This is a genomic window from Streptomyces sp. NRRL S-350, from assembly GCF_000719705.1.
Lineage (GTDB): Bacteria > Actinomycetota > Actinomycetes > Streptomycetales > Streptomycetaceae > Kitasatospora.
This window is the reverse complement of the sequence record NZ_JOHO01000005.1, coordinates 112,867-224,419: the sequence shown is the minus strand read 5'-3', so window position 1 is coordinate 224,419 and position 111,553 is coordinate 112,867. Positions and strand designations below refer to the sequence as shown.

General features: G+C 72.7%; 93 protein-coding genes, 5 tRNA genes and 2 pseudogenes (1 of these 100 cut by a window edge). 77 read left to right on the top strand and 23 right to left on the bottom strand.

Annotated features, from left to right (window positions below; translation table 11 throughout):
- Positions 1 to 296: 296 nt before the first annotated feature.
- From IF30_RS0107890 to IF30_RS0107875, 4 genes are all read left to right on the top strand, one after another.
- The gene (locus tag IF30_RS0107890; protein WP_030233925.1) at positions 297 to 2,939 is read left to right on the top strand and encodes a sensor histidine kinase; all 2,643 of its coding nucleotides are present in this window, start codon (positions 297 to 299) and stop codon (positions 2,937 to 2,939) included.
- 143 nt (positions 2,940 to 3,082) lie between these two features.
- On the top strand, positions 3,083 to 3,763 hold the full coding sequence (locus tag IF30_RS0107885) for a response regulator (RefSeq protein WP_030233922.1): 681 nt from the start codon (positions 3,083 to 3,085) through the stop codon (positions 3,761 to 3,763).
- Between the two features lie 65 nt (positions 3,764 to 3,828).
- Complete coding sequence (locus IF30_RS0107880) at positions 3,829 to 4,236, top strand: OB-fold nucleic acid binding domain-containing protein (protein ID WP_030233918.1); 408 nt, start codon at positions 3,829 to 3,831, stop codon at positions 4,234 to 4,236.
- 2 nt (positions 4,237 to 4,238) lie between these two features.
- Positions 4,239 to 4,976 carry a DUF3159 domain-containing protein gene (locus tag IF30_RS0107875; protein ID WP_234322623.1) on the top strand — a complete coding sequence of 246 codons (738 nt, stop codon included), beginning with the start codon at positions 4,239 to 4,241 and terminating at the stop codon, positions 4,974 to 4,976.
- Positions 4,977 to 5,136: 160 nt separating this feature from the next.
- On the opposite strand, the gene IF30_RS0107870 is transcribed toward IF30_RS0107875, so the two are convergent.
- Positions 5,137 to 5,808, bottom strand: coding sequence for a potassium channel family protein (locus tag IF30_RS0107870; protein WP_030060763.1), 672 nt, complete (start codon positions 5,806 to 5,808; stop codon positions 5,137 to 5,139).
- Positions 5,808 to 6,476, bottom strand: coding sequence for a potassium channel family protein (locus IF30_RS0107865; RefSeq protein WP_030233912.1), 669 nt, complete (start codon positions 6,474 to 6,476; stop codon positions 5,808 to 5,810). The genes IF30_RS0107870 and IF30_RS0107865 overlap by 1 nt, the downstream gene beginning before the upstream one ends.
- A gap of 247 nt (positions 6,477 to 6,723) precedes the next feature.
- Between IF30_RS0107865 and IF30_RS0107860 the strand changes: the two genes are divergently transcribed.
- Together IF30_RS0107860 and IF30_RS0107855 are read left to right on the top strand one after the other, a co-directional pair.
- On the top strand, positions 6,724 to 8,799 hold the full coding sequence (locus tag IF30_RS0107860) for an APC family permease (RefSeq protein WP_030233909.1): 2,076 nt from the start codon (positions 6,724 to 6,726) through the stop codon (positions 8,797 to 8,799).
- A 446-nt stretch (positions 8,800 to 9,245) separates the two neighbouring features.
- Positions 9,246 to 10,541 carry a class I SAM-dependent RNA methyltransferase gene (locus tag IF30_RS0107855; RefSeq protein ID WP_030233906.1) on the top strand — a complete coding sequence of 432 codons (1,296 nt, stop codon included), beginning with the start codon at positions 9,246 to 9,248 and terminating at the stop codon, positions 10,539 to 10,541.
- 78 nt (positions 10,542 to 10,619) lie between these two features.
- Here IF30_RS0107855 and IF30_RS0107850 read toward each other — a convergent pair whose 3' ends face one another.
- On the bottom strand, positions 10,620 to 10,817 hold the full coding sequence (locus IF30_RS0107850; protein WP_030233904.1) for a hypothetical protein: 198 nt from the start codon (positions 10,815 to 10,817) through the stop codon (positions 10,620 to 10,622).
- 281 nt (positions 10,818 to 11,098) lie between these two features.
- Here IF30_RS0107850 and IF30_RS0107845 point away from each other — a divergent pair, with 281 nt between their 5' ends.
- Together IF30_RS0107845 and IF30_RS0107840 are read left to right on the top strand one after the other, a co-directional pair.
- Entirely contained in the window at positions 11,099 to 11,335 is a 237-nt protein-coding gene (locus IF30_RS0107845; RefSeq protein WP_030233901.1) for a toxin-antitoxin system HicB family antitoxin, read from the top strand.
- On the top strand, positions 11,332 to 11,760 hold the full coding sequence (locus IF30_RS0107840) for a hypothetical protein (RefSeq protein ID WP_030233898.1): 429 nt from the start codon (positions 11,332 to 11,334) through the stop codon (positions 11,758 to 11,760). Before IF30_RS0107845 ends, IF30_RS0107840 begins: the two co-directional genes overlap by 4 nt.
- Before the next feature lie 166 nt (positions 11,761 to 11,926).
- Here IF30_RS0107840 and IF30_RS0107835 read toward each other — a convergent pair whose 3' ends face one another.
- Positions 11,927 to 12,781 (bottom strand): GNAT family N-acetyltransferase, encoded by an 855-nt coding sequence (locus tag IF30_RS0107835; protein WP_234322622.1) that lies wholly within the window; start codon positions 12,779 to 12,781, stop codon positions 11,927 to 11,929.
- A 193-nt stretch (positions 12,782 to 12,974) separates the two neighbouring features.
- On the opposite strand from IF30_RS0107835, the gene IF30_RS0107830 reads away from it, so the two are divergent.
- The 6 genes from IF30_RS0107830 to IF30_RS43300 all read left to right on the top strand — a co-directional run bounded on the left by IF30_RS0107830 (position 12,975) and on the right by IF30_RS43300 (position 18,751).
- A complete protein-coding gene (locus tag IF30_RS0107830; protein ID WP_030233893.1) occupies positions 12,975 to 13,883 on the top strand; it encodes an ATP-grasp domain-containing protein in 909 nt (302 codons plus the stop codon).
- Complete coding sequence (locus tag IF30_RS0107825) at positions 13,880 to 14,695, top strand: ATP-grasp domain-containing protein (protein WP_030233891.1); 816 nt, start codon at positions 13,880 to 13,882, stop codon at positions 14,693 to 14,695. The genes IF30_RS0107830 and IF30_RS0107825 overlap by 4 nt, the downstream gene beginning before the upstream one ends.
- Before the next feature lie 214 nt (positions 14,696 to 14,909).
- On the top strand, positions 14,910 to 15,749 hold the full coding sequence (locus IF30_RS0107820; RefSeq protein WP_030233890.1) for a putative RNA methyltransferase: 840 nt from the start codon (positions 14,910 to 14,912) through the stop codon (positions 15,747 to 15,749).
- A gap of 172 nt (positions 15,750 to 15,921) precedes the next feature.
- A complete protein-coding gene (locus IF30_RS0107815; RefSeq protein WP_051709427.1) occupies positions 15,922 to 17,433 on the top strand; it encodes an AAA family ATPase in 1,512 nt (503 codons plus the stop codon).
- Entirely contained in the window at positions 17,430 to 17,819 is a 390-nt protein-coding gene (locus IF30_RS0107810) for a nucleotide pyrophosphohydrolase (RefSeq protein ID WP_199807835.1), read from the top strand. Before IF30_RS0107815 ends, IF30_RS0107810 begins: the two co-directional genes overlap by 4 nt.
- Before the next feature lie 149 nt (positions 17,820 to 17,968).
- Positions 17,969 to 18,751: a DUF6099 family protein gene (locus IF30_RS43300; protein WP_051709425.1), complete on the top strand. Its 783-nt coding sequence runs from the start codon at positions 17,969 to 17,971 to the stop codon at positions 18,749 to 18,751.
- On the opposite strand, the gene IF30_RS0107800 is transcribed toward IF30_RS43300, so the two are convergent.
- Positions 18,697 to 18,933, bottom strand: coding sequence for a hypothetical protein (locus tag IF30_RS0107800; RefSeq protein ID WP_030233877.1), 237 nt, complete (start codon positions 18,931 to 18,933; stop codon positions 18,697 to 18,699). The genes IF30_RS43300 and IF30_RS0107800 overlap by 55 nt on opposite strands.
- Before the next feature lie 373 nt (positions 18,934 to 19,306).
- On the opposite strand from IF30_RS0107800, the gene helR reads away from it, so the two are divergent.
- The gene (gene helR / locus IF30_RS0107795) at positions 19,307 to 21,466 is read left to right on the top strand and encodes an RNA polymerase recycling motor ATPase HelR (protein WP_030233875.1); all 2,160 of its coding nucleotides are present in this window, start codon (positions 19,307 to 19,309) and stop codon (positions 21,464 to 21,466) included.
- A gap of 122 nt (positions 21,467 to 21,588) precedes the next feature.
- On the opposite strand, the gene dapD is transcribed toward helR, so the two are convergent.
- Positions 21,589 to 22,593, bottom strand: a complete 1,005-nt coding sequence (gene dapD, locus IF30_RS0107790; protein ID WP_030233873.1) for a 2,3,4,5-tetrahydropyridine-2,6-dicarboxylate N-succinyltransferase — start codon at positions 22,591 to 22,593, stop codon at positions 21,589 to 21,591.
- Positions 22,594 to 22,733: 140 nt separating this feature from the next.
- Here dapD and IF30_RS0107785 point away from each other — a divergent pair, with 140 nt between their 5' ends.
- From IF30_RS0107785 to argF, 4 genes are all read left to right on the top strand, one after another.
- The gene (locus IF30_RS0107785) at positions 22,734 to 24,440 is read left to right on the top strand and encodes a methyltransferase (protein WP_051709423.1); all 1,707 of its coding nucleotides are present in this window, start codon (positions 22,734 to 22,736) and stop codon (positions 24,438 to 24,440) included.
- Complete coding sequence (locus IF30_RS47585) at positions 24,437 to 24,574, top strand: hypothetical protein (protein WP_158834825.1); 138 nt, start codon at positions 24,437 to 24,439, stop codon at positions 24,572 to 24,574. The genes IF30_RS0107785 and IF30_RS47585 overlap by 4 nt, the downstream gene beginning before the upstream one ends.
- Positions 24,562 to 27,093: a polynucleotide kinase-phosphatase gene (locus IF30_RS0107775; protein WP_030233868.1), complete on the top strand. Its 2,532-nt coding sequence runs from the start codon at positions 24,562 to 24,564 to the stop codon at positions 27,091 to 27,093. The genes IF30_RS47585 and IF30_RS0107775 overlap by 13 nt, the downstream gene beginning before the upstream one ends.
- Before the next feature lie 229 nt (positions 27,094 to 27,322).
- Positions 27,323 to 28,324 carry an ornithine carbamoyltransferase gene (argF, locus tag IF30_RS0107770; protein ID WP_030233866.1) on the top strand — a complete coding sequence of 334 codons (1,002 nt, stop codon included), beginning with the start codon at positions 27,323 to 27,325 and terminating at the stop codon, positions 28,322 to 28,324.
- A gap of 50 nt (positions 28,325 to 28,374) precedes the next feature.
- Here argF and IF30_RS0107765 read toward each other — a convergent pair whose 3' ends face one another.
- From IF30_RS0107765 to IF30_RS0107755, 3 genes are all read right to left on the bottom strand, one after another.
- On the bottom strand, positions 28,375 to 28,908 hold the full coding sequence (locus tag IF30_RS0107765) for a superoxide dismutase family protein (protein WP_037899251.1): 534 nt from the start codon (positions 28,906 to 28,908) through the stop codon (positions 28,375 to 28,377).
- 146 nt (positions 28,909 to 29,054) lie between these two features.
- The gene (locus IF30_RS0107760) at positions 29,055 to 29,462 is read right to left on the bottom strand and encodes a type II toxin-antitoxin system VapC family toxin (RefSeq protein ID WP_030233864.1); all 408 of its coding nucleotides are present in this window, start codon (positions 29,460 to 29,462) and stop codon (positions 29,055 to 29,057) included.
- Between the two features lie 156 nt (positions 29,463 to 29,618).
- Entirely contained in the window at positions 29,619 to 29,981 is a 363-nt protein-coding gene (locus tag IF30_RS0107755; RefSeq protein ID WP_030233861.1) for a hypothetical protein, read from the bottom strand.
- Between the two features lie 29 nt (positions 29,982 to 30,010).
- On the opposite strand from IF30_RS0107755, the gene IF30_RS0107750 reads away from it, so the two are divergent.
- The 3 genes from IF30_RS0107750 (at position 30,011) to acnA (ending at position 34,070) form a co-directional block, all read left to right on the top strand.
- Positions 30,011 to 31,081: a hypothetical protein gene (locus IF30_RS0107750; protein WP_063752531.1), complete on the top strand. Its 1,071-nt coding sequence runs from the start codon at positions 30,011 to 30,013 to the stop codon at positions 31,079 to 31,081.
- Positions 31,082 to 31,085: 4 nt separating this feature from the next.
- The gene (locus tag IF30_RS47580) at positions 31,086 to 31,241 is read left to right on the top strand and encodes a hypothetical protein (protein ID WP_158834822.1); all 156 of its coding nucleotides are present in this window, start codon (positions 31,086 to 31,088) and stop codon (positions 31,239 to 31,241) included.
- 183 nt (positions 31,242 to 31,424) lie between these two features.
- The gene (acnA, locus tag IF30_RS0107740; protein WP_030233854.1) at positions 31,425 to 34,070 is read left to right on the top strand and encodes an aconitate hydratase AcnA; all 2,646 of its coding nucleotides are present in this window, start codon (positions 31,425 to 31,427) and stop codon (positions 34,068 to 34,070) included.
- A 179-nt stretch (positions 34,071 to 34,249) separates the two neighbouring features.
- On the opposite strand, the gene pepN is transcribed toward acnA, so the two are convergent.
- Positions 34,250 to 36,841 carry an aminopeptidase N gene (pepN, locus tag IF30_RS0107735; protein ID WP_030233850.1) on the bottom strand — a complete coding sequence of 864 codons (2,592 nt, stop codon included), beginning with the start codon at positions 36,839 to 36,841 and terminating at the stop codon, positions 34,250 to 34,252.
- A gap of 221 nt (positions 36,842 to 37,062) precedes the next feature.
- On the opposite strand from pepN, the gene IF30_RS0107730 reads away from it, so the two are divergent.
- A complete protein-coding gene (locus tag IF30_RS0107730; RefSeq protein WP_030233848.1) occupies positions 37,063 to 37,695 on the top strand; it encodes a DsbA family protein in 633 nt (210 codons plus the stop codon).
- 75 nt (positions 37,696 to 37,770) lie between these two features.
- Here the strand turns inward: IF30_RS0107730 and IF30_RS0107725 are convergent, their stop codons facing one another.
- On the bottom strand, positions 37,771 to 39,198 hold the full coding sequence (locus IF30_RS0107725) for an amino acid permease (protein WP_030233846.1): 1,428 nt from the start codon (positions 39,196 to 39,198) through the stop codon (positions 37,771 to 37,773).
- Between the two features lie 267 nt (positions 39,199 to 39,465).
- Here IF30_RS0107725 and IF30_RS0107720 point away from each other — a divergent pair, with 267 nt between their 5' ends.
- The 4 genes from IF30_RS0107720 (at position 39,466) to IF30_RS0107705 (ending at position 42,937) form a co-directional block, all read left to right on the top strand.
- The gene (locus IF30_RS0107720) at positions 39,466 to 40,065 is read left to right on the top strand and encodes a biotin transporter BioY (protein WP_030233842.1); all 600 of its coding nucleotides are present in this window, start codon (positions 39,466 to 39,468) and stop codon (positions 40,063 to 40,065) included.
- Positions 40,066 to 40,112: 47 nt separating this feature from the next.
- On the top strand, positions 40,113 to 40,598 hold the full coding sequence (locus IF30_RS0107715; RefSeq protein ID WP_030233839.1) for a ribose-5-phosphate isomerase: 486 nt from the start codon (positions 40,113 to 40,115) through the stop codon (positions 40,596 to 40,598).
- Between the two features lie 331 nt (positions 40,599 to 40,929).
- A complete protein-coding gene (locus IF30_RS0107710; RefSeq protein WP_078891205.1) occupies positions 40,930 to 42,156 on the top strand; it encodes a PP2C family protein-serine/threonine phosphatase in 1,227 nt (408 codons plus the stop codon).
- Between the two features lie 583 nt (positions 42,157 to 42,739).
- On the top strand, positions 42,740 to 42,937 hold the full coding sequence (locus tag IF30_RS0107705; RefSeq protein ID WP_030233834.1) for a hypothetical protein: 198 nt from the start codon (positions 42,740 to 42,742) through the stop codon (positions 42,935 to 42,937).
- A 50-nt stretch (positions 42,938 to 42,987) separates the two neighbouring features.
- Here IF30_RS0107705 and IF30_RS0107700 read toward each other — a convergent pair whose 3' ends face one another.
- Positions 42,988 to 43,779 (bottom strand): DUF6348 family protein, encoded by a 792-nt coding sequence (locus IF30_RS0107700; protein ID WP_030233831.1) that lies wholly within the window; start codon positions 43,777 to 43,779, stop codon positions 42,988 to 42,990.
- Between the two features lie 202 nt (positions 43,780 to 43,981).
- On the opposite strand from IF30_RS0107700, the gene IF30_RS0107695 reads away from it, so the two are divergent.
- Positions 43,982 to 44,557 (top strand): DUF6197 family protein, encoded by a 576-nt coding sequence (locus IF30_RS0107695; protein ID WP_030233829.1) that lies wholly within the window; start codon positions 43,982 to 43,984, stop codon positions 44,555 to 44,557.
- Positions 44,558 to 44,658: 101 nt separating this feature from the next.
- On the opposite strand, the gene IF30_RS0107690 is transcribed toward IF30_RS0107695, so the two are convergent.
- A tRNA-Gly gene (locus IF30_RS0107690) sits at positions 44,659 to 44,729 on the bottom strand.
- 159 nt (positions 44,730 to 44,888) lie between these two features.
- Between IF30_RS0107690 and IF30_RS0107685 the strand changes: the two genes are divergently transcribed.
- The 5 genes from IF30_RS0107685 (at position 44,889) to clpX (ending at position 49,779) form a co-directional block, all read left to right on the top strand.
- Positions 44,889 to 44,962: transfer RNA gene (locus IF30_RS0107685), tRNA-Pro, on the top strand.
- A gap of 292 nt (positions 44,963 to 45,254) precedes the next feature.
- Positions 45,255 to 46,637, top strand: a complete 1,383-nt coding sequence (gene tig / locus IF30_RS0107680) for a trigger factor (RefSeq protein WP_030233826.1) — start codon at positions 45,255 to 45,257, stop codon at positions 46,635 to 46,637.
- Between the two features lie 267 nt (positions 46,638 to 46,904).
- On the top strand, positions 46,905 to 47,525 hold the full coding sequence (locus IF30_RS0107675; RefSeq protein WP_051709451.1) for an ATP-dependent Clp protease proteolytic subunit: 621 nt from the start codon (positions 46,905 to 46,907) through the stop codon (positions 47,523 to 47,525).
- Positions 47,526 to 47,581: 56 nt separating this feature from the next.
- Complete coding sequence (locus IF30_RS0107670) at positions 47,582 to 48,244, top strand: ATP-dependent Clp protease proteolytic subunit (RefSeq protein WP_030233822.1); 663 nt, start codon at positions 47,582 to 47,584, stop codon at positions 48,242 to 48,244.
- 245 nt (positions 48,245 to 48,489) lie between these two features.
- The gene (clpX, locus tag IF30_RS0107665; RefSeq protein WP_030233819.1) at positions 48,490 to 49,779 is read left to right on the top strand and encodes an ATP-dependent Clp protease ATP-binding subunit ClpX; all 1,290 of its coding nucleotides are present in this window, start codon (positions 48,490 to 48,492) and stop codon (positions 49,777 to 49,779) included.
- A gap of 77 nt (positions 49,780 to 49,856) precedes the next feature.
- On the opposite strand, the gene IF30_RS0107660 is transcribed toward clpX, so the two are convergent.
- On the bottom strand, positions 49,857 to 50,687 hold the full coding sequence (locus IF30_RS0107660; protein WP_051709421.1) for a hypothetical protein: 831 nt from the start codon (positions 50,685 to 50,687) through the stop codon (positions 49,857 to 49,859).
- Positions 50,688 to 50,878: 191 nt separating this feature from the next.
- Between IF30_RS0107660 and IF30_RS0107655 the strand changes: the two genes are divergently transcribed.
- The 10 genes from IF30_RS0107655 to rodA all read left to right on the top strand — a co-directional run bounded on the left by IF30_RS0107655 (position 50,879) and on the right by rodA (position 63,425).
- Entirely contained in the window at positions 50,879 to 53,515 is a 2,637-nt protein-coding gene (locus tag IF30_RS0107655; RefSeq protein WP_030233812.1) for a valine--tRNA ligase, read from the top strand.
- A 297-nt stretch (positions 53,516 to 53,812) separates the two neighbouring features.
- Positions 53,813 to 54,337, top strand: coding sequence for a hypothetical protein (locus IF30_RS0107650; protein ID WP_030233808.1), 525 nt, complete (start codon positions 53,813 to 53,815; stop codon positions 54,335 to 54,337).
- Between the two features lie 203 nt (positions 54,338 to 54,540).
- Positions 54,541 to 55,932, top strand: a complete 1,392-nt coding sequence (folC, locus tag IF30_RS0107645; RefSeq protein ID WP_030233805.1) for a bifunctional tetrahydrofolate synthase/dihydrofolate synthase — start codon at positions 54,541 to 54,543, stop codon at positions 55,930 to 55,932.
- Between the two features lies 1 nt (position 55,933).
- Positions 55,934 to 56,284: a DUF4233 domain-containing protein gene (locus IF30_RS0107640; RefSeq protein WP_030233802.1), complete on the top strand. Its 351-nt coding sequence runs from the start codon at positions 55,934 to 55,936 to the stop codon at positions 56,282 to 56,284.
- A gap of 117 nt (positions 56,285 to 56,401) precedes the next feature.
- Complete coding sequence (gene ndk / locus IF30_RS0107635; RefSeq protein WP_030233800.1) at positions 56,402 to 56,815, top strand: nucleoside-diphosphate kinase; 414 nt, start codon at positions 56,402 to 56,404, stop codon at positions 56,813 to 56,815.
- Between the two features lie 321 nt (positions 56,816 to 57,136).
- The gene (locus IF30_RS0107630; protein ID WP_030233797.1) at positions 57,137 to 58,162 is read left to right on the top strand and encodes a rod shape-determining protein; all 1,026 of its coding nucleotides are present in this window, start codon (positions 57,137 to 57,139) and stop codon (positions 58,160 to 58,162) included.
- Positions 58,163 to 58,253: 91 nt separating this feature from the next.
- A complete protein-coding gene (gene mreC / locus IF30_RS0107625; protein ID WP_030233795.1) occupies positions 58,254 to 59,186 on the top strand; it encodes a rod shape-determining protein MreC in 933 nt (310 codons plus the stop codon).
- A 3-nt stretch (positions 59,187 to 59,189) separates the two neighbouring features.
- Positions 59,190 to 59,828 (top strand): rod shape-determining protein MreD, encoded by a 639-nt coding sequence (gene mreD, locus IF30_RS0107620; RefSeq protein ID WP_030233791.1) that lies wholly within the window; start codon positions 59,190 to 59,192, stop codon positions 59,826 to 59,828.
- Positions 59,829 to 59,880: 52 nt separating this feature from the next.
- Positions 59,881 to 62,229 (top strand): penicillin-binding protein 2, encoded by a 2,349-nt coding sequence (gene mrdA / locus IF30_RS0107615; RefSeq protein ID WP_037899247.1) that lies wholly within the window; start codon positions 59,881 to 59,883, stop codon positions 62,227 to 62,229.
- Entirely contained in the window at positions 62,226 to 63,425 is a 1,200-nt protein-coding gene (rodA, locus tag IF30_RS0107610) for a rod shape-determining protein RodA (RefSeq protein ID WP_030233785.1), read from the top strand. The genes mrdA and rodA overlap by 4 nt, the downstream gene beginning before the upstream one ends.
- A 112-nt stretch (positions 63,426 to 63,537) precedes the next feature.
- On the opposite strand, the gene IF30_RS0107605 is transcribed toward rodA, so the two are convergent.
- On the bottom strand, positions 63,538 to 64,842 hold the full coding sequence (locus tag IF30_RS0107605) for a M14 family zinc carboxypeptidase (protein WP_051709419.1): 1,305 nt from the start codon (positions 64,840 to 64,842) through the stop codon (positions 63,538 to 63,540).
- A 480-nt stretch (positions 64,843 to 65,322) separates the two neighbouring features.
- Between IF30_RS0107605 and IF30_RS0107600 the strand changes: the two genes are divergently transcribed.
- Both IF30_RS0107600 and IF30_RS47575 read left to right on the top strand, forming a co-directional pair.
- Entirely contained in the window at positions 65,323 to 67,266 is a 1,944-nt protein-coding gene (locus IF30_RS0107600) for a TIGR03960 family B12-binding radical SAM protein (RefSeq protein WP_030233779.1), read from the top strand.
- A 769-nt stretch (positions 67,267 to 68,035) separates the two neighbouring features.
- Positions 68,036 to 68,995 (top strand): hypothetical protein, encoded by a 960-nt coding sequence (locus IF30_RS47575; protein ID WP_158834819.1) that lies wholly within the window; start codon positions 68,036 to 68,038, stop codon positions 68,993 to 68,995.
- A gap of 93 nt (positions 68,996 to 69,088) precedes the next feature.
- Here the strand turns inward: IF30_RS47575 and IF30_RS0107590 are convergent.
- A pseudogene (locus IF30_RS0107590) lies at positions 69,089 to 69,370 on the bottom strand (transcriptional regulator); the annotation flags it as partial.
- A gap of 388 nt (positions 69,371 to 69,758) precedes the next feature.
- On the opposite strand from IF30_RS0107590, the gene IF30_RS41090 reads away from it, so the two are divergent.
- The 4 genes and pseudogenes from IF30_RS41090 to IF30_RS50760 all read left to right on the top strand — a co-directional run bounded on the left by IF30_RS41090 (position 69,759) and on the right by IF30_RS50760 (position 72,753).
- Positions 69,759 to 70,562, top strand: coding sequence for an FtsK/SpoIIIE domain-containing protein (locus IF30_RS41090; RefSeq protein WP_051709417.1), 804 nt, complete (start codon positions 69,759 to 69,761; stop codon positions 70,560 to 70,562).
- On the top strand, positions 70,559 to 70,813 hold the full coding sequence (locus IF30_RS50545; RefSeq protein WP_324605624.1) for a hypothetical protein: 255 nt from the start codon (positions 70,559 to 70,561) through the stop codon (positions 70,811 to 70,813). Before IF30_RS41090 ends, IF30_RS50545 begins: the two co-directional genes overlap by 4 nt.
- Complete coding sequence (locus tag IF30_RS0107580; protein WP_030233770.1) at positions 70,813 to 71,004, top strand: hypothetical protein; 192 nt, start codon at positions 70,813 to 70,815, stop codon at positions 71,002 to 71,004. Before IF30_RS50545 ends, IF30_RS0107580 begins: the two co-directional genes overlap by 1 nt.
- Before the next feature lie 157 nt (positions 71,005 to 71,161).
- Positions 71,162 to 72,753, top strand: a pseudogene (locus tag IF30_RS50760) (replication initiator).
- A gap of 40 nt (positions 72,754 to 72,793) precedes the next feature.
- Here IF30_RS50760 and IF30_RS0107570 read toward each other — a convergent pair.
- On the bottom strand, positions 72,794 to 74,410 hold the full coding sequence (locus IF30_RS0107570) for a recombinase family protein (protein WP_107054347.1): 1,617 nt from the start codon (positions 74,408 to 74,410) through the stop codon (positions 72,794 to 72,796).
- 372 nt (positions 74,411 to 74,782) lie between these two features.
- Here IF30_RS0107570 and IF30_RS0107560 point away from each other — a divergent pair, with 372 nt between their 5' ends.
- From IF30_RS0107560 to obgE, 5 genes are all read left to right on the top strand, one after another.
- Positions 74,783 to 75,583 carry a TIGR03936 family radical SAM-associated protein gene (locus IF30_RS0107560; RefSeq protein ID WP_030233764.1) on the top strand — a complete coding sequence of 267 codons (801 nt, stop codon included), beginning with the start codon at positions 74,783 to 74,785 and terminating at the stop codon, positions 75,581 to 75,583.
- A 401-nt stretch (positions 75,584 to 75,984) separates the two neighbouring features.
- Positions 75,985 to 79,716 (top strand): Rne/Rng family ribonuclease, encoded by a 3,732-nt coding sequence (locus tag IF30_RS0107555; RefSeq protein WP_030233761.1) that lies wholly within the window; start codon positions 75,985 to 75,987, stop codon positions 79,714 to 79,716.
- Between the two features lie 228 nt (positions 79,717 to 79,944).
- On the top strand, positions 79,945 to 80,262 hold the full coding sequence (rplU, locus tag IF30_RS0107550; protein ID WP_030233759.1) for a 50S ribosomal protein L21: 318 nt from the start codon (positions 79,945 to 79,947) through the stop codon (positions 80,260 to 80,262).
- Positions 80,263 to 80,276: 14 nt separating this feature from the next.
- The gene (gene rpmA, locus IF30_RS0107545) at positions 80,277 to 80,534 is read left to right on the top strand and encodes a 50S ribosomal protein L27 (protein WP_030233756.1); all 258 of its coding nucleotides are present in this window, start codon (positions 80,277 to 80,279) and stop codon (positions 80,532 to 80,534) included.
- Positions 80,535 to 80,653: 119 nt separating this feature from the next.
- Positions 80,654 to 82,129 carry a GTPase ObgE gene (gene obgE / locus IF30_RS0107540; RefSeq protein WP_030233754.1) on the top strand — a complete coding sequence of 492 codons (1,476 nt, stop codon included), beginning with the start codon at positions 80,654 to 80,656 and terminating at the stop codon, positions 82,127 to 82,129.
- Between the two features lie 94 nt (positions 82,130 to 82,223).
- Here the strand turns inward: obgE and IF30_RS47570 are convergent, their stop codons facing one another.
- Positions 82,224 to 83,030: a hypothetical protein gene (locus tag IF30_RS47570; RefSeq protein WP_030233751.1), complete on the bottom strand. Its 807-nt coding sequence runs from the start codon at positions 83,028 to 83,030 to the stop codon at positions 82,224 to 82,226.
- A 315-nt stretch (positions 83,031 to 83,345) separates the two neighbouring features.
- On the opposite strand from IF30_RS47570, the gene proB reads away from it, so the two are divergent.
- The 5 genes from proB (at position 83,346) to IF30_RS0107510 (ending at position 88,567) form a co-directional block, all read left to right on the top strand.
- Positions 83,346 to 84,482, top strand: coding sequence for a glutamate 5-kinase (gene proB / locus IF30_RS0107530; protein WP_051709414.1), 1,137 nt, complete (start codon positions 83,346 to 83,348; stop codon positions 84,480 to 84,482).
- A 173-nt stretch (positions 84,483 to 84,655) separates the two neighbouring features.
- Positions 84,656 to 85,180, top strand: coding sequence for a hypothetical protein (locus IF30_RS0107525; protein WP_030233746.1), 525 nt, complete (start codon positions 84,656 to 84,658; stop codon positions 85,178 to 85,180).
- Positions 85,181 to 85,383: 203 nt separating this feature from the next.
- Positions 85,384 to 86,706: a glutamate-5-semialdehyde dehydrogenase gene (locus IF30_RS0107520; RefSeq protein WP_030233743.1), complete on the top strand. Its 1,323-nt coding sequence runs from the start codon at positions 85,384 to 85,386 to the stop codon at positions 86,704 to 86,706.
- Between the two features lie 89 nt (positions 86,707 to 86,795).
- Positions 86,796 to 87,374 (top strand): hypothetical protein, encoded by a 579-nt coding sequence (locus IF30_RS0107515; RefSeq protein ID WP_030233740.1) that lies wholly within the window; start codon positions 86,796 to 86,798, stop codon positions 87,372 to 87,374.
- Between the two features lie 131 nt (positions 87,375 to 87,505).
- Positions 87,506 to 88,567: a hypothetical protein gene (locus IF30_RS0107510; protein WP_030233739.1), complete on the top strand. Its 1,062-nt coding sequence runs from the start codon at positions 87,506 to 87,508 to the stop codon at positions 88,565 to 88,567.
- 104 nt (positions 88,568 to 88,671) lie between these two features.
- On the opposite strand, the gene IF30_RS0107505 is transcribed toward IF30_RS0107510, so the two are convergent.
- Positions 88,672 to 89,760 (bottom strand): M48 family metallopeptidase, encoded by a 1,089-nt coding sequence (locus IF30_RS0107505; protein ID WP_030233736.1) that lies wholly within the window; start codon positions 89,758 to 89,760, stop codon positions 88,672 to 88,674.
- Positions 89,761 to 90,008: 248 nt separating this feature from the next.
- Here IF30_RS0107505 and IF30_RS47565 point away from each other — a divergent pair, with 248 nt between their 5' ends.
- From IF30_RS47565 to IF30_RS0107465, 8 genes are all read left to right on the top strand, one after another.
- Positions 90,009 to 90,155, top strand: coding sequence for a hypothetical protein (locus tag IF30_RS47565; RefSeq protein ID WP_158834816.1), 147 nt, complete (start codon positions 90,009 to 90,011; stop codon positions 90,153 to 90,155).
- 153 nt (positions 90,156 to 90,308) lie between these two features.
- On the top strand, positions 90,309 to 90,464 hold the full coding sequence (locus IF30_RS48565) for a hypothetical protein (protein WP_167344219.1): 156 nt from the start codon (positions 90,309 to 90,311) through the stop codon (positions 90,462 to 90,464).
- A gap of 123 nt (positions 90,465 to 90,587) precedes the next feature.
- Positions 90,588 to 91,220: a nicotinate-nucleotide adenylyltransferase gene (nadD, locus tag IF30_RS0107490; RefSeq protein ID WP_030233732.1), complete on the top strand. Its 633-nt coding sequence runs from the start codon at positions 90,588 to 90,590 to the stop codon at positions 91,218 to 91,220.
- Between the two features lie 41 nt (positions 91,221 to 91,261).
- On the top strand, positions 91,262 to 93,136 hold the full coding sequence (locus tag IF30_RS0107485; RefSeq protein ID WP_037899242.1) for a LytR C-terminal domain-containing protein: 1,875 nt from the start codon (positions 91,262 to 91,264) through the stop codon (positions 93,134 to 93,136).
- 195 nt (positions 93,137 to 93,331) lie between these two features.
- The gene (gene rsfS, locus IF30_RS0107480) at positions 93,332 to 93,790 is read left to right on the top strand and encodes a ribosome silencing factor (RefSeq protein ID WP_030233727.1); all 459 of its coding nucleotides are present in this window, start codon (positions 93,332 to 93,334) and stop codon (positions 93,788 to 93,790) included.
- Positions 93,787 to 94,437 (top strand): histidine phosphatase family protein, encoded by a 651-nt coding sequence (locus tag IF30_RS0107475; protein WP_030233723.1) that lies wholly within the window; start codon positions 93,787 to 93,789, stop codon positions 94,435 to 94,437. Before rsfS ends, IF30_RS0107475 begins: the two co-directional genes overlap by 4 nt.
- 345 nt (positions 94,438 to 94,782) lie before the next feature.
- A tRNA-Ala gene (locus IF30_RS0107470) sits at positions 94,783 to 94,855 on the top strand.
- 43 nt (positions 94,856 to 94,898) lie between these two features.
- Positions 94,899 to 94,971, top strand: a tRNA-Ala gene (locus IF30_RS0107465).
- 65 nt (positions 94,972 to 95,036) lie between these two features.
- Here IF30_RS0107465 and IF30_RS0107460 read toward each other — a convergent pair.
- Positions 95,037 to 95,933, bottom strand: a complete 897-nt coding sequence (locus tag IF30_RS0107460) for a helix-turn-helix transcriptional regulator (RefSeq protein ID WP_107054342.1) — start codon at positions 95,931 to 95,933, stop codon at positions 95,037 to 95,039.
- Between the two features lie 103 nt (positions 95,934 to 96,036).
- Between IF30_RS0107460 and IF30_RS0107455 the strand changes: the two genes are divergently transcribed.
- From IF30_RS0107455 to IF30_RS0107420, 8 genes are all read left to right on the top strand, one after another.
- Positions 96,037 to 97,476, top strand: a complete 1,440-nt coding sequence (locus IF30_RS0107455; RefSeq protein WP_234322621.1) for an MFS transporter — start codon at positions 96,037 to 96,039, stop codon at positions 97,474 to 97,476.
- A 249-nt stretch (positions 97,477 to 97,725) separates the two neighbouring features.
- Positions 97,726 to 97,798: transfer RNA gene (locus tag IF30_RS0107450), tRNA-Ala, on the top strand.
- Between the two features lie 98 nt (positions 97,799 to 97,896).
- Complete coding sequence (locus tag IF30_RS0107445; protein WP_030233716.1) at positions 97,897 to 99,192, top strand: hypothetical protein; 1,296 nt, start codon at positions 97,897 to 97,899, stop codon at positions 99,190 to 99,192.
- A 405-nt stretch (positions 99,193 to 99,597) separates the two neighbouring features.
- Positions 99,598 to 102,486, top strand: coding sequence for a leucine--tRNA ligase (leuS, locus tag IF30_RS0107440; protein ID WP_030233713.1), 2,889 nt, complete (start codon positions 99,598 to 99,600; stop codon positions 102,484 to 102,486).
- Positions 102,487 to 102,900: 414 nt separating this feature from the next.
- The gene (locus tag IF30_RS0107435; protein ID WP_030233711.1) at positions 102,901 to 103,671 is read left to right on the top strand and encodes a hypothetical protein; all 771 of its coding nucleotides are present in this window, start codon (positions 102,901 to 102,903) and stop codon (positions 103,669 to 103,671) included.
- A gap of 194 nt (positions 103,672 to 103,865) precedes the next feature.
- The gene (locus IF30_RS0107430) at positions 103,866 to 104,711 is read left to right on the top strand and encodes a DegV family protein (RefSeq protein ID WP_030233708.1); all 846 of its coding nucleotides are present in this window, start codon (positions 103,866 to 103,868) and stop codon (positions 104,709 to 104,711) included.
- Positions 104,712 to 104,879: 168 nt separating this feature from the next.
- Positions 104,880 to 105,809 (top strand): ComEA family DNA-binding protein, encoded by a 930-nt coding sequence (locus IF30_RS0107425; RefSeq protein ID WP_234322620.1) that lies wholly within the window; start codon positions 104,880 to 104,882, stop codon positions 105,807 to 105,809.
- Positions 105,810 to 105,854: 45 nt separating this feature from the next.
- Entirely contained in the window at positions 105,855 to 108,497 is a 2,643-nt protein-coding gene (locus IF30_RS0107420; RefSeq protein ID WP_063752528.1) for a ComEC/Rec2 family competence protein, read from the top strand.
- A gap of 229 nt (positions 108,498 to 108,726) precedes the next feature.
- On the opposite strand, the gene IF30_RS0107415 is transcribed toward IF30_RS0107420, so the two are convergent.
- Entirely contained in the window at positions 108,727 to 109,020 is a 294-nt protein-coding gene (locus IF30_RS0107415; RefSeq protein WP_037899238.1) for a hypothetical protein, read from the bottom strand.
- A 164-nt stretch (positions 109,021 to 109,184) separates the two neighbouring features.
- Between IF30_RS0107415 and holA the strand changes: the two genes are divergently transcribed.
- Entirely contained in the window at positions 109,185 to 110,183 is a 999-nt protein-coding gene (gene holA / locus IF30_RS0107410) for a DNA polymerase III subunit delta (RefSeq protein WP_030233696.1), read from the top strand.
- Between the two features lie 64 nt (positions 110,184 to 110,247).
- Here the strand turns inward: holA and IF30_RS0107405 are convergent, their stop codons facing one another.
- Positions 110,248 to 110,922, bottom strand: a complete 675-nt coding sequence (locus tag IF30_RS0107405; RefSeq protein ID WP_030233693.1) for a hypothetical protein — start codon at positions 110,920 to 110,922, stop codon at positions 110,248 to 110,250.
- Between IF30_RS0107405 and IF30_RS0107400 the strand changes: the two genes are divergently transcribed.
- Positions 110,921 to 111,094 carry a hypothetical protein gene (locus tag IF30_RS0107400; RefSeq protein WP_158834813.1) on the top strand — a complete coding sequence of 58 codons (174 nt, stop codon included), beginning with the start codon at positions 110,921 to 110,923 and terminating at the stop codon, positions 111,092 to 111,094. The two genes, IF30_RS0107405 and IF30_RS0107400, sit on opposite strands and share 2 nt — an antisense overlap.
- Positions 111,095 to 111,454: 360 nt before the next feature.
- Here the strand turns inward: IF30_RS0107400 and rpsT are convergent, their stop codons facing one another.
- Positions 111,455 to 111,553 carry the end of a 30S ribosomal protein S20 gene (rpsT, locus tag IF30_RS0107395; protein WP_030233686.1) on the bottom strand. It continues 171 nt past the right edge of the window, so only the last 99 of its 270 coding nucleotides appear in the window; its start codon lies off the right edge, out of view — the gene reads right to left on this strand; the stop codon is at positions 111,455 to 111,457.

Sequence of the window (111,553 nt, the reverse complement as noted above, 5' to 3'; positions counted from 1 at the left end):
GCCGATGGTACTGCAGGGGGGACCCTGTGGGAGAGTAGGACGCCGCCGAACAATTCTTCAGAAGAACCCCCATCCGGGTCCCGGATGGGGGTTCTTCGCATTTCCGGGGGAATTCGCCCGACTCCGGCCCTGCCTGACCCCCGCCGACTGGCTGGTCCACCGTCAATATGCCGCTAAAACCGCCCGATCAGTGGACTGATCAGCGGAAAATCGCTGGTCACGCCGTAGTCTCGAAGGGAAGGGGAACAAGCGTCCGGAGGCGACTCCCGGGCACGGTCGGATCAAGAATGGTGCTCATGGGACGAGGCAGGCTGCGGATCTACCTCGGGGCGGCCCCCGGGGTCGGCAAGACGTACGCCATGCTCGCCGAAGCGCACCGGCGGCAGGAGCGTGGCACGGACGTCGTGGTGGCGTTCGTGGAGGACCACGGCCGTCGGCGCACCGCGGACATGGTGGCCGGGCTGGAAGTCGTGTTGCGGCAGCAGGTGCTGCACAAGGGGGCCAGGTTCTCCGAGATGGACCTGGATGCCGTCCTCGCCCGCCGCCCGCAGGTGGCGCTGGTGGACGAGCTGGCCCACACCAACGTGCCCGGCTGCCGCAACGCCAAGCGCTGGCAGGACGTCGAGGAGTTGCTGGAGGCCGGGATCGACGTGGTCTCCGCTGTCAACGTGCAGCACCTGGAATCGCTCGGTGACGCCGTCGCCGGCATCACCGGGGTGCGCCAGCGGGAGACCGTCCCGGACGAGGTGGTGCGGCGAGCCGACCAGATCGAGCTGGTGGACATGTCCCCGCAGGCGCTGCGGAGGCGGCTGGCGCACGGGAACGTGTACGCGCCGGAGAAGATCGACGCCGCTCTGGCCAACTACTTCCGTCCGGGCAATCTGACCGCGCTGCGGGAGCTGGCGTTGCTGTGGACCGCGGACCGGGTGGACGAGTACCTGCAGAAGTACCGGGCCGAGCAGGGCATCGAGGGCACCTGGCAGGCCCGGGAGCGGATCGTGGTGGGCCTCACCGGGGGGCCCGAGGGGGCGACGCTGATCCGGCGGGCGGCCCGGATCGCGGCCCGCGTCTCCGGGGGCGAGTTGCTGGCCGTGCACATCTCCCGGTCGGACGGGCTCACGGGCTCCGGTTCGCCGCAGACGCTGATCGAGCAGCGCGCACTGGTGGAGAGCCTGGGCGGGTCCTTCCACGCCGTGCTCGGCGACGACCCGGCTACCGGGCTGCTGGACTTCGCCCGGGGAGTGAACGCGACCCAGATCGTGCTCGGCACCAGCCGGCGGCCCGCTTGGCAGTACGTGTACGGGCCGGGCGTCGGCATCATGGTCACGCGGGAGGCCGGGGACATCGACGTCCACATGGTCACCCACGAGCACGCGGGGCACGGGCGCGGCCGGATCCCCGTCCGGCGGATCACCGACCTGGGCCGGACCCGGACGGTCGGGGGTTGGCTGATCGGTTTGGCCGGTCCGCCGCTGCTGGCGGTCGTGCTGTCCACGATCGGCGGTCTCGGGCTCTCCACCGACATGCTGCTGTTCCTGTCGTTGACGGTGTGCGCGGCGTTGGTCGGCGGGCTGCTGCCGGCGATCGGCTCGGCGCTGGTCGGCTCCTCGGTGCTGAACTACTACTTCACGCCTCCGCTGCACACCTTCACCATCAGTGAGCCGCAGAACATCATGGCGGTGGCGATATTCAGCATCGTCGGGATATCGGTGGCGTCCGTGGTGGACCTGGCGGCCCGGCGTACGCATCAGGCGGCCCGCAGCCAGACCGAGGCGCAGACGCTCAGCGCGCTGGCGGGCACGGTGCTGCGTGGCGCGCCCGACGGGGACGGGGTGCTGCCCGCGCTGATGGAGCAGGTCCGGGAGACCTTCGGGCAGGAGAGCGCCGCGCTGCTGGAGCGTCCGGAGCCGGTCGGCCCCTGGGTGCCGGTGGCCGCCGCCGGGCCCCGGCCGCCGGAGCGTCCGGAGGAGGCCGACGTGGACGTTCCGGTCGGGGAGAGCCTGGCGCTGGTGCTGCGCGGCCGGGTGCTTCCCGGGGCGGACCGGCGCCTGCTCGGGGCCTTCGCCGCTCAGGCCGCCGTGGTGCTGGAGCGCCGCAGGCTGGCCCGCGAGGCCGTCGCCGCCCGTCGGGAGGCCGAGGGCAACCGGATCCGGACGGCACTGCTGGCCGCCGTCTCGCACGACCTGCGCACTCCGCTGGCCGGCATCAAGGCTTCGGTGACCTCGCTGCGTTCGGCCGACGTCCAGTGGGAACCGGAGGACGAGGCAGAGCTGCTGGCCGGGATCGAGGCCGGGGCCGACCGCCTGGACCATCTGATCAACAACCTGCTCGACATGAGCCGGCTGCAGACCGGGACGGTCACCCCGCTGATCCAGGAGACCGACCTGGACGAGGTGGTGCCCTACGCGCTCGGCGGGGTGCCGGCGGACGCCGTCCGGCTGGACGTGCCGGAGACGCTGCCGATGATCCGGGCCGACGGCGGACTGCTGGAGCGCTCGCTGGCCAACCTTGTCGAGAACGCCGTCAAGTACAGCCCGGACGGCGTCAAGGTGCTGGTCAAGGCCGACGCGCTGGAGCAGCCGGGATTCCCGGGCCGGGTCGAGCTGCGGATCGTCGACCGGGGGCCGGGCGTGCCGGAGGAGGCCAAGGAGAGGATCTTCGCTCCGTTCCAGCGGTACGGCGACGCGCCGCGGGGCGCCGGGGTCGGTCTGGGCCTTGCGGTGGCACGGGGCTTCGTCGAGGCGATGGACGGTACCGTCACCGCCGAGGACACCCCTGGCGGCGGGCTCACGATGGTCGTCAGCCTGCCGGCCGTCGAACGGCCACCCGAAACGCCCGAACTGCCCGAACTGCCCGGACCGCCCTCACCGGATGAGCCCGATGAGCCGGATGAGCCGGGTGGCGACGGAAGCGGCCCGCTCGCGGAACTGATCACCTGAGCCCGGTGGGGCCCGGCGCTCCCCGGCGCTCCCCGGTGGCGCCGCGTCGTACCGAAAGCCGGTCCTCCGAGTCCCAGTCCCAAGCCTCCAGTCCCCAGTCCCCAGTCCGAAAGTCAGACAGCCCTGAAAGGCGGAGCCCGCACATGACCCGGGTCCTCGTCGTGGACGACGAACCGCAGATCGTCCGCGCGCTGGTGATCAACCTCAAGGCCCGCAAGTACGAGGTGGACGCGGCCCATGACGGCGCGAGCGCCCTGGAACTGGCCGCCGCCCGGCACCCGGACGTCGTCGTCCTCGACCTGGGCCTGCCCGACATGGACGGTGTCGAGGTGATCCGGGGCCTGCGCGGCTGGACCCGGGTGCCGATCATCGTGCTGTCGGCCCGGCACGCCTCGGACGAGAAGGTGGAGGCACTGGACGCCGGCGCCGACGACTACGTCACCAAGCCGTTCGGCATGGACGAACTGCTCGCCCGGATGCGGGCCGCCGTGCGGCGGGCCGAGCCGGTGGCCGGCGAGGCCGACTCGCTGGTGGTCACCGAGAGCTTCACGGTCGACCTCGCCGCCAAGAAGGTCAACCGGGACGGCACCGACGTCCGCCTCACTCCGACCGAGTGGCACCTGCTGGAGGTGCTGGTCCGCAACGCCGGTCGGCTGGTCAGCCAGACCCAACTGCTGCAGGAGGTGTGGGGCCCCGCCTACCGCACCGAGACCAACTACCTGCGGGTCTACCTCGCCCAGCTGCGCCGCAAGCTGGAGCACGACCCCTCGCACCCGCGCCACTTCATCACCGAGCCCGGAATGGGATACCGGTTCGAGAGCTGACCGCCGTTGCCCCTGGCGGCTGAACGGCCTGCCGCCGGGGGCCCGGAAACCGGTACCCTTCCCGCATGAGTGGTGACAACAGCAGCGGCCAGCCGCAGGGGCGGTTCCGCCGCATGCTCAGCCGGCTGACGTCCTCGGCCGAGGAACTGGACGCCGAGGAGCTGCGACAGGAGAGCGCTGCGGAGTCGGGATGCACGCCGATCGCCGGCTGTGGTGACCGCGAGCTGGTCACCGTGGCGGGCACCCTGCGCACGGTGACGCTCCGTCCGAGGGCCGGGGTGCCGGCCCTGGAGGCCGAACTCTTCGACGGCACCGAGGCGTTGGACGTGGTCTGGCTCGGACGTCGCTCGATCGCGGGAGTCGAGCCCGGTCGCCGGCTGGTCGCCAGCGGCCGGATCAGCCACGCACGCGGGCGCCGCGTGCTGTTCAACCCCCGCTACGAGCTGCGTCCGGTCGGACACGGGAGCGAATGAGCGTGAGCAACCAGCCCGGCGGAGACGCCGCCCAGCTCGACCTGGCCCAGGGCCCGGCAGCCGAGGACCCGGCAGCCGAGGAGGCCGCCCGGAAGGCCGCCTCCAAGGAGGCCGCCGACACCGTGATGAAGGCCTTCGGCGGCGTGCGCGGCATGATCGACATGACGCTGCCCGGCCTGGTCTTCATCGTCACGTACAACCTGACCCACCAGGTCAGCACCTCCGCGTGGGCGGCGCTCGCGCTGAGCGGACTCTTCGTGGTGGCCCGGCTGGCGAAGCGGGAGACCATCCAGCACGCCTTCAGCGGGGTGTTCGGCGTCGCCCTCGGCGCCTGGATCTCGATGAAGAGCGGCAAGGCCGAGGACTTCTACCTGCCCGGTCTGCTCTGGAACGTCGGCTACTGCATCGCCCTGGCGGCGTCCGCGCTGGCGCGCTGGCCGATGATCGGGGTGATGCTCGGCCCGATCACCGGCGAGATGTTCACCTGGCGCAAGGAGAACCCGGGCCGCCTGGCCGCCTACACCAAGGCGACCTGGGCCTGGGTGGTGATCATGGGCCTCAAGCCGGTGATCCTCTTCCCGCTCTACTTCACCCACAACGTCAACCTGCTCGGGTGGCTGAAGGTCGCCCTCGGCATCCCGCCGATGCTGCTGGCGATGTACGTCACCTGGCAGATCCTGCTGAAGGCGCCGCCGCCGATCAAGGCGCCGCTGGACGAGGAGGAGGAGCCGGCCAAGTAGCCGCCTCCCACGGGCCTTCTCCCACAGCGACCGCGCAGAGGCGACGGCGCAGGGCAAGAACGCACGGCGACCGCGCAGGGCAACGACGCACGGCAACGGCGCAGGGCCCGCACCCCTCGGGATGCGGGCCCTGCGCCGTCGTCCGGGTCCTGCGGCGGTGCTACTGGGCGCCGGAGGTGGCCGACAGCAGCTCCTCCAACTCCTCCTCGCGCTCCTGCGCGGCGACGAAGAGCAGCTCGTCGCCGCCCTCCAGGGTGTCGTCCTTGCCCGGAACCAGGACCCGGCCCTCGCGGATGATGGTCACCAGCGCGGTGTCCTGCGGCCAGGCCACGTCACCGACCCGGGTGCCGACCAGCTCGGTGTCGGAAGCCAGGGTCAGCTCGACCAGGTTGGCGTTGCCCTGGCTGAAGCGCATCAGGCGGACCAGGTCGCCGACGCTGACCGCCTCCTCGACCAGGGCGGACATCAGGCGCGGGGTGGACACGGCCACGTCCACGCCCCAGGACTCGTTGAAGAGCCACTCGTTCTTGGGGTTGTTCACCCGGGCGACCACCCGCGGCACCGCGTACTCGGTCTTGGCGAGCAGCGAGACGACCAGGTTGACCTTGTCGTCACCGGTGGCGGCGATCACCACGTGGCAGCGCTGCAGAGCGGCCTCGTCCAGGGAGGTGATCTCGCAGGCGTCGGCCAGCAGCCACTCCGCCATGGGCACCCGCTCCACCGAGATGGAGTTGGGATTCTTGTCTATCAGCAGGACCTCGTGGCCGTTCTCCAGCAGCTCGCCCGCGATCGAGCGGCCCACGGCACCGGCCCCGGCAATGGCGACCCGCATCAGTGACCCTCCTCCTTCGGCCCCTGCGCGAACGCGGCCTCGACGGCCGTCAGGTCGGCCCGGCGCAGCATCACGTGCACCAGGTCGCCTTCCTGCACCACCATCTGCGGCGTGGGCAGGACGCCCTCGCCGAGTCGGGTGACGAACGCCACCCGGGTGCCGGAGGCCTCCTCCAGCGCACCGATCCGGTGGCCCACCCAGCTGGGGTCGTACGCGACCTCGGCCAGCTGCACGCCGCCGCTCGGGTCCTGCCACAGCGGCTCGGCGCCGCTCGGCAGCAGCCGGCGCAGCATCTGGTCGGCCGTCCAGCGGACCGTCGCCACGGTGGGGATGCCCAGGCGCTGGTAGACCTCGGCGCGGCGGGGGTCGTAGATCCGGGCCGCGACGTTCTCGACGCCGAAGTTCTCCCGGGCCACCCGTGCGGCGATGATGTTGGAGTTGTCGCCGCTGGAGACCGCGGCGAAGGCGCCGGCCTCCTCGATGCCCGCCTCGCGCAGGGTGTCCTGGTCGAAGCCGACGCCGGTCACCCGGCGCCCGTTGAACCCCGCGCCCAGCCGGCGGAACGCGGTCGGGTCCTGGTCGACGACGGCGACCGAGTGGCCCTGTTTCTCCAGGGCTCTCGCGAGGGCGGAGCCCACGCGGCCGCAGCCCATGATGACGATGTGCACCGGCGCTACCTCACCCGTTCCGTTGGGGCACTGACCTGCGCAAACACCGTTCATCTCCCTTTCCGGCCCGGCTGTCCGGGACGAGCGTTCTCGTGGGGCGCCGGCCCCGGCAACACCCCGCAATCCGAGTGTTGCCCGCCGACTCGTATGCGACACGCTAGCCGGTCCATAGAACGCAGTCGCGACGAAGGGGGGGACAAACGGCGGAGCCTTGTCCGGGAAGCCCCTACGATTCCTTACCGTGCCTATGCCGAAAGACCTTCCGAAACGCATCCTGATCGGGCGCGCGCTGCGCAGCGACAAGCTGGGCGAAACGCTGCTCCCGAAGCGGATCGCGCTGCCCGTGTTCGCCTCGGACGCGCTCTCCTCGGTCGCGTATGCCCCCGAGGAAATCCTGCTCACGCTCTCGGTCGCGGGTACCTCGGCGATCCACTTCTCCTGGCAGATCGGCCTCGTCGTCGCGATCGTCATGCTCGCCGTCGTCGCCTCGTACCGGCAGAACGTGCACGCCTATCCGAGCGGTGGCGGTGACTACGAGGTCGCGACCGTCAACCACGGGCCCAACTCGGGCCTGGTGGTGGCGAGCGCCCTGATGGTCGACTACGTGCTCACCGTGGCCGTGTCGACCACCTCGGGCGTCGCCAACGTCGTCTCCGCCGTCCCCTCGCTACGCGGCCACGAACTGACCCTGTCGGTGATCGTGGTCGTCCTGCTGATGGGCATGAACCTGCGCGGTGTGCGCGAGTCCGGGACCGCCTTCTCCGTCCCCACCTACGCCTTCATGGTCGGCGTGATCGGGATGGTCGGCTACGGGGTCTTCCGGCACTTCGTGCTGGGCCAGGACATGCCCGCCGAGAGCTCCGGCTTCCACCTCATGCCCACGCCCGGCAACGGTTCGCTGGCGGGCTTCGCGATGGTCTTCCTGCTGCTGAAGTCCTTCTCCTCCGGCTGTGCCGCGCTCACCGGCGTGGAGGCGATCTCCAACGGCGTGCCGGCCTTCCGCAAGCCCAAGAGCAAGAACGCCGCCACCACGCTGCTGATGATGGCGAGCATCGCCGTCGTGATGTTCATGGGCATCATCTGGCTGGCCCGCCTCACCGGCGTCCAGATGGCCGAGAACCCGGCCGAGCAGCTGGGCGGTGCCTCCTCCGGCTACCACCAGAAGACCGCGCTGGCCCAGATCAGCGAAGCAGTCTTCAACAACTTCACGCCCGGCTTCTACTTCGTCGCCGCCGTCACCGGCCTGATCCTGGTGCTCGCCGCGAACACCGCCTTCAACGGCTTCCCGGTGCTCGGCTCGATCCTGGCGCAGGACCGCTACCTGCCTCGGCAGCTGCACACCCGCGGCGACCGGCTGGCCTTCTCCAACGGCATCATCCTGCTGGCGATCGCCGCGATCCTGTTCGTCATCGCCTTCGACGCCGACCCCAACCGGCTGATCCAGCTCTACATCGTCGGCGTCTTCGTGTCCTTCAACATGAGCCAGTCCGGCATGATCCGGCACTGGACCCGGCTGCTGCGCACCGAGACCGACCCGGCCAAGCGCCGCCACATGCAGCGCAGCCGGGCGATCAACACCTTCGGCCTGGTGATGACCATGGCCGTGCTGATCGTCGTCCTGGTCACCAAGATCAGCCACGCCTGGATCGCGATCGCGGCGATGGTCGTGCTGTTCGTGATGATGAAGGGCATCCGCCGCCACTACGACCGGATCTCCGAGGAGCTCACCGCCGCCGAGGAGCCGGACGACGTGGCGCTGCCCACCCGGGTGCACGCCATCGTGCTGGTCTCCAAGCTGCACAAGCCGGCGCTGCGCGCCCTCGCGTACGCCAGGCTGGCCCGCGCCCACACCCTGGAGGCGGTCACGGTCAACGTCGACCCGGCCGACACGGCGGGGCTGCGGCAGGAGTGGGACGAACGCGGCATCGAGGTGCCGCTCAAGGTGCTGGACTCGCCTTTCCGCGAGGTCACCGGGCCGGTCCTCGACTACGTGAAGAACCTGCGCCGCAACAGCCCGCGCGACGTGGTCTCGGTCTACATCCCCGAGTACGTGGTCGGCCACTGGTACGAGCACCTGCTGCACAACCAGAGCGCCCTGCGGCTCAAGGGCCGGCTGCTGTTCAAGCCCGGGGTGATGGTCACCTCGGTGCCGTGGCAGCTGGAGTCCTCGGAGCGGCGCAAGCCGCAGAAGGCCTGGTCGGCGCCGGGTGCCGTCCGGCGTGGCGATCCGCGGGCGCCGAAGGCCGTACAGTCGAAGGATTCCGACTCCACCGGCGCGAGCGCCGGTGCCGCCTCCGACCGCAGCAAGGACGCCTCTTCGTGACCCGCAACACTCCGCCCCGCTCCTCGGGCTCCTCCTCCGGCAAGGGCTCCCGCCGGGGAGGCTCCCAGCCCGGGCAGGTGTCCCGGCCGCGCTGGGGCCGACCGTCCCGTCCGGAGGCCACCGACCGCGACGGCCTCACCGCGCGCACCGCGCCGATCGTCCCGGGGGAGCAGGAGCCGTCGGAGCGCCCCCAGCCGAACCGGGGCGCGGCCGGGAAGGACGCCAAGGGCGCGGGGAAGGGTGCCGGCAAGGGCTCGGGCAAGGGCGCGGGCGCCGGTGCCGGTGCTGGTGCCGGTGTCGGTGGTGGGAAGAACTCCGGGAAGGATTCCCAGGGTGCTACCGGTGGCGCCCGGAAGGCGCCGCGCAAGCAGGCGGTGCGGCCGCCCAAGGCGCTGCGCACCGCCGCCGTCCGCACGCCGCGGCCCGAAACGCCGTCCGGCGAGCCGCTGGCCGGACAGCGGTACGAGGTCGAGGTCGGCCCGGTCGCGCACGGCGGCGGGCACTGCGTGGCCCGCCACGAGGGGCGGGTGCTGTTCGTGCGGCACGCGCTGCCCGGCGAGAAGGTCGTCGCGCTGGTGACCGAGGGCACCTCCACCTCGAGGTTCCTGCGGGCCGACGCGGTGGAGGTGCTGGAGCCCGCCAAGGAGCGGATCGAGGCGCCCTGCCCGTTCGCCGGCCCGGGCAAGTGCGGCGGCTGCGACTGGCAGCACGTCACCCCCGGCGGGCAGCGCAAGCTCAAGGCGGCGGTGCTGACCGAGCAGCTGGCCAAGCTGGCCGGGCTCACCCCGGAGGAGGCGGGCTGGGACGGCAGCGTCGAGCCGGTCGGCGGCAAGCTCCCGGCCGGGCAGGTGCCGGCCTGGCGCACCCGGGTCCAGTACGCGGTGGACCCGGAGACCGGGAAGGTCGGCCTGCGCAAGCACCGTTCGCACGACGTGCAGCCGGTGGACCGCTGCCTGATCGCCGCGGAGGGCGTCACCGAGCTGGGCATCGAGGCCCGGGACTGGCCGGGCATCGCCTCGGTCGAGGTGTACGCCGCGGCCGGCTCCTCGGACCGCCAGGTGGTGCTGACCCCGCGGCCCGGCGCCCAGCTGCCGCTGGTCGAGCTGGACAAGCCGGTGTCGATCGCCCGGGTGGACGAGCAGGGCGACGTGCACCGGGTGCACGGGCGCAGCTTCGTGCGCGAGCGGGCGGCCGGGCGGACCTGGCGGGTCAGCAACGGCGGCTTCTGGCAGATCCACCCGGAGGCGCCGGACACCCTCGTCGACGCCGTGCTGGACGGCCTGGACCCGCAGTGGGGCGAGAACGCGCTCGACCTGTACTGCGGCGTCGGCCTGTTCGCGGGCGCGCTGGCCGACCGGGTCGGCGAGGACGGCGCGGTGCTCGGCATCGAGTCCGCCAAGCAGGCCGTGGTCGATGCCCGGCACAACCTGGCGGCGCTGGACAACGTGCGGATCGAGTGCGACCGGGTCGAGACGCTGCTGCCGCGCACCGGCATCACCGCCACCGACCTGATCGTCCTGGACCCGCCGCGCTCGGGCGCCGGGCGGGAGACCGTCGCGCACCTGGTCGGCCTGGAGGCGCGCCGGATCGCGTACGTGGCCTGCGACCCGGCGGCGCTCGCCCGGGACCTGAAGTTCTTCCGCGAGGGCGGCTACCGGCCGGTGTCGCTGCGGGCGTTCGACCTGTTCCCGATGACGCACCACTTCGAGTGTGTGGCGATCCTGGAGCCGGCCGGGGAGTGATCCCTTCGGCCGGTCCGAAGCAGGAGGCGGTACCCGCTGCGGCGGGTACCGCCTCCTGGGCGTTGCGGGCCCGCCGGATCAGGGCTCGTTGTGCTCCTCCTCGTCGACGCTGTGGGGGAGGACGATGCCGTGCTGGGAGGCGAGCCGGAGGAGTGAGGCGATCCGGCCCTCGTACGCCTGGACGCCGTCGGCGTCCCCGTCGGCCCGCGCCGCCGCGAGGTCCTGCCGGGCCTGCGTGAGCTGCTCGCGCAGCTCCTGGTCGAACATGGCTGTCATAGCCGGCCTCCACGCCGCTCGGTGCCGCTCAGGGGAGTTCAGAGTCCAGGATGGTGAAGGACTCTTCAAGTCTCGCTCGTCCCGCTGGGGGTGGGGCGGCGGTGGACGGGTATGGGGGGTGGGCGGCCCCGGGGCGGTGACGGAGGGGCGGCCGAGGGCGTCGTGGGCGGGCTTCGGGTGGAGCCGGGTGACTGGGAGGTTGCGTGGGGGCGTGCGGCAGGTGTGCGGGCGGTGTGCGTGCGCCCTTGTTGTGCTAGCACTTCGGCGCTAGCTTGAAGGGTATGGCCAAGAAGCAGCTGAACGTCCGCGTGGACGCCACGACCGCGGAGATAGCCCGGGAACGGGCGGAGCAGCAGGGGATCAGCATGAACCAGTACATCGAGCGCCTGGTCCAACAGGACATGGGCGAGTCCGGTCGGGCCTTCGTCGACGCGGCCGCGCAGTTCATGAAGGAGTACGAGTCGGCGTTCCTCGCCGAGTTCGGGGAGCCGGGCGACCTCCAGGACGTGCGCCGTTGAAACTGGAGGTCGACCTCTCGTGGCTGCTCATGACCGCCGAGCAGTACACGCCCGGTGACCCGCAGGTCACCGACTACGGCTCACTGCTCGCGGCCGTCACCCGGCACCAGGCCGAGATATTCGACATCGCCGTCTACCCCGAACCCCAGGACCGCGCCGCCGCGCTGATGCACCAGCTGATCCGGGTGCCGGCCCTGGAGAAGACCAACGAACTCTTCGCGACCGCCGTCGCCTACGCCTACCTCGTCGCCAGCGGCTGCACCGTCGCCACCACCGCCCGCGAGGTGCGCAGCCTCTCCCGGGCCATCCGCGAAGGGCGGCTCGGGGTGTCCGGGGTCGCCGAACGGCTGGCGGCGTGGGTGGTGGACGAGGCCGAGGGGGAGGGCGTCAGCGGGGCGGACGACGAGGACGAGGACGACGAGTGACCGCCGCTCCCGCCGCCCCTGCTGCCCCTGCCGTCTCCGCCGCGCCCGCTGCCCCCGCTGTCCCTGCCGTCTCCGCCGCGCCCGCCGGGGCGTGGGAGCGCGGAGCCCGCGGGCGGGCGCGCGGGGGTGCCCTGTCCGGTCGGGACCGCGGAGAGGCGGCCCGCGGTCAGGAGCGCGGAGAGGCGGGCTCCGCGATCAGTGCCGTCGCGAACGGGCGGAAGCCGGCCCGGCGGTAGATCCGGGCGACGTCCTCGTCCGAGGCGGACAGGAAGACCGTTCGTATGCCTTCGGACCGGGCGTGCGCGACCAGCGCCGCCGTGACCGCGAGGCCCAGGCCGCGGCGGCGGGCCGAGGGCAGGGTGCCCACGCCGACCACCTCGCCGACCGCGCCCACCGGGTTGTACTGGCCCGCGCACAGCACCGCGCCGCCGTCCAGTGCGGCGGCCTGCACGGTGGTGCCCTCGGCGATCCGCTCCGCGACCCGCGCCACCGCGCCCTCGGCCGTCAACCGCGCCGCGGTCCGCGCGGACTCGACGGCGCCGTCCTCGCCGACGGCGGTCCCCGGCGCGCCGAAGGCCACGTGCGGGACGGCCACCGCCGCGGCCAGCTCGGGCGCGTCCGGGGCCAGCACCCGCACCTCCACCCGCTGCGGCAGCGCGGGCGTGGGGGCCGGCTCGTCCTGCGGGCCCAGCACCAGCAGCGGGTGCTCGTGAACCGTCAGGCCCGCCGCCTCGACCGCCGCACGCAGCTCGGGATTCTGCTCGGCGACCCACTCGAAGGCCTCCGGCGCGCCCAGCTCCCGCTGGCGCTCCAGCACCCGGCGGACGTCCTCGGCGGTGGCGGCCGGGCCGTCGTGGCCGAGCGTCGGGCGGGCGTAGTAGGGCCACCCGGTCCCCTCGCGGACGAACAGGGTCAGCGGGCCGAAGTCCTCGGCGCGGGCGGCACTGCGCGGTACGGCGTCGTAGTAGCGCTCGATCTCGTCGAGGAGGGGGCGGTTCGGGGCATGATCGGCAGAAGTCACGGCGTGCATCCAAGCAGGGGCGCGGGCGGGTCGCCACCGGTTTCTCGCACCGTCCGGGCGGCGATTGTTGCCGAACGCTTACCGCCCCGCGTCGATCTTGTGCGGATACGGCGTGCATGCTGATGCCTTTACAGCTCTGCCGAGGGGGACGGCGGACGTCTGCACTCGGCGAGGCAAGGGGGAAGACAGGCCCATGAGGCTCTGCTTTCTGGTGGAGGAACACTACCGGTACGACGGCATGCCGCTCGACGTGGCACGTCAACTCACCGCGTGGGGGCACCGGGTGGACGTGCTGCGCCCCGGGGACTCGCTGCTGGCGATCTCCGAGGCGGTGCGGGCCGGCAGCCACGACGCCTGGGTGCTCAAGACCGTCTCCGGCGGGCCGGGGCTCACCCTGCTGGAGGCGGCCGCCGCGGTCGGGCTCACCACGGTCAACGACGTGCGCTCGATCCGGGGCGTCCGCGACAAGGCGCTCGCGGCGGTGATCGGCCGCACTCGGGGCCTGCCCGTCCCGGTGACGTACGCCGCCGCGCGCTGGGAGCGGCTCGCGGAGATCCCGGCCGCCGAATACCCGCTGGTGGTCAAGCCCGCCGACGGCAGCTCCGGGCGGGCCGTCCGGCTGGTGCGCAGCCCGGATGACCTGCTGGAGGTCGGGCCGCAGCTGGCCGGGGAGGGGCTGCTGATCGCGCAGCCGTACGTGCCGAACTCCGGCACCGACCTCAAGGTGTACTGCGTCGACGGCGAGCTCTTCGCGACGGAACGTTCCTCCCCGCTGCACCCCGGGCAGGGCGTGCGGGAGCGGCAGGTGCCGCTGCCGGGGAGCGTCGCACGCATCGTGGCGCAGGTCGGCGAGGTGTTCGGCCTCGACCTGTTCGGGGTCGACGTGCTGCTCGGGCCGGACGGGCCGGTGGTGGTCGACATCAACGACTTCCCGAGCTTCCGGCAGGTGCCGGACGCCGTGGCGCGGGTCGCCCGGGCGGTGCTGCGGCTCGCGCGCAGCGGGACGGCCGTGTCGGCCCCCGCCGAACCCGCCGCCGCACTGGTGCCGGCGGGCCACGCGGCCTACGGCCAACTGGGCTTCGAAGAACGGGACTTGCTGTGAAGGTCGGACTGATCAGCAGCGATCCGGGACACCCGGTGTTGGCGGCGACCGCCGCGCTGCTGGAGCAACGGGGGCACGAGGTGGAAGCCGTCTCCCCCGAAGGGACGGAGTCCGCCCGCCCGGTGGCCGAGCTCGCGGACGTCTACCTGCTCAAGGCCCGCACACCCCGGGCGCTGGCGCTGGCCGGGGAACTGGAACGGCGGGGCGCGCCCGTGGTCAACTCGGCGGCGGCGACCGAACTCTGCCAGGACCGGATGCGGATGGCCGACCTCGCCCGCGCCGCCGGGCTGCCGTTCGCGGCCACGGCCGCCGCCGGTCGGCTGAGCGAACTCGCCGATGCCGCATACCCGTTCGTGGTCAAGAGCCGGCGCAGCAGGCGCCACGACCTGGTCGCCAGGGTCGACGGCCCGGCCCGGCTGCGCGAACTCGCCGAACGCTGGCCCGAAGAGCCCGTCGTCACCCAGCCGTTCGTCCCGGGGACGGGCTGGGACCAGAAGCTGTGGGTGATCGACGGGCAGGTGTTCGCCGCCCGGCGGCGGTCCGAACTCGCCTCCGCGTCGGGGGAGTCGGGGCGGGCGCAGGACTGGGAACCGCCCGCCGGGCGGGCCGCGCTCGCGCTGCGGGTCGGCGAGGTGTTCGGGCTGGACGTGTACGGGGTCGACCTGCTCGACGGGCCGGCCGAGTCCGTCATCGTGGACGTCAACGCCTTCCCCGGGGTCCGCGGCCGGCCCGGCGCGCCCGAGGCGCTCGCCGCGCTCGCCGAGCGGGTCGCGGCGGAGCGGGGGCGGGCGCCTGCCGGGCGGGGGCTTTAGGGGGCGCCGGTCGGGCCGGGTGCTGCTCGGGCGGGGTGCTGGTGGGACCGGGTGTCGGGTCGGGCGGGTGCTGGCGGGGTGCTGGCGGGGTGCTGGCGGGGTGGGGCGGTGGTCGGGCGGGGCGTCGAGTCGGTTCGCGCGGGCCGGCGGGCGGGGTCGTTAGGCTGGCTGGCGCCCCGACCGGCCGGGGCGTACGGCGAGAGAAGACGGAACGTTGCTGCAGGACATCGAGCGCTACCTGGCCTGCCCCCTCTGCGCGCAGGCTCTCACCCGGCACGACCGCAGCCTGCGCTGCCCCACCGGGCACAGCTTCGACCTCGCCAAGCAGGGCTACGTCAGCCTCCTCGCCGGTGACGCCCACACCGGCACCGGCGACACCGCCGACATGGTCGCCGCCCGGGCGGACTTCCTCGCCGCCGGGCACTACCGGCCCATCTCTGACGCCCTCGCCGAGGCCGCCGCCGCGGCGCCCGCAGGCGAACCCGACCGGCTGGTCGCCGACCTCGGTGCCGGTACCGGCCACTACCTGGCCCACGTCCTCGACACCCTGCCCGGCAGCGTCGGCGCGGCCCTCGACATCTCCAAGTACGCACTGCGCCGCGCCGCCAAGGCGCATCCGCGGATCGGCGCCGTCGTCTGCGACGCCTGGCGCCCGCTGCCGCTGCGCGACGCCTCCGCCGACCTGGTGCTGAACGTGTTCGCCCCGCGCAACGGGCCCGAGATCCGCCGGGTGCTGCGCCCCGGAGGCGCCCTGCTGCTGGTCTCGCCCACCGCCCGCCACCTGCGCGAACTCGTCGACGCACTGGGGCTGTTGTCGGTGGACGAGGAGAAGCAGCGGCGGATCGACGAGAAGCTCGGGCCGTACCTGACGCCGGCGGGGCGGCGGGAGGTCGAGTTCGCCCTGCGGCTCAGCCCGCAGGACGTGCGCACCGTCGTCGGCATGGGGCCCAGCGCCTGGCACACCGACGCGGAGCGGCTCGCCGCCGCGCTCGCGGCGCTGCCGGAGCCCGTCGAGGTGACCGCTTCGGTGACGGTGGCCGCCTACCGGCGTTGAGGGCTCCGGGGCCGCTTGGGCAGGCGGTCAGGTTGCCTGTCTGCGCGGTCCGGCGCGGTTGGTGCGGTCGGTCGGCGCGGTCGGTCAGCGCGTCGGGGTGGGGCGCCACGTTGGGATGAATCTGTCGTGCAGGCACGTTTCCGCCCGCCGGCCTGCGGCTAACGTCCGATGGGTGAACCGCGACGCCACCAGGCCCGCTGGGCCGGCCCACCTCCGACCGGACACGCCGGGGCCAGACCGGCCGCCCGTCCCGCGCCCCACCGTCGAGGAGCTCCGGCTCACCTCGTTCAAGTCCTACCGGCGCGCGGTCCTGCCGCTCGCGCCCCTCACCGTGCTGCACGGGCCCGCCGGGGTCGGCAAGTCCAACGCCCTGGACGCGCTCGCAGTGCTCTCCAGGCTCGCCCTCGGCGAGGAGATCGCCGATTCGCTGGACGGTCTGCCCGACCGCGCCGGCCCCCTCGCCGCGCCCGTCCGGGGCGGGCTGGACGGATGCGTGCCGCACGGACGGGACGCGATCATCCTCGGCTGTACCGTCCGCTCCCCGCACGGCCGCATCCGGCTCGACGTCGTGATCCGCACCGACGGCCCGGTCCGGATCGCCCGGGAGTCGCTGACCCTCGACGGCCGGACCCTCGTCGACACCGGCGAGCAGGACGTCCGCAACCGACGGGTCAACGTCTGCTGGCACAACGACACCCGCCAGGGCGACATCCGGGCGCCCTTCCCCAGCGGCACCATGATCACCGCACAGCTGCCGCTGCGGGTCGCGGGCTCGTCGGCCGGCGAGTGCCTCGTCCTCGCCGCCACCGAGGACCTGCTCACCGCGTTGCGGGAGGTCTTCCTGCTGCACCCCGTCCCCGCCCTGATGCGGGGCTGGGCCCCGGCCGACCCGGGAGCCCGCCTGCGCAGCAACGCCGCCAACCTCTCCGCCGTCATCGCCCGACTGAGCAACGAGTGCCAGCGCCGGTACGGACAACTGCTGCGCGTCGTCCAGTCCGCCGCGCCGCACCCGCTGCTCGGCCTCACCCTCGCCGAGCGCGAGAGCGGGGGCGTGCGGCGCGTCCTCGCGGTCTTCGACGAGGGCGTGCTCGGGCGCACCGGTGCCGACCAGGCCTCCGACGGCATGCTGCGCCACCTCGCCTTCGCCGCGGTGCTGCTGACCGGGGCCGGGGTCCTCGACCTCGACGTGGCCGCCGAGGTGCCGTGGGCGCACCGGCAGCTCACCGTGCTGGCCGAGGACCTGGGGGCCGGGCTCTCCGTCGAGCAGGCCGCCTCGCTGCTGCGGCTGGCACGGGACATGGCGGAGCGCAGCCAGCTGCGGGTGGTGGCGGCACTGCAGGAGCCGGCGGCCGCGTGGGAGGCGCTGGGCGCGGGCGACGTGCGGTCGGGCGCGGCGGTGGTCGTCGAGTGCCGGCGGGATCCCGATTCGGGGTTCACGGTGCTGCGGCCGGAGGCGGCGGCGGGAGAGGCGGCCCGGGAGGCGGCTCCTGTCGAGCCGAGCCGGGAGCCGGGCCGGGGGGCGGTCCGGGTACCGGCCCAGGGCGGGCCGGGGAGCGGGCCGGATGCCGCCGGGGACGGTGCCGGTGCGGACGGTGCCGCCGCGGACGGTGCGGGCGGGGACGGTGCGGGCGCGGTGGGCGACGGTCGGGCCGCGGGCGGCGATGCGGTAGACCTGGAGGGGTGAGCGAACGAGTGACGGGAGCCGGGGATCCGGCCCTGGAGACCCTGCGGCAGCGGTTGGCGGACTTCGCGGCGGCCCGGCGGTGGGAACCCTTCCACACGCCGAAGAACCTGGCGGCCGCGCTGAGCGTGGAGGCGGGGGAACTGCTGGAGATCTTCCAGTGGCTGACGCCCGAGCAAGCGGCCGAGGTGATGGCCGAGCCGGAGCGTGCGCACCGGGTGCGTGACGAGGTCGCGGACGTGCTGGCGTACCTGCTGCAGTTCTGCACCGCGGTCGGGGTGGACCCGCTGGAGGCCCTCGCGGCCAAGATCGAGCGGAACGAGCACCGCTTCCCGGTGCCGGACGAGTCCGCCGACGTCAACTCGGACGTGGGCGACCAACCCTTGTGAGGGACGAAAGTTATCCACAACCCCGGGGTTTTCCACAGCTTCTGACAAGGTGGATGCGGGTCCGCACCGTTCCTCGCACGCTTGCGCCGTGACCACAGGGCCGCTTCTTCGGCGGCCCGGGTCGACGGCGAGCGAGAGGAGCGGTGGCCATGGAGGCGCTGCGACTGATCAAGACGGCCCGGCACGCCCTGGCCGAGGCCAGACACGTACCGGATGTACTGGCGGAGGCGCGGCAGGCCGCGCTGCTCACCGAAGCGGTGGGCGCCCGGCTGGCGGAGTCGGAGGACGAGGAGCTCACCGGCCTGGGGCAGCAGCTCTCCGAGGCGGGAGCGCACGCGGCGGTCTGCCTGGACCGCTCCGTCGTCCGAGCCGCCCTGGTGAGCGGCGGCCGGGCCGCACGGCTGACCGAACTCGGCGAGGTGGCACCGGTGTTGGGGGCGTTGGACGGCCTGCTGCAGGAGGTCGGCGAGACGTTGGTGGTGCTGGCCTGCGGAGCCGACACCGAGAGCATCTACTGGACGTGCATCGACGGCGTCGACGCGATGTCGGAGTGCAAGGACCTGACGGGGCGGCTGCGGGAGGCGGCGGGCCGGCCCGGCGGAGAGGACCGTGCGGCGCTCGGCGGGGCGGAGCCGGCCCGGGCCGGGGGTGGTTCGCCGTTACTCGTCGTCCGGCTCGGCCCGCCGGACGGTGACGGGCCGGTCGACGGCGAGCGGATCGTCAGCGGACGGCTCGACGGCGGACGGGTCGACAGCGGACGGGTCGACGGCGATCCGGCGGACGGCGAAACGGCGGCGGCCGCAGTCGGTCCGCCGGACGACGACGACGGCGGCGCGCCCGGTGCGGGTGGGCCGACGGTTCGGGAACGGGTGCCGGACTACCGGATGCCCGGCGCGGCCGAGGCCTCGGAGGTGTCCGTGCCGGTCGGGTAGGAGGCGGCGTCGGCGTCCCGGGCGCCAGAGGACTGCAACTCGGCGAGATCCGCCGTCACCGAGGCGAGCAGTTCCTGCATCTGGTCCAGCAGGCTCCTGGGGACGGTGGAGCCGGGCGAGGTGCCGTCGGCCGAGCCCGTCGGCCTGCTCGGGGGTTGCGGCGTGTCAGATGGTTCGGACATGACGGGACCTCTCCGGATCGGTGGTGCGGTGTGCCGCAGCGACCAACGACCCGCTCCGGCGGCCGGTCACCCCGCACCACCCGATGCGGTCCGACTCCGGTACGCCGTAAGTCTCCCGGGTGAGCCCGGGTTGCCGCCGCGGTACGGCCTCGGCTAGGCGCGAGTCGACGCGGATCGGCATGACCGGGGACGACCGAAGACACCGGAGAAGGAACGCGGTGGAACGACGAGGGAGGAGGCCGGCGGCCGAAAAGGGAGAAGGAAAGGGGGAGTGCCCACCCCTTGCCACTCTCAACGTATAGCGCATGGGGGGTCTTGCCGCAAGGCCCCCGTGGAGGCGCACAATCACAGGCCTCAGATCGGAGCTGATGCCATGAACCACCTGACCACCAGCGCGTTCGACCTTCCCGACCGCCTCCGCGCCAAGGCCGACCCGGCACTCATCGGCCGTGACGAGCGGCACTTCGCTGCCATCGCGGAGAGCCTGGAGCAGACGATCACCGAACTGTCCGGCCGCCTCGACGACCTGCTCCGGTCGCCGGGCGGTCTCGGCCGGCAGGGGATGGACCGGGACATCGAGGTCCACAGGCTGACCGGTCGCCTGCGCGCCCTGCGCCGCTTCGGCCTGGACCTGTGCCTCGGGCACGTCGTCGGCGCGGACGACCCCGAGCCGGTGTACATCGGGCGGCTCGGCCTCACCGACAGCGAGGGGCGCCGGCTCCTGGTCGACTGGCGCTCACCCGCGGCCGAGCCGTTCTTCGCGGCCACCCACGCCGACCCGATGGGATTGGTGAGCCGCCGCAGGTACCGGTGGAGCGGCGGCCGGATCGGCGACTACTGGGACGAGGTGTTCGCCGCCGAGGCCCTGGAGGGGCACGCCGCGCTGGACGACCAGTCCGCGTTCATCGCCAGCCTGGGCGGCAACCGGTCCGCCCGGATGCGGGACGTCCTGGCCACCATCCAGGCCGACCAGGACGCCATCATCCGGGCCGGCTCCCGGGGCGCCCTCGTGGTCGACGGCGGACCGGGCACGGGGAAGACGGTCGTCGCCCTGCACCGCTCCGCGTACCTGCTCTACTCCGATCCCCGGCTCGGCCACCGGCGGGGCGGCGTGCTGTTCGTCGGCCCGCACCAGCCGTACCTGGCCTACGTCGCCGACGTCCTGCCCAGCCTCGGCGAGGAGGGAGTGCGGACCTGCACCGTGCGGGACCTCGTCGCCGAGGGGGCGAAGGCGGAGGCCGAAGCCGATTCGGAGGTGGCCCGGCTGAAGTCGTCGGTCGACATGGTCAAGGCGATCGAGAAGGCCGTCCGGTTCTACGAGGAGCCGCCCACCGAGGGCATGGCGGTCACGACCCACTGGGGCGACCTCTGGCTGAGCGCCGACGACTGGTCCGACGCGTTCGACGCGCCGGATCCGGGCACCCCGCACAACGAGGCGCGCGAGCAGATCTGGGCGGAACTCGCCACGATCCTGCTGGACAAGCTCGACGGGGACGGGGAGGAGGTGTCACCCGAGCTGTTCCGCCGGTCGCTGCGGCAGGACCGGGAGCTGGTGGAGACCCTCAACCGGGCGTGGCCGCTGCTCGAAGCCGCCGACCTCGTCGGAGACCTCTGGTCGGTGCCCGCCTACCTGCGGATGTGCGCGCCCTGGCTCGACGCCGAGGAGGTCCGCAAGCTGCAGCGCAAGCACGCGCCCCAGGCGTGGACGGTGCCCGATCTGCCGCTCCTGGACGCGGCCCGGCAGCGGCTCGGCGATCCGGAGGCAGCCCTGCGGCAACGCCGGCACGAGGCCGCGGCCGCCGCCGAACGAGCCCGCATGGCCGACGTCATCGGGGACCTGCTGCAGGCGGACGACGACGGCGAGGGCGCGGTGACGATGCTGCGCGGGCAGGACCTCCAGGACACCCTGGTCGACCAGAGCGTCCTGCCCGTCGCCGATCCGGAGCCGCTGGCCGGGCCGTTCGCCCACATCGTCGTGGACGAGGCCCAGGAGCTGACCGACGCGGAGTGGCAGATGCTGCTGCTGCGCTGCCCGTCCCGGAGCTTCACCATCGTCGGGGACCGCGCCCAGGCCAGGCACGGCTTCACCGAGTCCTGGGAGGAGCGGCTGGCGCGGATCGGACTCGACCGGACCACGGTGGCCTCGCTGAGCATCAACTACCGGACACCGGAGGAGGTCATGGCCGCGGCCGAGCCTGCCATCCGGGCCGCGCTGCCGGACGCCAACGTGCCGACCTCCGTCCGCAGCAGCGGCATCCCGGTGGGCCACGGGTCCGCCTCCGAGCTGGACGCGATCCTGGACGACTGGCTCGCCGAGCACGCCGAGGGAGTCGCCTGCGTGATCGGCGCGCCCGGCTTCCGAGCCCGGCCCCGGGTCCGGTCGCTGACCCCGGAGCTGTCGAAGGGGCTTGAGTTCGACCTGGTCGTCCTGGTGGATCCGGAGGCGTTCGGAGGCGGCGTCGAGGGAGCCGTCGACCGCTATGTCGCGATGACCCGGGCGACCCAGCGGCTGGTGATCCTCAGGAGTGCGTGAGGGAGGAGAGGAGACGTAGGGCGGGCCCGCGACGCGAGCGGGGCCCCACGCCGGACGGGGCCCGACGCCGAGCGGGGCCCGACGCCGATCGGCGCCGGACCCCAGGAGCCTGTGCCCGTACCTCAGTTGTGGGCGTGCAGGTCGGCGTTCAGGCCGCCCCAGGAGCCGGAGCGGGCGATGACCTCGACCGCACCGCTCTGCGAGTTGCGGCGGAACAGCAGGTTGTCCTGACCGGACAGCTCGACGGCCTTGGCCACCGTGCCGTCCGGGGTGGTGACCCGGGTGCCGGCGGTGACGTAGAGGCCGGCCTCGACCACGCAGTCGCTGCCGAGCGAGATGCCGATGCCCGCGTTGGCACCGAGCAGGCAGCGCTCGCCGACCGAGACGACCTGCTTGCCGCCGCCGGACAGGGTGCCCATGATCGACGCGCCGCCGCCGATGTCGCTGTGGTCGCCGACGACGACGCCCGCGCTGATCCGGCCCTCGACCATGGAGGTGCCCAGCGTGCCGGCGTTGAAGTTGACGAAGCCCTCGTGCATCACGGTGGTGCCGGCGGCCAGGTGCGCGCCGAGCCGGACGCGGTCGGCGTGGGCGATGCGCACACCGGTCGGGGCGACGTAGTCGGTCATCCGCGGGAACTTGTCGATCCCGTAGACGGCCAGCTGCCCGCCCTGGGCGCGGACGGCGAGACGGGCCTGCTCGACCTTGTCCACCGGGACGGGGCCGATGCTGGTCCACGCGACGTTGGCCAGCAGCCCGAAGATGCCGTCCAGGTTCTGGCCGTGCGGCTTGACCAGACGGTGGCTGAGCAGGTGCAGACGCAGGTACAGGTCGTGCGTGTCGAGCGGCTTCTCGTCCAGCGAGGCGATGGTGGTGCGCACGGCGACCACCTCGACGCCACGGCGCGCGTCGGCGCGCAGCGCCTCGGCAGCGCCGGAACCGAGTTCGGCCTCGGCCTGCTCGGTGGTCAGACGGACGGTGCCGGCCGGGCCGGGCTCGGCGGCCAGCGCCGGGGCCGGGTACCAGGTGTCGAGGACGGTGCCGTCGGCGGCGATGGTGGCCAGGCCGGCGGCCACGGCGCCGTTCGCCGGGGAGGTCGATTCGAGGGAGGTGGATTCAGCAGTCACATCGTGCACGTTAACCAATGGGGCGCTCCCGTGCCGAACACGCCCACCGTGCGGACGGGTCGGACGGACACCCCTGCCCGGGGGCGCGGGGCGGGAAAACCCTGTGCTCAGGGCTCTGCGGCTGGGCAATACTTCGACGGGTGTTCATGTCGATCTCCACCACCGGCAGCGCGGCGAGCCCGGCCACCGATCTCGGGTTCCTGGTGCACCAGCACCCCGGGAAGGTCCAGCGGTTCACGACGTCGCACGGCGCGGCCCACGTCTTCTACCCGGAGGCGGGGGACGAGGTCTGCACGGCGGCGCTGCTGCTGGACGTCGACCCCATCGCGCTGGTCCGCAAGGGCCGGGGCGCGGGCAGGGGGAGCGACGGCTCGCCCGCGGTCGCGCTCGCCCAGTACGTCAACGACCGCCCCTACGCCGCGTCCTCGCTGCTCGCGGTGGCGCTGCGGACGGTGTTCCGGTCCGCGATGAAGGGTGACTGCCCGGCCCGCCCCGAACTGCCGGGCCAGGCCCGCCCGCTGAGGATCGAACTGCCCGTCGTGTCCGTCGCGCCCGCCGTGCCCGCCGTGCCCGCGAGCGGCCGGGGAGGGGGCGACGGCGGCCCGGCGTTGGTGGCCCGGCTGTTCGAGCCGCTGGGCTGGCGGGTCGAGGCGACGGCGATCCCGCTGGACGAGGCGTTCCCGGAGTGGGGTGACTCCCCGTACGTGCGGATCGTGCTGGCCTCCGAGACCGTACGGCTCGCCGACGCGCTGCAGCAGCTGTACGTGCTGCTGCCGGTGCTGGACGGCGCCGAGTACTACTGGGCCGCTCCGGACGAGGTGGACAAGCTGCTCACCGCCGACGAGGGCTGGCCGGCCGCCCACCCGGAGCGGGCCCTGATCACCCGCCGCTACCTCGCCCGGCGCCGGTCGCTGACCCGGCCCGAGACGGAGCGCCCGGAGCTGGTTCGCCTGGCGGAGGCGGACGACCGTGAGGTCGGGGAGATCGACAACGCGGTCGACGACCGGCCCGAGGAAATCCAGGAGCTGGGAGACGTCCAGGAACCAGGGGAGACCCGGGAACCGGAGGGAACCCGGGAACCGGGCCAGGACCAGGACCCGGAGCCGGAGCCGGAGCCGGAGCTGTCCGGTCCGCCGTCCCTCGCCGAGCAGCGCCGAACCGCGATCCTCGCCGCCCTGCGCGAGACGGGCGCCGCCCGGGTGGCCGACCTCGGCTGCGGCCGGGGCGAGCTGATCGGCGAACTGCTCAAGGACAACAGGTTCGCCGAACTCCTCGGCGTGGACGTGTCCGTCCGGGCGCTGCAGGCGGCGAACCGCAACCTGCGCCTGGAGCGGCTGCCGGAGCCGCAGGCGGCCCGGGTGAGGCTGACCCAGGGCGCGCTGACCTACACCGACGCCCGGTTGAAGGGTTTCGACGCGGCGGTGCTGTGCGAGGTGATCGAGCACCTGGACCTGCCTCGGCTGCCGGCCCTGGAGTACGCCGTGTTCGGTGCCGCCCGCCCGCGGGCCGTTGTGGTCACCACTCCGAACGCCGAGTACAACGTCCGCTGGGCGCACCTGCCGACGGGCGGCACCCGGCACGCCGACCACCGATTCGAGTGGTCCCGCGCCGAGTTCCGCGCCTGGGCCGAGAAGGTCGCGGCTGCCTACGGCTACACCGTGGTGCTGCGCCAGGTCGGCCCGGAGGACGAGGAGGTCGGCGCTCCCACCCAGCTCGCCCTGTTCCGGACGGCCGCCGACCCGTCGGCCCCCGAGTCGGCGACCTCCGAGCCGACGACCCCCGAGCCGACGACCCCCGAGCCGATGACCTCCAAGCCGACGACCCCCGAAGGAGGCGAATCCCGATGACCGACGCCGCCGCAGCCGACGCCGCAGCCACCGCAGCCGCAGCAGCCGTCGACGACGCCGCAGCCGCCGCCGACGCGACCGGGAGCACCGCCCCCGCCGCCTCCCCGTCACCGAGGTCTCCCTGGTCGTCCTGATCGGTACCAGCGGCGCGGGCAAGTCCACGTTCGCCCGCCGCCACTTCCTGCCCACCCAGGTGGTCTCCTCCGACTTCTGCCGGGGCCTGGTCGCCGACGACGAGAACGACCAGTCCGCCTCCGCGGAGGCCTACGACCTCCTGCACCACATCGTGGGCAAGCGCCTGGCGGCCGGCCGGCTGACCGTCGTGGACGCCACCAACGTGCAGCCCGAGGCGCGCAGCCGGCTGGTCCGGATCGCCCGGGAGCACGACGTGCCGCCGATCGCGATCGTCCTGGACGTCCCGCCGGGGGTGTGCGCCGAGCGCAACCGCTCCCGCCCGGACCGCCGGCTGCCCGCGTACGTCATCCCGCGCCAGCACCGCGAACTGCGTCGTTCGCTGGACGGTTTGGAGCGCGAGGGTTTCCGCAGGGTGCACGTCCTGCGCGGCGAGGCCGAGGTGGCGTCGGCCGGGATCGAGCTGGAGAAGCGCCGCAACGACCTGCGCCACCTCACCGGCCCGTTCGACGTCGTGGGTGACATCCACGGCTGTCGCTCCGAGCTGGAGACCCTGCTGACCCGTCTCGGCTACTCCCTCGCCCGGGACGCCGAGGGCCGCCCGGTGGACGCCGTGCACCCCGCGGGCCGGACCGCCGTCTTCGTCGGCGACCTGGTCGACCGCGGCCCCGACACCCCGGGCGTGCTGCGCCTGGTGATGGGCATGGTGGCGGCCGGCCACGCGATCTGCGTGTCGGGCAACCACGAGAACAAGCTCGGCCGGGCGATGGACGGCCGGAAGGTCACCGTCGCGTACGGCCTGCGGGAGTCGCTGGAGCAGCTGGCGGGAGAGTCCGAGGAGTTCAGGGCCGAGGTGCGCGCGTTCATGCGCGGCCTGGTCAGCCACTACCTGTTGGACGGCGGCGCCCTGGTGGTGTGCCACGCCGGTCTGCCGGAGAGGTACCACGGTCGCGACTCCGGCCGGGTCCGCTCGCACGCGCTGTACGGGGAGAGCACCGGCGAGACCGACGAGTACGGCCTGCCGGTGCGCTACCCGTGGGCCGAGGACTACCGCGGCCGGGCGCTGGTGGTCTACGGCCACACCCCGGTGCCGGCCGCGAGCTTCGTCAACAACACCGTCTGCCTGGACACCGGTTGCGTCTTCGGCGGCAGCCTGACCGCGCTGCGCTACCCGGAGCGGGAGCTGGTGGGCGTGGAGGCCGAGCGCGAGTGGTACGCCCCGGCGCGCCCGCTGATCGCGGACGCGCCGGGTGCCCGGGAGGGCCGTCCGCTGGACCTCGCCGACGTGGCCGGGCGCCGGGTGGTCGAGACGGGTCTGCACGGGCAGGTCGCCGTCGGGGAGGAGAACGCGGCGGCCGCGCTGGAGGTGATGAGCCGTTTCGCGGTGGACCCGCGGCTGCTCGTCCACCTCCCGCCGACGATGGCGCCGAGCGCGAGTTCCGGCAGGGACGGCTACCTGGAGCACCCGGAGGAGGCCTTCCTCGCCTACCGCGCGGACGGCGTGCGGCACCTGGTGTGCGAGGAGAAGCACGCGGGCTCGCGCGTGGTGCTGCTGGTCGCCCGGGACGGGGCCGCGCTGGAGCGCCGCTTCGGCGTGGCCGGCCCGGGTGCGATCTGGACCCGCACCGGCCGCGCGTTCCCCGACGACGACGGTCTGACCACCGCCGTGCTCGACCGGGTACGGGCCTCCGCCGAGCGCGCCGGGCTGTTCGAGGAGCTGGGCACGGGGTGGCTGCTGCTGGACGCCGAGCTGATGCCGTGGTCGCTGAAGGCGGCGGAGCGGCTTCGCCGCCGGTACGCGGCGGTCGGCGCGGCGGCGGGCGCCGCCCTGCCGGAGGCGCTGTCGGCGCTGGAGCGGGCGGCCGGGCGTGGCCTGGACGTGGCCGACCTGACCGGCCGCCTCCGGCAGCGGTCCGCGGACGTGCGGGCGTTCACCGAGGCGTACCGGCGCTGCTGCCTGCCGACCGAGGGCCTGTCCGGTGTCCGGCTGGCGCCGTTCCAGCTGCTGGCCGCCGAAGGGGCGAACCTCGCGGTGCGCCCGCACGACGAGCACTTGGCCCGGATCGACCGCCTGGTGGCGGCCGACGACGGGGAGGAGCCCGTGCTGCACCGCACCGACCGGGTCCTGGTGGACACCGAGGACGAGGCTTCGACGGCCGCTGCCACTGTCTGGTGGGAGGAGCTGACCGGGGCGGGCGGCGAGGGCATGGTGGTCAGGCCGCTGGCCTCGCTGGTGCGGACCGCGCGCGGCGAAGGCCGTCCGGGCGGGCTGGTGCAGCCCGCGGTGAAGGTGCGCGGGCGGGAGTACCTGCGGATCGTCTACGGCCCGGACTACACCGAGCACCTCGACCGGCTGCGTCGGCGCTCGCTGGGCCACAAGCGCTCGTTGGCGCTGCGCGAGTACGCGCTGGGTGTGGAGGCGCTGGACCGGCTGGCGGCCGGGGAGCCGCTGTGGCGGGTGCACGAGCCGGTGTTCGCGGTGCTCGCGCTGGAGTCGGAGCCGGTCGACCCCCGGCTGTAGCGGTTGTCGGCCTGCCGCCTCATCCCGCCTGCAGCGGTTCGCCCCGTCGCCCCGTCGCCCCGTCGCCCCGTCGCTCGATCCCGCCTGCAGCGCCCGCAGCGGCTGTAGCGGCGGTAGCGGTGCCGACCCACGGCGGGGCGGCCCTGCCCGAACCCCCGCTGTATAGAAATTCCAACAGTCGTATACACTTGCCAGCCTTCCCCCCGTCCCGTCACACCAGGAGCCCGGTATGGCCTTCAACCTCCGGAACAGGCACTTCCTCAAGGAGCTCGACTTCACGCCCCAGGAGTTCCGCTTCCTGGTGGATCTCGCCGCCGGGCTCAAGGCGGCGAAGTACGCGGGCACCGAGCAGCCCCGGCTGCGCGGCAAGAACATCGCCCTGATCTTCGAGAAGACCTCCACCCGCACCCGCTGCGCCTTCGAGGTCGCCGCCCACGACCAGGGCGCCACCACCACCTACCTGGACCCGTCGGCCTCCCAGATCGGCCACAAGGAGTCCATCAAGGACACCGCCCGGGTGCTCGGCCGGATGTTCGACGGCATCGAGTACCGGGGCCACGGCCAGGAGGTCGTCGAGGAACTCGCCGAGCACGCCGGTGTCCCGGTCTGGAACGGCCTCACCGACGAGTGGCACCCCACCCAGATGCTGGCCGACGTGCTCACCGTCACCGAGCACACCGTCAAGCCGCTCACCGACGTCGCCCTCGCCTACCTCGGCGACGCCCGCTCCAACATGGGAAACTCGCTGCTGGTCACCGGCGCCCTGCTCGGCATGGACATCCGGATCGTCGCCCCGCGCGCCCTCTGGCCGACCGAGGACGTGCAGAAGTCTGCCCAGGCGCTGGCCGAGTCGACGGGCGCCCGGATCACCCTGACCGAGGACGTGGCCGAGGGCGTGGCCGGTGCCGACTTCCTCTACACCGACGTCTGGGTCTCGATGGGCGAGCCCAAGGAGGTCTGGGCCGAGCGGATCGAGCTGCTCAAGCCCTACCAGGTCTCCATGGAGACCGTCCGGGCCACCGGCAACCCGGCCGTGAAGTTCCTGCACTGCCTGCCCGCCTTCCACGACCTCGGCACGGTGCTGGGACGGCAGATGTACGAGACGACCGGCATGACCGAGCTGGAGTGCACCGACGAGCTGTTCGAGTCACCGCACTCCATCGTGTTCGACCAGGCCGAGAACCGCCTGCACACCATCAAGGCGGTCCTGGTCGCCACCCTCGGCTCCTGAGCAGACTGCCCGAGCTACTGCCCGAGCTGCTTCCCGAGCTACATCCCGGGCTACTTCCCGAGCTTGACGCACGCCACCCGGTCGCCCGCCGCGTGCGGGCCGACCGGGGTGCCGGCGTGCAGCACCAGCGAGCGGGCCTCGCCCGGCCGCGGCTGCCAGTCCACCGCGGTCGTGGCGGCGCCCTCGCCCTGCCCGTCGGTGCGCAGCACCAGCCGCAGCTCGTTGTGTGGGTTGGCGTACGCCGGATCGGTGGACGGTTGCACCGGGTCGACCGCGTCCTGGTAGTGCGGGCCGGAGGCGGCCGGGTCGGCCCCGCAGGTGCCGGTGTGCAGGTGCACGGGGAACTCGTGGTCGGGGGCGAGCCCGGACACCGTCACCGTGAGCACCGTCCGGCCGGCCACCGAGCGGTCGGTGACCACCCGGGCGTGCGAGCCGTACGGAACCAGGTCGGTCGCGTAGCTGACGGCGGCCGGTGGCACGAAGGCGGTGGCCGGGTCGAAGTCCGCCTCGACGACGGAGACCGGCGAGGCGGCGGGGGCGAGCAGGGCCAGCGGCAGCAGGGCGGCGGCGAGCGGAGCGGTCATCGGTCGGGCCTTCCACGGGGCAGGGCGACGGTCCCCCTGCTAACGGCGCCGGCCGGGGAAGGACACCGATCCCCGCGAACGGCGCCAGGGCCCGCCAGAACACCGAGGCCCGCGAAGATCGGGCGCGTCGGCGTCGGCGGCCGCCCTCAGACCGGCTCGCGCCGGATCCCCCGGATCTCGCAGCGCGGCCCGCTGGCCCGCATCAGCCGCAGGTCGGCGGTGATCAGCGGCGCCCCGCGCAGTTCGGCGACCGCGACGTACGCGGCGTCGTCCGGGGTCAGGTTGTCCTTGAGCTCCCAGATCCGGCCGAGCAGTGGTGCCACCTCGACCTTGCGGATCGCCACTCCGGCCAGCTCGCCGGTGAGTTCGGCGACCCTCTCGGCGGTCAGTTCCTTGGCGAGGTACAGGCCGCGCAGCGACTGCATGACCTCGACCAGGATGTGTTCGGGCGCCAACCACTCGCGGTCGGAGGCGAGTTCGGTCCGGGCGGCGGCCCCGCGCGGGCCTTCGTCGGCCAGTGCCAGCACCAGCGCGGACGCGTCCACCACGATCACCGGCGGCTTCCCCCTGCTCGTCCCGCTCTGTTCCGTCCTGCTCCGCCTGCCCACATCACCCGCCACCGTACCGGTCGGAGCGTCGGCCGACGGGCGTGGGTGGGCGTCGGCCGACGGGCGCGGGTGGCCGCCGGGGGACGGGCGCGGGTGGGCGGTTCAGCGGCGGTGCAGGAGCCCGGCGAGGAGGAGTCCGGCGAGCACCGAGGCCGCGTTGGCGGTGGCGGAGGCGGCCCAGGGCAGTGCGGTGCGCGGCGACAGTCCGGTGAGCGGGGCGAGCAGGGCGCCCTCGACGAGGCAGACGCCGACCTCGCCGAGCCCGAAGGCGGTCCAGTACGCTGCGGCGGGCCCGGTGGAGTACGGCCGCAGGGACGACCAGAGCAGCGGGTGGGTCGCCAGGTTGACGAGGACGGCGGCGAGGGCGGCCCGGGTGGGCCGCAGGCCGCCGGCCCGGGTGAGCGCGGCGGTGTAGACGGGGACCTCGACCAGCAGGGTCAGGGTCAGGGCGAGGGCGTAGGGCACGGCGGGGATCGTGCCACGGGGAGGGGACCATGGCCACCGAGGTCGCACCCGTACCGGTGTCGGCGGCCGTGCCGGTCTGGCCCGCGCCGGGCCCGGCGGTCCGGCTGGGCGCGGCGCCGTTCGCGGGCTTCGCGCTGTCGGCCGCGTCGGCGCTGGCCCTGGCCCTGCGGGCGCCGACGGGCCTGGCGGTGTTGGGCCTGGCCGTCTTCGGCCTGCTGCACAACGTGCTGGAGCTGCGCTACGTGGCGGGCCGTTTCGCCGCCGTCCTGGCGGGCCCGCTGCTGCGGTTGCTGCTGGTGCTGGTGACCGGCATCGTGCTGTGCCGTCTGTTGCCGCCTTCGCGGGTGTCCCAGTGGGCGGAGATCCTGCTCGCGTACGGCCTGCTGGCGGCGGCCGGCCGGTACGGGTTGCGCGGGCGGCCGTGGCTGTCGGCCGGGGGAGCGGTGCTGCTGCTCGGGGCGGGTGCGTTGTCGCTGGCGTTCCCGGCGTACCACTTCGTGGTGCTGGCGCACCTGCACAACGTGGTGCCGCTGCTGTTCCTGGTCGAGTGGTCGCGTCGGCTGCGGCGCGGGCGCGCGGCGTTCCTGGCGTTGCAGGGTGCCTGGGTGGTGCTGGTTCCGGCGCTGTTGTTGAGCGGTCTGCTGGACGGTCTGCTGTCGCAGCGCCCGGGCGGTTGGACGGACCGGCTGGCCGCCGCCTACACGCCGCCGGCCTGGCTGACACCGGAGGGCGGTCTGCGCTTCCTGGCGGTGTTCGCCTTCCTGCAGACGATGCACTACGTGGTGTGGGTGTGGTTCCTGCCCCGGTACGCGCCGGAGGCGGCGGAGCGTTTCGATGCCCGGGTGCCCGCGTTGCGCGGCGTGCGGGCGTGGGCGCTGGGCGCGGGGGCGGGCGCGCTGCTGGCGCTGCTGTTCGCGGTGGACTACCTGCAGGGCCGGTCGTTGTACGCGGCGCTGGCCAGTTATCACGCGTATCTCGAGTTCCCGGTGCTGCTGATGCTGGTACTCGGTCCGGGCGCGGGTCGCCCGGGTCGCCCGGGTCGCCCGGGTCCGGGGGAGCCGGCGGGTGGCCGGTGGGGAACGCAGGGGGAGGGGAGGTGAAGAGATGAGGACGATCCTGCTGGCGGACATCGCCCCCTCGCCGACCGGCGGTTCCGGTGGTGAGCTTGTGGTGGTGCTGCTGATGGCGGCTGCGGTGGTGGCGGGAGCGGTCTGGCTGATCAGGCTGGAGCGCAAGCGGCGCGGCCCGGACGACCAGTGAGCCACGGCATGCACTATGGTTTATCTCGACATCGAGATAACTGCCCATTACGATATATCTCGACATCAAGATACTTGCCGAGAGGCGCTCCCCGGCGATGCGGGCAAGGCGAGCCTAACTAAGGCTGACCTTACCATCGCATGGCGGCCGGATATCGCACGAAGCACCCAGAAGGAGTCAGTCGTGTCCGCGAACAGCTTCGACGCCCGCAGCTCGCTGCAGGTGGGCGACGAGTCGTACGAGATCTTCAAGCTCTCCGCCGTCGAGGGTTCCGAGCGGCTGCCGTACAGCCTCAAGGTGCTGCTGGAGAACCTGCTCCGCACGGAGGACGGCGCGAACATCACCGCCGACCACATCCGCGCCCTCGGCAACTGGGACGCCGACGCCCAGCCGAGCCAGGAGATCCAGTTCACCCCGGCCCGCGTGATCATGCAGGACTTCACCGGTGTGCCGTGCGTGGTCGACCTCGCCACCATGCGCGAGGCCGTCAAGGAGCTGGGCGGCGACCCGGACAAGATCAACCCGCTGGCCCCGGCCGAGCTGGTCATCGACCACTCCGTCATCGCCGACAAGTTCGGCACCAAGGACGCGTTCACCCAGAACGTCGAGATCGAGTACGGCCGCAACAAGGAGCGCTACCAGTTCCTGCGCTGGGGCCAGACCGCGTTCGACGAGTTCAAGGTCGTCCCGCCGGGCACCGGCATCGTCCACCAGGTGAACATCGAGCACCTGGCCCGCACGGTCATGGTCCGCGGCGGCCAGGCCTACCCGGACACCTGCGTCGGCACCGACTCGCACACCACCATGGTCAACGGCCTGGGCGTGCTGGGCTGGGGCGTCGGCGGCATCGAGGCCGAGGCCGCGATGCTCGGCCAGCCGGTCTCCATGCTGATCCCGCGCGTGGTCGGCTTCAAGCTGACCGGCGAGCTGCCGGCCGGCACCACCGCCACCGACCTGGTGCTCACCATCACCGAGATGCTGCGCAAGCACGGCGTGGTCGGCAAGTTCGTCGAGTTCTACGGCGACGGCATCGGCTCCATCCCGCTGGCCAACCGCGCCACCATCGGCAACATGTCGCCGGAGTTCGGCTCGACCTGCGCGATCTTCCCGATCGACGCCGAGACCATCAACTACCTGCGCCTGACCGGCCGCGACGCGCAGCAGCTCGCCCTGGTCGAGGCGTACGCCAAGGAGCAGGGCCTCTGGCACGACCCGTCGGTCGAGCCGGTCTACTCCGAGTACCTGGAGCTGGACGTCTCCACCGTCGTCCCGTCGATCTCCGGCCCGAAGCGCCCGCAGGACCGCGTGATCCTGGCCGAGGCCGCCGAGAAGTTCGCCGAGGCGCTGCCGACCTACTCCGCCGAGGCCTCGAAGCCGACCACCGTCACCGCCCCCGACGGCTCGACCTACGAGATCGACAACGGCGCGGTCGTGATCGCCTCGATCACCTCCTGCACCAACACCTCCAACCCCTCCGTCATGCTGGGCGCCGCCCTGCTGGCGAAGAAGGCCGTGGAGAAGGGCCTGCACGTCAAGCCCTGGGTCAAGACCACCCTGGCGCCCGGCTCCAAGGTCGTCATGGACTACTACGAGAAGGCCGGCCTGCTCCCCTACATGGAGAAGCTGGGCTTCAACCTGGTCGGCTACGGCTGCGTCACCTGCATCGGCAACTCGGGCCCGCTGCCCGAGGAGGTCTCGGCCGCCGTCAACGAGTCCGACCTCGCGGTCGTCTCGGTGCTCTCCGGCAACCGCAACTTCGAGGGCCGGATCAACCCCGACGTCAAGATGAACTACCTGGCCTCCCCGCCGCTGGTGGTCGCCTACGCCCTCGCCGGCAACATGAACGTCGACATCACCAAGGACGCCCTGGGCCAGGACGCCGACGGCAACGACGTCTTCCTTGCCGACATCTGGCCGTCCGAGCAGGAGGTCGCCGACACCGTCGCCGGCTCCATCGACGAGGCGATGTTCGACAAGGGCTACCAGGACGTCTTCGCCGGCGACCACCGCTGGCAGTCGCTGCCCGTCCCGACCGGCAACACCTTCGAGTGGGACACCGAGTCGACCTACGTCCGCAAGCCCCCGTACTTCGAGGGCATGGCCAAGACCCCGAGCCCGGTGACCGACATCGCCGGCGCCCGCGTCCTGGCCAAGCTGGGCGACTCGGTCACCACCGACCACATCTCCCCGGCCGGCAACATCAAGCCCGGCACCCCGGCGGCGCAGTACCTGACCGCCAACGGTGTCGAGAAGCGCGACTTCAACTCCTACGGTTCCCGTCGCGGCAACCACGAGGTGATGATCCGCGGCACCTTCGCCAACATCCGCCTGCGCAACCAGATCGCGCCGGGCACCGAGGGCGGCTACACCCGCGACTTCACCCAGGCCGACGCGCCGGTGTCGTTCATCTACGACGCCTCGCAGAACTACCAGGCCGCCGGCATCCCGCTGGTCGTCCTGGCCGGCAAGGAGTACGGCTCCGGCTCGTCCCGCGACTGGGCCGCCAAGGGCACCGCGCTGCTGGGCGTCAAGGCCGTCATCGCCGAGTCCTACGAGCGCATCCACCGCTCCAACCTGATCGGCATGGGCGTCCTGCCGCTGCAGTTCCCGGAGGGCGAGAACGCCGAGTCCCTCGGCCTGACCGGCGAGGAGACCTTCTCGATCACCGGCGTGACCGAGCTCAACGAGGGCCGCACCCCGAAGACCGTCAAGGTCAAGGCGGGCGAGAAGGAGTTCGACGCGGTCGTCCGCATCGACACCCCCGGCGAGGCGGACTACTACCGCAACGGCGGCATCCTGCAGTACGTGCTGCGCTCGCTCATCGGCTGAGCCGCGCCCAGCGCCTGAAGGGGCCGGACCGCATCGCGCGGTCCGGCCCCTTCGCGTTCTCCGCTTCCGCGTGCCGGATCGCCGCCCCGGGAAACGGATCGGTACGCCCGCTCGCGCCCCGGCCGGAAGGACGCGCGAGGGGGCCCACCGCACCGGTGGGCCCCCTCGCGCGACGGGCGTCAGGCCCGGTCGCAGGCCTGGGCCCGCAGCGCGCGGGCCAGGTCGTCCCGGCGCTCCAGCACCAGGCGGCGCAGCGCCGGCGCCGCCTGCGGGTGGCCGTCCAGCCACGCGTCGGCCTCGGCCACGGTCTGCTCGCCGGTCTGCGCGCTCGGGAAGAAGCCGCCGACGAAGCGCATCGCGATCTCGATGGTCCGCTCGGCCCAGACCTTCTCCAGCAGCTTGAAGTACGGCGCCGCGTAGAGGGCGGTCAGGTCGCGGTGCGCGGGCAGCGCGAAGCCCGCGATGTTGGCCTCGACGAGGGCGTTCGGCAGCTCGTCCGAGTCGACGACGGCCGACCACGCGGCGGCCTTGGCCTCCGGGGTGGGCCGGGCGGCCAGGCACTGGGTGTACTGCCGCTTGCCGCTCGCGGTGTTGTCGGCGGCCAGCTCCGCGGCCAGCTCCTCGTCGCCGGCCTGCCCGGCGGCGGCCAGCGCCAGCCACAGCGACCAGCGCAGCTCCTGGTCGACGTCCAGGCCGTCGATCCGGGCGCTGCCGGCCAGCAGGCCGCGGACCAGGCCGAGGTGCTCGGCGCCGCCGGCGGTCTGGGCGAGGAAGCGGGCCCAGGCCAGCTGGTGGTCGCTGCCGGGGACGGCGTCGCGCAGCTCGCGCAGGGCGCCGTCGGCGAGCAGTCGGCCGCCCTCGGCGCGCCAGGCCGGATCGGCGTACAGGTCGACGGCGGTCTTGGCCTGGGCGTGCAGCGACTGCAGCACGCCGATGTTGCCCTCCTGGCCGGCGAAGCGCAGCACCAGGGCGACGTAGTCGCGGGCCGGCATCAGGCCGTCGCGGGTGAGGTTCCAGACGGCGGACCAGGCGAGGGCGCGGGACAGCTCGCCGTCGATGTCGCCGAGGCCGGTGCGCAGGGTCTCCAGCGACTCCTCGTCGAACCGGATCTTGCAGTAGGTCAGGTCGTCGTCGTTGAGCAGCACCAACGCCGGGCGGGGCCGGCCGGCCGCCTCGGGCACCACGGTGCGGGCGCCGGTGACGTCCAGCTCGATCCGTTCGGTGCGCACCAGCGCGCCGTCGCCGTCCCGGTCGTACAGGCCGACGGCGATCCGGTGCGGGCGCAGGCCGCGCGACGGAGTCGCCGAACCGTCCGCGGTGCCGTCCTGGAGGACGGCCAGCTCGGTGATCCGGCCCTCGGCGTCGGTGGTGACCTGCGGGGTCAGCGCGTTCACCCCGGCGGTCTGCAGCCAGGCGGCGGCCCAGGACTTGAGGTCGCGGCCGCTGGTCTCCTCCAGGATCTCCAGGAGGTCGGTGAGCTCGGTGTTGCCGAAGGCGTGGCGCCGGAAGTAGCGGCGGGCGCCCTCGAAGAAGGACTCCGAACCGGCGTACGCCACCAGCTGCTTGAGGACGGAGGCGCCCTTGGCGTAGGTGATGCCGTCGAAGTTGAGCTTGGCGGCCTCCAGGTCCCGGATGTCCGCGGTGATCGGGTGCGTGGTGGGGAACTGGTCCTGCCGGTAGGCCCACGCCTTGCGCTGGTTGGCGAAGGTGACCCAGGCGGAGGAGTAGCGGGTGCGGGCGCCGACCAGGGCGTAGGCGCCCATGAAGTCGGCGAAGGACTCCTTCAGCCACAGGTCGTCCCACCACCGCATGGTCACCAGGTCGCCGAACCACATGTGCGCCATCTCGTGCAGGATGACGTTGGCCCGGCCCTCGTAGGCGGCGTCGGTGACCTTCGACCGGAAGACGAACTCCTCGCGGAAGGTGACGCAGCCGGGGTTCTCCATCGCGCCGATGTTGTACTCGGGCACGAAGGCCTGGTCGTACTTGCCGAAGGGGTACGGGTAGGCGAACTCCTCGTGGAAGAAGTCGAGTCCGAGCTTGGTGACGCCGAGGATCTCGTCCGCGTCGAAGTACGGGGCGAGGGACTTGCGGCACATCGCGGAGAGCGGGATCTCCAGGGTGGTGCCGTCGGCGAGTTCGCGGCTGTAGTGGTCGCGGGCGACGTGGTAGGGGCCGGCGACGACGGCGGTGAGGTAGGTGGAGATCGGCTTGGTCGGCGCGAACTCCCAGGTGCGGGCGCCGTCCTCCGCGGTGACCGTCTCGTGCGGGGCGTTGGACCACACGTCCCAGGCGGCCGGGGCGGTCACGGTGAAGGTGAACGGGGCCTTCAGGTCGGGCTGTTCGAAGTTCGCGAACACCCGGCGGGCGTCGGCCGGCTCGTAGTGGGTGTAGAGGTAGGTCTCGCCGTCCACCGGGTCGACGAAGCGGTGCAGGCCCTCGCCGGTGCGGCTGTAGGCGCAGTCGGCCTCGACGGTGAGGACGTTCTCGGCGGCCAGGCCGTCGACGTGCACCCGGGCGCCGTCGTAGGCGGTGGCCGGGTCGAGGGCGCGGCCGTTGAGGGTGACCGAGCGGACGGCGGGGGCGAGCAGGTCGAGGAAGGTGTCCGTGCCGGGCCGGGAGCAGCGGAAGGCGATCGTGGTGGTGGAGCGGAAGGTGGCGGAGGCCGGATCCGGGGCCGAGGTCACGTCCAGCCGGACCCGGTAGCCGTCCACGGCCAGGATGCTGGCCCGCTGCTGGGCTTCGTCGCGGCTGAGGTTCTTGCCCGGCACGGCGGTACTCCTTTGTCCGGCTCGCACGGTGGTGCGCGTCTGGGTGGTGCGGGTCTCGTGCGCGGTGTGGCCGCGCGCGGGGCCATCCTTTCACGCTCCGCACCGCCGGTACCATTGCACCGGCCGTCGCGCCCGGGGCGGAATCAGCGGCGCCTGGCGGGTGTTGGGGTCCGCGGGGCGGAATTCCCCTGCCCGGACCACCTCACTAAGGACGACACGCAGTGACGACTGCCGCTGAGCGCAAGACCGCCGACTTCTGGTTCGACCCGGCCTGCCCGTGGGCGTGGATGACCTCCCGCTGGCTGATCGAGGTTCAGCAGCTGCGCCCGGTCGACGTGCGCTGGCACGTGATGAGCCTGTCGGTGCTGAACGAGCACCGGGACCTCCCGGAGAACTACCGCGAGCTGCTGGACAACGCCTGGGGCGCGGTGCGGGTGTGCATAGCCGCCGCCGAGCAGCACGGCGAGGAGGTGCTCGGCCGGCTCTACACCGAGCTGGGCCTGCGCTTCCACAACCAGGGCCTGCCGCAGAACCGGGAGACGGTCACGGCCGCCCTGGTGGCCGCGGGCCTGCCTGCCGAGCTGGCCGACGCCGCCGACACCGACGCCTACGACGAGGCCCTGCGTGCGTCGCACAAGGAGGGCATCACGCTGGTCGGCGAGGACGTCGGCACGCCGGTCATCGCGGTCGAGGGTGCGGACGGCGACCGGGTGGCCTTCTTCGGCCCGGTGGTCACCCCCGCCCCCAAGGGCGAGGCCGCGGCCCGGCTCTGGGACGGCACCCTGCTGGTGGCCTCCACCCCGGGCTTCTACGAGATCAAGCGCACCCGGACGGCCGGCCCGTCCTTCGAGTAGCCCGGACGCACCGCCCCGGACACGCGGCAGGGCCCCGGTACCGACCGGTACCGGGGCCCTGCCGCGTACGGGGGCTCAGCGGGCGGCGGCGTCCCGGCGCTGCTTGAGCAGGCCGGCGGCGGACAGCAGCGCGACCAGCACCCCGGCCGCGTACAGCTGCTGCCGGTTGCCCTCGGTGGTGGTCATCAGCGCGAGGATGCCGGCCACGGCGGCCATCGCGAGCCAGGTCAGGTAGGGGTAGCCCCACATCTTCACGGTGAGCAGCTCGGGCGCCTCGCGCTCCAGCCGGCGGCGCATCCGCAGCTGGACCCCGCAGATGAACAGCCAGACCACCAGGATCGCGACGCCGGTGGTGTTCATCAGCCAGGTGAACACGGTGTCCGGCCAGAACTTGGCGGCCAGCACGGCGCCGAAGCCGAACAGGCAGGAGGCCAGCACGGCCCGGCGCGGCACCCCGCCGCTGACCTTGGCCAGCGCCTTGGGGCCCTGGCCGCGGCCGACCAGCGAGTACGCCATCCGGGAGGCGCCGTAGATGTTGGCGTTCATCGCGGACAGCAGCGCGACCAGCACGACGACCTGCATGATCGTCCCGGCGGCGGGCACCCCGAGGTGGCTCAGCACGGTGACGTACGGGCCGTCGGTGACGACCGCCGGGTCCTTCCAGGAGACCAGGGTGACGACCAGGGCCATCGAGCCGATGTAGAAGATCGCGATCCGCCACACCGCGGTGCGCACGGCGTTGGCGACGTTCTTCTTGGGGTCGTCGGACTCGGCGGCGGCGATGGTCACGGTCTCCAGACCGCCGTACGCGAAGACCGAGGCGAGCAGGCCGACGATCAGGCCGTTGCCGCCGTTCGGCAGGAAGCCGCCCTGGCCGGTGAGGTTGCCGGTGCCGGGGGAGCCGGGGCCGATCACCCCGGCGATGCCCAGCCCGCCGAGGACCAGGAAGGCGACGATCGCCGCGACCTTGACGGTGGCGAACCAGAACTCGAACTCGCCGAAGTTCTTCACCGCGGTGAGGTTGCTGGCGCAGAAGAAGACCATGAACAGGGCGACCCAGACCCACGAGGAGACGCCCGGTATCCAGCCGTTGACGATCTTCCCGGCGGCGGTGGCCTCGGCGGCGACGCCGCAGCAGAGCATCACCCAGTACATCCAGCCCGCGGTGATCCCGGCCCACGGGCCGATCTCCTTCTCGGCGTGCACCGAGAACGAGCCGGAGGCGGGGCGGGCCGCGGACATCTCGCCGAGCATCCGCATGATCAGCATGACCAGCAGGCCGGAGAGGACGAAGGCCAGGATGATCGCCGGGCCCGCGGCCGCGATGCCGGCGCCGGAGCCGACGAAGAGGCCCGCGCCGATCACGCCGCCGAGGGCGATCATCGACAGGTGGCGCTGCTTCAGCCCGTGGGCGAGCTGCTGGCCACCCGGGGCCGGGCCGTCGGCCGGTCGGGTGGCGGCGTCGGTGGTCCCGGGCGCCGAGGGCACGGAGGTGGGGGCCATAGGGGTGGTTCCAGACTGTGCGGTATGCGGCATGAGTTGTCCAATATCCGGGGCCGCCTCCGGCCATGCCAACAATGTCCGGCCCGGGACCACATGGCGGACCGGACCGCAACCGCCCGCGTCCGGACCGTGACGCAGCGTCGTCCCCGGCCGGTTCCGACAACGCCCGAGGGTGGGGCTTTGTCCGAAACCGCGGAGGTGGCGCAGTGGATCACCGCGTAGGTTCACAGGTGTTCACTCACCCGGACCCCCACGGAGGAGCCCCCGATGGCCACCGCCACCACCCCGATACCGCGTCGCGCCGTCCTCGCCGACCTGCTGCCCGCCGCGTCCACCCGCCTCGGCGCCCAGGCCCGCGACCTGGCCCTGGTGGCCGGCGGCGCCGCACTGACCGGTGTGGCCGCCCAGCTGTCGGTGAACGTCCCCGGCTCTCCGGTGCCGGTCACCGGCCAGACCTTCGCCGCCCTGCTGGTCGGCACCGCGCTCGGCGCCCGCCGCGGCGCCGCCTCGCTCGCCCTCTACCTGCTGGCCGGCCTGGCCGGCCTGCCCTGGTTCGCCGAGGGCACCTCCGGCTGGGCGATGCCCTCCCTCGGCTACGTGCTCGGATTCGTCCTCGCCGCCGCCCTGACCGGCGCGCTGGCCCGGCGCGGCGCCGACCGCACCCCGGTGAACACCGTCGTCACCATGGCCCTCGGCAGCCTCGCCATCTACGCCGTCGGCGTCCCGTACCTGGCCCTCTCCCTGCACGTGCCGCTCGCCCGCGCCGCCGAGCTCGGCCTCTACCCCTACCTGGTCGGCGACGCCCTGAAGGCCGCCTTCGCCGCCGGCGCGCTGCCGCTGGCCTGGAAGCTCGTCGGCCGGCGCTGACGCCCCCGTTGTCGGGCCCGGGTGCGGCCGCGTGCCACACTCATGGCATGCGCGTGTACCTGGGCTCCGACCATGCCGGATACGAACTGAAGAACCACCTCGTGGAGTGGCTGAAGGGGGCCGGCCACGAGCCGGTCGACTGCGGGCCGCACATCTACGACGCCGAGGACGACTACCCGCCGTTCTGCCTGCGCGCCGCCGAGCGCACCGCCGCGGACCCGGAGGCGCTGGGCGTCGTGATCGGCGGCTCGGGCAACGGGGAGGCGATCGCCGCCAACAAGGTCAAGGGCGTACGGGCCGCGCTGGCCTGGAGCGTGCAGACCGCCGAGCTCGGCCGCCAGCACAACGACGCCAACGTGATCTCCATCGGCGGCCGCATGCACACGACGGAGGAGGCCACGTCGTTCGTCGAGGTCTTCCTCCGCACCCCGTACAGCGGCGAGCCGCGGCACACCCGCCGGATCGAGATGCTGAGCGAGTACGAGACCACCGGCGAGCTCCCGCCGATCCCGGCCCACCACCCCCAGGGCTGATCCCAGCCACCCCACCCTCCTCCCGGCCGGTCGCACGCTCGCGTGCGGCCGGCCGCCGCCGTCCCGGGGCGCCGACAGGGAGGCGACAGAGCGCCGACGGGGCCCGGCGGCCTGTGGGATCGGCCACAGGCGCCGACCGACCGGACGGCCGCGCGCGCGGGGCGCACACGCGCCCCCCGTGTTTCGTACACCCAACCGGCGCAAGCCTCCTGACGCCGTGCCCGCGACCGCCCCGATCGGCCGAAACCCGCCGAGCACCCCGCGCCCCGGCGCCGCCGCCCCCGCCCGGGCCGTCGACGCCGGGCCGCACCCGTGGATAGGGTCGGGCTCCATGGCTGGCAGACCGCCGGGCGCACCGCCCCAGACGACTGCGACGAGGCCCGGCGCCGCCCCGGCGTCCGAGCCCGTGACGGCCCGGTTGCGCAAGAGGCTCCGCCGGGTCCGCCGAAGGCTGCGCACGGCCGGTGTGGACTACTTCCGCGGCGGCGCAGCCGACTGGCCGGTGCTGTGCGCGCTCGCCCTGCTCGTCCCGCTGCTGATCCTGTTCAACATCTGGCTCCCCGACTGGGCCCCGCCCACCTCCCTGGTCCTGCCGATCCTGGCCGGCGCGCTGCTGCTGCGCCCCGGCAGCCTGGTGGTGCTCTACGCGCTCGCCGCGCTCGGCCTCTCCGCCGAGTCCGTGATCCACACCGGCCAGCGGGTCGCCAGCGACAACCCCGCGGCCTACCTCTACGGCGTGACCCCGGGCGCGGCCCTGGTGGTCGGCGCCGCCGGGGTGGGCGGCCTGCTGCTGGCCCAGTTCCGGGCCCGGGTCGGCGTGCCCTGGTGGGGCGGCTCCACCATGCTGTTCGACCTGCGCGAGCGGCTGCGGGTGCAGAGCCGGGTGCCCGAGCTGCCGGCCGGCTGGCACGCGGACATGGCGCTGCGCCCGGCCGGCGGCCAGTCCTTCTCCGGGGACTTCGTGGTCGCCGCCCGCACCGGCCCGGGCCGGCGGCTGCTGGAGGTGGTCCTCGCGGACGTCTCCGGCAAGGGCATGGACGCCGGCTCCCGCGCGCTGCTGCTCTCCGGCGCCTTCGGCGGCCTGGTCGGCTCGCTGCCCGCGCACGACTTCCTGCCCGCCGCCAACGGCTACCTGCTGCGCCAGTCCTGGGAGGAGGGCTTCGCCACCGCCGTCCACCTGGTGCTGGACCTCGACACCGGCGACTACGAGCTGCTGTCGGCCGGGCACCTGCCGGGTATGCAGCGCCTGGAGGGCGCCGGCCGCTGGGAGGTCAAGGAGGCCGAGGGCCCGCTGCTCGGGATCTACGACGGCGCCAAGTTCGAAGGCGTGCGCGGCCGGCTGAACCGGGGCGACGTCCTGATGCTGTGCACCGACGGCATGGTCGAGGCGCCGGGCCGGGACCTCGGGGAGGGCATGGACCGGCTGATGGGGGAGGCGGACCGGTTGCTGCCCGGCGGCGGAGCGGGTGCGGGGCCGGGCGCCGCGGCCGCGCTGATCGAGACGGTGGCCCGGGACATCAACGACGACCGCGCGCTGCTGCTGCTCTGGCGCGACTGAGCCGACCAGGCCGGCTGGGCCGACCGGGTCGGCTGGGCCCGACTGGACCCGGCGGGCCCGACGGGGCGCGAGGCCGGTGCCGTGGCCGCGCTGACGGCGCGTCGGCGGGCGGCCCGCAGGGCACATGCCGGGGGCAGTGGCTGTCAAGCCGGGCAGCCGATCTTCGGCCAAATCGGACGGCCCGACGACTGACCGGACCAGCGGGTTCCGTTCCCCGCCCCCGGCGGCTTCCCGGCCGCTCAGCGCGGCCCCGCCGACGATTCGTCAGGACGGCTCGGCTATCGTCCCGGTCGGCGGAAACTCGTCTCGCATCGCGGGATATCGGGGCCGGGCCGACGGTCAGACCTTTACGCAATCGGCACGGTCGACCACACTGAGTCCGGGCGGGACTGTTCAGGATTCGGGGGATAGGGGGGCGTCACGTGCGGCACGACAGGCAGCGGTCGATCGTGGGCTCCCCGGCCGACGGTGCGTCGGACGGTCCGCGATTCCGCCTCGGGACCGTCGGACAGGCCGGGGTCCGGCTTTCGCTGGTGTCGCCGGTCGGTGGCACCCCGCTATGAAAACGAGGAAGTGAGTCCGGGTGGCACTCTCCGTCTCCGCGCTGGTCCTGTTCGCGATCCTGTGCATCATCTTCATCCGCAACAAGCAGATGAAGATCGCCCACGCGATCGTCGCCGCCCTGTTCGGCTTCATGCTCCACGAGACCACGGTCGCGACCTCGATCAACTCCCTGCTGTCGAACCTCGCGCACAGCATCTCCAGCATCACCGGCGGCTGACCCGGGCGCATCGCCCGCCCTTCGGCTCGGGGCGGGCGGGCGAACGGCGGTCACCGTCCGGCCCGTCTGGCCTCCCGCCAGCGAGCGAACAGACCCCGTGGGCGTGCTGCCGCCGGGGCGTGGAAACGCATCGGTGCGGGTGCCGTGGCACCCGCCGGTGCGGCCTGAGCCTGCGTCGGCCCGTCCGCCGTCAGCAGGACGAACAGGCGTGCCCAGCACAGCCGTTCACCCCGCGGCCAGTCCAGCGCGCGCAGCGCCGCGGACGCCGCCTCCGACACCTCGCCGCCCACCCGGACCTCGGCGACGTCGTCCCCCGCCTTCCCGCCCAGGAAGAGCTTCACCCCGACCGGCCCCGGCCCGGTCAACTCCGGCCGCAGGGCCGGGGCCAGCCTTGAGAGCAGGCGGTTCTCGGCGAGCCAGCCCGCCAGGTGCTCGTTGCCGAAGCCGAACACCGCCGCCGGCCCCTGGACGGCGTGCCAGCCCGGGAGTTCGGGCAGGTCCGCGTGGTCGGCGTGCGTCCCGTACCCCTCCGCCAGCTCGACCAGCACCGAGGCCGTGGTGGTCGCCCACATCTTGACCGCGTTGGCGAGCTTCTCCTCCTCGGTCTTGCCGAGGCCGGCCGCGCAGTCCCACACCACCGGCGCGTCCGCCCGGCCGAGTTGCAGCACGAAGCCGAGGTCCACGTGGCCGGCGCCGTCGTCCCCGGGGTGCTCGCGCACCGCCACCGCCGTGGTGCCGGGGCCGCGCACGACCTCGCCGTCCGGGCGGAACACCTGGCCCAGTCGCGCCATCTCCCGGACCACGCAGCGCTGTATGACGACCAGTCGCTCCTGCGGATGCACCGGGACTCCTCCCACCTCGGAAGCGCGGCGGATGAGGTCGCGCTCGAACCGTGCTCGAACTGCGCTCGAACGCCGCCGAGGCTATCGGCCCGGCCCCCAACCGGGAAACCGTCCGGGCGCCCGGGCCCTCCGGTCGCGGAAATGTCCTGAATGCCCCACTTTGGGCAGCGGAAGCCGCAGACCGCCCGCCCGGAGAACCCGCATGCCCCGCACCGCCGCACCGCCGCCCCCGCCCGGACCGACCCCGAGCCGCCCACGCCCCGCCCGTCCGCTCCTGATCCACCCGGACGGCTCCGGCCTGGTCGCGGAGATCGAGGCCTACCTCGCCACGCTGCCCGCCCCCGCCCGCACCCCCGCGCCGTACGCCTGCCCCTACGGCAGCACGCCGCAGCCCTGGTACGCCGGCCACCCGGCGCCCCGGGCCACCCTGCTCGACCGGGCGCTGCGCCGCCCCGCCCGCGCCGTCCCGGTCACCGCCGCCGACCACCTCAGGCTCGCCTCCCGCTACATCCGCGCCCACGGCTGGCTGCAGGGCGCCATGTGGGACGAGGCGGGCCGGGTCTGCCTGCTCGGCGCCCAGGCCGCGGTTCTGGCGCACGGCTACGGCACTCCGCCGACCGTCCGCACGGCCCGGGTGCAGCTGATGGAGGTGCTGCACGCCACCGGCCGCCCGGTGCGCTCCCCGGACGAGTTCAACGACCGCCCGGCCACCCGTGAGGGCGACATCCACCTGCTGCTCGACCGCGCCGCCGCCCGGGCCGCCCGCCTCCGGCTCTGAGCGACCGGGAGGAGCCCTGGCGGCGCCCGGTCCCGCGGCCGGCCGGCCCCGGGAACGCAGCCGGCCCCGGTGCGCGGAGAGCACACCGGGGCCGGACGAAGAGCGGGCGACGAGAATCGAACTCGCGTGACTAGTTTGGAAGACTAGGGCTCTACCATTGAGCTACGCCCGCGCGACCCACCGACCGTCACCGGCCGGAAGTTCGGGGAACAGCGTACCTGGTCCGAGGGCTCCCGTGCACACCGCATTTCCCCCGCCCCCCTTCCGCGCCCGCGCGGTGGCAAGTCGGCGAGCCGAACAGGCCCGCCGTGTACGCTTCCTCTCGGCACCACGGGGTGTGGCGCAGTTTGGTAGCGCGTCCGCTTTGGGAGCGGAAGGCCGTCGGTTCGAATCCGGCCACCCCGACAGTGCGGCAGGGTCTCGCCAACCGTGGCGGGGCCCTGTTCTGTTCGGGCGGTACGGTGGCGCCTGGCGTCCGCCTTTCGTGGTACCGGTAGGATGGGACGCTGGCGGTAGTCCCTGCGGCGTCAACCCAGGTCAACCGCACGAGGGCGAGGAGTCAAGCTCACCGTCCACCCCACGGGAGATGCAGCTCCAACCGCCCATCGCCCGTCTCGTCCGACCCACCCGTACGGCTCCGGCCGGACGGCGGGCCGGGCGGAGACAACCTGACCGCAAGCCCCTAGGAGACCTAACCGTGAAGAGCGCCGTCGAGACTCTGAACCCGACCCGGGTTCGACTCACCGTCGAGGTGCCCTTCGAGGAGCTCAAGCCCAGCCTCGACGCGGCGTACAAGAAGATCAACCAGCAGGTCACGGTTCCGGGCTTCCGCAAGGGCAAGATCCCGGCTCGCGTCATCGACCAGCGCTTCGGCCGTGGCGCCGTGCTGGAGGAGGCCGTCAACGACGCCCTGCCGCGCTTCTACACGCAGGCCGTCGACGAGGGCAAGATCGAGGTCCTCGGCCAGCCCGACATCACCAACATCGAGGGTGTCGAGACGATCGCCGACGGCGGTGACCTGAAGTTCACCGCCGAGGTGGACATCCGTCCGGAGATCACCCTTCCGGAGTTCTCCTCCATCGAGGTGACCGTCGACCCGATCGTCGTCTCCGAGGAGGACGTCGAGAAGTCGCTGGAGCAGCTGCGCGAGCGCTTCTCGTCCGTCAAGGACGTCGAGCGCGCCGCGGCCGCCGGCGACATCGTGGTCGTGGACCTCGTCGCCAAGGTCGACGGTGAGGTGCCGGAGGACGGCACCGCCACCGGCGTGAGCTACGAGATCGGCTCGGGCCGTCTGATCGACGGCATCGACGAGGCCGTCGTCGGCCTGTCCGCCGGCGAGGTGAAGACCTTCGAGACCGAGCTCAAGGGCGGCACCCAGGCGGGCAAGACCTCCGAGGTCACCGTCACCGTCACCGCCGTCCAGGAGAAGGAGCTGCCCGAGCTGGACGACGAGTTCGCCCAGCTGGCCAGCGAGTTCGACACCCTGGAGGACCTGCGCGCCGACTCCCGCAAGCGCCTCGAGCGCATGAAGGAGTACGACCAGGCCACCCAGGCCCAGGAGAAGGTGCTGGACGCGCTGCTCGCGCTGGTCGAGATCGAGTACCCGGAGAAGCTCCTCAAGGACGAGATCGAGACCCGCAAGCACAACGTGGAGCACCACCAGCTCCAGCCGATGGGCATGGACCTCGACACCTACCTGGGCACCCAGGACAAGACCCGCGAGGAGTGGGACGCGGAGATCGAGGAGCAGGCGAAGAAGGGCATCAAGACCCAGTTCGTCCTGGACCAGATCGTCGCCGACGAGGAGCTGGGTGTTAACCAGGAGGAGCTGACCGAGCACCTCATCCGCCGCGCCGCCGGCTCGGGCCTCACCCCGGACCAGTTCGCGCAGCAGGTCGTCCAGGGCGGCCAGGTGCCGCTGCTGGTCGGCGAGGTCGCCCGCGGCAAGGCGCTGGCCACCGTGGTCGAGGCCGCCAAGGTCGTCGACACCGAGGGCAACGAGATCAACTTCGACGACGACGAGGCCGACGAGTCGGCCGAGACCGTCGAGGCCGCCGCCGAGGAGAAGACCGAGGCCTGAGCCCCGGCAGCCCCCTGAGGCACGCAACGGGCCCGGACGCCGTCATGGTGTCCGGGCCCGCTGTCTTCCGCCCGCGGGCCGCCGCGACCCTGCGCTGACAGCGAACAGTTCTGCGTGAGGGATTCTGCGGCCCGGCCTGCGCGTTAGGGTCCTTGGACAGCGACAATCACACCGTGATACCCGGAAGCTGTGCGACACCGTGACGGCCGTGGAGCGACCGTCCAAATCGACTGAGCAGGTGGCTAAGTGACGTTCCCGCAGATGCAGATGCCTGGCCCGATGGCGCCGCACGCCGCCGCTGGTGACGTGCTCGGCGGCCTTGGCGACCAGGTCTACAACCGGCTGCTCAACGAGCGGATCATCTTCCTCGGCCAGCAGGTCGACGACGACATCGCGAACAAGATCACCGCTCAGCTGCTGCTGCTGGCCGCGGACCCCGACAAGGACATCTTCCTCTACATCAACTCCCCGGGCGGCTCGATCTCGGCCGGCATGGCGATCTACGACACCATGCAGTACATCAAGAACGACGTCGTGACGATCGCGATGGGCATGGCCGCCTCGATGGGTCAGTTCCTGCTGACCGCCGGCGCCCCCGGCAAGCGCTTCTCGCTGCCGAACTCGACCATCCTGATGCACCAGCCCTCCGCGGGCCTCGGCGGTTCCGCCACCGACATCCGCATCCAGGCGGAGCAGCTGCTCCGCACCAAGAAGCGGATGTCCGAGCTGATCGCCCACCACAGCGGCCAGTCCTTCGAGCAGATCACCGCGGACTCCGACCGCGACCGCTGGTTCACCCCGGAGGAGGCCCTCGAGTACGGCCTCATCGACGCGATCATGCACAGTGCCGCGGACGTCCCCGGCGGCGGCGGCACGGGCGCTGCCTGAGCCGCGGCCCGGCCCGCGAGACCCCAGCCACAACGCCCCGGAGGACAAGGACCCCCATGAACATCCCCAGCCTGTCGGCCGCCCAGGCCCGCGTCGAGGACATGCGCGCCGAGGGCCGCTACATCGTCCCGCGCTTCGTCGAGCGCACCACGCAGGGCATCCGCGAGTACGACCCCTACGCCAAGCTGTTCGAGGAGCGCATCATCTTCCTCGGCTCGCAGGTGGACGACGTCTCGGCGAACGACATCATGGCGCAGCTGCTGTGCCTGGAGTCGATGGACCCGGACCGCGAGATCCAGATGTACATCAACTCGCCCGGCGGCTCGTTCACGGCCCTGACGGCCATCTACGACACGATGCAGTACGTGAAGCCGGACATCACCACGGTCTGCATGGGCCAGGCGGCCTCCGCCGCGGCCGTGCTGCTCGCCGCCGGCACCCCCGGCAAGCGGATGGCGCTGCCGAACGCCCGGATCCTGATCCACCAGCCGTACACCGAGACCGGCCGCGGCCAGGTGTCCGACCTGGAGATCCAGGCCAGGGAGATCTTCCGGATGCGCGAGCAGCTGGAGGAGATGCTCTCCAAGCACTCCAACAAGTCGGCGGAGCAGGTGCGCGAGGACATCGAGCGCGACAAGATCCTCACCGCCGAGGAGGCCGTCGAGTACGGCCTGGTCGACCAGATCATCTCCACCCGCAAGACCTCGCTGACCTCCTGAGGCCGGCTCCCCTCCCGCCCGGAGCGGTCCGGTCCGGGAGGGTCCGTCGGGGCGGGGCAGACCCGTGCACGGCATCTGTTCGGTATCAATTCGCCCAGGGCGTACGGCAGACCCGGCGAAGAGGACGGAATCACGGGCCCGGCAGAGTACCGTCGGATAGCGAGACCGAGCGCCGTCGGCGTTGACGGTCCACAGCACCAGGCCCCGGAACCCCTGCGGGGCCCCTGGCGAAGGGGAAGCACCTCGTGGCACGCATCGGAGACGGTGGCGACCTGCTCAAGTGCTCGTTCTGCGGCAAGTCGCAGAAGCAGGTGAAGAAGCTGATCGCCGGCCCAGGCGTGTACATCTGCGACGAGTGCATCGACCTGTGCAACGAGATCATCGAGGAGGAGCTCGCCGAGACCTCCGAGGTGCGCTTCGAGGAACTCCCGAAGCCGCGTGAGATCTACGAGTTCCTCGACCAGTACGTGGTCGGCCAGGACCTCGCCAAGAAGTCGCTGTCGGTGGCCGTCTACAACCACTACAAGCGGGTCCAGGCCGGTGAGGCGGGCCGCAGCGGCGGCAACGGCCGCGAGGACGCCATCGAGCTGGCCAAGTCCAACATCCTGCTGCTGGGCCCCACCGGCTCCGGCAAGACCCTGCTGGCGCAGACCCTGGCCCGGATGCTGAACGTGCCGTTCGCGATCGCGGACGCCACGGCGCTGACCGAGGCCGGCTACGTCGGCGAGGACGTCGAGAACATCCTGCTCAAGCTGATCCAGGCGGCCGACTACGACGTCAAGAAGGCCGAGACCGGGATCATCTACATCGACGAGATCGACAAGGTCGCGCGCAAGAGCGAGAACCCGTCGATCACCCGGGACGTCTCCGGCGAGGGCGTGCAGCAGGCCCTGCTGAAGATCCTGGAGGGCACCACGGCCTCGGTGCCGCCGCAGGGCGGGCGCAAGCACCCGCACCAGGAGTTCATCCAGATCGACACCACCAACGTGCTGTTCATCGTCGGCGGAGCGTTCGCCGGCCTGGAGCGGATCATCGAGGGCCGCGCGGGTGCCAAGGGCATCGGCTTCGGCGCCAACATCCGCTCCAAGCGGGAGTCGGACGCCAGCGACCACTTCCGCCAGGTGATGCCCGAGGACCTGGTGAAGTTCGGCATGATCCCCGAGTTCATCGGCCGGCTGCCGGTGATCACCAGCGTGCACAACCTGGACCGCGAGGCGCTGCTGCAGATCCTCACCGAGCCGCGGAACGCGCTGGTCAAGCAGTACCGCAAGCTGTTCGAACTGGACGGTGTGGAGCTGGAGTTCTCCCGCGACGCGCTGGAGGCGATCGCCGACCAGGCGATCCTGCGCGGCACCGGGGCGCGCGGACTGCGGGCCATCATGGAGGAGGTGCTGATGTCCGTGATGTACGAGGTCCCCTCGCGCCAGGACGTCGCCCGCGTGGTGGTCACCGGGGACGTGGTCTCCAAGCACGCCATCCCCACCCTGGTCCCGCGCGACATGATCAAGCGCGAGCGCCGGGACAAGAGCGCCTGACCCGACGCCGGCACGCGAAGGGGCCCCCACCGGATCCGGTGGGGGCCCCTTCGCGTGCCGGCGCGACCGGTGCGGTGCTACTGGGCGACCTTCATGGCGTCGCGGATCGCCCGGGTCTTCTCCGCGGCCTGGTCCGGGGTGACGCCCTGGGTGCTGTCACCGCCGGTGCTGCCCAGGCTGAGCTTGGTGAAGGTGACCCGGCCGTAGGTGGACTTGTCCGCCCACACGCAGACCGTCGGGCCCGGCTTGCCCACGATGACGCTGGCCACGCCGCAGCTGAGCTTGCCCGAGGAGGCGTGGCTGTCCTTCGCGGGGTAGTCGGCCATCGGTGTGCTCCAGGTCAGCCCGCCGCTGTCCTTCTTCGAGTCCGCGATGATCTGGTCCGGGTCGTTGAGGGTGCCGTAGATGCCGACGACCGTGAGGGAGTCCATGTTCTTGACGTCGGTGCCCTTGCTGTAGCTGGCCACCACCGCGTGCAGGTCCTTGCCGACCTTCGCGATGTCGGGCTTGCTCATGTCGGCGGCCTCCTCCTTCGCCGACTTCTGCACGTAGCCGTCCGCCAGCGTCTGCGGGGCGGTGAGCTTGTACTGGCCGCCCGCGTCGCTGCCGCCGAGGAACTTCCACGCGGCGAAACCGCCGCCGCCCAGCACCAGCGCCCCGATCACCAGGCCGACGACCAGGCCGCCCCGGCCCTTCGGCGGCGGCGCGACCGGGTACCCCGGCTGCCCGTACGGCGCCTGCGGCGGCACGCCGTACTGGGGCTGGGGCGCGCCGTAGGGCTGCTGCGGCGGGTAGCCGTACTGCGGCTGCGGGGCGCCGTAGGGCTGCTGCGGCGGCTGGCCGTATTGCGGCTGGCCGCCGTAAGGCTGCGGCTGTCCCTGCGGATACTGCTGTCCCTGGCCGTACATCTGCGTCTGTGCTCCCCCGCCGCACCCGCGGCCTGTCATGGTGTGGAGTCGTTCCGTGCACGCCCGGCCGACCGGGCGAGTGCCCGGGCACGCTACCGCACGGGGCCCGCTCGGGGCCCGTCCGGGCGTGGCGCGTCCGCGGACCGAAAGCGGTTCGTAACCCACGCCCCCGGTTACGTAAACTGTGCGTCGTGACCGACTCGACGAACCAGCGCCCCGTGAGCACCACCGGGGACGAAGCAGCGACCCTCCCGACGACCTACACCCCCGCGGACGTAGAGGGCGAGCTGTACGAGCGCTGGGTGGAGCGCGGGTACTTCACGGCGGATGCGAAGAGCGACAAGCCCCCGTACACGATCGTCATCCCCCCGCCGAACGTCACCGGCAGCCTGCACCTGGGCCACGCCTTCGAGCACACGCTGATCGACGCCCTGGTCCGCCGCAAGCGCATGCAGGGCTACGAGGCTCTGTGGCAGCCCGGCATGGACCACGCCGGCATCGCCACCCAGAACGTGGTCGAGCGCGAGCTCGCCAAGGAGGGCAAGTCCCGCCACGACCTGGGCCGCGAGGCGTTCATCGAGCGGGTCTGGAAGTGGAAGGCGGAGTCCGGCGGCCAGATCTCCGGCCAGATGCGGCGCCTGGGCGACGGCGTGGACTGGTCCCGCGAGCGCTTCACCATGGACGAGGGCCTGTCGCAGGCCGTCCAGACCATCTTCAAGAAGCTCTTCGACGACGAGCTGATCTACCGCGCCGAGCGCATCATCAACTGGTGCCCGCGCTGCCTGACCGCCATCTCGGACATCGAGGTGGAGTACCAGGACGACGACGGCGAGCTCGTCTCCATCCGCTACGGCGAGGGCGAGAACTCCATCGTCGTCGCCACCACGCGCGCCGAGACGATGCTGGGTGACACCGCCGTCGCCGTCCACCCGGAGGACGAGCGCTACAAGCACCTGGTCGGCACCGAGATCGAGCTGCCGCTGACCGGCCGTCGGATCCCCGTCGTCGCCGACACCCACGTCGACCCGGAGTTCGGCACCGGCGCCGTCAAGGTGACGCCCGCGCACGACCCGAACGACTTCGAGATCGGCCAGCGGCACGACCTGCCGAACATCGCCGTCATGGACGAGCACGCCGTCATCACCGTGCACGGCCCCTTCCTCGGCCTGGACCGGTTGGAGGCCCGCTCGGCGATCGTCGCCGCGCTGCGCGCCGAGGGCCGGATCGTCGCCGAGAAGCGCCCGTACGTCCACTCGGTGGGCCACTGCTCGCGCTGCAAGACCACCATCGAGCCGCGGCTGTCCATGCAGTGGTGGGTCAAGGTCGGCCCGCTCGCCAAGGCCGCCGGTGACGCGGTCCGCGACGGCAAGGTCAAGATCCACCCGCAGGAGATGGAGAAGCGGTACTTCGACTGGGTCGACAACCTGCACGACTGGTGCATCTCGCGCCAGCTGTGGTGGGGCCACCGCATCCCGGTCTGGTACGGCCCGAACGGCGAGGTCGTCTGCGTCGGCCCCGACCAGCAGCCGCCCGCCGGTGAGGGCTGGCACCAGGACACCGACGTCCTGGACACCTGGTTCTCCTCCGGCCTGTGGCCGTTCTCCACGCTCGGCTGGCCGGAGCAGACCGAGAGCCTCGCGAAGTTCTACCCGAACTCCGTGCTGGTCACCGGCTACGACATCCTGTTCTTCTGGGTCGCCCGGATGATGATGTTCGGCCTCTACGCGATGGACGGCACCCCGCCGTTCCACACGATCGCGCTGCACGGCATGGTCCGTGACCAGAACGGCAAGAAGATGTCGAAGTCCTTCGGCAACGTGGTCAACCCGCTGGACTGGATGGACAAGTACGGCTCCGATGCGCTGCGCTTCACGCTGGCGCGCGGCGCCAACCCCGGCGTCGACGTGCCGATCGGCGAGGACTGGGTCCAGGCGGCCCGCAACTTCGCCAACAAGATCTGGAACGCCACCCGCTTCGCCCTGATGAACGGCGCCACCGTCGAGGGCCCGCTGCCCGCGCCGGAGGAGCTGACCGCGGCCGACCGCTGGATCCTGTCGCGGCTCAACAGCACGGTGGCCGAGGTCGACGGCCTGTACGAGGACTACCAGTTCTCGAAGCTGTCCGAGGCGCTCTTCCACTTCGCGTGGGACGAGGTCTTCGACTGGTACGTCGAGCTCTCGAAGACCACCCTGGCCAAGGGCGGCCCGCAGGCCGACGCCACGCGCCGGGTGCTCGGCGAGGTCCTGGACGTCACGCTGCGCCTGCTGCACCCGATCGTGCCGTTCGTCACCGAGACCCTGTGGACCACGCTGACCGGCGCCGAGTCGCTGGTCATCGCCGACTGGCCGCAGGACAGCGGGTACCGCGACGCCGAGGCCGAGGCGGAGATCGCCACGCTCCAGCAGGTGGTCACCGAGGTCCGCCGGTTCGCCACCGCCCAGGGCCTCAAGTCGGGCCAGCGCGTCCCGGCCCGGCTGGAGCTGGACGGCACCGTGCTGGCCGTCCACGAGGACGCGATCCGTTCGCTGCTGCGGCTGACCGTTCCCGAGGAGGGTTTCGCGGCCACGGCCTCGCTGCCGGTCGCGGGCGCCACCGTCTCGCTGGACCTCTCCGGCACCATCGACGTCGCGGCGGAGCGCAAGCGCCTCGCCAAGGACCTCGCGGCCGCCGAGAAGGAGAAGGCCCAGACCACGGCCAAGCTCGGCAACGAGGCCTTCCTGGCCAAGGCGCCGGACGAGGTGGTCGCGAAGATCAAGGTTCGCCAGGAGGCCGCCGAGGCCGACATCGCCCGGATCACCGCCCAGCTCGCGGGGCTGCCGCAGGGCTGAGCCCGGCAGTACCGGCCAGGGGCCGCACTCCGTTTCGCGGAGTGCGGCCCCTGGGCTTTTGCCGGCCCCGGCCGCTGTTGCACCGAATAGCCCAGCAACATTGCTCCCTTCCGGCGAATATTCATCCTGGACCGGGTGAGGTCTTATTCCGAGCGAATTGATTCCGGTCTTGCCCGCGCGCGTTCGCAGAAGTTTGCAGGTCTGATGTGTACGGTGTGCACGGAGTTTCCGAATGGGCGTTTCCGCCGGGCGTTTGTGCTGAGCGCTCCTGCTGGACGACGGACGGGAGGGCATGGCGTGGTGGTGACCGAGGAGTTGGCCGACGAACTGCCTGCCGAGGCGGTCGAGGACGCGAAGGCCAGGGCGGCGACGCTGCTGCTCGCCTTCCGGCACGGCAACCAGCTCGCGTTCGACCACGAGCTGGACCTGCTCTGCGCCGAGCACGCCGAACGCGAGGTGACCACCCTGCTCGCCTGGATCGCCGCCGAGGCCGTCCGCAAGGCGTACGCCCCGGAGGTCGGCGACCGGGTGCTGCGGTCGATGGCCCGGCGCGCGCCGGCCGACAGCGGCGCGGTCGCGGTGGACGAGGAGTCCGCCGACGCCGCCCGCCTGATCGAGGCGGTGGCGGCCGGCGAGGTGGCCGAGGTCCGGGGCCTGGTCGCCTCGACGGCCGACACCACCTTCCTGCTGGGCGGCCTGCTGCAGGGCGTCGCGATGATGCTGCCGCTGCTGCCCGAAGGCGAACTGGCCGAGATCACCGCCGAGTTGCGCCGTCGGCACGGCGGCGCCGCGCACGTGCCGGAGGCCCGGGCCGGGGTCTGAGCCCCAGGGCGCCACGCGGGCCGCAGCGAGGCGGCCGCCCCGTCGGCGCCGGCGGAATCCACGGAACCGGGCGGCTCGGCGAGTGCGGCCAAGCCCGGGCGAAGCGGCCGCTCCCACCCCGGGCCGACCCCGAGCCGACCGCGGGCCCCACGCCGGGCCTCACCCTGTGAGGACGCCAGGCCCCGGCTCCGTAGACTGGGGTCGTGAGCGACAAGGCCGACCCGAATCCGTACACCATCCGCCCCGCCGACGGCGGCACCGGCGACGCCCTTCGTGACGTCGAGCTGGAACTCTCCAAGCGCTGGCCGGAGAACAAACTGGAGCCCTCGCTCGACCGGGTCGAGGCGCTGATGGACATCCTGGGCCAGCCCCAGCGGTCCTTCCCCTCCATCCACATCACCGGCACCAACGGCAAGACCTCCACCGCCCGGATGATCGAGCAGCTGCTCAACACCTTCGAGCTGCGCACCGGCCGCTACACCAGCCCGCACGTGGAGTCCGTCACCGAGCGGATCAGCCTGGACGGCGCCCCGATCACCCCCGAGCGCTTCGTCGAGGTCTACCGGGACATCGAGCCCTACGTGCAGATGGTCGACGCGGCGCAGCCGGTGCCGATGTCCTTCTTCGAGGTGCTGACCGGCATGGCCTACGCCGCCTTCGCCGACGCCCCGGTGGACGTCGCCGTGGTCGAGGTCGGCATGGGCGGCTCCTGGGACGCCACCAACGTCATCGACGCCGCCGTCTCCGTGATCACCCCGATCGGCCTGGACCACACCGACAAGCTCGGCGGGACCACCGGTGAGATCGCCGTCGAGAAGTCCGGGATCATCAAGACCGGCGCCGTCGCCGTCGTCGCCCAGCAGCAGCTGGACGCCGCCCAGACCATCCTGCGCCGGGCCGTCGAGGTGGACGCCACGGTCGCCCGCGAGGGCATGGAGTTCGGCGTGATCCGCCGCGAACTCGCCGTCGGCGGCCAGCTGGTGACACTGCGCGGGCTCGGCGGCGAGGAGTACGAGGACGTCTTCATCCCGCTGCACGGCGAGCACCAGGCGCACAACGCGGCGCTGGCGCTGGCCGCGGTCGAGGCCTTCTTCGGCGTCGGCGGCGCCCGCGGTGGGCAGCTCGACACCGACAAGGTCCGTCAGGCCTTCTCCGGCGTCTCCTCGCCGGGCCGCCTGGAGATCGTCCGCCGCAGCCCCACGATCGTCCTGGACGCCGCGCACAACCCGCACGGCGCCCGCGCCACCGTCGCCGCCCTCACCGAGTCGTTCGGCTTCACCCGGCTCGTCGGCGTGATCGGCACGTCCGTCGACAAGGACGTGGCCGGCGTGCTGGAGGCCTTCGAGCCGATCCTGGCCGAGGTCGTCATCACCCAGAACTCCACCCACCGCGCGATGGACGCCGACGAGCTCGCCGCCCTGGCCGTCGAGGTCTTCGGCGAGGACCGCGTCCAGGTCGAGCCCCGGCTCGACGACGCCATCGCCGCCGCCGTCACCCTCGCCGAGGAAGAGGGCGACCTCGGCGGCGTCGGGGTGCTGGTCACCGGTTCGGTCATCACGGTGGGCGAGGCCCGCCTGCTGCTCGGGAGGAAGTGACATGAGGACGCTCTGCTCCTCGACGCTGATCGGCGAGGCGCTGCTGGTCATGTTCGCGGCACTGGTCGCGATGCGGCTCACGGACGTCTCCACCGGTGAGATCTGGACGGTCAGCGGCATCGCGATGGCCCTGTGCGTCGCGCTCTGCGGCATGATCGACCGGCCCGGCGCGGTGCCCGTCGGCTGGGCGCTGCAGATCGGCCTGATCGCCAGCGGTTTCATCCTGCCCACCATGTTCGGCCTCGGCGTGGTCTTCGCCGGACTGTGGTGGTGCTCGGTGCACTACGGCCGCAAGGTGGACGCCTTCAAGGCCGCCCGCGCCGCCGAGGCGGCCGCCGCGGTGCAGGTCTAGGCACGTCCAGGAGCCGGACCGGCGGACCGACACGCCGTGTACGCAAGGTAGCCTCTGGCGTGTCGGCCCACCCGTCGACCCGACTGCCTGCCGAACCGAATCCCCAGGAGAAGCACCGTGTCCCAGCGCACTCTCGTCCTGCTCAAGCCCGACGCCGTCCGCCGCGGCCTGGCCGGCGAGATCATCAGCCGCATCGAGCGCAAGGCCGGCTGGCGCTTCGCCGCCATCGAGCTGCGCACCTTCGACCGGGCGACGCTGGAGCAGCACTACGCGGAGCACGTCGGCCGCCCCTTCTACGAGCCGCTGCTGGAGTTCATGACCTCCGGCCCGTCGATCGCGCTGATCGTCGAGGGCGAGGAGGTCGTGCGCGGCATCCGCATGCTGGCCGGCGCCACCAACCCGCTGGAGGCCGGGGCCGGCACCATCCGCGGCGACTACGCGACGATCACCCGGGAGAACCTGATCCACGCCTCCGACTCCCCGGAGTCCGCCGAGCGCGAGATCAAGATCTTCTTCCCGGCGCACGCCTGAGCCGAACCGGGTGACGCACCCGAAGGACCGAGGGCCTGCCCCGGTCGGGACCATTGGCCCGGCCGGGGCATTCTTATCGGGAAATAGGGAACTGGGGTCGCCGACACGGCGTCCCAATCCTCGGAGAAGCGATCACGCTCCGGACAATGGACGGTATGCCCCACGTCGACGTCCGTACCGCGCCGCGTGACTACGATGGACGCGACTCAAGGGCCCGGTAAGGCAGCTCAGCTGGTCTCCGCCCAAGCGTGGGCGCACGCAGTCGTCCACCCCTCATGAACTCCGAGCCCGGGAAGGCACCCACACTCCATGGCGAGCAACCTGTCGTTCATCGGCCGCGACTTGGCGATCGACCTCGGAACTGCCAACACGCTGGTGTACGTCAGGGGCAAGGGCATCGTCCTGAACGAGCCGTCAGTGGTCGCGGTGAACACCAACACCGGCGGCATCCTCGCCGTCGGCGCCGAGGCCAAGAAGATGATCGGCCGCACCCCGGGCAACATCGTCGCCATCCGCCCGCTCAAGGACGGCGTGATCGCCGACTTCGAGATCACCGAGCGAATGCTGCGGTACTTCATCCTCAAGATCCACCGCCGCCGCTACCTCGCCCGCCCGCGCGTCGTCGTCTGCGTGCCCTCCGGCATCACCGGCGTCGAGCGCCGCGCCGTCATCGAGGCCTCCTCGCAGGCCGGCGCCCGCCAGGTGCACATCATCGAGGAACCGATGGCCGCCGCCATCGGCGCCGGGCTGCCCGTCCACGAGGCCACCGGCAACATGGTGGTCGACATCGGCGGCGGCACCACCGAGGTCGCGGTGATCTCCCTCGGCGGCATCGTCACCGCCCAGTCCATCCGGGTGGCCGGCGACGAACTGGACAACGCGATCGTCCAGCACATCAAGAAGGAGTACTCGCTGCTCCTCGGCGAGCGCAGCGCCGAACAGATCAAGATGAGCATCGGCAGCGCCTTCGGCCTGGAGGGCGAGAAGGACGAGCACGCCGAGATCCGCGGCCGCGACCTGGTCAGCGGCCTGCCCAAGACCGTGGTGATCTCCGCCGCCGAGGTCCGCGAGGCCATCGACGAGCCGGTCAACGCGATCATCGACGCGGTCAAGACCACCCTCGACCAGTGCCCGCCCGAGCTGGCCGGCGACGTCATGGACCGGGGCATCGTGCTCACCGGCGGCGGCGCCCTGCTGCGCGGCCTGGACGAGCGGCTGCGCCGCGAGACCGGCATGCCGATCCACATCGCCGAGAACCCGCTCGACTCCGTGGCGCTCGGCTCCGGCAAGTGCGTCGAGGAGTTCGAGGCGCTCCAGCAGGTACTCGACGCCCAGCCTCGCCGTTAGCACCACGAACGCCATCCGACACTGAACGGGCGGCCGCCCGGGCCCCACAGCCCCGAGCGGCCGCCAGGTACGAAGGGGCAGTACCAGCACCGTGAGGGACACACGAGAGAGCCGGCTGCTGCTCATCCTGCTGGTGGCCGTCGCCTTCGCGCTCATTACCGTGGACATCAAGGGCGGTGAGGACTCCCCGCTCGGCCCGGCCCGGCACGCCGCCGCAGGCGTCCTCGGCCCGGTCGAGCGCGCCGCCGCCACCGTCGTCGACCCGGTCGCCGACACCGTCCGGGCCTTCCGGGACACCGCGACCGACAGCGGCCGCACCGACCAGCTCGCCCGCGAGAACACCGAACTGCGGCAGAAGCTCGCCTCCTCCGACATGGCCGCCGGGCGCACCAAGCAACTCGACGAGCTGCTGCGCACCGCCGGCGCCGGCGGCTACACCGTCAAGGCCGCCCAGGTCATCGCGATCGGACCGGCCCAGGGCTTCTCCTGGACCATCACCATCGACGCCGGCAGCGACGACGGCCTCACCCGCGACATGACGGTGATCAACGGCCAGGGACTGGTCGGCCGGATCACCACCGTCGGGCCGACCACCGCCACCGTGCTGCTCGCCTCCGACCCCGGCTTCTCGGCCGGCACCCGACTGGAGGGCAGCGGCGAGATCGGCTTCGCCTCCGGCGGCGGCGACAGCCCGATGAAGGTCTCGCTGCTCAACGGCAAGGCCCAGGTCAAGGCCGGCGACCGGCTCGTCACCTTCGGCTCGCAGAGCGGCCGCCCCTTCGTACCCGGCGTGCCGGTCGGCAAGGTCCTCGAGGTCCAGGCCAACGCGGGCCAGCTGACCAAGACCGTCCTGGTCGAGCCCTTCGTCCAGTTCACCCGGCTGGACCTGGTCGGCGTGGTGGTCGTGCCGCCGCGCGCCGACCCGCGCGACGCCGTCCTGCCGCCGGCCCCCGCCGCGGGCCAGGGCCAGGCCCCCGCCGCCGCGTCCGCCGCCCCGCCCGCCAAGCCCACTGGGGGGAACTGAGCCATGCGCCTCGCCCGCATCCCCGTCTCCGCCTGCCTGATCCTGTTCGGCCTGATCCTCCAGGTCAGCGTCTTCGGCCGGCTCCAGCTCCCGGGAGCCACCCCGGACATACTGCTGCTCGTCGTGGTCGGCCTCGCCATGGTCTACGGGCCCACCGGCGGCTGCCTGGTCGGCTTCTCGGCCGGCCTGCTGGCCGACCTCGCGCCGCCCTCCGACCACGCGATCGGCCGCTACGCGCTGGTGCTCTGCCTGATGGGCTACACCGCCGGACTGCTGCGCTCCGACCACGGGCGCCAGCGGTCGGTCTCCGGCTCGCTGCTGGTGGTGGGCGTCGCGGCGGTCGCCTCGACCCTGCTCTACGCGATGGTCGGCGCCCTGGTCGGCGACACCGCGGCCCGGCACGTCGGCCTCGGCGGCCTGGTGATCAGCGCCCTGCTGTACGACCTGCTGCTGGCGCCCTTCGTGGTGCCGCTGGTGATGCTGCTCGGCCGCCGCTTCGGGCGCGACCCGGTGGCCGCAGCCGACGACGACGAGAGCGGCTCGGGCCTCGGCACGCTGGCCCGCTACCGCACCACCCGCGAGGCCTCCTCCGGCCCGGGCTTCAAGAAGCGGCGCGTGCCCGGCTTCGCCCGCCGGCCGTAACCCGGCCCGGCCCCGACCTCCCGACCTCCCCGCATCCTGGAGCGCACGAGACGTGAGCAACATCCCCGAGACCGGCCGCACCCGGAGGGTGACGATCCGTCTGGTGGTGCTGCAGATCCTGGTGCTGTCGCTGCTCGCCACCCTCGGCGGCCGACTGTGGTACCTGCAGATCCGCAACGCCAAGGAGTACACCGCGAAGGCGACCGGCAACCACATCCGCGAAGTGGTCGAGCCGGCCGTCCGCGGCGAGATCCTGGACGCCTCCGGCCGGGTCCTGGCCGGCAACGAGACCCGGCTGGTCGTCTCGGTCAGCCGCACCTCGCTGATGCAGCAGAAGGACGGCGGCAAGGCGGTGCTGGCCCGGCTCGCCGACGTGCTCGGGATGCCGGCCAAGGACGTCCAGGAGAAGGTCCGGCTCTGCGACGCCAAGACCCCGCAGCCCTGCTGGAACGGATCGCCCTACCAGCCGATCCCGGTCACCAAGGAGGCGACCACCCAGCAGGCGATGCAGATAATGGAACGCCGCGAGGACTTCCCCGGGGTCACCGCGCAGCCCACCGCCGTGCGCCGCTACACCGGCGCCGAGGGCGCCAACCTGGCCCAGGTGCTCGGCTACCTCTCGCCGGTCACCGACGACGAGGTCAGCAAGACCGCCACCAAGAGCGGACTGGACCGCTACCTGCCGGCCGACCAGATCGGCCGGGCCGGACTGGAGTCGGTGTACGACCGCGACCTGCGCGGCACCGCGGGCATCACCCAGCTGGAGGTGGACAACCTCGGCCGGGTGATCGGCACCGCCGGCGCCGTCGCCCCGCAGACCGGCGACAACCTGGTCACCAGCATCGACGCCCGGGTGCAGAAGGTCGTCGAGGACAACCTGGTGCAGGCGATGAACGACGCCCGGAACACCTTCGACAAGGTCACCAACCGCAACTACGAGGCCGACTCCGGCGCCGCCGTGGTGATGGACGTGCACACCGGGCGGATCATCGCGATGGCGAGCGCGCCGACCTACGACCCCAACCTGTGGGTGGGCGGCATCAGCGGCAAGGACTACCAGTCGCTGACCAGCAAGGAGTCCAACTTCCCGCTGCTCAACCGGGCCATACAGGGTCAGTCCGCCCCCGGTTCGACCTTCAAGGTCATCTCCACCACCGCCGCCGTGCAGGCCGGTTACTCGCTGGACGGCACCTACCCGTGCCCGAAGAGCATGACCATCGGCGGCCGCGAGTTCAAGAACTTCGAGAGCGAGAGCTTCGGCTCCATCACCCTGGAGAAGGCGCTCGAAGTCTCCTGCGACACCGTCTTCTACGGCCTGGCGAACGACCAGTGGCTCAAGGACGGCGGCATCAAGCCGAAGAAGGACCCGGCCGACTGGTTCTTCAAGACCGCCCACGAGTTCGGCCTCGGCGCCAAGACCGGCATCGACCTGCCGTCCGAGGTGACCGGCCGGGTGCCGGACCGGCAGTGGAAGCAGTCCTTCTACGACAACAACAAGGACGCCTGGTGCGCGCAGGCGCAGAAGGGCGGCACCAGCTTCTCCGACCAGATCGCCAAGGAGAACTGCGTCGACGGCTACCAGATGCGCGCCGGTGACGCCGTCAACTTCGCGATCGGCCAGGGCGACACGCTGGTCACCCCCGTCCAGATGGCCCGGATCTACTCGGCGCTGGCCAACGGAGGCACCTTCTACCGGCCGACCATCGCCAAGGCGGTGATAAGCCCGGGCGGGGACCTCGTCCGCGAGATCGCCCCGCACGAGGACGCCAAGTTCCCCGGCGACCAGAAGCTGCTGAGCTACATCAACCAGGCCACCGAGGGCGTCGTCAAGAGCGGTACCGCCGCCTGGAAGTTCTCGCAGGCCGGCTGGCCGCAGGACAAGATCGCGCTGCACGCCAAGACCGGCACCGCCGAGGTCGAGGGCAAGCAGACCACCTCCTGGCTGACCACGTACAGCAAGGACTACGCCGTCGTCATGACGATCAGCCAGGGCGGCACCGGCTCCGGCGGCTCCGGCGACGCCGTCCGCCGGATCTACCAGGCGATGTACGGCGTGGACGACAAGGGCAACATCGACAACGGCAAGGCGCTGCTGCCGGCCCCCCAGGGTGAACTGCCCAAGTTCAACCCGGACGGCACCGCGATCATCAAGCCGGCCTCCTACACCGCCGACCCGGCCCCGGCCGGCCCGGTGGCGGGCACCCCGGCCCCGGCCGCCGCGCAGGCGGCCGCGGCTCCGGCCCTCGTGCCGGCCCCGGCGCTGCTCGACCCGGCCGCCGCGCAGGCGGCCCCGGCGGCGGCCTTCCTCGACCAGACCCCGCCGGCCGACCGGCCGGCGTCGTACACCGCGGCCGACGCCGCGCTCGAACCCGGTCGCGGCCCGGGAAGGGGACGGGCATGACCTCCTACGGCTCCTACCGGCAGCTGAGGCTGGCCCCGCAGCGCAGCGGGGTCTCCAAGGCCCTCGCCAAGGACTCCCCCCTGTGGCGGCTGGACTGGATACTGCTGCTCGCCGCGCTGGCCCTCTCGGCAGGCAGCTCGCTGCTGGTCTGGTCGGCCACCCGCGGACGCGACTCGCTGACCCACGGCGACCCGCAGTACTTCCTCTACCGGCACCTGACCAACTTCGTGGTCGGACTGGTGCTGTGCGCCGTGGTGATAGGGATAGGGAGCCGTCGCTTCCGCACGATCGTGCCGTTCCTGTACGTCGGCGTGATCCTGATGCTGCTGGCGACGCTCAGCCCGCTGGGCTCGACCATCAACGGCGCGCACTCGTGGATCCAGCTCGGCGGCGGCTTCTCGATCCAGCCCGCCGAATTCGCCAAGCTGGGGATCGTCCTGGCGATGGCGGTCGTGCTGTCGGACCAGGTGGACGCGGGGGAGCGGGAGTTCCCGTCGCACCGGGCGGTGTTCCGCGGCCTGGTCTGGGCCGGGCTGCCGATGTGCATAGTGCTGCTGATGCCGGACGCCGGGTCGGTGATGGTGATGGCCGCGATCGTGTTGGGCATCCTGCTCGGCTCGGGCGCGGCGAACCGCTGGGTGCTCGGGCTGCTGGTGGCGGGCACCGGCGGGTGCGTGGCGATCTGGAAGTTCGGGCTGCTGAGCAAGTACCAGATCGACCGCTTCGCCGCCTTCGCCAACCCGCAGCTCGACCCGAACGGCGTCGGCTACAACACGGCGCAGGCCCGGATCGCGATCGGCTCGGGCGGCCTGACCGGCAAGGGCCTGTTCCACGGGACGCAGACCACCGGGCAGTTCGTGCCGGAGCAGCAGACCGACTTCGTGTTCACCGTCGCCGGCGAGGAACTGGGCTTCGTCGGGGCGCTGGCGATAATCCTGCTGGTCGGCGTGGTGCTGTGGCGGGCCTGCCGGATCGCCCGCCAGGCGACCGACCTGTACGGCACGATCGTGGCGGCCGGGATCATCGCCTGGCTGTCCTTCCAGGCCTTCGAGAACATAGGGATGTGCCTGGGGATCATGCCGGTCGCGGGCATCCCGCTGCCGTTCGTCTCGTACGGCGGGTCCTCGATGTTCGCGAACTGGCTGGCGGTCGGACTGCTGCAGGCGGTGCGCAGCCAGCGGCCGATAGCGGCCTAGGGGAGTGTGGCGCGGGGCCGGTCCGGGACTTCCGGGCCGGCCCTTCGCGTTCGGACTTCCTTGTGGAGTCAAGTAGTTGACTTGACGTCAGGCCAGCGGGTGCGGCAAGTGTTCAGGGCGCCTGGAGCAGGCAGTCGGCGGCGGCGAGGACGGTGCGGGTCTGGTGGGCGAGTTGCTCCTGGACGGGCACCCAGCGCGCGCCGAAGCGGTTCCGCAGCCGGTCCAGGCTGTCGGCGACGACGGCCCGGGCGCGGTCGCGGGCGGCCTCGGCGGCCGGGCCACGGGCGTCCGCGAGCAGCCGCAGCAGGATCGAGGCGGCCCGCAGCGGCAGACGGGCCGCGACCAGGCCGGCCGTGGTCACCCGGGAGGACGTGAGCGGCTGGGCGGGCCAGCGGTCCAGCCACTCCTGCGCCACCCGCGGCGCCACCGCCAGACTGAACTCGGCGGTGCGCACCAGCGGGCCGTACGCCTCGTGCCGGTGCACGGGCACCCGCGCCAGCACGGTGCGCAGTTCCTCGGCGCGGGCGGTGAGGTCGCGGGCCGCGGCGCCGAGGGCCTGCGGGCCGGCGGGGTGGGGGCGGCCGTCGCCGACCGCGTCGACGGCCCACATCGGGACCTCCACGACGGCGGTGACCGCGCCGTGGCGGGCGGCGTGGGACCAGGTGGAGAGCTCGGGCTCGTCCGGCAGCGCCCGGGAGACCCCGGTGCTGCCGGGGCCCGGCATCAGGTAGGTGCCGGGGGCGGGGCTGGTCCAGCCGATCGCGTCGTAGGAGTCCACGTCCAGCGGCAGTCCGGCCCGGTCGGCGGAGCGGGCGAAGCGCTCGGCGAGGCCGGGGACGGGGCCGGTGAGCTGGACGAAGGCGCCGCCGAAGTCCACCCCGTGCAGCGAGCACTGCAGGAACGGTCGCAGCTCGTCGATGAGGCCGGTCAGCGCCACGCTCTCCGGCATCGGCGGACGGCCGGAGCCGGGGGCGGGCAGCAGTTCGGGCTGTTCCTCGAAGGCGGGGCGGAAGAAGTGCTCGTAGTGGCGGCGCATGGTGAGCGGGCCGTCGAGCCAACCCGCGTTGAGTGCCGCGCCGTCCGGGTCGAGGCAGAGCAGCAGGTGCCAGGAGAGGCCGGGCCGGGCAGGGCGTTCCAGCAGCACCTCGGCCAGCCGGACCGCCCCGGCGGTGCCGATCGGTTCGTTGGGGTGCGGGCCGCCGACCACCAGCACGGCGCGCGGGCCCCGGTCGACGGAGAGCAGCAGCAGTGGCCGTCCGGCCCGGGACCGGCCCACCTCGCGAAGTCGGCAGCGGTCCGGGTGGCGCAGGGCGAGGCGGCGGGCGGCGCACTCGGCCTGCGCCGGTGTGGGATAGCGGGCCGGCGGCCGGGTGTCGAGGGCCCGGAGGGGGCGGATCCGTCGGCCGGTGTCGGTCATGGTTCTCCTTGCGGTTCTCCTTGCGCCGGTCGTACGGCCGCCAGGGCGCGCGGGCGTGCGGGTGCGCCACCTGGCACGGCGTGCGGGCGGGGTGCGCGGCGGGGCGCGGGCGGTGCGTGGGTGGGGGCGGAAGCGGAAGCGGGGGCGGACGGCGCCGGGGACTTCGGCGAGGGCCCGAGCGTACGACCCAACTCCCTTGTCCGGAAGGGGTGCAGAAGGGCTCGACGGTTCTTGGCGGAGCCCTGTCAGTACCGCACGGGCCGTCCGGGCGCGTCAACGGCGGACGGCACGGCCCGGCGGGCGCGCACCGCGCGTGCCGGGCGGGTGCCGGGCGGGCGCCGCGCAGGCCCGGTCGCGCCGGAGCACGGAAGGCCCGCGAACCGGGGCAGACGGCCCGTTCCCCGGATTGGGCTACCCTTGAGGGTCACCCCTCCCGTGCCGACTCGCGGCACCGAATCACGTCGTAAGGGTTCCTAGTACATGACTGTCGAATCGGTCTTCCCACGCCTGGAGGCACTCCTCCCGCACGTCCAGAAGCCGATCCAGTACGTCGGCGGCGAGCTCAACTCGACCGTCAAGGACTGGGACGCCTGCGACGTCCGTTGGGCGCTGATGTACCCCGACGCCTACGAGGTCGGGCTGCCCAACCAGGGCGTCATGATCCTCTACGAGGTGCTGAACGAGCGCGAGGGCGTCCTGGCCGAGCGCACGTACAGCGTCTGGCCGGACCTCGAGGCGCTGATGCGCGAGCACGGCGTCCCGCAGTTCACCGTGGACGCCCACCGCCCGGTGAAGGCCTTCGACGTCTTCGGCCTGTCCTTCTCCACCGAGCTCGGCTACACCAACATGCTGACCGCGCTCGACCTGGCCGGCATCCCGCTGGAGGCCAAGGACCGCACCGACGAGGACCCGATCGTCCTCGCCGGCGGCCACGCGGCCTTCAACCCGGAGCCGATCGCGGACTTCCTGGACGCCGCGGTGGTCGGCGACGGCGAGCAGGCCGTGCTCGACATCACCGAGATCGTCCGCGCCTGGAAGGCCGAGGGCCGCCCGGGCGGGCGCGACGAGGTGCTGCTGCGCCTGGCCCGCACCGGCAGCGTCTACGTGCCCAGGTTCTACGACGTGGAGTACCTGGCCGACGGCCGGATCGGCCGCGTCGTGCCGAACGCCCCCGGTGTGCCGTGGCGGGTGTCCAAGCACACCGTGATGGACCTCGACGAGTGGCCGTACCCCAAGCAGCCCCTGGTGCCGCTCGCGGAGACGGTGCACGAGCGGATGTCCGTGGAGATCTTCCGCGGCTGCACCCGCGGCTGCCGCTTCTGCCAGGCCGGCATGATCACGCGCCCCGTGCGGGAGCGAAGCATCACCGGCATCGGCGAGATGGTCGAGCGCGGACTGAAGGCGACCGGCTTCGAGGAGGTCGGCCTGCTGTCGCTGTCCAGCGCCGACCACACCGAGATCGGCGACATCGCCAAGGGCCTGGCCGACCGCTACACCGAGGACAAGATCGGCCTGTCGCTGCCGTCCACCCGCGTCGACGCCTTCAACATCGACCTCGCCAACGAGCTGTCCCGCAACGGCCGCCGCTCGGGCCTCACCTTCGCCCCCGAGGGCGGCAGCGAGCGCATGCGCAAGGTGATCAACAAGATGGTGTCGGAGGAGGACCTGATCCGCACCGTCGCCACCGCCTACGGCAACGGCTGGCGCCAGGTGAAGCTGTACTTCATGTGCGGCCTGCCGACCGAGACCGACGAGGACGTGCTCCAGATCGGCGAGATGGCGAAGAACGTCATCCAGAAGGGCCGCGAGGTCACCGGCCAGAACGACATCCGCTGCACCGTCTCCATCGGCGGGTTCGTGCCCAAGCCGCACACCCCCTTCCAGTGGGCCCCGCAGCTGTCCGCCGAAGCCACCGACGCCCGCCTGGCCAAGCTGCGCGACTCGATCCGCGGCGACCGCAAGTACGGCAAGAACATCGGCTACCGCTACCACGACGGCAAGCCGGGCATCGTCGAGGGCCTGCTCTCCCGCGGCGACCGCCGCATCGGCGCCGTCATCCGCGCGGTCTACGAGGACGGCGGCCGCTTCGACGGCTGGCGCGAGTACTTCTCCTACGACCGCTGGATGGCCTGCGCCGAGAAGGGCCTGGCCGGCACCGGCGTCGACGTCGACTGGTACACCACCCGCGAGCGCACCTACGAGGAGGTGCTGCCCTGGGACCACCTGGACAGCGGCCTCGACAAGGACTGGCTGTGGGAGGACTGGCAGGACGCCCTGGAGGAGGTCGAGGTCGACGACTGCCGCTGGACCCCGTGCTTCGACTGCGGGGTGTGCCCGCAGATGGACACGGCCATACAAATCGGCCCGACGGGCAAGAAGCTGCTCCCGCTGACGGTCGTCAACGCCGCTGAGCAGCAGAAATAGCCCGCAGGATGGGTGACACGGTCAGCGAGCTGTGTGACTTAATTCACAGGCTTCCGGAGAGTGGGCGGGAGCTCGTCCTGGGCGCGCTCGGCATGACGAGCGCCCCGGGCGGCCCCGCCCGCCCAAGGGAGGCCCGGCAGGGCGGCCAGAGGACCCCTCTGCCCGCCGCCCGGAGTGCCCCGGGCATCGAGTCCTCGATCGAGTGGGTCTGAGGCCCTGAGGCGACGCATAGAGCCCTCCGCGATTCTGTCGAAGAGGGCTCTTGTGCTTCTTGGGAGTGCTTCCCACCTTCGAGTGACGGCCGACCGCTGTCAGCTACTCACTAGGAGTGGCAGGTGCGCGCCGGCCGACTTGGACAGACTCTCGGGATGGCCATGTCCGTCTTGACTGGCCCGTTTGACGCCGCGACTGATGATCCCGTTCCGGACGCGGCCATGCCCTAGCGTGCGCAGATGCGAACGTTCCGGCTCGTGAAAGTCATCGCCCTCGACACGGTCGCGGGCGAAGTAGGGAGTGCGGAGCGCCGTCCCGTGGCCAACTGGCCTGGGCGGCGCTCTGTCTTTACCGCTGGTTCCCTGATGCGCGCTGCCCAGCTCAGGGCCGGGAGAGTGGGTCTGCCATTGGCGAGATGGCATTGGTAGATGCAATCTGAGAGGGGATGGTTCGCCTCAGTGACTTTGGTGAATTTCCGACCCCTAAACGTTCGATGGGGAATAGGGCCTGCATTGCACTGGGCTGGGCCTTGATTCTCGAGCCGTGGGAGTAAACTATGCACATAAAACCTTGGGCGCTCATCGCGGAAATGCGGGCGGATCGTATAGGGCGCGACGCCGTGACCGCCAGGCTTAGTTCTCTTAACTGGGGGGCGCTTCAGGAACTCCAGTACGCGTATGTTGCAGATAGTGTGGCCGCCGTCCACTTGGCGGTGAAAAAATCACGGAACTGGCCGCCATGGAGTATAGCCAGGCAGCGGGAGTCCGTGCAGACCCTTGTCCATGCTGCCGAAATGTCAGTTCTCCCAATCTTGACTGAAATTCAACTGCAGGCTGAGCTGCCCAGGATGCAGCGCTCAATTGATGACTATCTACCGAGAGAGGATCTTCGGCGGGCGTGGGTCGATGAGTGTCTGGGGGGCCGAATCAAGGAATGCTCGCCGCACGGAGGCCGCTTCACCGATTACGAGCGTGAGCGTCTATCCTCCGCTTTGAGCTGGGCATACTATGTCAACAGTCTCAATCGTGCACGCCTTATATCCTTCCATCGAATGTTGGTCTGGGCGGCGGTGTCACTCTTCGCTATACTCGTGGCTCTCTCGCTCGTTCAGGTTTACGTCTGGCCGCACGTACAGATTGTGTGCCCGTCTGTATGTCCCACAAGCGGCGGGGGTGAATCGCGTCGAGGTGACGTGGTTATCGTTGCGATCTTCGGGGTTATTGGTGGAGCCCTTGCCGCGGTGCGGGCGATAGCAAGCGCGCGTCGAGCGATTGATCCATATGCCATTCATGCAGCCCAGGCATTTCTCAAGGCGATGGCGGGAGGGGTTACGGCAATTGTGGGGGTCATGCTGCTCAGTGCGGCTAGTATTAAAGCGCAGAACTCTATCCAGGTCCTGTCCTTCGCTATCGTTTTCGGCTACTCGGAGGAACTGGTTACTCACATGATTTCAAAGAGGGAGGAGGCGCTTCTGAAATCTGCCGTACCTAGCGTGCCGGAAGGAGAGCGGAATTGATGATCGGCACGCGATCCCGCGACGCCCGTCGTCGAGCGCAGCGACAGTCGAGCCCTGCCCCTTACGGGAGAGGGCTCGACTGGGGGTGCTCGGTCAGGCTGACAGTAGTTCGCGTGCCCGGTCGTTGAAGTCGGCTACGAGGGCGTGGCGGCCGAACGGCACCATCTGCTGCTTGAGGTTCTGGACGGCCTCGATGGCGCAGGACGACTTGACCTGGCTGGTGAGCGTGAGGGTCCGCAGGCCGGCGGCGTGTGCGGCCTCAAGGTCCCGGCGCTGGAGATGGGAGACCGCGAGGGCGGCGTGCGACATGGCGCCGCGCCTGGCGCGCTTCTGGGCGCGGGCGTGGTCGATGGACAGGCGGGCGTGCCGCTCGGACTCGGTAGCGTCGCCAAGGCCCTGGAAGGTGTGGGTCTGGTCCTGGCGGCCGAAAGTGCTGTGCCGGACGCAATTGCGTTCTCGTGGGCGATGGGGGACCGCCACGGCCTGTCCTTTCGCGCGGACGCCATCACCCCCGTTCCCGTTTCGGCCCCGGCGGCCTCCCGCAAGGGTGGCGACGCCTGATGAGCAGCGCGACGCGTGTGAAGCTGCGTGGCCTGCTGCGCTAACTCGGGGACCTGGCCGAAGAGGTTGACCCGTTCGGGCGAGACGACGAGGGCGCCCCGCTCTTCGACCACATCGCCGTCGTCGCGACCAAGGCCGCGGGCCGGGCTCGTGATCTGGAGACCGAGGCTCACAACACGGCCATGGAGAACGGGGGACGGCGGTGATCGTTCTTCAGCTTCTCTGGGTGGTACTCCTGGCGACGGTGCTGATCCTGCTGAGCACGGCTCCGGGTCTTCGGCGCAACCACCCCTACGCGTGGTGGTGCCTGATCGGCTACCCGGTCGCAGTCGTGCGGGTCCGGGTGACGTGGCGCCGGCTGACCACGAACCTCGGGCTCGCGGTGGCCAAGCGTCCCGGTCGGGCGTTGCTCGGAGACATGGTTGTCCGTGGTGATCCGCTGCGGGCGGTCCCTCCCCGGTTGGGCATCCCGAAGCTGAGGCGGGGCGGCCTGGACGTGGCGGTGCGGCTGCACCCGGGGCAGGTGCCGGAGCACTTCGTCTCCGCGGTCGAAGCGCTCACCCACGCCTGGCGAGCCCACGCGGTTCGGGTGTTCTCGGACGAGCGTGGGTTCGTGACCCTGTCCGCGCTCGCCTGGGACCCGCTGCGGGCACCCGTCGTGCCCTACCAACTGAAGCAGCGCGTACTGCGCGCGGTGGTCGGCCTGCTGGAGGACGGCCGCGCCTGGGTGATCGACTTCCGGCGCGCCCCGCACTGGCTGATCGTCGGCGCAACCCGCTCCGGCAAGTCGACCCTCATCGCCTCACTGGTGAAGGAACTCGCGCCGCAGCGCGTCGCCCTGTTCGGCATCGACCTGAAGGGCGGCATGGAGCTGTCGCTGTTCGAGGACCGGTTGTCGGCCTTGGCGTCCACCTGGTCATCGCCGGACAGCGGGTCGGATCCGACCTCGGCCTCGGCGTCACCGCCCTGCGCGCCCAGTTGGCCGGGCGCATCTGCCGCCGGGTGAGCGACCCTGCAACGGCGGAGATGGCGCTCGGCGACCTCAACAAGGACGCCCTCGAAGCCGCCCAGCGCATCACCCTCGCCGAACAGGGCGTCGCCACCACCGCCGACACCGACGGCCGGTGGACCAGGGCCCGCTCCATCCACGTCACCCCCGAACAGGCCCGTCGGACCGCCAGGAAGCACGCCCGGCTCGCGCCGGCCTGGCCCGGCCTCCACCAGACGGACGAGCCGAGCGAAGGGGTCTACGCCTGATGGACATGACCGCGGTGCTGGTCGCCTTCCTCGCCGTCGTCACCTACCTCCTGGTCCGCTCCGGCGAACTGCGCACCTGGCACATCGTCCTGGTCGGCCTCCTCGGCATCTACCTCGACCGCATCGGCTGGACCGACCCCGTCGTCCACGCCGGCACGTGGATCCTCCAAGGCTTCACCCACACCACCTGAAAGACGTGATCACCGTGCCAACCCACCCAACCCCCACCGGCGGACCGACCCCGATCCGCCGGTGCCCCTCCACCTGCCCACACGCCACCCCCGGCCGAGCCACCACACCCCTGGCCCGGCCGGGGTCCGGCGAACCCTGGCCCTGGAGACACCCGCCATGACCGCCGGCTCCAACCCGTACACCGACCCCACCGCACGCCGCCCCCTCCTCAACCGGGAGGCGCGGCTGCGCCAACTTCCCTCCATCGAAAGAGACTTCGTCCGCTTCGGCGAGATGCCGGACCTGAACCGCTGGCTCGATCAGATCCGTGCCACCGGCGGCTGCACCGAACCGATCTACCTCACCGGACACACCACCACCCTCGACGCCGCCACCGGCGAAATCCTGCGCCACTACTCGACCGCCACCGAACCCGGCGGCCGGCTCGCCGTCCGCTGCCGCAACCGCCGCGCCACCCGCTGCACGCCCTGCTCGCGCGAACACAGCGGAGACACCTTCCACCTGGTCCGCTCCGGCCTCATCGGCGGCAAGGGCATCCCCGAATCGGTCCGGACGCACCCGCGGCTCTTCGTCACCCTGACCGCGCCCTCCTTCGGCCCGGTCCACCGAACCGGCGAGTGCCACAGGGTCCGGCGCCGGCGCTGCGAGCACGGCGGCCGGCACGGCTGCGGCCGGACCCACCCGGACACGGAACCGCTGATCGGGCAGCCGCTGTGCGCCGACTGCTATAACTACCCCGGCCACGTCCTGTGGAACGCCATGGCCCCGGCGCTGTGGAAGGCCGTCCGCGACAACCTCTACCACCCCCTCGCCGCCCGGGCCGGCGTCGGCCGGTCGCAGGTGCGCACGCTGGTTCGGGTCTCCGCCGCCAAGGTCGCCGGGTACCAGAAGCGCGGCGCCGTCCACTTCCATGCCGTCGTCAGACTCGACGGACCCGACGGGCCCAGCAGCCCGCCTCCGGCGCAACGGGTGGCCTCCTCCTGGAGGCGGTTCGCTCGGCTGCCGTCGTGGCGCTGCCCGTCCCCGAATCGGCGGCTTACGGCGGAGGACGGTTCGGCTTCGGCATCCAGCTCGACGCCCACCCGCTCACGAACGGGGACGGCGGACGACTCACGGACGACGCCGTGGCCGCCTACGTTGCCAAGTACACGAGCAAGAGCGTGGAAGCCGCCGGCGCCGTCGACCGCCGCATCGATTCCCTCGCGGAGATACGGGCCCTGCGCGTCAGCCCGCACGTCCGGGCCCTCATCGCCACCGCCTGGCGCCTCGGCGCCCTGCCCGAACTACAACACCTGCGCCTCCGCGCCTGGGCTCACATGCTTGGCTACCGCGGGCACTGCCTCACGAAGACCCGGGCCTACTCCACTACATATGGGCAGCTCCGGGAGGCCCGTGCTGACCACGCCCGCGGCCTGTACGCCGACTGGGACACCGAGACCGTCACAGACAGCGCCTGGCGCTTCGCCGGAACCGGGCACACGGCGGCCGAAGCCCTCATTGCCGCAGGGGTCGCCGAAGACCTCGCCACGAACCGGGAGCTCGCCCGTGAAGACGCCGACGGTGCTGACTGGTCAAGGGGGGAGCAGGTGACGGCCCAGCGTGCCGGGGTCGGCAGGCTGTCCGATCCTCGGGCGGTGGCACCGGCTCCGACGCGACGGCAGGCACTCCGAGCCCCGATCATCGAGAGCGAGATCGTCATCGTGGACGATGAGGGCCGCGAGGAGCCGTACGACTCCGCCAAGCACTGATCACCACAGCCCCCGCCGCTGCCGACGGGGGCTGTGGTGATCAGTGCTTGCTCGCGAAGTCGTCCTCCTTGATCACCAGCCGGTCGCGGTAGTCCCTGGGGATCCTGAGCTTGAGGTGCACGGCGGGCTGCCGCTGCCCGGGGACCTTCATGCGGGTGACCTTGCAGGTGACGCCTACCCGGAGCAGATCGGCAGCCATGGCTTCCATGCCACCGGCCTCCCACTGCTCTCTGAAGGTCTTGCCGTTGGCCGCGTTGACCCACCGGTCCTGGGTGGAGTCGGGGTCGATGGCCGCCAACTCGTCGATGAGCTGGTTCAGCGTCTCCTCCGCCTGCTCGCGGGTGAAGGCGGTGCGGGCGAAGCGTCCTCCCGGCTCCAAGCCCTTCATGTAATAGGAGACGGACTCCTCCAGCTGCCTCTTCCGCTTCAAGGCCTCGGCCCCTTTGGCGTACTCCCGGACCAGGACCGGTTCGTCTCCAAGCACCTTCAGCACGTCCCGTACGAGGGCGGCGTTCACCCCGTCCGGGTCGTTGATCCCGAGGCCGCCGCCCTTGCAGCCGCTGCACCGCAGGTACTTGTACTGGACGCCCTTGGTCGTCGTGACCTGCACGGTGATGTTGGTGTCGCAGTCGTCGCACACGAAGACCCCGAGGAACTTGGTGGCGCCGCCCTCCTGTCGGGCGGGCTGGTTCTTCCCCCACCTGTCGAGGTCCCGGCCGAGCTGCGCGAACTCGTCCTCCGTGAAGATCGGCTCCGCGACCTTGATCGGCTTGCCGTCCTTGCCGAGGATCAGCTTGGACCGGCGCCCGACGCTGCCCTTGTCCTCCTCCACCCGGTACCCCATGAGCGCGGGGTTCCGGAGCCTCCGGAGATGGGTCGCCGTGGTCAGCCCCTCGGAGCCGGGCACTCCTGCGCGCTTGATGATCCGCACCTGGCGGGACGCGGAGATCTTCGACGCCCGGCGCCGACTCCAGCGCAGCACCTTGTGGGCCGTCTCATCGATGGCCAGGACGGTCCGGCCGTTCCCGTCCACGACCGTCCGGTAGCCGTACGGCGGCTTGCCGACCAGCCACTCGGTCTGGGTCTTGGCGTAGTCCCACAGGCTGGTGACCCGGGTGGAGGTATTGGCCGCCTCGATCTCGGTGATCCCGCCGATCAGCGTGATCATGACCTTGCCGACCACGGTGGTCAGGTCGATCGCGTCGTTCTTGGAGACGAGGTTCTTCCCGTACTTCAGGCACCACTCGATCATGGTGCTGAGGTCCGAGAGACGGCGTACGAAGCGGTCCAGCTTCCAGAACAGCAGGACGTCGAACTCCGGCACCCGGTTGTTCAGCCAGTCCCCGAGCTGCTTGCGCTTCCACGGCGGGACCTTCGTGGCGCTCACGTTGAGGTCGCTCGCGACCCCGACGACCCGCACGCCCATGTCGCGGGCGAGCATCCGCAGGTCCAGCTCCTGGCGCACGGGCGACGTGGTCTCGTCCGTGAGCACGCTCAGCCGGATAGAGAGGAGAGCCCGCGGAGCGTCCTCGGGCAGCTGGGCCTCCGCCCGCTTCAGTTCCTCCAGGAGTCTGAGGTCCGCCGGCGACCACTCGGCGTCCACGTCGTACTGCTGCTGTCGCTGCGCCGATGCGCCGCGCTTCGAACCTCGTCCCATGTCCACGGACGCTAGCGATGTTTTTTGATCCATGTCCATATGGGTCCAGATAGACACCCACATCCAGATCGGCCCCACCGGGAAGAAGATGCTGCCGCTGACGGTCGTCAACAAGTAGCGGTGGCCGTCGACGTGGCCGTCGGCGCGTGACGCTCCCCACACCGCGGGCCCCCGGTCGGAACGTTCCGACCGGGGGCCCGCGGCGTGGGGCTGACCAGGGGGCGGAACGAGGGGGGCGGTGGGGCGCGTACCCTTTGAGGTGACAGAGTCCGGGCAGTGGCGCGAACACGCCACGCCGGACGGGGACAACTGACTAAGGACTGAGTGACCCTGGCACGCCGTACGCCCGACGGTCCGCCGCCCGCGCCGACGGTGCAGCGGATTCGTCTCCGCTACACCAAGCGCGGCCGGCTCCGCTTCACCAGCCACCGCGACTTCCAGCGCGCCTTCGAGCGCGCCCTGCGCCGGTCCGCCGTTCCGATGGCCTACTCGGCCGGCTTCACCCCGCACCCGAAGGTCTCCTACGCCAACGCGGCCCCGACCGGGGTGGCGAGCGAGGCGGAGTACCTGGAGATCGGCCTGGCGGCCGTGCGTGACCCCGAGCAACTGCGGGCACAGCTGGACGAGTCGCTGCCCGCCGGCCTGGACGTGATCGACGCGGTCGAGGTGCGGACGCCGAACTTCGTGGAGCGCCTGGAGGCCTCCGAGTGGCTGGTCCGGCTGGACGGTGTCGAGCCGGACCAGGCGGCCCGTGCGGTGGCGCGGTTCCTCGCCGAGGATCTGGTCGAGGTCGAACGCCTGACCAAGAACGGCGTGCGGGTCTTCGACGCGCGCGGCGCGGTGGCGGCGCTCGAGATCGTCCCACCGCAGGTCGCCACCGGTGCGGACACGGAGGCCGGAACCGATCACGATGTTCGGACCGGCCGTCCCTGTGCGATACTGCGCCTGGTAGTACGACACGCCACACCCGCCGTACGACCCGACGACGTATTGTCCGGTCTCCGTGCGACGGCCGACCTGGCGCCGCCGGTCCCCGCAGAGGTGACCAGGCTGGCGCAGGGGCCGCTCGACGAGGGGACCGGCACGGTGACCGACCCGCTGGCGCTCGACCGCGCCGCGGCCCCGGCCGGCTCGGAGCCGGGCGCCGGGCCGCGCGCTACCGCGCCCGCCTAGCGGGCGGAGGCCGGGGTTCCAGTGCCTCACTGGGCCCCGATGGTCCTCCAGGGTTCCCGCAGCTCCCCAGGGGAGCGAGCGTCGTCGCCGAAAAGGCCTGCCACCCGGGGCCTGCCGACCAGGACGGTCGGTGGGCCCGGGGCCCCGTCCGGGAGCCACCCGGGGTTGGGGGACGGCTCAGCTTGGGAAAACCTTCAGAAGACTGGTCAGACCAGAAGACTTTCGACACCCCGCCGAAGCGCGGGGCGCCGAGCGAGACTACGAGCCCCTGTGCGGCCTCGCGTCCGCACGGCGGCACTCTGAACGGGTCCGGCCCGCGCATCGTCGAGATGCCGGCCGCCCACGGGTGCCGTGCCGTGCCCGGATGCGGAGCCCGGGGGCCTGACGGGAGATCCACCCGCATGCTCGATAACACCGATCCGCACCAGACTGCGGCCACGGACCAGAACGAAACCGCCGGGACCGGCGGCGAGGGCGCGTCCGCCGCGCCGCCGCGCCGCCGTCGCCGTGCGGTGTCCCGCCCGGCGGGCACCCCGCAGGGGGCGGCCGCCGAGGCGGCCGAGACCGTCCTGCCGGCCGAGACGCCGGCGGCGGAGACCGCCCCGGCTCCGGCCGACGAGCCGGCGGCCGAGAAGCCCGTCCGAGCCCGCCGCACCCGCAAGCGTGCCGAGGCCCCGGCCGGAGCGCCGGAGACGACCGCCATCGTGGTCACCGCGCCGCAGCCCGACGAGGCACCGGTCGAGGAGCAGGCCGCGGAGCGGGCCACCAGGACCGCCCGGGCCGCCAAGGCCGAGAAGCCCGCGAAGGCGGAGAAGGCCGCGAAGGCCGAGGACGGCCAGGCCGAGAAGGCGGAGAAGCCGGTCCGGGCCCGCCGCGCCCGCAAGCGTGCCGAGGCGCCCGCCGGTGCGCCCGCCGCCGAGGTCGAGGCTCCCGCCGCCGAGGCGCCCGCCGTCGAGGCTCCCGCCGCTGCCCCGGTCGCCGCCGAGCCGGCGGCCGAGGAGGCCCCCGCGGCTCCGGCCCGCCGTGCCCGCCGCCGTCGGGTGGTCGAGGCCGCTCCGGTCGTCGAGGCCCCGGTCGAGGAGCCGCAGGTCGAGGAGCCCGCCGCCGCGGAGGAGCCCGAGGAGGAGGCCGAGGAGGCCGCCGCCGCGCCGGTGGCCGAGCCCGCCGCCGCTCCCGCTCCCGCTCCCGCCGCCGAGGCCGAGCCGCACCACCGCGTGCGCCGCCGCGCCGTCCGCCCGGCGACCGCGGTCTTCCAGGCCCCGGTGTTCCAGGAACCCGCCCCCTACACCCCGCCGTCCGCGCAGCAGCAGCAGCAGCAGCAGCAGCAGCAGCAGCAGCAGCCTGCCGCCGCCCCGGCGCCGGCCGCTTCGGCACCGGTCGAGGCCCAGGCCCCGGCCGCGGCCGGGCGCTCGGAGGAGGACGAGTACGAGTACAGCGGCGTCGGCCGCCGTCGCCGGGTCCGCACCCGGGTCGAGTCGGGCCGCCGCAAGCCGGCTGCCGCGGCACCGGCCGCCAAGGCTCCCGCTCCCGCCGCCAAGGCGCCGGCCGCTCAGGCACCCGCGGCCCAGGCCCCGGCCGCTCCGGCCCGGGTCGAGACCCCTGCCGTCGAGGCGCCCGCCGTGGAGGCCCCCGCCGCCGGTCCGGAGACCGAGGCCGAGTGGGAGGACGACGGCCGTCCGTCGCGCCGTCGCCGCCGGGGCGGCCGTCGCCGTCGCCGTGGCGAGGCCGAGGACTTCGAGGTCACCGAGGTCGAGCAGCCCGCCGCCGAGGAGCCGGTCGCGGTCCTGGACGACGAGGACGAGGAGGCGGACGACGATCTGGCGGCCGGCCTGTCCTCGTCCCGCCGCCGTCGCCGCCGTCGCCGCCGCAGTGGTGAGGCCGGCGCCGTCGAGACCGCCGAGACCACCGAGGACGGCGTCCGCACGGTGGTGAAGGTGCGCGAGCCGCGCCGCCGCTCGACCGAGCCGTCCTTCGACCCGGACGAGGTGCAGTCCATCAAGGGCTCGACCCGTCTGGAGGCGAAGAAGCAGCGCCGCCGGGAGGGCCGCGAGCTGGGCCGCCGCCGGGTGCCGATCATCACCGAGGCCGAGTTCCTGGCCCGCCGCGAGTCCGTCGAGCGCGTCATGGTGGTGCGCCAGAACGGCCAGCGCACCCAGATCGGCGTGCTGGAGGACGGCGTGCTGGTCGAGCACTACGTCAACAAGGAGCAGGCCACCTCGTACGTCGGCAACGTCTACCTGGGCAAGGTCCAGAACGTGCTGCCGTCGATGGAGGCCGCCTTCGTCGACATCGGCAAGGGCCGCAACGCGGTGCTGTACGCCGGCGAGGTCAACTTCGGTGCGCTGGGCGGCCATGGCGGCCCGCGCCGGATCGAGTCGGTGCTGAAGTCCGGCCAGTCCGTGCTGGTGCAGGTCTCCAAGGACCCGATCGGCCACAAGGGCGCCCGCCTGACCAGCCAGATCTCGCTGCCCGGCCGCTACCTGGTGTACGTGCCCGAGGGCTCGATGACCGGCATCTCGCGCAAGCTGCCGGAGAACGAGCGCGCCCGCCTGAAGCAGATCCTCAAGAAGATCGTCCCGGACGACGCGGGCGTCATCGTGCGCACCGCCGCCGAGGGCGCCTCCGAGGACGAGCTGACCCGCGACGTCCAGCGGCTGCAGCAGCAGTGGGAGGACATCCAGAAGAAGGCCGCCTCCGGCAACGCCCCGGCGCTGCTGTACGGCGAGCCGGACATGACCGTCCGGGTCGTCCGCGACATCTTCAACGAGGACTTCACCAAGGTCATCGTCTCCGGCGACGAGGCGTGGAAGACCATCCACGAGTACGTCTCCAACGTGGCGCCGGACCTCGCCGAGCGGCTCCAGCGGTGGACCTCCGAGGTGGACGTGTTCGCCACCTACCGGATCGACGAGCAGCTGATGAAGGCGCTGGACCGCAAGGTCTGGCTGCCCAGCGGCGGGTCGCTGGTGATCGACCGCACCGAGGCGATGGTCGTCATCGACGTCAACACCGGGAAGTTCGTCGGCCAGGGCGGCAACCTGGAGGAGACGGTCACCCGGAACAACATCGAGGCGGCCGAGGAGATCGTGCGCCAGCTGCGGCTGCGCGACCTCGGCGGCATCATCGTGATCGACTTCATCGACATGGTGCTGGAGTCCAACCGGGACCTGGTGCTGCGCCGACTGCTGGAGTGCCTGGGCCGGGACCGGACCAAGCACCAGGTGGCGGAGGTCACCTCGCTGGGCCTGGTCCAGATGACCCGCAAGCGGGTCGGCCAGGGCCTGCTGGAGTCCTTCTCCGAGGCGTGCGTGCACTGCAACGGCCGCGGCGTGATCGTCCACATGGAGCAGCCGAGCGCCCACGTCCACACCCCGGCCGCCACGGCGGGCGAGGGTGCCTCGGGCAGCGGCAAGCGCCGTCGCCGGGGCAAGGGCGGCGCGGCCCACGAGGAGCCGCAGGGCGTCGAGGCCGCGGTGGCCGAGGCCGCCGAGGAGCTCGCGCAGGCCGCGCTGGAGGCCGTCGCCGAGCAGGTGGCCGAGCCGGTGCACGAGGAGATCGAGGGCCAGCTGGCCCTGGAGGTCCCGGGTGTCGAGGCCGCCGCCGAGGCTCCGGCCGTCGAGGCACAGGTCGTCGAGGCGCCCGTCGCCGACGTGGCGCCGGCCGCTCCGGCGGGCCGCCCGCGCCGCCGTGCGGTGCGCAAGGCGACCGCTCCGGCCGGTTCGCCGGACACCGCGGAGATCGTGGTGCTGCAGGCGAAGGCCGAGGCGGCCCTGGAGGCGGCCCTGGAGGCCGCCGCCCCGGTCGTCGCGCAGGCCGCCGTCGAGGCGGCGGCCGAGCCGGTCGTCGCCGCTCGGGCCGAGGTCGTCGAGGCCCCGGCCGCGGAGGCAGCCGAGCCCACCGAGACCCCCGCCGAGGAGGCCCCCGCCGCTGAGGCGGCGGCCACCGAGGCCGAGGCGGAGGAGGCGCCGGCGCCGAAGAAGCGGGCCGCCCGCAAGACCGCCGCGAAGAAGACCGCCGCCAAGAAGACGGCCACGGCGGCCAAGAAGACCACCGCCCGCAAGACCGCGACCAAGCGGACGAGCGCGGCGGCCAAGAAGGCCGCGGCCGCCGAGGGTGATACGGCAGCCGAGTAGTGCCCACGCCCGGGGCGGGAGCCATCCCGCCCCGGGTCGTACGGGCCGGTTTGCCCCCTGGGCGGCCGGTCCGTATTCTTGACCATCGGCGTGTCTACGCCATGCTCCCGAGCACATCACCTTCCCGGGGTCGCCGCTTTCGCGCGGCGTGACGGGGAGAGGCTCCTGTGTCCGTACCCAGGTGGCTGGCGTCGGGGGTTCCGACCGAGCAAGGAAAGCAGGTACCGCATGTACGCGATCGTTCGCGCAGGCGGCCGCCAGCACAAGGTCGCCGTTGGCGACGTGCTGGAGATCGACCGCATCGAGGCCAAGCCGGGTGACTCGGTCGAGCTCTCGACCATCCTCGTCGTCGACGGTGACGCTGTCACCTCCGACCCGTGGGTCCTGGCCGGCGTGAAGGCTCACGCCGAGGTGGTCGACCAGACCAAGGGTGACAAGATCGTCATCCTGCGTTACAAGAACAAGACCGGCTACCGCCGCCGTCAGGGCCACCGCCAGAAGCACACCGCGGTGCGCATCACCAGCATCGACTCGGTCAGCAAGTAAGGGGATAGCGAGATATGGCACACAAGAAGGGCGCAAGCTCTACCCGTAACGGCCGTGACTCGAACGCCCAGCGCCTCGGCGTGAAGCGCTTCGGCGGCCAGGTCGTCTCGGCCGGCGAGATCATCGTCCGCCAGCGCGGCACCCACTTCCACCCGGGTGCGGGCGTCGGTCGCGGTGGCGACGACACCCTGTTCGCGCTGACCGCCGGTGCCGTGCAGTTCGGCAACCGCCGCGGCCGCAAGGTCGTCAACATCGTGGCCGTCGAGGCCTGAGTCCCCGCGGACTCCCGAGTCGGCTGAAGACTCACAGTGAGGGGTGGGCCGGAATTATCCGGTCCACCCTTCACGCTTTACGCAGGTAGCAAGCAGACTCTCGCACTGGAGGCACACCCATGACCACCTTCGTGGACCGCGTCGAACTTCATGTCGCCGCGGGTAACGGGGGCCACGGCTGCGCCTCCGTGCACCGCGAGAAGTTCAAGCCCCTCGGCGGGCCTGACGGCGGCAACGGCGGTGAGGGCGGCAGCGTCATCCTCACCGTGGACTCCCAGGTCACCACCCTGCTGGAGTACCACCACTCGCCCAAGCGCAAGGCCACCAACGGCAAGCCGGGCGCGGGCGCCCACCGCACCGGCGCGGACGGCGAGGACCTCGTCCTCCTCGTGCCGGACGGCACCGTGGTGCTGGACCGCAGCGGCAACGTGCTGGCCGACCTCGTCGGCCACGGCACCAGCTTCGTCGCCGCGCAGGGCGGCCGCGGCGGCCTCGGCAACTCGGCGCTGGCCTCGGCCCGCCGCAAGGCGCCCGGCTTCGCGCTGCTCGGCGAGCCCGGCGAGGCCCGTGACATCGTCATGGAGCTCAAGTCCGTCGCCGACGTGGCCCTGGTGGGCTACCCGAGCGCCGGCAAGTCCTCGCTGATCTCGGTGCTCTCCGCCGCCAAGCCGAAGATCGCGGACTACCCGTTCACCACCCTGATCCCCAACCTCGGCGTGGTCACCGCGGGCGACACCGTCTACACCGTCGCCGACGTGCCCGGCCTGATCCCGGGCGCCAGCCAGGGCCGGGGACTGGGCCTGGAGTTCCTGCGGCACGTCGAGCGCTGTTCGGTGCTGGTGCACGTGCTGGACTGCGCCACCCTGGAGCCCGGCCGCGACCCGCTGACCGACCTGGAGACCATCGAGGCCGAGCTCGCCGAGTACGGCGGCCTGGACGACCGACCGCGTCTGGTCGCGCTCAACAAGGTGGACGTCCCGGACGGCCAGGACATCGCCGACCTGACCCGCGCCTCCCTGGAGGAGCGCGGCTACCAGGTGTTCGAGGTCTCCGCCGCCTCCCGCAAGGGCCTGCGCGAGCTGAGCTTCGCCCTGGCGAAGATCGTCGCCGACGCGCGCGCGGCCAAGCCGGTCGAGGAGTCCACCCGGATCGTGCTCCGGCCCAAGGCCGTCGACGACGCGGGCTTCACCATCACCGAGGAGGACGGCGCCTTCCGCATCCGCGGCGTCAAGCCGGAGCGCTGGGTCCGCCAGACCGACTTCAGCAACGACGAGGCCGTCGGCTACCTCGCCGACCGGCTGGCCCGCCTCGGCGTCGAGGAGAAGCTCTGGAAGGTCGGGGCGCACGAGGGCGACACCGTCATCATCGGCCCGGACGACAACGCCGTCGTCTTCGACTGGGAGCCGACCATGGCCGCCGGCGCCGAGATGCTCGGCCGCCGCGGTGAGGACCACCGCATGGAGACCCAGCGTCCGGCGGTCGACCGCCGCCGCGAGAAGCAGAAGGGCCGGGACGCGGCCGAGGCCGAGTTCCTCGCCTTCGAGGCGCTCTCCAGCAGCCGCCCGGCCGCCATCGAGGGCGACGACGAGGACTGAGCCGCCCCGAGCGGCTGACGCGGACGGCCCCCGCCACCTGTCGAGGTGGCGGGGGCCGTCCGCGTGTGCGGGGACACCCGGGGCGCCCGGGGCCTCACTTGGTCCAGGCGGCCTGGACCTTGGTGGGGTCGGTCGAGTCGCCGTAGCCGACCATCGCCGGGGAGCCGCCGGCCGGGAAGCTGACGATGTCGCAGCCCTTGAACTCGACGCCCTTGGTGGCCCCCGAGAAGTTCGGGGTCGTGCACTTGGCGACCGGGGTCGAGCCGACCGGGTTGGCGAACATCGCGGTGTTGCCGGAGGCGTCGTAGATCTTGAACTTGGAGTCGGGGGCGGTGAAGCCCAGCTTGGTGTCCCCGAGGTTCTTCATGGTCCAGCTGACGTAGAACAGCGCCCGCCCCTCCAGACCGGCGGTGTTCGCCTTGGCGTCCTGGAAGTCCTTGAGCGAGCCCGGTGCGACGCCGGTGACGGTGAACTCCAGCTTGGCGCTGGTGTTCGAGGTCTTGTCGACGAAGTCCACGGTGGCGGGCTGACCGAACTTCACGGCGGCGCCGGCCTGGGGCAGCTTGCCGCCGCCGGCCCCGCCGGCCCCGCCGGCCCCGCCGGCCCCGCCGGCCCCGCCGCCCGCGGCGCCGGCCGTCCCGGCGCCGCCGGTGGCCGCGCTTCCGCCGGCCCCGCCCGTGGCTGCGCCCGACGGGGCGGCGGTCGAACCGCCGGCCGCGCCGCCGGCGGCGGCACCACCGGCGGTGGCGCCCGGGGCCCCGGTGGTCGGCGCCGGTGCGGCGCCGGTGGCACCGCCGGCACCGGTCGACGGGTCGGAGTTGTCCGGCCCGCAGGCCGCGAGCGACAGGGCGGTGGCCGCCGCAAGGGCGGCGACGGTCAGCTTGGTGGTGTACGAACGCATGGTGCGCTTTTCTCCCGGGCGCGCGACCGCGAACCGTTGCCGGCCTGCCCAGTGCGGCGCCGCCCTCTCGTGGCAGGAAGGGTCGAAGACGAAATGGGTCCAGCGGGCAAGAAGCCGTCCCCCGATCTGGCTTTCGGTCAGGGACCATACCAGCCATCCGGATTGTCGGCCGGGCTGTGGCGAGCCCGTGACCAGGCCGGGTCCAGCCGGTGAAACGGCCTGCGGACGGCATGCGCGAATCGCGTAGATTTCGGGGGTGACGGCCGGGCCCCGCGCCCGCCGTACCCGCACCACACCGGAAGGGCGTACAGCGAGATGAGCCAGGACCATCTGCGGGAGGAGGTGCTGACCGCACGGCGGATCGTGGTCAAGGTCGGCTCCTCCTCACTCACCACGGCAGCCGGCGGCCTGGACGCCGACCGCGTCGACGCCCTGGTGGACGCCCTCGCCAAGGTGCGCAACCGCCCCGAGGCGCCGGAAGTCGTCCTCGTCTCCTCCGGCGCCATCGCTGCCGGGCTCGCCCCCCTCGGCCTGGAGAGGCGGCCCAAGGACCTGGCCCGACAGCAGGCCGCCGCCAGCGTCGGCCAGGGACTGCTGGTCGCCCGGTACACCGCCTCCTTCGCCCGGTACGGCATCCGGGTCGGCCAGGTGCTGCTCACCGCCGAGGACGCCAGCCGGCGCGCGCACTACCGCAACGCCTACCGCACCCTGGACCAGCTGCTGGCGATGGGCGCGATGCCGATCGTCAACGAGAACGACACCGTCGCCACCGCCGAAATCAAGTTCGGCGACAACGACCGGCTCGCCGCGCTGGTCGCCCACCTCGTCCGGGCCGACCTGCTGGTGCTGCTCTCCGACGTGGACGGCCTCTACGACGGCGACCCGTCCCGCCCCGGCACCAGCCGGATCGCCCGGGTGGACGGCCCGCACGACCTCGACGGCATCGAGATCGGCAGCGCCGGCAAGGCCGGAGTCGGCACCGGAGGCATGGTCACCAAGGTCGAGGCGGCCCGGATCGCCACCGGCGCGGGCATCCCGGTCGTGCTCACCGCGGCCAGCCAGGCCGCCGACGCGCTGGCCGGCCGCCCCACCGGCACGCTCTTCGCGCGCACCGGCGCCCGCACCTCCGACCGGCTGCTCTGGCTGGCCCACGCGAGCAGCCCGCGCGGCACCCTGCACCTGGACGCGGGCGCCGTCGAGGCGGTCGTCTCCGGCGGCGCCTCGCTGCTGCCGGCCGGGGTCACCAAGGTCGACGGGGACTTCGCCGCGGGTGATCCGGTGGACCTTCTTGCCGAAAACGGCCACATCGTGGCTCGCGGACTGGTCAACTTTGATGCGAGGGAGTTGCCCCGCCTGCTCGGCCGGTCCACCCGCGACCTGGCCCAGGAGTTCGGCGCCGCGTACGAGCGCGAGGTCGTCCACCGCGACGACCTGGTCGTTCTGCGCGGCTGACCGGCCCGCAGGCCGGCACCGGCCGCCGGCCGATCGGCGCAGCGCGGACGACGGGCCGCTCCGTACCGGGAGCGGCCCGGCCACGGGCGAGGAGGGACGCAGCCGTACCGGTCGGCCGAGGGCCGGCGGGGACGGTGGGGGACGACAGGACATCGCCGAACAGGAGGCCGCCGGTGGAACGCAGGCGCGAGGCAGCGCTGACCGGAAGGACGGCGGGCCGGCGGCTGACCAGCATCGACGGCGGACGCGGGGACGCCCCCGCCGAGCCGGCCGGTCCGCCGCCCCAGGGGCCCGGCGAGGCGCGCAGGGTGCGGCCGCAGCGCACGGACTCCGCGCAGCCGCCCACCGTGCCCGAGCAGGCGCGGCTGTGGCACGTGGTGCTGAGCGTGGCCGGGCAGGTCACCCCGCTGACCTCGCTGCGCGCCTCACTGGAGCGGCTGGCGCACGACCACTCGTTCTTCCTGACCGCCCGCTACGCGGCCGACCACGCGGAGATCCGGTACTGGGAACAGGCCCGGGACCTGCACGACGCGGCGGCGATCGCGCTACGGCTGTGGGGCGAGCACAAGGTCACCGCGAACCTGCCGCCGTGGGAGATCGTCGGGCTGGAGGTCGTCGACCGGGCGACCTACCACAAGCGGGTGGCCGAGGGCTTCGGCAACCCGACGCCGCACCTGGGCGGGGTGCACCCGTACTGAGCCGGTCGCCGTCCGGGCGGCTGCGGCCCCGCCGGGTCGGGTCGCAGGGTCGGGGCGCGGCCGGGTCGGGGCGCGGCCGGGTCGGGTCGCAGGGGTCGGGCCGCAGCCGGGTCGGTGCGCGGCCGCACCGGGGTCTCGCGGTGGTGTCTCACCGGCCGAAACGGCGCCCGGGCGGGGCGGGCGCAGTCGCTACCCTTGGTGGCATGACCAGCGATCTCCCCACCGCCGACAGCCCCGTCCTCGCCGTAGCGCGCCGAGCCCGGGAGGCCGCCGCCGCGCTCGCCCCGCTGCCGCGCAGGGCGAAGGACGCCGCGCTGCTGGCGATCGCGGACGCCCTGGTGGCCCGCAGCGCCGAGATCGTCGCGGCCAACGCCGAGGACGTGGCCCGGGCCCGGGAGGCCGGGACGGCCGAATCGGTGATCGACCGGCTCACCCTCACCGACGAGCGGATCGCCGCCATCGCCTCCGACGTGCGCGACGTCGTCGGCCTGCCCGACCCGGTCGGCGAGGTGGTGCGCGGCTACACCCTGCCGAACGGCCTGGACGTCCGGCAGGTCCGGGTGCCGCTCGGCGTGGTCGGCATCATCTACGAGGCCCGGCCGAACGTCACCGTGGACGCCGCCGCGCTCTGCCTCAAGTCCGGCAACGCGGTGCTGCTGCGCGGCTCGGCCTCCGCCTACCGCTCCAACACCGCGCTGGTCGCCGTCCTGCGGGACGCCGTCGCCGCGGCCGGGCTGCCCGCCGACGCGATCCAGCTGGTGCCGGGCGAGAGCCGCGACTCCGTGCAGGAACTGATGCGCGCCCGCGGCCACGTCGACGTGCTGATCCCGCGGGGCGGCGCCTCGCTGATCCGCACCGTGGTCGAGGGCTCGACCGTGCCGGTCATCGAGACCGGCACCGGCAACTGCCACGTCTACGTGGACGCCGAGACCGACCTGGCGATGGCCGTCGGCATCCTGCTGAACTCCAAGGCGCAGCGGGTCAGCGTCTGCAACGCGGCCGAGACGCTGCTCGTCCACCAGGACGTCGCGGACGCCTTCCTGCCGCTCGCGCTGGCCGCCCTGGCCGAGGCCGGGGTGACCGTGCACGGCGACGAGGCGGTGCTCAAGGCCGCCGAGGGCGGGCCGGCCACCGTGGTGCCCGCGACCGACGAGGACTGGGGCGCCGAGTACCTCTCGCTGGACCTGGCCGCGGCCGTGGTGCCCTCGCTGGAGGCCGCCGTCGAGCACATCCGCCGCTGGTCCTCCGGCCACACCGAGGCGATCGTCACCACCTCGCAGGCCGCCGCCCGGCGCTTCACCCGGCTGGTCGACTCCACCACCGTGGCCGTCAACGCCTCCACCCGTTTCACCGACGGCGGTGAGTTCGGCTTCGGCGCGGAGATCGGCATCTCCACCCAGAAGCTGCACGCCCGCGGCCCGATGGGCCTGCCCGAGCTGACCAGCACCAAGTACATCGTCACTGGTGACGGCCACGTCCGCGGCGAGGCGACGCAGACCGTCGGCGGGGCCCCGGCCGCCCGCTGAGCGCGGCGGGCGGCCGGGCCGTCACACGGGTGACGGACCAACTGCCGGGAGCCACAGACAAAACGCCCGGCCGGTAATACGCTGAATCCGTGGCTGAGGATGTGGGGGGCTTGCCGTACCCCGACGGCGCCGACCACGGTGGTGCGGACGACGAGTTCGCCACCGTGGTCTTCGATGAGGCCTTCGTCCGGTCCGCCGCCGTGCACGAGCCGACCGCCAAGGAGCGGCGACTCGCCGCCGCCGAGGCCCGGTTCGAGTCGGACGGCGCGGGACCGGGGTGGGGCCATGACGTCCAGGCCGGTGACGGGCTGCCGCTGGAGCTGCGCCCGTACCCGACCGGACTCGACGCGGACCACCTCTACCCCGACCCGTGGTCGGGCCCGGGCCGGCCGGTCGGCCGCCAGGGCCGGCGCCGGTGGCGGCGCGGCTACGACCCGGTGCGCGCCCGCGGCCGGTACGTCGCCCAGCAGCGCTGGCACCGGCCGGTGGCCTGGGTGCTCGCCGTGATCATGGGCGTGAGCCTGGTGGCGGTCGCGGTCGCGGCGATCTACCAGGGCGTGGGCGGCTCCCCGGGCGCGCCCCGCAGACCGCAGTCCGGGAGCAGCAGCGCCGGGGTCGACCCGCGGCCGGCCGAGCCGTCGCCGGCGGTCACCGCACGCGCGGGCTAGCCGCTGCCGCGATCGGTCACCGGCTCGGATGCCGCGCGGGCGTACGCCCCCGGGCGGCCTGTCACGGAGCGTCCCCGGGAATCTGCGCACGGGCCCTCGTGGAGGCGCGGGCGTCCGCCTACCCTGGTGTTATGGGTGACCCGCGAGAGCCTCCTGAGGGTACGCCCGAGGGCGGTTCCGGCAACGAGGACGAATTCCGGTCCGTCGTGTTCGACGAATCGTTCGTCCGGGCTGCCCGGATCCAGGAACTGTCCGCCCGGGAGCGGCTGGCCGGCTCCTTCGGCAAGGCCACCCGGCACCGGGTGCGGCTCGGCCGGCTGGGCACCGTGCCGCGCCAGGCGCTCGCCCTGCTGCTGCTCATCCTGCTCGCCTTCGGGGCCGCGGTGTACTTCGGGATCAGCTCGCCGAAGGGCCTGCCGGCCCGGCCCGAGGGCAGCCAACTGACCGTCAGCCTCGTGGCGTTGAGCCCGGCTTCGGCCGTGCACCCGGTGGGCGACCCGGCCGACCCGTTCGCCGCGCTGCCGACCGGGTACGGGGACGGCGCGACCGGGCTGAACACCCCGGCCGGCGCCTCCACCGAGCACTTCAGCCGGGTCGAGGTGACCAAGGCGCTCGACACCGTCCAGCGCTACCTGGTCGCCTCCTCGCTCTCCCCGGCCGCCCTGGTGCAGGGCGCGACCGCGGACGTCCGCTCCTTCATCACCCCCGGTGAGCAGGCGGAGTTCGACGCGAGCGTGACCCAGCCGGTGGACGACCGGCACCACGCGACGACGGGCTGGGTGGTGCGCTTCGACCCGGCGCAGGTCGCGCTGGCCTCCGACACCGTGAAGGTGGTCGGCGCGATGCGGATCGACGACGTGGACAGCGGGACTCTCCAGATCACCACCGACCACACCTTCGTCTACGCCCTGAAGCCCGCCGGAGCCCCGGCCGGAGCACCCGTCACCCTGGAGACCGTGCGGCGGCAGCTCACCTTCCAGTTCGACCGGGTCGACCTCGCCTCGGCGCAGCTGCGGCTGGTCGACTCGGTGCTGCAGGCCGGACCGGAGCCCTGCGGCACCTCGATGGCGGGCTTCCTGCAGCCGGTGCTGGCCACCGCGCAGGGCACGGCCGTCGCGCCGCCGGGCGCGATCGACCCCGGCAACCACGCGCGGCCGGCCTGGCAGGTGTGCGGAGTGCTGGCGGGGAGCTGACGACGCGCGGACGGCCGGCGACCCGGGGCGGGTCGCCGGCCGTCGGCAGCCTCGGCGGGCCGTTCGGCCGGCAGGGCTCAGGGGGCGGCGGTCGGGGTCAAGGGTTAGCCGTCGCCGCGGTCGTTCGAGCCCGTCGAGCCGTTCGAGCCGTTCGAGCCGTTCGCGGCGCCGCGGGCGGCGCCGGTGAAGGTGTCGCGGAGCTTGCCGCCGACCGTCGCTGCGCCGCCGGCGACGTCCCGCAGCAGGCCCATCAGCGGGTCCTTGCTCTCCTTCACCGAGGTCGTGTAGTGGTCGGCCGCAGCCTTCCACTGCTCGCCGACCGAGGCGTCCGGGTCGTCCGCGCGGCGCGGGTAGGCACCCGCCGTGATCGAGCGGTACTCGTCGCTCTCCGCCCACTTCTTCAGCTGGGCGACCCGGACCACCGCGAACGGGTGGGTCTGCGGCAGCACCTGCAGCAGCTTGAGCACGCCGTCGCGCAGGTCGCCGGCCTTCTCGTACTCCTCGGCCTGCTCGAGGAAGGCATCGACGTTCATCTCGGCCAGGTTGTGCCCGCCGGCCAGCTTCATCAGGGCCCGCATGGACGCCTGGAGGTCCTGCCCGGCGAGCAGGCCCGCCCGGTCGCTGGACAGCTCCGCCTTGCGGAACCACTCCTTGAGCGCGGTGATGACGGCGGTGATCGCCAGGTTGCCGAGCGGCACCCAGGCGATCCGGGTGGCGATGTTGGTGAGGATCATCAGCATCGTCCGGTAGACCGCGTGGCCGGACATCGCGTGGCCGACCTCGTGGCCGATGACCGAGCGCAGCTCCTCCTCGTCGAGCAGTTCGACCAGGCCGCTGGTGACCACGATGATCGGGGTGTCGATGCCGATGGTGAACGCGTTGACCGTCGGGTCCTGGGTCACGTACAGGTCCGGGACCTGCTCCAGGTCGAGGACGTAGGCGGCGTCGCGCACCATGCCGTACAGCTCGGGGAACTGGCGCTCGGAGGTCTTCACGGCGGTGGCCAGGAACATCAGCCGGATCGCGCGCTCGGAGACCAGGCCGGCGAGCTTCTTCAGGATGTCGTCGAAGCCGGACAGCTTGCGCAGGGCGACCAGCGCCGAGCGGTCCGCCGGGTGCTCCCAGGCCCGGGTGGAGATGCCGGGGAAACGCTCGCGGCGGCGGCTCGGGGTCTTCGCGGTCGTGTCGGTCATGGTCTGGGTACCTCCTGGTCGACGGCGGCCCGGGCCCGCTGGCCGGCCCCCCGCTGGTCTTCGCCTGCAACGACTGTCTGTGCAACGTCCGCGGTTGCGTACTCGTCCCCGGGCGCGGCGTACGGGCGGGCCCGGCCACGCCACAGGGGCCGGTGGAGGGTGCCGGTGTGAGGCCGGTTTACCCTGAATGCCCTGGACGACCGAGACCGGACCCGGCCGCGGTACCGAGCAGTTCGAGGAGCCCCGCAATGTCCACCGACACGCTTGTCAGCCTGGCCGCGCCCATCTCCGACGAGGCCGGCCCGGGCCTCTTCCTGCGCATCATCGTGGTCGCCTCCTTCGTGGGCATCGGCCTGCTGGTCTGGGTCATGGCCCGCGCCTTCCGCGGCAACTAGAGCGGGAAGCGGCACGCGTCCGCTCACGGCCGGTCAACGGCGGTGGGCCGCCGAGCGGTTGCCGCGCCACCCCCCGTACGATGGCGGGTGGGCCCCCGACGGCCCGGAACAACCCCCTGGTCCGTTCACCGAGCCGAGAAGGTCCCGCCGACCATGAGCACTGCCGCCGCACTTCCCGTTCTGAACCTGCTCGCCGAGGGCGAGGGGGGCAACCACGACAGCCTGAACCCGCTCCTGACGGGTGGCGCCGCCCTGGTGATCCTGCTGCTCCTGCTCTTCGTCACCACCCGCTTCAACCGGGACCGCTGAGCCCGCTCCGCGGACCGCCAGGGGAGCGTCCGGCCACCGGCCGGCCGCTCCCTCACGCATCTGCGGACAACCCCCACCCGGGCGTTCCCGCACCGTAACGGGCGTCGCGTAAGGTGTGGCGGCATGGGAGAGCAGGCCGGGAATCCCGGCGGACCGGTACCGGTGAAGAAGCGCCTCGGCGTGATGGGCGGCACCTTCGACCCGATCCACCACGGCCACCTGGTCGCCGCCAGCGAGGTGGCGAGCGCGTTCCACCTGGACGAGGTGATCTTCGTCCCGACCGGACAGCCGTGGCAGAAGAGCGACCGCCACGTCACCCCGGCCGAGGACCGCTACCTGATGACGGTCATCGCCACCGCCGAGAACCCGCAGTTCTCGGTCAGCCGGATCGACATCGACCGCGAGGGCCCGACCTACACCGTCGACACCCTGCGCGACCTGCACGCCCTGCACCCGGACGCCGACCTCTTCTTCATCACCGGCGCCGACGCGCTCGCCCAGATCCTGTCCTGGCGCGACTCCGACGAACTCTTCTCGCTGGCCCACTTCATCGGATGCACCCGCCCCGGGCACACTCTGTCGGACGCCGGGCTCCCGGTGGGCGGCGTCTCCCTGGTGGAGGTCCCGGCACTGGCCATCTCCTCCACGGACTGCCGCAACCGGGTCGCCAAGGGCGAGCCGGTCTGGTACCTCGTCCCGGACGGCGTGGTCCGTTACATCGACAAGCGGGCGCTGTACGCGCCGCGCGGGACCTGAGCCGGGAGCGGGGCAGTGAGCGAGCGAAGCGAGGTGGGCGGATGAGCGATCGCAACGGCGGACAGCAGCCGGAGGACTGGTCCACCGGGCAGTACCAGCAGCCGTACCAGGCGTACCGGCACCCGCAGCACCAGCAGCAGTACGAGTCGTACGAGCAGCCGCAGCAGTACGACCAGTACGGGCAGCCGGTGTACCAGCAGGAGCCGTACGGGAACTACCAGCAGCAGGGGCAGCAGGGGCAGCAGGGGAACGACGGGTACGAGGGGTACCAGCAGGCCGGGCAGTTCCCGCCGCAGCAGTACGACCAGTACGACCAGTACGGGCAGCCGCAGCAGTACGACCAGTACGGGCAGCCGGTGTACCAGCAGGAGCCGTACGGCGGCTACCAGCAGCAGGCGTACCAGGGGAACGACGGGTACGACGGGTACGAGGGGTACCAGCAGCCGTACCAGGCCGCTGCCCCGGTCGCTGCCGAGCCCGTCGTCGCCGAGCCCGTCGTCGCCGAGCCCGTCGTCGCCGAGCCGCGGCCGGAGCCCGCCGCGCCCGTGCCACCGCGCCCCCGGGCGCCCCGGCCCGCCGCGGAGGCGGCGCCGGCCAAGCCCGCCGCGCCGTCCGAGCAGGTCGCCGGGGCGCGCTCCGGCAAGGCCGGCAGCAAGACGCCCAGGGACAGCTACACCACGGGCGAGTTCACCTTCGTCGACGAGGAGGCGGAGGAGACCGAGGACGTCATCGACTGGCTGAAGTTCGCCGAGTCCCGCAGCGAGGTCCGCGCCGAGCGCCGGCGCAAGCTGCGCAACCGGCTGATCGGCCTCGGTGTGGTGGTGGCGCTCGCCGCGGGCGGCGTCGGCGGCTACCTGTGGTTCACCGGCGGCAAGCCGACCGCGGCCGGCGCGGCCGGCGGCCGGCAGGTCAACGTCGTCCACCTGCGCGACCTGCAGGGCAAGGTGTCCAGCGCGCTGCTCGTCGACGACGCCTCCGGCAAGAAGGGCACCGTGCTGCTGCTGCCCGACAACCTGCGGCTGCCCAACCCCGGCGACCCGCCGGTCACCACCGTCGGCCAGGCCATGGACACCATCGGCGCCTCGGCGACCCGCGACGGCCTGTCCACCGTGCTCGGCGCCCCGGTGGCCGGCACCTGGCGGCTGGACACCCCGTACCTGGAACTGCTGGTCTCCCAGCTCGGCGGCGTCCGGGTGGACACCAACGCCGAGACCCACGAGGGCGGCAAGCCGGACGGCAAACTGCTCTCGGCGGCCGGGAAGAACACCATGCTCAGCGGGAAGGCCGCGGTCGCGTACGCCACCCTGCAGAACCCCGGCGAGAACCGGGACGCCCAGCTGGCCCGGTTCGGGCAGGTCATGGACGCGGTGGTGCGCACCATGCCGACCGAGTTCAAGGACGCCAAGGACGACGTGCACCGGATGAACGCGGTGCTCGACCCGTCGCTGCCCGAGGACGCCCTCGCCGGGGTGCTCGCCCAGCTCGCCCAGCAGGCGAAGGACGGCCACTTCGGCACCACCGCGCTGACCGTCAAGCCGGACGGCAGCCTGGACGAGGCCACCGCGGGCAAGCAGGTCAAGGACGTGCTGGGCGGCGCCGTGAAGTCCGCGACCGGCGGCACCGCCCCGGCCCGGGTCGCGCTGCAGGACGCCAGCGGCAACGACGCGGCGGCGGCCGCGGCGCAGGTCCAGATCGTCAACTCCGGCCTGACCTTCATCCCGGGCGGCGCCAAGACCGCCGCGCAGACCGCCAGTGAGATCCGCTACACCGACGACGCCCGCCAGGGCGCCGCGAAGTCCCTGGCGACCAGTCTCGGCCTGCCGGACTCGGCGGTGAAGAAGGTGACCGGCGACACCCAGAACGCGGACCTGCTGGTCGTGCTCGGCAAGGACTACCAGGCACCGAAGACCCAGTAGCCGGGCACGGGGCGGTCCGCCGGGTGGCGGCCCCAGCCCGGGAGGCCCGGCCACGGCGGCCGGGCCCGGGGCGGCGCGGCGCCCGGCCGGCCCCGGAAAACGGTTCCGGGCCCGCCCGGGCGGCGTGAGATCCTGGAAGGCGACCCCGGCCACGTGCCGGGTCGCCGCCCCAAGCCGCCGAGCCGGAAGAACACCGTGACCGTCACCGACCACAGCCAGCAGCTCATCACCGTCGCCGCCCAGGCGGCGGCCGACAAGCTCGCGCACAACATCATCGCCTTCGACGTCAGCGAGGTGCTGTCGATCACCGACGCCTTCCTGATCGCCTCCGCGAACAACGACCGCCAGGTCCGCTCGATCGCCGAGGAGATCGAGGACCAGCTGCGCGAGCAGCTGGACATCAAGCCGGTGCGCCGCGAGGGCGAGCGCGAGGGCCGCTGGATCCTGCTCGACTACCTCGACATCGTCGTGCACGTCCAGCACTCCGAGGAGCGCTCCTTCTACTCGCTGGACCGGCTCTGGAAGGACTGCCCCGAGCTGCCGCTGCCCGAGGACGCCGTGGCCTCGCGCAACCGCCCCGACGCGCACACCGACCAGGCCGGCAACGCCGTCGCCCCGGCCGACGACTTCGGCAAGCCCGAGGACCTGCACTGAGCCGCGGCGCGCGAGGCCCGCGCATCGTCTTCTGGCGGCACGGCCAGACCGCCTGGAACCTCGAATCGCGCTTCCAGGGCACCACGGACATCGAGCTGACCGGCCAGGGCGTTCTGCAGGCCCAGCGGGCGGCCCGGCTGCTCTCCGGGCTCCGCCCCGACCTGCTGATCTCCTCGGACCTCAAGCGCGCCCGGCGCACCGCCGAGGAGCTGGCCAAGGTCACCGGGCTCGACGTGACCCACCACGAGGGCCTGCGGGAGACGTACGCGGGCTCCTGGCAGGGCCTGACCAACGCGGAGATCCGCGAGCGCTACCCGGAGGAGTACGCGGCCTGGGCGGTCGGCGAGCCGGTGCGGCGTGGCGGTGGCGGCGAACTGGCCACCGAGGTCGCCGACCGCTCGGTGCCCGTGGTCCTGGAGGCCGCCGCCAAGCTGCCGGAGGACGGCACCCTCGTCGTGGTCAGCCACGGCGGGACGATCCGCACCATGCTCGGACGGCTGCTCGACCTGGAGCCGGTCCGCTGGGAGTGCTTCGGCGGGCTGTCCAACTGCTGCTGGTCGGTCCTCGGCCAGGGCGCACGCGGCTGGCGCCTGCTGGAGCACAACGCGGGCACGCTGCCGCAGCCGGTCATCGGCGACGACACCTGAGCGGTTCCGGCAAGCGTGGCCGAGGTGTCGCGGTGGGGGTGGCTGGACTGTCCCGGTGGGGGCGGTCGAGCTGTCCCGGCCGGGTGGCGGCCCGGTCCGCGGATCCTGCGGGTGCTGTGGCGTGCTGTTTCGTGCTGTGGCGTGCGGAGGCGTGCTGCGAGGTCCTGCGGGGTCCTGCCGGGCGTGCTGCGGTGCGGTGCCGGGGCGGGCTGCGGGTGCGGCGCGGTGCTGCCGGCGGGCCTCGAAGGGGCGGATTTCGCAGTTCCGGGCCTGACCAGCTAGAGTCTTCCTCGTTCGCACAGAGGGAACGCGGCCCGGAAGGGAAGCGGGAAACCCGGTGAGTGCGGGGCTATAGCTCAGTTGGTAGAGCGCTTGCATGGCATGCAAGAGGTCTGGGGTTCAATTCCCCATAGCTCCACTCCGCATCGGCGGTCGTGGTCAGCCAGGGTCGTCCGTGTCGCGGGGCTATAGCTCAGTTGGTAGAGCGCTTGCATGGCATGCAAGAGGTCTGGGGTTCAATTCCCCATAGCTCCACAGCAGTTCGGGAGGCCGTCACCCATCGGGTGGCGGCCTCCCGGCGTTCCGGCCCCACGGCCCCGCTACTCGCAGATGTGCGTCCACCCGCCCGGCGGCAGCGAGTTGAGCCGCTCCACCCGCTCCCGGTCCTCCGGCCCCACCGGCACGTACACCACGATGTAGCACTCCGGCACGCCCGGCATCGTCAGATAGGTGGCGTTCAGCCGCAGCACCCCGACCTCCGGGTGCCGGAACAGCCGCAGCCACGTCTCGGGCGGCGCGACCTCCTGGCGGTCCCACAGCTCCCGGAACAGCTCGCTGCGCGTCGACAGCCGCTGCACGTGCTCCTCCCAGGCCGGCTCGCCCACGTGCTTGCCGTAGGCCGAGCGCAACACCGCCACCATCCGCGGCAGCGCCTCGTCCCGGTTCTCGCACGGGTTGCAGCAAGCCGGAGCGGTCAGCATGCACCACAGGCTGTTGAAGGCCACCCCCCGGGACGGGCGCATCCGCTCGGTGCCGAACAGCGAGCGGTACGGCCCGTTGTAGCTCAGCACGTCGAACCGGGTGTTGGAGACCGCCGCCGGCATCGGCGCCAACGAGTCAAGGATCACCTGGATCGACGGGCTCAGCTCCGGCGCAGCCGACCGCGCCTGCCGCGACGCGGACACCCCGGCCAGCCGGAACAGGTGCTCCCGCTCGGTGCCGTCCAGCCGCAGCGCCCGCGCCACCGCCAGCAGCACCTGCTCGCTCGCATTGATGGGCCGCCCCTGCTCCAGCCACGTGTACCACGTCACCCCGACCCCGGCGAGCTGCGCGACCTCCTCGCGCCGCAGCCCCGGCGTACGGCGGCGCAGCCCCGGCGGCAGCCCCACATCCTCCGGCGAGACCCGCGCCCGGCAGGCCTTCAGGAAGCGGGCCAGCTCTGTACGGCGGCGGTCGCGCCCGCCCGCGGCAGTGGGCTGTTCCTCCAGGACGGTCATGGCCACCATCGTGCCGCAGGCCCGGCAGGCGATACAGGTGCTGCCAGTACCAGGATCAGCAGGCTCTAACCACCAGTACCGGCACGGCCGCAGGCTTGCCCCCATGACGGACCTTCAGATGCGGCCCGGCGCGGCCGCAGGCACCACCGGGGCCCCGGCCGTACGCCCCGGGCTCCTCCTCGCGCTCGTCCTGTGCGGCCAGTTCATGGCCGTGCTCGACGTCTCCATCGTCAACGTCGCCGTACCCACCATCCGGACCGACCTCGGCGCCTCCGGCGCCGCCCTGCAACTCGTGATCGCCGGCTACACCATCGCCTACGCCGTCCTGCTCATCACCGGGGCCCGGCTGGGCGCCCGCTACGGCTACAGCCGGCTCTTCCAACTCGGCCTGGCCGCCTTCACCGCCGCCTCGCTGGCCTGCGGCCTCGCCCCCTCCACCGGCTGGCTGATCGCCTTCCGGCTGCTCCAGGGCGCCGGATCGGCGCTGATGGTGCCCCAGGTGATGAGCCTGCTGCAACGCACCTTCACCGGCGCCGCCCGCACCCGGGCCCTCGGCCTCTACTCGGCGGTACTGGCCGGCGGCATGGCACTCGGCCAGGTGCTCGGCGGCGTGCTCGTCAGCGCCGACCTCCTCGGCAGTGGCTGGCGGCCGGTGTTCCTCGTCAACGTGCCGATCGGAGTGCTGCTGCTGGCCGCCGGCGCCCGACTGCTGCCCCGGCTGCCCGGCGACGCCTCGCGCGGCTTCGACATCCCCGGCCTGGTGGTGCTCGGCGCGGCACTCGGCCTGCTCGTGGTGCCGCTCGTCCTCGGCCACGAACTCGGCTGGCCCGCCTGGGGCTGGGCGATGATCGCCGGCAGCGTGCTGCTCCTCGGCCTGTTCGTGGCGGTCGAACGCCGGATCGCCCGACGCGGCGGACAGCCGCTCATCCCCGGGCGGGTGCTGCGCGCCCCCGGGCTGCGCCCGGCCGCCGCCGGACTCTTCGCGATCATGGCCGCCTTCGCCGGCTTCATGTTCGCCTTCGCCCTGCACCAGCAGGCCGGGCTCGGCCACACCGCGCTCAGGGCCGGGCTCTGCTCGGCACCCGTCGCGATCGGCTTCGGCCTGTCCAGCATGCACTGGCACCGGCTGCCCGGCCGGACGCACGCGGCCCTGCCGACACTCGCCGGCGTCCTGCTCGGCGGCGGCTACCTGCTGCTCGGGACGATGCTCGGCGGCGGCGCGGAGATCGGGCCGGGGCCGCTCGTCGAGATGGCCTCGCTCGGCCTGATCGCCGGCTGCGCGTACGCACCGCTGTTCGCCCGGGCGCTCGCGGGGGTGGCGCCCGAGGACGCGGCCGACGCCAGCGGCGTCATGGTGACGGTCATCCAGCTCGGGCAGGTGATCGGAGTCGCGGTGCTCGGCTCGGTCTTCCTCGGGCAGGTCGACCTGCCGGCGCCGGCCGCCGCCTCGGGGCACGCGCTGCAGACCACCCTGCTGGTCAACGCCGTCGCGGTGGCCGCCGCCGCGGGCTTCGCCGCGCGCAGCCGGCGGGCGGTGCGGTAGGCGGGCGGTGCGTAGGCCGGCGGGGGAGCGGTGGGGAGCTGCGTTGCGGTGGGGAGGCGCGCTGCGGGGAGGAGGTGAGCGCTGCGGTGAGGAGGGGGGAGACGGCGCGCAGGGGCGCGCGGCAGGGGGCGGGAAGCGGCCCCCCGGAAACGGATTTCTGGAGCACGCCCCGAACCGTGTAAAGTAGTCGATGTCGCCGAGGGAAACCGGAAGGAAACGACCGAAACCCCCGGTGACATCGCAGGTCGAGGGGCTATAGCTCAGTTGGTAGAGCGCTTGCATGGCATGCAAGAGGTCTGGGGTTCAATTCCCCATAGCTCCACAGCAGTCGAGAGCCGCCTTCCGGAAACGGGAGGCGGCTCTTCGCCGTTTCGCCCATGCCACCGGCGGGACCACCCGCAATCCCGCTACCGTCGTGCCATGGCCGATCTGGAGCGAAGGCGGAACGAGGAACTGGCCCGGATACTCCACCAACTCGGCTGGAGCCCGGAACGGCTCGCCCGTGAGGTGAGCCTCGCCCTGCCCCCGGGCCTGTCCATCAGCTCCACCGCCCCGTACAAGTGGCGCGACCGCGGCATGGTGCCGCGCAGCCCGCACGACCAGGCGGTCTGCGAGGTCCTCAGCCGCACCCTCGGCATCGCCGTCACCTACGAACAGCTCTGGGGCCGGATGGGCGGCCACCGCGGCGCCAAGATCCTCTCGCCCCGGCTGCTCACCGACCCGTGGACCGCCGACAACGCCCAGACCGCGCTGCGCGAAGCCGCCACCGACGCCGGACCGGTCCGCCTCACCGACCTGTTCCGCAACGCCGACCTCGACCAGGCCGCCGCCCTGCTCGCCTCCCCGCCGCCGCCCGTCGCCGGCGGCGAGGGCGCACTGCGCGTCGAGGCCGCCCTGGTCGGCGAACTCGGCCTGTCCTACCGCAGCAAACAGCGGCTCGAACGCTCCTGCGGCGGCGGCCTCGTCCTCGGCCCCACCCGCGCCGAACTCGCCATGCTGGCCAAACTGCTGGAACTCGGCGCCTACGACGAACGGCTCGGACGCGAGCTGTACGGCACAGCCAGCAGGCTCGCCCGGCTGGCCGGCTGGGCCGCGTACGACCTCGGCCACGACGCCGCCGCCCAGCGCGCCTTCGTCGCCGCGCTGCGCGCCGCGCACGTCAGCGGCGACGCCCGGCTCGGAGTCGCCGTACTCGGCGCGCTCGTCGTACTCGCCACCCAGGGCCCGGGCGGGCGCGGCCTGGACGCCGTCTCCGCGCTGGAGACCGCCCTGGAGGCCCACGGCGCCACGCTCAGCCCCACCGGGCGGGCCCGCCAGCTCGGCCGGCTCGCCCGCGCCTACGGCCGCCGGGACGAGGCCCAGCGGGCCGAGGCCGCCGCCGCCCGAGCCTTCGCCGAACTGGACGGAGTGCCCGGCACCGAGGAGGCCCGCGCCTCCCTCGCCGGGATGGTGGGCGAGGGGCGGCTCGCACTGGGCCAGCACCGGCTGGCGAAAGCCCTGCTCGCCGAGGCCGTGGCCGGGCTCGGACCGGGGCGGGCGCGCTCCAAGGCGCTGCTGATGGTGCGCCTCGCCGAGACGCACCGGCGGCTCGGCGACCAGCGGGAGGCGGCCCGCACCGCGGCGCTGGCCCGCTCGCTCGCGGCGGGGATGCAGTCGGAGCGGCTGGCGAAGGCGCTGCGGGACTTCGACGCGGCGGGGCGGGCTGCGGTGAGGTGAGGTGGGGTGGGGGCTGCGGGACTGGGGGACCGCGCGGAGCGGTGGGGCTGCGCGGGGCGGTGGGGTGCGGCGGCCGGGGCTCGGTGGCGGTGGAGGGTAGAGGGCGGCGGTGGTGGGGGCGGTGAGGCCGGCGGCCGGGCCCGTCCGTGCGGCCGGCCCGGCGATACACCCCGCAGGGCGCCGGGCCGCTTGCGGTACCCTGAGCCCATGCGAACCGTGCGCCTGCTCCTTAGCCGGCCGCGCTGACCAGGACCGGCTGAGCCCTCGGGCGGTGCCGGAGTCGGCGTGGCGTCCCCTCCTGCGAGGGGATTTTTTGTTTTCCGCCCCCGACCCCGTCCCGGGCCGGGTCCACGGGCCGGCCGCCTGCCCGGTTCGCCAACCGACACCGATGGAGCTTGAAGGACCATGAGCGAGACGACCCCTGCGTCCGGCGCGGCCGAGACCGCGACCGAGCCGTTCCGGTACAGCGCCGCGCTGGCGGCCGAGATCGAGTCCCGCTGGCAGGACCTCTGGGAGAAGGAGGGTACCTTCCACGCCCCCAACCCCACCGGTGCGCTGGCCGACCCGTCGGCCGGTGACGTCGCCGCGAAGCCGCACAGCTTCATCATGGACATGTTCCCGTACCCCTCGGGCGCGGGCCTGCACGTCGGCCACCCGCTGGGCTACATCGCCACCGACGTCTACGCCCGCTACCAGCGGATGACCGGCCACAACGTGCTGCACACGCTGGGCTACGACGCCTTCGGCCTGCCCGCCGAGCAGTACGCGGTGCAGACCGGCACCCACCCGCGGGTGTCCACCGAGGCCAACATCGCCAACATGCGCCAGCAGCTGCGCCGGCTCGGCCTGGGCCACGACCCGCGCCGCTCGATCTCCACGATCGACCCGGACTACTACCGCTGGACCCAGTGGATCTTCCTGCAGATCTTCAACTCCTGGTACGACGAGACCGCCCGCAAGGCCCGCCCCATCGCCGAACTGGTCGGCCAGTTCGAGTCCGGTGAGCGGCAGACCGCCGACGGACGCCCGTGGGCCGCGCTGTCCGCCACCGAGCGCGACGAGGAACTGCGCGAGTACCGCCTGGCGTACGCCAAGGAGGTGCCGGTCAACTGGTGCCCCGGCCTGGGCACCGTCCTGGCCAACGAGGAGGTCACCGCGGACGGCCGCTCCGAGCGCGGCAACTTCCCGGTGTTCAAGTCCAACCTGCGGCAGTGGATGATGCGCATCACCGCGTACTCCGACCGCCTGATCGAGGACCTCGACCTGCTGGACTGGCCCGAGGCCATCAAGCTGCAGCAGCGCAACTGGATCGGACGCTCCGAAGGCGCCCGGGTCGACTTCGCGGTCGGCGCCGACGAGAAGATCACCGTCTTCACCACCCGCCCCGACACCCTGTTCGGCGCCACCTACATGGTGCTGGCCCCCGAGCACGACCTGGTCGACTCGATCGTCCCCGCCGCCTGGCCGCAGGACGTGCCCGCCGAGTGGACCGGCGGCGCCACCACCCCCGCCGAGGCCGTCGCCGCCTACCGGGCCGCGGCCGCCGCCAAGTCCGACGTCGAACGGCAGGTCGAGGCCAAGGTCAAGACCGGCGTCTTCACCGGCGCCTACGCCGTCAACCCCGTCAGCGGCGCACCCGTCCCGGTGTTCATCGCCGACTACGTGCTGATGGGCTACGGCACCGGCGCCATCATGGCCGTCCCCGCCCACGATCACCGCGACTTCGCCTTCGCCCGCGCCTTCGCCCTGCCGATGCGCTGCGTCGTCGAGCCGACCGACGGACGCGGCCAGGACCCGGCCACCTGGGACGACGCCTTCGACACCTACGACTCCGTCATCGTCAACTCCGCGCGCCCCGAAGGCGACCTGTCGCTCGACGGGCTGAGCGTCGTCGACGCCAAGGCGCGGGCCACCGCGTGGCTGGCCGAGCACGGCATCGGCGAAGGAACCGTCAACTACCGGCTGCGCGACTGGCTGTTCAGCCGCCAGCGGTACTGGGGCGAGCCCTTCCCGATCGTCTACGACGAGGACGGCGTGATGCACGCGCTGCCCGAGTCGATGCTGCCGGTCGAGGTCCCCGAGGTCGACGACTACTCGCCGCGCACCTACGACCCGTACGACTCCGCCTCCTCCCCCGAGACCCCGCTGTCGCGCAACGAGGCCTGGGTCAACGTCGAACTCGACCTGGGCGACGGCCCGAAGCAGTACCGCCGCGAGACCAACACCATGCCCAACTGGGCCGGCTCCTGCTGGTACGAGCTGCGCTACGTCGACCCGTCGAACTCCTCCGCCGTCGCCGACCCGGCCAACGAGAAGTACTGGCTGGGCCCGACGGCGACCAAGCCCGCCGGCGGCGCCGACCTGTACGTCGGCGGCGCCGAGCACGCCGTGCTGCACCTGCTGTACGCGCGCTTCTGGCACAAGGTGCTGCACGACCTGGGCCACGTCTCCTCCGTCGAGCCGTTCCACAAGCTGTTCAACCAGGGCATGATCACCGCCGACGTCTACCGCGACGAGCGCGGCTTCCCGGTGCCCGCCGCCGAGATCGAGGAACGCGACGGCCAGTACTTCTGGCAGGGCGAGCCGGTCAAGCGCGAAGCCGGGAAGATGGGCAAGTCCCTGAAGAACGCCGTCGCCCCGGACGACATCGCCGACGAGTACGGCGCCGACACGCTGCGCCTCTACGAGATGTCGATGGGCCCGCTGGACGTCTCCCGCCCGTGGGACACCCGGGCCGTCGTCGGCTCCTACCGCTTCCTGCAGCGGCTGTGGCGCAACATCGTCTCGGAGACCACCGGCGAACTCGTCGTCACCGAGGACGAGCCCGACGAGGCGACCCTGCGCGCCCTGCACAAGGCGATCGACGGCATCCGCGCCGACATGGCTGGCCTGCGCTTCAACACGGCCGTCGCCAAGGCCATCGAGCTGAACAACTACCTGGTCAAGCGCGGCTCCACGCCGCGGTCGGTGGCCGAGCAGCTGGTCCTGATGGTCGCGCCGCTGGCCCCGCACATCGCCGAGGAACTGTGGCGCCGGCTCGGCCACGGAGAGTCGCTGGCGCACACCGACTACCCGGTCGCCGACCCGGCGTACGTGATCGACGAGACGGTGACCTGCGTGGTGCAGGTCAAGGGCAAGGTGAAGGCCCGGCTGGAGGTCGCGCCGAGCATCTCGGACGCCGAACTGGAAGCGCTGGCGATGGCGGACCCGGCGGTGGTCGCGGCGATCGGCGGCGCGGAGGTGCGCAAGGTGATCGCCCGGGCGCCGAAGCTGGTGAACATCGTCACGGGTTGAGCGCTGGGGGTCGGGTGCTTGGTCAGTGCCTGGTGTGCTTGGTGCCTCAAGGCCGTAGTGCCTCAATGCCTAATGCCTTCAGTGCTCGATGCCGAGTGCCGAGTGCCTGGTCCGGGGCGTTGAGCTCCGGGCGCTGAGCGCAGGTCGAGCGGGCGGGCGTCCTTCGGGCGCCCGCCCGCTGCTTTTGCCGGACGGTCCGTCGGGGCGCGTGTGGGGCGTACGAAGGGCGGGCAGGCGTGGGCAGGGCGGGCGGCGCGGGGCCCTCCGGGAGATCCCCGATCTGTCCCTGATCTCCGACCGCAAGCCTGCTCGGGCCGCCCTGGGAGCGGGTCCGGGCGTTACCTTGGAACCCTTGGTGATGCGGCCCGCGTTGGGCCCGGTGGGGGCCGAAACGGCGGCGGAAGGTGGCGCGCGATGGACGTGTTCGGCGTGATGATCGGCCTGGTCCTGCTCTTCGGGATCGCGGCGGTGGTCCTGGCGGTGGTCGGCACGGTCAAGGCGGCCAAGGCCGTGGGCGCGAGGATCGAGAAGCACGAGGCCAACGCCCGGCGCGCCGTGGAGACCGCGACCCTCAAGGCGAAGAAGTACACCAAGGTCGGCCCGCCCGCGCAGATCGCCGCCGTCCGGCTGAGCCTGCGGACCTCGCTCGACGGCACCCGGCAGGTGCTGGAGGGCGGAACCGCCCAGGGCGACCACCTCTCGGAGGCACTCGGCCTGCTGACCCGGCTCGACGCCCACGCGGCGGAACTCGACGGCGAACTGCGGATGCTCGAACGCGAACCGGACACTGCACGGATCGCCGCGAAACTGCCGCAGCTGCGTGAGCGGGCGGAGCGGATCACGCACTCGGCGGAGACCATGCGCTGGGCGGCACAGGACCGGATGCACCGCTTCGCGGACGACGAGCTGAGCCGGCTCACCCAGGAGTGCGAGAACGAGGCGGGAGCGCTGCGGCACTGGGACGCCTCGGGGAGCCCTGCGGGTTCGGGCGCGGGTGTAGGTGCGGGTTCGGGTTCCGCGGGTTCTGCGGGTTCCGCCGGGGGTGCGGCCGCAGGTGGGGCCCGGGCCGGGCTGACGGACGGCAAGGGACGGCCGAGCGCGGAGGAACTGCTGGGGCTCGCCGACCCGCTGGCCAAGCTGGCGCAGCGGCTGCGGAAGCCGTCGGCGGGGCCCTCGGCGGGCTGATCCGGCCGGGCACTCGGGCCGCCGTAGGACCGCCATCGGGCCGCCGTAAGGCCGCCATGCGGGTCGGCTCTCCGGCCGCCCCGAGCCGACGGCGGGGCAGTCTGCGGGCAGCCTGCGGACGGGCCGCGGAGGGCTGCGGGGCGCCTGCCGGCGGGCGCTGTCCTCCCGGACGAACGGGGAGTAACCTCCGCCTCATGCCCTCCGACCTCGCGATCGTCACCGATTCCACGGCCTACCTGTCGCCGGCGGCCCTCGACCGGTACGGAATCACGGTGGTCCCGCTGAGCGTCGCGGTCGGTGACTCGGTCCTGAGCGAGGGCGTCGAGATCTCCCCGAAGGACGTCGCCGAGGCGCTGCGCGGCAAACAGCGGGTGACCACCTCCCGGCCGAACCCGGAGACCTTCGCCGCCACCTACCGGGCGGCCGCCGAGGCCGGTGCGAAGGGGATCGTCTCGGTGCACATCTCGGGCGAGCTGTCCGGGACGGTCGAAGCCGCCAGACTGGCGGCCGCCGAAGCTCCCGTGCCGGTGCGCGTGGTGGACAGCCGGCTCGTCGGCATGGCCCTCGGGTACGGGGTGCTGGCGGCGGCCGAGGCGATCGCTGCCGGACTGGACCTGCCGGAGGCCGCCGAGGCGGCGGACCGGCGGGCGGCCGGGACCAGCGGGTTCTTCTACGTCGACACCCTGGAACACCTGCGCCGGGGCGGGCGGATCGGGGCGGCCCGGGCGCTGCTCGGGTCCGCGTTGGCGGTCAAGCCGCTGCTGCACCTGGACGGCGGGCGGATCGAGCCGCTGGAGAAGGTGCGCACGGCGTCGCGGGCGATCGCTCGTCTGGAGGAGATCGCGGTCGAGCGGTCGGGGGAGCGGGAGGTCGACATCACCGTGCACCACCTGGCGGCCGAGGACCGGGCCGAACCGCTCGCGGAGCGGCTGCGGGCCCGGGTGCCGGGGCTGCGGGAGCTGTACGTCGGCGAGGTGGGGGCGGTGATCGGTGCGCACGTCGGGCCGGGGCTGCTCGCGGTGGTCGTCGCGCCGCGTTGAGTGGGGGAGGCGCCCGGCTGGCGCTCGCCGTCGGGGCGATCCGCCTGGTCAACTTCCGTGACCACTAATCACTCGTGTGAGTGACAACTTTTGTCCACAGCCCCCGGGTTATCCACAGGGTTCCGGTAATTCCCGCACGTTCGCCGGGAGGCTCCTACCGTCCTCGGCATGACGACCATGGGCCTGGGCGCGGCGAAGCGCCAAGCGATCAACGAGACGGTGCGGCTGCGGATGGCGGCGCTGCTGCCGACGGACGTCGAGCCGGTGGGCGGTGGGGGCGGTGGGAGCGGTGAGGGCGGTAGGGGCGGCGAGGAGTCCTCGAGGACGGCTCCGGGGGTGGTGCCGCGGCCGCCGGAGGTGAGCGAGCCAGAGGATCGCACCGCGGTCGAGAGCCCCTACGGCGCAGGGGCACGTCCGCGGTTCGCGCCGTTCGCCTCGGCGATGGCGCTCGACCGGCGCGCGGTGGCCGGGCTGGCCATCCTGCTGGTGTTCGCGCTCGGCTACGCCGTCCAGCACTTCTGGCTGGCCAGGCCGGAGACGGTCGCCGTGCCCGCGTTGGCGGCCGGCTCGCCGATGCCGGGGGCGGACGCGCCGTCACCCGCCGATGCCACCTCCGGATCCGGCCCGCCGGAGGGCGCCACCGCCCTCTCCGGTGCCGGAGCCGCCGTAGTGGTCGACATCGGCGGCCGGGTCCACCTGCCCGGCCTGCACACCCTGCCCGGCGGCTCGCGCGTGGCCGACGCCCTACGGGCGGCCGGCGGTCCGCTGCCGGAGACGGACACCAGAAACCTCAACCTCGCCCGCATCCTGACGGACGGTGAGCAACTGCTGATCGGAGAGCAGGCCCCCCTGCCCGCCCCGGCCGTCGTCACCGGCGCCGGACCCCCAGGGCTCACCGCCCCCCGGCCACCCGTCAGCCTCAACCGCGCCACCCTCGAACAGCTCGACACCCTCCCCGGCGTCGGCCCGACCCTCGCCCAGCGCATCCTCGCCTACCGCACCTCGCACGGCGCCTTCCGCTCCATCGACCAGCTCCGGCAGGTCAGCGGCATCGGTGCCCGCACCTACGCGGAACTCCGTCCGATGCTCACCCTCTGACGCCTCCTCCGTTCGTCCCACCGGCCTTCGAAAGGAGGTACCGCCGTGACTGCCCCGACCGCCACGTCCGCCGTGCCCGTCCCCACCGCATCGACCACTTCGGCCCGCCCCTCGGGTGCCGACTTCCGGCTGCTTCTGCCCGCCGTCTCGGCCTGGGTGGTCACAGCGGCGCTCCTGCGCCTGGAGCCCGGCTCCGAGGCCCCCGTCCTCGCGGTGGCGGGCACCGCCGCGCTCGCAGCCGTCCTGCTGCTCCGTCGACCAGGCGCCCTGCGCCGGCGCAGGGCGGCGGCGACACTGGCAGCCGTCCTGCTCACCGGAGCGGCAGCCGCGATCGCGACACCGCTGCACACCGCGGACCTCCACCGGGGACCACTGCCGGAGCTCGCCCGTGCGGCAGAGCACGCCGAGCCGCAGTCACCGACCGCGGCGGTGGAGGTCGAGCTGACCATCACCGGTGACCCGAAGACCCACACCTCGCGGGGCGGTACCAGCGGCGGCCAGCCGTTCCTCACCGTGGACGCGGTGGCCGACCGCGTCGTCCTGCTGCAGGACGGGCGGACCACCCGGACGCACACGCCCGTGACCGTCATGGCCCGAGGAGCGGAGAGCGCGTCCTGGCAGCGGCTGCTCCCCTCGGAGCGGCTGGCGGCGGAGGCCGACGTGCGGCCGGCGGAGGAGGGGCACGACACCGAGTCCGCGGCGCTGCTGGTGGTCCACGGCCCACCCCGGCAGCTGGCACCACCGAGCCTGCCGCAACGGATCGCCGGGCGGCTGCGCGAAGGCCTGCGCACGGCCGCCGACGGACTCCCTGCGGACGCGCGCGGGCTGCTCCCCGGCCTGGTCGTCGGTGACACCTCGCGCCTGCCCGACGACCTCGAAGACGCCTTCCGGGCCACCGACCTCGTCCACCTGGTCGCCGTCAGCGGGGCCAACCTGGCGATCGTCCTCGGTGCGCTGCTCGGCGCACCCGGGCAGGCCGGCACCGCCGAACGGCGCGGGCTGGCCGCGGTGCTGGGGCTGTCGCTGCGCACCGGCGCACTCCTCGGCACGGGGCTGACACTCGCCTTCGTCACCGTCTGCCGCCCCGAGCCCAGCGTGCTGAGGGCGGCCGGGACGGGGCTGGTCGGCATGCTGGCCCTGGCCACCGGCCGCCCCCGCCAAGCGGTGCCCGCGCTCGCCGGAGCGGTCCTGGTGCTGGTCCTGCTGGACCCGTTCCTGGCGCACTCGTTCGGCTTCCTGCTCTCCGTGCTCGCCACCGCCGGGCTGCTCGTCCTCGGGCCGCACTGGGCCGAGGCACTGCGGGCCCGGCGCTGGCCCCACCACCTGGCGGGCGCCCTCGCGGCGACAGCGGCCGCGCAGGCACTGTGCGCGCCCGTGACGGTGGTGCTCTCCGGGCACATCAGCCTGGTCGGCATCCCGTGCAACCTGCTGGCCGAGCTGGCGGTGGCCCCGGCGACGCTGCTCGGCTTCGGCGTGCTCGCCCTCCAGCCGCTCCTCCCAGGCGTGGCCCGTCTGCTCGCGGAACCCGCCGGAGTGCCGGCGGGCTGGCTCGCCCTGGTGGCGCGGCGCGGGGCCGAGCTGCCGGGCGGCCAACTGACCTGGCCGGGAGGATGGTTCGGGACGGCGACGGTCGCGCTGGCCGTCCTGGCGGCCTGCTGGGCGGCACCGCTGCTGCTCCCCAGGCCCGTGGAGCCCGGCCGTCCGGCGCCCTCGCGGCGCTGGGTACGGGTGCTGGTGACGGGTGCGTTGCTGGCGGCCCTGCTGGCCGTGCTGCTGCGCCCTCCGCCACTCGCCCGGATCGCCACCGGGTGGCCGCCGCCCGGGTGGCGCCTGGCGATGTGCGACGTCGGCCAGGGGGACATGCTGGCCCTGGCGGCGGGTGAGCCGGACAGCGCGGTGGTGATCGACACCGGGCCGGACCCGAACGCCGCCGACAGGTGCCTGCGCGACCTCGGCATCACGACGGTGCCCCTCCTGCTGCTGACGCACTTCCACGCCGACCACGTGGAGGGCGTGCCAGGGGTGCTGCGGGGCCGTCGGGTCGGCGCGGTCGAGGGCACGACGCTGGACGACCCACCGGGCGAGGCCGCCAGGGTGACGCGCTGGGCCGCCGAGGCCGGAGTCCCGCTACTGCGGGCCCGTCGCGGCGAACGGCGCTCGGCCGGAGCGGAGTTGGCCTGGGACGTGGTGTGGCCGGTGCCGGGCTCGTCCGCCGAGGCGCCGGGCGCGAACAACGCGAGCGTTGCCCTGCTGGTTTCACTGACGGGAGGACTGAGGATGGCACTGCTGGGAGATCTCGAACCGCCGGCGCAGTCGGCGCTGTCGGGCCGCCTGGGCCGGGTCGACGTCCTGAAGGTGGCTCACCACGGCTCGGCACACCAGGACTGGGGCCTCACCAGTGCCCTGCGACCCCGGCTGGCCCTGATCTCGTGCGGCGAGGGGAACCCGTACGGGCACCCGTCCCCGAAGACGGTGGACCACCTGCGCGGCCTGGGCGCGACCGTCCTGCGCACGGACAGGGTGGGCGACATCGCCGTGACGGGGGACTCCCCGGCAACCCTCGGCGTGTCCGTCCACCCGCAGCCCGCTCATGCGGGGCAGAAGCCCCGCACCCACGGGGCCAAGGAGCGGGCGGCCTCCGCCCGCCCCGGCGAGAACCCCGGCACACCGCGGGCCCCGCCCGTGTGATGCCCGCTCTCCTCCTCCCGGCCACCAAGTGGGGAAAGGGGTAGGGGGTAGGGGTGGTGGTGGGAGGTGGTTGGGAGGGGTGAGCGCAGGCCCGGAAGAAACGTTTCGGCGCGCTCCGGGCCGAGCCCGGAGCGCGCCGTCGATGTCGGAGCCCTCCGTCGATGTCGGGAAGCGCGACCCTGCCCGGCCGGGGCCGGCGAGTGGGAGGTCCGCCGGTCCGGCGCGGTCGTCAGGCGGATTCGCGCCAGCCTTCGTGGGTGGCGGCGAGGGTGTCGAGGGTGTGCAGGTGCGTGGGGCTCCAGCCGGTTGCCGGGGGCTCGACGACGACGAGCCACTGGGCGTCCTCGGCGTCGTCCTCTCCCGCGAGGGCGTCGCGGACGATCTCGGGCTCGCCGAGGTCCGGGTGGGCGGCGCCGAGTTCTTCGGCGGCTTCTTCGGCGGCGTCGCGATCGGGCAGGACGAGCAGTTGCCGGGCGTGCGGGTCGTCGACGTCCGTGAGGTCGGTGGTGTGGTTCTCGGTCACCCGGCCATTCTCCAGGCTGGTACCCGCGCTCGGCCCAGCGGGAAGCGGGCAGGCAAACAGACAGGAAGACAAACGACAGCCCAGCAGGCCGACAGGCGACCAGACAAGAAGCAGCCCGGGCAGGCGGGAGGGAGTGTCCGCGGCCCGTGGGATGCTGGTAGGCGATGGCCAGGAAGAGTGCACCCGATGACCTGCTCGCCCCGCTGACCCTCGCGGTCGGTCAGGAGGAGCTGCTGCTGGACCGTGCGGTCGCCCAGGTGGTCGCGGCGGCGAAGGCGGCGGACCCGGACACGGACGTACGGGACCTCCCGCCCGGTGGCCTGCAGCCCGGCAGCCTGGCCGAGCTGACCACGCCGTCGCTGTTCGCCGAGCGCAAGGTGATCGTGGTCCGGGCCGCCCAGGACCTCTCCGCCGACTCGGTGAAGGAGGTCAAGGCGTACATCGAGGCGCCCGCCGACGAAGTGATCATGGTGCTGGTGCACGCGGGCGGTGCCAAGGGCAAGGGCCTGCTGGACGCCGGGCGCAAGGCGGGTGGGCGCGAGGTGGCGTGCGCGAAGCTGGCCAAGGCGAGCGAACGGCTGGCCTTCGTCAAGGGGGAGTTCCGTACGCTCGGCCGGTCGGCGACCCCGGAGGCCTGCCAGGCGCTGCTGGACTCGCTCGGCAGCGACCTGCGCGAGCTGGCGGCGGCCTGCCACCAGCTGACCTCGGACGTCGAGGGCACGATCGACGAGACGGTGGTGGCCCGCTACTACAGCGGCCGGGCCGAGGCGACGGGCTTCGAGGTGGCGGACCTGGCGGTCACCGGCCGGGCGGCGGAGGCACTGGAGCGGTTGCGCTGGGCGCTGGCTGTCGGCCAGCCGCCGACCGGCATCACCTACGCGCTGGCGTCGGGTGTGCGCAGCATCGGTCGGCTGGCGACCACGGGGCGGAACATGCGCCCCGCCGATCTGGCCCGTGAGTTGGGCATGCCGCCGTGGAAGGTCGACCGGGTCCGCCAGCAGATGCGCGGGTGGACGGGTGACGGGGTGGCCACCGCGCTGACGGCGATCGCCCAGGCCGACGCCGCCGTCAAGGGCGGCTCGGACGATCCGGCCTACGCCCTGGAGCGCGCGGTGGTCGCCGTGGCCCGGGCCGCCCGGGCAGGGGCCCGCCCCACGTACTGAGCGGGCGCGGGCACGGGAGCGGGCGCCGAAGCGTTGCGCGAGGTCTCGGCCCGGCCGTGCGGTCCTACTGCCGCATCGCCCGGACGGCGTCCTGGGCGTCGGACTGCAGGGCGCTGCGCAAGTCGTCCTTGGACGGCGGCTTGCCCTTCCCCTCGGTGTAGCTCGCGGAGTAGTTGATGTAGTAGGTCATCCCGCCGTCGCGGACGTCCAGTTCGGCGTAGATGCTGTGGTAGTTGTCGGAGCCGTCGTCCTTGTACAGGTAGTACGCCTCCTCGCCGATCCCGGAGATGTCGGTGACCTGGTAGCCGCGCGCCCGGTAGAGCTCCTTGTTGGCCTCCAGTTCGGGCGCGGGGTTGACCGCCTTGTGCAGGTCGGCGCGCAGGTAGACGGAGGCGTACTCGCTGTCGCTGTTGCCGCCGGTGCGCTTGAGGCTCATGGAGCAGTTCATGCTGTCCAGGGCCGGGTGCCGGTCGGTGTGGTGGCTCGGCGCCGAGGTGTCCGAGACGGTGTACGTCTGCAGCAGCTTGGTGGGCTTCGCGGTGGCGCAGAAGTCGTCCGAGAGGTGGTAGCTGCCGAGGCTGCGCGGTGAGCTGCTGCTGCTGACCATGCCGGGGACGGCCGTCACGGCGGCGGCCCAGCCGGCGGAGGCGAGTACGGCGCCGACGAAGGCCCAGACGGCGTTGCGCCGCAGGTTCCCTCCGGAGCGCGGCGGTGTCCCGCCACCCGGTGTGACCGGCATGCCGGGAGCGGTGGGCATCCCCGGCGCCGTCGACATCCCCGCTGCCGTCGACATCCCTGCTGCCGTCGACATCCCCGGCGGGGTCGGCATTCCGGGGGCCGCGGGCAGCCCCGGCGGCGGCCCGAAGCCCGGAACGCCCGGCGCCACACCCGGCGCACCCGTCCCGGGCTGAGCCCCTGGTACGGGCTGCGCGCCCGGGCCCGGCGGGGGCTGCTGAGGGAATCCGTACCCAGGCCCGTTCGGTGCCGGCGGTGGTGGCGTCGTCATGAAGTTCCCCCCTGGGCCTGGCGTCGGGGCGCTCCCCCGCACCTCGATCGCACCTGACCGACCATAGCGGCCGGACCGTGGAACGCGACAGGCGCCGCAGTGGCCTCTGGGGAGAGGCCGACTGCGGCGCCTGTCGTACTGCTTCGTTGCACCGCACCCGCGTGGCGAACGCAGGCCGCGTGCGGTGCGAGTCTCGCGCGCCTCAGGGTCCGGGTAGAGGGCCGGAGCGTTCCGAGGCGGTCGGGGGTCGCAACCCCCGGGGGCGTCAGGCCTGGACGGCCGCGTTGACGCGCTTGGTGATGGCCGACTTCTTGTTGGCGGCCTGGTTGGCGTGGATGACGCCCTTGCTCACGGCCTTGTCCAG

Excerpts from the sequence above, each read along its gene's own strand:
- IF30_RS0107460 (WP_107054342.1), bottom strand. The coding sequence starts at position 95,933 with ATGACCGTCCTGGAGGAACAGCCCACTGCCGCGGGCGGGCGCGACCGC.
- IF30_RS0107435 (WP_030233711.1), top strand. The coding sequence starts at position 102,901 with ATGGACGTGTTCGGCGTGATGATCGGCCTGGTCCTGCTCTTCGGGATC.
- IF30_RS43300 (WP_051709425.1), top strand. The coding sequence starts at position 17,969 with ATGGAGGCGCTGCGACTGATCAAGACGGCCCGGCACGCCCTGGCCGAG.
- IF30_RS0107885 (WP_030233922.1), top strand. The coding sequence starts at position 3,083 with ATGACCCGGGTCCTCGTCGTGGACGACGAACCGCAGATCGTCCGCGCG.
- IF30_RS47585 (WP_158834825.1), top strand. The coding sequence starts at position 24,437 with ATGACCGACGCCGCCGCAGCCGACGCCGCAGCCACCGCAGCCGCAGCA.
- IF30_RS47580 (WP_158834822.1), top strand. The coding sequence starts at position 31,086 with ATGAGGACGATCCTGCTGGCGGACATCGCCCCCTCGCCGACCGGCGGT.
- IF30_RS0107445 (WP_030233716.1), top strand. The coding sequence starts at position 97,897 with ATGGCCGATCTGGAGCGAAGGCGGAACGAGGAACTGGCCCGGATACTC.
- helR (WP_030233875.1), top strand. The coding sequence starts at position 19,307 with ATGAACCACCTGACCACCAGCGCGTTCGACCTTCCCGACCGCCTCCGC.
- IF30_RS0107580 (WP_030233770.1), top strand. The coding sequence starts at position 70,813 with ATGGACATGACCGCGGTGCTGGTCGCCTTCCTCGCCGTCGTCACCTAC.
- IF30_RS0107725 (WP_030233846.1), bottom strand. The coding sequence starts at position 39,198 with ATGGCCCCCACCTCCGTGCCCTCGGCGCCCGGGACCACCGACGCCGCC.
- IF30_RS0107510 (WP_030233739.1), top strand. The coding sequence starts at position 87,506 with ATGGGTGACCCGCGAGAGCCTCCTGAGGGTACGCCCGAGGGCGGTTCC.
- argF (WP_030233866.1), top strand. The coding sequence starts at position 27,323 with ATGGCCTTCAACCTCCGGAACAGGCACTTCCTCAAGGAGCTCGACTTC.
- IF30_RS0107850 (WP_030233904.1), bottom strand. The coding sequence starts at position 10,817 with ATGACAGCCATGTTCGACCAGGAGCTGCGCGAGCAGCTCACGCAGGCC.
- IF30_RS0107520 (WP_030233743.1), top strand. The coding sequence starts at position 85,384 with ATGACCAGCGATCTCCCCACCGCCGACAGCCCCGTCCTCGCCGTAGCG.
- proB (WP_051709414.1), top strand. The coding sequence starts at position 83,346 with ATGAGCCAGGACCATCTGCGGGAGGAGGTGCTGACCGCACGGCGGATC.
- IF30_RS0107695 (WP_030233829.1), top strand. The coding sequence starts at position 43,982 with ATGCCCCGCACCGCCGCACCGCCGCCCCCGCCCGGACCGACCCCGAGC.
- leuS (WP_030233713.1), top strand. The coding sequence starts at position 99,598 with ATGAGCGAGACGACCCCTGCGTCCGGCGCGGCCGAGACCGCGACCGAG.
- IF30_RS0107670 (WP_030233822.1), top strand. The coding sequence starts at position 47,582 with ATGAACATCCCCAGCCTGTCGGCCGCCCAGGCCCGCGTCGAGGACATG.
- nadD (WP_030233732.1), top strand. The coding sequence starts at position 90,588 with ATGGGAGAGCAGGCCGGGAATCCCGGCGGACCGGTACCGGTGAAGAAG.
- IF30_RS0107880 (WP_030233918.1), top strand. The coding sequence starts at position 3,829 with ATGAGTGGTGACAACAGCAGCGGCCAGCCGCAGGGGCGGTTCCGCCGC.
- IF30_RS0107425 (WP_234322620.1), top strand. The coding sequence starts at position 104,880 with ATGACGACCATGGGCCTGGGCGCGGCGAAGCGCCAAGCGATCAACGAG.
- obgE (WP_030233754.1), top strand. The coding sequence starts at position 80,654 with ATGACCACCTTCGTGGACCGCGTCGAACTTCATGTCGCCGCGGGTAAC.
- IF30_RS0107400 (WP_158834813.1), top strand. The coding sequence starts at position 110,921 with ATGCCGGGAGCGGTGGGCATCCCCGGCGCCGTCGACATCCCCGCTGCC.
- IF30_RS0107870 (WP_030060763.1), bottom strand. The coding sequence starts at position 5,808 with ATGCGGGTCGCCATTGCCGGGGCCGGTGCCGTGGGCCGCTCGATCGCG.
- IF30_RS0107860 (WP_030233909.1), top strand. The coding sequence starts at position 6,724 with ATGCCGAAAGACCTTCCGAAACGCATCCTGATCGGGCGCGCGCTGCGC.
- mreD (WP_030233791.1), top strand. The coding sequence starts at position 59,190 with ATGCGCCTCGCCCGCATCCCCGTCTCCGCCTGCCTGATCCTGTTCGGC.
- IF30_RS0107710 (WP_078891205.1), top strand. The coding sequence starts at position 40,930 with ATGGCTGGCAGACCGCCGGGCGCACCGCCCCAGACGACTGCGACGAGG.
- IF30_RS0107750 (WP_063752531.1), top strand. The coding sequence starts at position 30,011 with ATGGCCACCGAGGTCGCACCCGTACCGGTGTCGGCGGCCGTGCCGGTC.
- IF30_RS0107485 (WP_037899242.1), top strand. The coding sequence starts at position 91,262 with ATGAGCGATCGCAACGGCGGACAGCAGCCGGAGGACTGGTCCACCGGG.
- rpmA (WP_030233756.1), top strand. The coding sequence starts at position 80,277 with ATGGCACACAAGAAGGGCGCAAGCTCTACCCGTAACGGCCGTGACTCG.
- IF30_RS0107430 (WP_030233708.1), top strand. The coding sequence starts at position 103,866 with ATGCCCTCCGACCTCGCGATCGTCACCGATTCCACGGCCTACCTGTCG.
- IF30_RS0107830 (WP_030233893.1), top strand. The coding sequence starts at position 12,975 with ATGAGGCTCTGCTTTCTGGTGGAGGAACACTACCGGTACGACGGCATG.
- IF30_RS0107505 (WP_030233736.1), bottom strand. The coding sequence starts at position 89,760 with ATGACCGACACGACCGCGAAGACCCCGAGCCGCCGCCGCGAGCGTTTC.
- IF30_RS0107405 (WP_030233693.1), bottom strand. The coding sequence starts at position 110,922 with ATGCCGGTCACACCGGGTGGCGGGACACCGCCGCGCTCCGGAGGGAAC.
- IF30_RS0107570 (WP_107054347.1), bottom strand. The coding sequence starts at position 74,410 with ATGGGACGAGGTTCGAAGCGCGGCGCATCGGCGCAGCGACAGCAGCAG.
- IF30_RS0107640 (WP_030233802.1), top strand. The coding sequence starts at position 55,934 with ATGAGGACGCTCTGCTCCTCGACGCTGATCGGCGAGGCGCTGCTGGTC.
- IF30_RS0107845 (WP_030233901.1), top strand. The coding sequence starts at position 11,099 with ATGGCCAAGAAGCAGCTGAACGTCCGCGTGGACGCCACGACCGCGGAG.
- IF30_RS48565 (WP_167344219.1), top strand. The coding sequence starts at position 90,309 with ATGAGCACTGCCGCCGCACTTCCCGTTCTGAACCTGCTCGCCGAGGGC.
- IF30_RS0107555 (WP_030233761.1), top strand. The coding sequence starts at position 75,985 with ATGCTCGATAACACCGATCCGCACCAGACTGCGGCCACGGACCAGAAC.
- IF30_RS0107800 (WP_030233877.1), bottom strand. The coding sequence starts at position 18,933 with ATGTCCGAACCATCTGACACGCCGCAACCCCCGAGCAGGCCGACGGGC.
- IF30_RS0107675 (WP_051709451.1), top strand. The coding sequence starts at position 46,905 with ATGCCTGGCCCGATGGCGCCGCACGCCGCCGCTGGTGACGTGCTCGGC.
- IF30_RS47565 (WP_158834816.1), top strand. The coding sequence starts at position 90,009 with ATGTCCACCGACACGCTTGTCAGCCTGGCCGCGCCCATCTCCGACGAG.
- IF30_RS0107600 (WP_030233779.1), top strand. The coding sequence starts at position 65,323 with ATGACTGTCGAATCGGTCTTCCCACGCCTGGAGGCACTCCTCCCGCAC.
- IF30_RS0107605 (WP_051709419.1), bottom strand. The coding sequence starts at position 64,842 with ATGACCGACACCGGCCGACGGATCCGCCCCCTCCGGGCCCTCGACACC.
- IF30_RS0107890 (WP_030233925.1), top strand. The coding sequence starts at position 297 with ATGGGACGAGGCAGGCTGCGGATCTACCTCGGGGCGGCCCCCGGGGTC.
- IF30_RS47575 (WP_158834819.1), top strand. The coding sequence starts at position 68,036 with ATGCACATAAAACCTTGGGCGCTCATCGCGGAAATGCGGGCGGATCGT.
- IF30_RS0107455 (WP_234322621.1), top strand. The coding sequence starts at position 96,037 with ATGACGGACCTTCAGATGCGGCCCGGCGCGGCCGCAGGCACCACCGGG.
- IF30_RS0107715 (WP_030233839.1), top strand. The coding sequence starts at position 40,113 with ATGCGCGTGTACCTGGGCTCCGACCATGCCGGATACGAACTGAAGAAC.
- IF30_RS0107660 (WP_051709421.1), bottom strand. The coding sequence starts at position 50,687 with ATGTACGGCCAGGGACAGCAGTATCCGCAGGGACAGCCGCAGCCTTAC.
- rodA (WP_030233785.1), top strand. The coding sequence starts at position 62,226 with ATGACCTCCTACGGCTCCTACCGGCAGCTGAGGCTGGCCCCGCAGCGC.
- IF30_RS47570 (WP_030233751.1), bottom strand. The coding sequence starts at position 83,030 with ATGCGTTCGTACACCACCAAGCTGACCGTCGCCGCCCTTGCGGCGGCC.
- IF30_RS0107765 (WP_037899251.1), bottom strand. The coding sequence starts at position 28,908 with ATGACCGCTCCGCTCGCCGCCGCCCTGCTGCCGCTGGCCCTGCTCGCC.
- IF30_RS0107720 (WP_030233842.1), top strand. The coding sequence starts at position 39,466 with ATGGCCACCGCCACCACCCCGATACCGCGTCGCGCCGTCCTCGCCGAC.
- rplU (WP_030233759.1), top strand. The coding sequence starts at position 79,945 with ATGTACGCGATCGTTCGCGCAGGCGGCCGCCAGCACAAGGTCGCCGTT.
- holA (WP_030233696.1), top strand. The coding sequence starts at position 109,185 with ATGGCCAGGAAGAGTGCACCCGATGACCTGCTCGCCCCGCTGACCCTC.